Raw genomic sequence first — 115,343 nt, 5'->3', positions numbered from 1 at the left:
AGGTTGCAGCCGGCCAGGCCGGGTACGGCGGCGACGGTGCCGGTGCCGTCGACCTGGACGCCGTGGTACCAGCAGGCGATCCGGTCGCCGAGGTGTTTGCCGAGGGAGAGCCGGGCGCCGCGGTGGGGGCAGCGGTCCTCGAGCATGTGGAGGGTGCCGTCGGCGCGGCGGAACAGGAGCCATTCCTCGCCGAGGAGGGTGAGGCGCTTCATGCCGCCGGCGGGGACGGAGTCGGAGGGGCAGACGGCGTACCACTGATTGCGTATGCCGGTGGTGAAGAGGCGGTCGGCGGTGCGGTTGCCGGGGCGCGCGACTTCGGAGGGCCGGGTGGTCTCGCCGGTGTGTGTTGCGGTGTCGGTGGTCATGGTCGTTTCACGCTCCCAGTCGTCGCATCTCGGTGCGGAAGGTGTCCTCGGTCCACGGGTTGCCGTCGGGGGCGGGCAGGTCGCGGGCGTTGAGTCCGGCGACGAGGCCGGGCAGGTCGTGGGCGCCGGTGCCGAAGACGTCCTCGATCACCGCGGCGAGTTTCTTCTCGTACGGGGTGGGGTCGGCGGTGCGTGCCTGGTGGGGGTTGAGGTACTGCGGGGTGGTCATGTCGGCTCCCTTCGGGGGTGGTTCAGAGGTCGAGGACGAGGCGCGGGGTGCAGGCGCGGGAGACGCAGGGCATCATCGACGCGCCGGTGGCCTTCTCGGTGTCGGAGAGCAGGAAGTCCCGGTGGTCGGGGGTGCCTTCGAGGACCTTGGTCTCGCAGGTGCCGCAGATGCCGTCGCGGCAGGAGGAGGGTACGGAGATTCCTGCGCCTTCGAGTGCGTCCAGGACCGAGGTGTCGGGGCCGACCTGGACGGTGGTTCCGGTGCGGGAGCAGACGACGTCGAAGCCTGTGTCCTCTCCGTCGCGGGGGGCTGCCGTCGGGGCGGCGAAGCGTTCCGTGCGGGCGGTGGGGCAGCGTTCCTCGACGGCGGCGAGGAGGGGTTCCGGTCCGCAGCAGTAGACCTGGGTGTCTGCGGGGAGGTCGCCGAGGAGGGTGTCGAGGTCGATGTGGCCCTGCTCGTCCTGGGGGACGAACTCGACCGATCCGCCGGGGAGTTCGGCCAGTGCGGTGAGTTCGGCTCCGAAGGCCATGGAGGTGCGGGTGCGGCCGCCGTGGACGAGGCGCCATGGGATGGCGCGGCGGGTCGCTTCGCGGGCCATGGCGAGGATCGGGGTGATGCCGATGCCGCCTGCGATGAAGAGGAAGCTGCCGGCGTTGCCTTCGGCGTCGAGTTCGAAGTGGTTGCGGGGGCCTTGGACGCGGAGGGTCTGGCCGGGCCGCAGCTGGGTGTGGATGTGGGCGGAGCCGCCGCGGGATGCGGGTTCCTTGAGGATGCCGATGCGCCAGCGGGTGGGGTCGGCGGGGTCGGAGCACAGGGAGTACTGGCGGATGTGGCCGCCGGTGTGTACGTCGATGTGTGCGCCGGGCGCCCAGGCGGGGAGGGGGGTGCCGTCCGGGCGGGTGAGTTCGATGCCGAGGACGCCGTCGGCTTCCCAGGTCATGCGGTGGACGAGCAGGTCGAGCTGGAGTTCTTGTCCGTCGGTGGTCATCGCGGGTCGCCTCCTTGTCCGGTGGCGGTCGAAGGGAGCTTGACGGGCGGGGTGAACGGTGTGTTCATCGGGCCGAGTGCGGCGAGGTCGATCTCGACGAGGGTGGGACCGTCGGAGGCGGTGGCTTCCTTGATGACGGGGCCCGCGTCCGCTTCGGTGGCGATCCGGGCGTACGGCAGTCCGACGGCGGCGGCGAGCGTGGCGAAGTCGGGGGTGGTGAGGTCGACTCCGGAGCGTCGGGGGAAGTGGGTGTCCTGCATGTTGCGCAGGACGCCGTAGCCTCCGTCGTTGAAGACGAGGAGGGTGAGCCGGGGCCTCTCCTGGGCGAGGGTGAGGAGTTCGCCGAGGTGGACGGCGAGGCCGCCGTCGCCTGCGATGACGACGGTGGGGGTGTCGGGGCGGCCGAGTGCGGCGCCGATGCCCATGGCGAGACCTTGGCCGATGCCTCCGCCGCGGGGGAAGACGTTGGTCGCCGGGTCGGTGATCTCCAGCAGCCGGTTTCCCCAGGTGGAGGAGGGGATGGTGACGTCACGGGCGATGACGGATGCGGGCGGGCAGGCGTCGCGGATCGCGTCGTTGACTGCGGCCTGCGGGCCGATCGCGTGGCGTTGTGCGCTGCGGGCGTCGTTACGGGCCTTGCGTACGCGGGCCGGCCAGTCCGTCTCCGTACCGCTGCCGCTGATGCGTTCCAGGAGGGCCGTGAGGACGGCGGCCGCGTCGCCGTGCAGGGCGCAGGTGGCCGGGTAGACGCGGCCGGGGGCGGCCGGGTCGAGGTCCAGCTGGATGTGCGCCGAAGGCAGTTCGAGGCTGTAGTCGGCGGTCTCGTTGGAGCGGAAGTGGGTGCCGACGGAGAGCAGCACGTCGGCTTCGGCGAGGAGGGCGCGTCCGGCGGGGGCGGTGGCGTAGTTGCCGAGGACGCGTTCGTCGGACTCGGGGACGGAGCCGCGGCCGGAGTTGGAGGTGACGAGTCCGGCGTTCAGCGCGTCGAGGAGTGCCGCGAGTTCGGGGCGGGCGCTGTTGGCTCCGCCGCCGGCCCAGACGAGGGGCCGGTGTGCGGCGGCGAGGAGGGCCGCGGCTTCGTCGAGGAGTGCCGGGTCGGGCAAGGCCGGGGGTGAGTTGACGGGTACGGGGGTGCCGGTCAGCTGCTGGGGGGCGAACTGCAGGTCGATGGGCCATTCGACGCTGACGGGGCCGTGCGGGGCGGTGAGGGCGCGGGCGGCGGCGTCGCGGAGGATGTCGCCCGCGTCGGCGGCGTCGGTCACGGTGACGGCGTGGGTGGAGACCGCGCGGAGCATGCCGAGCTGGTCCTTGGTCTCGTGGATGAAGCCGCGTCCGGAGCCGAGGTATTCGCTGTCGATCTGGCCGGTGATGTGGAGGACGGGGGTGCCGGAGCTGAGGGACTCGATGAGGGAGCCGGCCGCGTTGCCCGCTCCGGTGCCGGTGCTGGTGAGGGCGCAGCCGAGGCGTCCGGTGGCGCGGGCGTAGCCGTCGGCCGCGTTGACTGCGGCGGCTTCGTGGCGCACGGGGACGAAGCGCAGGTCGCGGTCCACGGCTTCGACGAGCGGCAGGTTGTGCACGCTGACGATGCCGAACACCGTGTCGACGCCGAGTCCGCGCAGCGTCTCGACGAGCAGGTCGCCGCCGTTGGGTTGGGTCATGTCGTTGCGCTCCTGAGGTACGTGAACGGGGTGGGGGGTGGGTGTTATGCGACGGATCGGTTGACGCCGCCGCAGACGTCGACGGTGGTGCCGGTGATGTACGACGCCCGGGGTGAGAGGAGGGTGGTGACGGCGTACGCGACTTCGTCGGCGTTGCCGAGGCGGCCGAGTGCGATGCCCCGGTCGGCGGCGAGTTCGGCCTGCCAGGCGGCGTAGTCGAGGGGGCTGCCGGATGCCGCGTAGCGGCGTTCCCACTGCCCGGTGTCGACGAGGCCGAGGCAGACGGAGTTGACGCGGATGCCGTCGGGGGCGAGTTCCTTCGACAGGGAGGTCGAGAGGTTGAGGATGCCGGCGCGGGCGGCGCTGGTGGTCATGAGCCGGGTCTCGGGCTGTTTGGCGAGTACGGCGTTGATGTTGACGACGGAGGCGTTGCCGGACTTGCGCAGGTGGGGCAGGGCGGCGTGGAGGGGGTTGAGGACGCCGAAGAATTTGAGTTCGAGTTCGTCGCGCCAGTCGTCGGCGGTGGTCTCGGCGAAGGGTTTCATCCGGGAGGCGCCGGCGTTGTTGACGAGGCCGTCGAGGCCGCCGAAGCGGTCGGCGGCTTCTTCGGTGAACGCCTTGACTGCCGCTTCGTCGCGTACGTCGCAGGGGGCGTGGTGGAGTCTGTCCGGTCCGGCGAGTCCGTCGAGGGCGGCGGTGAGGGCGTCGGCGCGGCGGCCGCAGGTGGCGACGCGGGCACCTTCGGCGAGCAGCATGCGGACCGTGGCGAGGCCGACGCCGGAGCTGCCGCCGGTGACGAGGATGCTGCGGTCGGCGAGGCCGAGGTCCATCTCGTACTCCTTGGTGTGAGGGAGGTGTCCCGGGGTGGTCGCCGCACCGGGGCCCCGTGGGGGTGGTCCGGTGCGGCGGTGATGCCCGCGGGGTCAGTGCATGGTGAAGCCGCCGTTGACGGCGAAGGTCTGGCCGGTGATGTAGCCGGACTCGTCGCCGACGAGGAAGGCGATCAGGCCGACCAGGTCCGCCGGTTGCTGGGGCCGGGAGATCGCCCGGTTCAGCCGGTACAGCTCGTGCCGTTCGGCGGGGATGTCTACGGAGGACTCCCCCTCGGTCAGTCCGGGGGCGACCGCGTTGACGGTGATGCCGAGGTCTCCGGTCTCGCGGGCCATGGCCCGGGTCAGGGAGATGACGGCGCCCTTGGAGGCGATGTAGTGGGCGAGGCGGGGCGACCCGTACAGCGCCGCGTCCGAGGCGAGGTTGACGATCCGGCCGCCGCCCGCCTTCATGAGCGGCAGGAGGGCACGGGCGACGAGCCAGGGACCGCGGGCGTTGACCGTCATGATGCGGTCCCACGCCTCCACGTCGATCTCGTGGAACGGCTTCCCGCCGACCGCGTTGGCCAGACCGGCGTTGTTGACCAGGCCGTGGAGCGTGGTGCCGTCGCCGGCGAGGGTGGCGGCGAGGGCGTCGACGGAGTGCGGGTCGGCGACGTCGAGCGGGTGGAAGTCCGCGGTGATGCCGTCGGCGCGCAGGTCGTCGGCGGCCTGCTTGCCGGTCCGTTCGTCGAGTTCGGCGATGACGACGCGGTAGCCGTCGGCGCCGATCCGGCGGGCCGCGGCCAGTCCCAGGCCGCGGCCGGCGCCGGTGACGACGACCGTACGGGGGGCGTCCGCTGTACGGGGGGTGTCGTCGGCGGCCATCAGTCGCGGGTGATGCCGTGCATCGGGGAGTGCTCGGGGTACGTCGGGACCTGCGGCTTCTGCGTGCCGATGATGACGCAGAACAGGGCGTCGGTGTCGCCCTCGTTCTTCAGCGAGCGGGCCACTCCGGCGGGCACGACGATCATGTCGCGGTAGCCGAGGGTGCGGTACTCGGCCTCGTCGGCGCCACGGTGGATGCCGACCCTGACCTGGCCCTCGAGGACGAAGAAGGCTTCCTCGACGTCGTGGTGGGTGTGCTCGGGGCCCTCGGCGCCGGGCGGCAGCAGCATGTTGGAGAAGGTGAAGCCGCCGGACGGGATGATGCGGTTGTCGTTCTCGTGGTTGCCGGTGGCGCCGGAGCCGACGTAGCGGATCTGGGCGCGCTTGTACTGGTCGCCGGCCTTCGCCTGGAAGGAGAGGGTGTTCCAGTCGGGCTCGCGGGAGTCCTTGGTGGCGATGAGCGAGTCGGTGTACTTCGCGAGGTCGCCGTCGGTCTCGTAGGGGGTGTTGTCGATGGGCACGGGTTGCTCCTCGGTTCGTTGGTGCGGGTGGGGGCGGGCCGTCGTCACGCGGGGGTGCGGGCGACGACGTGGAGGTGGGCGCGGACCCAGGCGTTGAAGGCCTCGGGCCGTTCCTGGTTGGAGAGGTGTCCGGCGCCGGAGAGGGTCACGTACACGGACTTGGTGAGGCCGCCCGCGATGGCTTGGGACTCCTTCGGTCCGGTGACGGTGTCCTGTTCACCGCAGAGGACGAGGGCCGGTGCGGTGATGGCGGGCAGGTCGGCGGTGAGGTCGGCCTCGGCCATCGCGTCGGCGGCGTAGCCGTATCCGGGGGTACGGATCGAGGCGGCCATGGTCGCCACGACGCGCTCGACGAGTTCGTCGGGGGCGTCGGCGGAGACGAGACGCGGGCCGCGGGCGGCGGCGAAGGCGTCCGGGCCTTCGGCGGCGAGCTGCGCCGCGCGGGCGCGCATGGCGGCCGCCTTGTCCGGGTCGGTGCCGGAGCCGCGGCTGGAGTCGGCGACGATCAGGGACTCGACGAGGTCGGGGTGGCGGGCGGCAAGACGCAGGGCGATGACGCCGCCCCAGGAGACGCCGAGGACGTGGGCGCGGCCGCCGCGGTCACGGATCAGCGCGGCCGCGGTGTCGGCGTACCCGTCGAGGCCGGGGGCCCGGCCGGGGTCGGTGGAGGCCGCGTACCCGGGGGCGTCCCAGGCGACGACCCGTACCTGGTCGGAGAGTCCGGCGAGCTGCGGGGCGAAGGCGGCGGAGGAGGAGCCGATGCCGTGCAGGCAGAGCAGCAGCGGTGCGTCGGGGTTCCCGGCCTCCTGGGTGTGGACGGCCGCGGTGGTGAGGGTGGCGGTCACAGGATCTGCCCTGCCCGGCCGACGACGGCTGCGAGGCTGCGCAGTACGGCGTGCGGCACGACCTGGCTGGTGGCCGGGTTGGTGGCGTCGGGCCGGTGGGCGACCTCGAAGCGGTAGGTGCCGTGCGGGCCGTCCGCCTCGATGACGTGCCGGGTGAGGGTGGCGGCCGGGTCGGCGACGACGACGACCTCGACGAGGTCCGGGTCGCCGGTAGCGAGGGCCACGGACGCGGCGACGTTGGTGGACTTGGGGAACTTCACCGGGACGTCGCGGGCGGTACCGCGCATCACCTCGACGGGTCCGGTGGCGGTCCGCAGCCGTTCGGTGAGTTCGGCGTCCATCCACGGCTGGTGCAGGGTGGCGGGCAGCTTCGTCGTGGTCAGGCGTACGGAGGTGAGGGCACCCATTCCCCGTACGGCCTGGAGGAGGTCGAGTCCGCCGACGGCGCCGCCGGTGAAATAGACGCGTCCCGGGCCTGCCGCGCGCAGCCGGTCGACGAGTCCGGGGTCGACGAGCGCTCCGGTGGAGGCGATCAGCAGGTCGGTTCCGCTGTCGAGGACCCGCTCGGCCCACTCCCGCACAACGGCCTGGCCGGCGGCTTCGACGATGAGGTCGCAGACGGCGAGTGCGTCCTCGAAGGACAGCTGGGGTGCGGGGGCGTCGACGAGGGGCCGGTTGTCGATGATGCAGGTCAGCTCGGCGCCGGGGATGTGGCCTTCGGTGAGGGCGGTGCCGACGACGCGGCCGATGGCGCCCCAGCCGACGAGTCCGATGCGGCGCACGGGACGCGTGGGGTGCGCGGTGCGGTCGACGGAGGTGGGTCGGTCGGTGGTGGTGGTCATGCGGACACCTCGTCGGTGGCTGGGGCCAGGGGCCCGGCGTCGGGTTCGCCGGCCATGTGGCAGCGGATCTTCTGGGACGGCGGACCTGCGGTCCCCCACAGGTCGGAGAGGTCGGGGGTGCGCCGCCAGACCTTGGCGATCCACGTGTCCTCGACGATCTGGGCGACCTCGGAGGTGTATTCGCAGACGAGTCCGGCGGGGTCGGTGAAGTACGAGAAGGTGTTGTTGCCGGGTCCGTGCCGGCCCGGCCCCCACTGCGGGTTGATGCCGTGGTGGCGGAGCCGGCCGAGGCCGCGCATGAAGTGGTCCACCGATGTCATCTCGTACGCGACGTGGTTCAGCGACGCCCATGCGGCCTGGTTGAAGGCGATGCAGTGGTGGTCGGCGTTGCAGCGCAGGAAGGCCATCTGGTGCTCGGACCAGTCGGAGACGCGCAGCCCGAGGACCGAGGTGTAGAAGGCGACGGCGGCATCGATGTCTGTGGTGTTGAGGACGGTGTGGGTGACACCGACGGGCACGGCGGCGTCCCGGCCGCGCGGGGTGACGGCATGCGTCTGGGCGCTGAGTTCGATGAGCCGGCCCTCGGGGTCGGTGAAGCGGAGTCCGTATCCGCCGCCGACCTGGTCGAGCGGGCCGGGTCCGGCGACGGGGACGATGCCTCTGGCGAGGAGACGGCGGGCGGCCTCGTCGATCTCGGCGGGGGTGGCCACGGCGAAGGTGATGCGGCCGAGGCCGTTGCGTTCGCCGCGGGTGAGGGCGAGGACGTGGTGTTCTTCACCGGTGCCGCGCAGCCAGGTGGCGTCGCGGTCCTGCTCGACGGGTTCCAGACCCCACACCTCGGTGTAGAAGTCGGTGGACTCGGTGAAGGCGGGGGTGTGCAGCTCGACGGAGCGCAGGGCGCGCAGCCGGGCGACGGGTTCGGGCAGGACGGCGGGGCGGGCGTGGACGTTCTCGTACGCCGTGCGGTTCTGGTGAGTCATCTGGTTCTCCGGCTCCTCGTCTGTCGGCATCAGTTGGCGGCCCAGGGCAGCGGGGCGCTGCCGGTGCCCCAGTAGAGGGACTTCTGCCTCTGGTAGCCGCGGATCAGGTCGCGGCCCTTCTCGGTGCCGATGCCGCTGTCCTTCAGCCCGCCGAACGGGGTGGAGATGCTGAACTGCTTGTACGTGTTGATCCAGACCGTTCCGGCGTCGATACGGCGGGCGACCCGCCAGGCCTTGGCGTGGTCCCGGGTCCACAGTCCGCAGGCGAGGCCGTACACGCTGTCGTTGGCCTGGGCGACGAGGTCGTCCTCGTCGTCGAAGGGCAGGGCGACGAGCACGGGGCCGAAGATCTCTTCCTGGCAGACCCTGGCCGTGTTGGGGAGGCCGTCGAGGACGGTGGGGAGGTAGTAGGCGCCGTCGCGGTAGGAGTCGCCTTCGGGGGCCGCTCCCCCGCACCGGACGGTGGCTCCCTCTTCGCGGGCCAGGTCGACGTAGGCGGCGACGCTGTCGCGGTGCTTGTGGTGGACGAGGGGGGCGACCTGGGTGTCCGGGTCGGTGCCGGGTCCGACGCGCAGCTTCTCGGTGCGGGCGACGAGTTCGCCGACGAATTCCTCGTACCGCGAGCGGGCGACGAAGAGCCGCGATCCGGCGATGCAGCTCTGGCCGCTGGAGGAGAAGACGCCGTACATGACGCCTGCCAGGGCCTGCTCGATGTCTGCGTCGTCGAAGACGATCGTCGGCGACTTGCCGCCGAGCTCCAGCGATACGGGGATCAGCTTGTCGGCGGCGGCGTGCGCGAGCAAGCGGCCGGTGCTCGTGCCACCGGTGAAGGTGATCTTTCCGACGGCCGGGTGGCGGACGATCGCGTCGCCGATGACGCTGCCGCGGCCGGGCAGCACGGAGAGCAGTGCGGTGGGCAGTGCGGCCTCGGTCAGTGCCTGGTGGACGAGGCGGCCGAGGGCGAGGGCGACGAGCGGGGTCCACTCCGCGGGCTTGAGGACGACCGCGTTGCCCGCGGCGAGTGCGGGGGCGAGCTTCTGGGCGTCGCTGGCGATGGGCGAGTTCCACGGCGTGATCGCGCCGACGACGCCGATGGGCTCGTGGACGCTCATCGTGACGTACGGGCCGCGGGACGGGGTGATCGCGTCCTCGGCGGTCTCCAGTGCGGCGGCGGTGTAGCGGAAGGTGCCCGCGGCGCTCAGCACAAGGGCACGGGTCTCGGTACGGCACTTGCCGGTGTCGGCGGTCTGCAGGGCGGAGAGCCGGTCGGCGTCGCGCTCGACGAGGTCGGCGATGCGGTGCAGCAGCCGGGCCCGCAGATGGGCGGGCAGCTCACGCCAGGCAGGGTCGTGGGCCGCGTGGACGGCGGCGGTCACGGCGTCCTCGACGTCGTCGAGGGATGCGGCGTGCACGGTGGCGATGACCTGGCCGGTGGCGGGGTCGACGGTCTCGATGGGGGCACCGCGGCCCTGCCGCCACTGCCCTGCGACCAACACTTCGTCGGCAAGCATCAGTTGGCCTCCTGCAGTCGATACGGTTACCTCAGGGCTAAAAATCTAAGCGCTTAAGTAATTCCCCGCAAGACCCCTTCGTAAAAACTCTTTTGCCCTGGGGGTCTTGACGACCTCCACCCCCGGACCGATAAAACTTAAGCCCTAAGAAGCTAGGTGCCTTAGAGAGCAGTCGACGGCAGTGGTGGGCGGTCTCACAGGCTCACGAGCCCCGCACCGCCACGCCGCCCCCGTACGCTCAGCTCACTTCCGTACATCCCCGCTCTCCGCACACCTGGCTCCCCAACCGCTCCGTCCCCACCCGGAGCAGGAGGAACCCTCGATGACCCGGCCCACCGCCGCCACCCACGAAGCCGTCACCGCCCGTGATGCCATAGCCGCCCGCTTCGAGCGGCTGCCGGCCTCCCGCTGGCACGTCACCGTCCGCCTCGTCGTCGGCGTCGTCACCTTCTTCGAGGCCTTCGACCAGCTGCTGATCGCGTACGCACTGCCCGAGCTCCGGCAGGAGTGGCACCTGACCGACGGCGATGCCACATCGGTGCTCACCGTCGGCTCGGTCGGCATGCTCATCGGCGCGCTGCTGTCGGGCCGGCTGGCCGACAGATTCGGCCGGGTCCGGGTGATCGCGTACTGCGTGGCCGCCTCGGGACTGGCCGGCCTCGCCCTCGTCGCCTGTACGTCGCTCACACCGTTCCTGGCACTGCGCTTCGTGCAGGGGCTCGCGATCGGCGGCGAGGTGCCGGTGGCCGCCGCGTTCATCAGCGAGATCACCCGGAGCTTCAAGCGGGGCCGCTTCGTCCTGCTGTACGAACTCGTCTTCCCGGCCGGACTGACCTTCGGCGCCCTGGCCGCCGCGTGGCTGGTGCCCGCGGCCGGCTGGCGTGTGATGTTCGCGGTCGCGGCCGTCCCCGGACTGCTCGCGTTCCTCGTCCAGCGCACGGTTCCCGAATCGCCGCGCTGGCTGGCGGACCGGGGGCGCACGGCGGAGGCCGAGGCGGTCATGGACGAGATCGAGGCGAAGGTGTCGGCCGCAACAGGCGAACCGCTGCCGCCGGTCCTGCACTCACCCGGACCCCCGGCACACCCCGGGTCCACGACGGCGAAGGCGGCCACCGAAGCGGAGCGCACCGCCACCGGTCTGCGATCCCTGTTCACCGGCCGCTACCGCCGCCGCACCCTGGTGGTGGGCGCGATCTGGTTCACCGGCTACTTCGTCAACTACGGCGTGACGTCCTGGCTGCCCAGCATCTACAAGGACGGGTACGGCCTCACGCTCTCCGACGCCCTGCTCTACTCCACGGTCACCTCGGTCGCCGGCCTGCTCGGCTGCCTCCTGGTGGCGCTCACCGTGGACGTCCTCGGCCGCCGCAAGATCTTCGCGATCTTCCTGGGGGGCTCTGCCGCGCTCCTGCTGACCCTGGCCGCACTCGGCGCCCACAGCCCCGCCCAGGTCCTGATCTGGACCTCGTTGTCGGCCGTCGGCTTCTTCGGCTCCAACATCTGCCTGTACCTGTACACGCCGGAGCTGTACCCGACCCGGATGCGCGCCCTCGGCTGCAGTGTCGGCGGCGCGGTCAATCGCCTCGGCGTGATCCTGGGCCCGATCCTGGTCGGCGCGGTCTACAGCGCCGGGAACGACGTCGCCACGGTCTTCGTGATGCTCGGTGCGGTGGCGCTGGCCGGTGCGGTGGTGGCGGGCACCCTCGCCGAGGAGACGGCCAACCGGCCACTGGAGGAGATCTCCCCCTGACCGCCCCGCGCACCGCGCTCGCGACGTCGTCGGCGGCCCGCCCGGTGCTGTGCGGTGCGATCGGTGCCCGGGCCGCGGTGCCGGCGCGCGGTGTCCGGCCGCCTACGGGAGTGCGCGCGGGAGGTCATCGCCCTGCCGCGGAGATCTCCTCGGCACGCCGGTGGTGGAGCAGGACGACCCCGTTGCCGAAGCTCCGGGTCCCGGCGAGCCGCAGGTCGCTCTTCGCGTCCGTCGGCCGGAACAGCGGCTTGCCCCGGCCGATGAGCACCGGATGGACGTAGACGCGGTACTCGTCGATCAGATCGTGCTTCCTGAAGGCCGCGGCGAGATCGGCGCCACCGAGGGCCAGGTCCCCGCCCGGCTGCGCCTTGAGCGCCAAGATCTCCTCCGGGGCGACGTCCCGCACCACGGTGGTGTTCCAGTCGGCCCGCTCCAGGGTCCTGGAGAACACCAGCTTGGGCATGTCCCGCCAGATGACGGCGAACTCCGCCATCGGCCCGGCATTCGAGGGGTCGGCGTCGGCCGTCGGCCAGAACTCGGCCATCAGCTCATGGGTGACACGACCGCTCAGAAAGCCGCCCATCGCGGCGAGTTCGTCGTTGAAATGGCTGTGCAGTTCGTCGTCGACCAGGTGCCAGCCGATGTCGCCGTCCGGCCCTTCGATGAATCCGTCGAGGGACACCGACATCATCAGGATGACTTTCCTCATCACGGTCCTCGCCGACGCCGTCGGGGTTCGGGGGTCCGACGGCTCGGGCCTGGTACGCCGACCGGGCCCCGTCGAGCAGGCAGCCGGCTGCCGGGTGCCTCGACGGGAAGGTCCCGCCCGGCGGCCTCGGCGGCCCGTTCCTTGTCGTACGCGACGAACGCCGTCAGCACAAGCCCCCGACGGCACTCCCCGAACCTGCCCACCGAACGCCACCCGGTCGGTGCAGGCCGACGGGGCGCGGACGGACGCGAGGGATCACCCCTCAGCGGCTGCGTCACCGGCCGGAGGGTCGCCGGCGATCCGCTCATGGTGCCTGATCACTTCAGCGATGATGAAGTTGAGGAGCTTCTCCGCGAAGGCCGGGTCCAGTTTCGCGTTCTCCGCGAGGCGGCGCAGGCGGGCGATCTGTTCGGCTTCGCGGTCGGGGTCGGCCGGGGGCAGCCTGTGGTTCGCCTTGAGATGGCCGACCTGCTGGGTGCACTTGAAGCGCTCGGCGAGCATGTGGACAACAGCAGCGTCGATGTTGTCGATGCTTTCGCGGAGCCGGTTCAGTTCCGCGCGTACGGACTCGTCGGTGTCGCTGGTGGTCATGGTCGACGAGCTTAGACGGCCGGGTCCGGGGCCCTGCTACGGGACAGCCCTCAGGGGCTGATCATCGGTGGGTGGTCCGGGTCGGGGATCGTGTCGCTCCAGCCGCCCGGTACGGCGCGGCCCTGCTGTTCGCGGAAGCGGACCGGGGCGGTGCCGACGCGGCGGGCGAACAGGCGGGAGAAGTAGGCGGGGTCGTCGTAGCCGACGCGGCGGGCGACCGCGGCGACGGGCAGTTCGGTCGCGGCGAGGAGTTCTTTGGCGCGGCCGAGACGGATGCCCAGGAGGTAGTCCTTGGGGCTGCAGCCGGCGCCGCGTCGTACCGCGGTGCGCAGTTCGGCGGGTGTCATGTTGTGCCGGGCGGCGTGTTCGGCGACCGAGAGCGGCTGGAAAGCGTCGCGGGCCAGGGCCTTCAGGACCGGGTCGCCGTCGGGGCTGACATCGGCGCGGGCCCGGCGCAGGGCGACGAGGAGTTCATGGACGGCGGCGCCGCTCTCGACCTCGAGCAGCGGGTTGCCGCGCCGGGCCGCGCGGACGATCCGGCTCACCGCGGCGCGCGGGCCCGCCGTGTCGGCGAGGGGGACGAGGGGGCGGTCCGGTTCGATGTAGCCGAGTTCGGTGTACGTGGCGGTGGCGGGGCCGGTGAAGTCGACGAAACTCTCGTCCCAGCCGGTGCCCGGGTCGGCGCCGTAGTGGTGCGGGGTGCCGGGGGTCAGCCAGATCAGGCTGGGGGCGGTGACGGGCAGCCGGCGGCCGTCGGGGCTGCCGAACCAGCCACTGCCGGAGTGGATCACGACGGCCACATGGTGGTCCAGGGTGCGGGGGCCGACCGTGGGCAGCGCGCCGTGCTGCAGGCCGACGCCCAGGCAGACGAGGCCCAGCCGGTGGTGGAGCGGGCTGGGCGTGAAGAAGCGCATCCAGGTGTGGTACGTCGACATCGGCTTTCCTTCCTCCGCTCCGCTCGGCCGGGGTCGGTTCGGTGATCTGCGCATTGTGTCCAAACAGCAGCGATCTTTGTCCATGGACCGGCCGCACGCCAGGGGGTGAGGGTGGCTGCAGCATTCCTCCCGGGTCCGCCCGCTCCGTGGTGCGTACCGTCGTGCGGCCTCGGGGCGCGCGGCTTCGGGGGTGGGACCGGCGCAACAGGAGAGTACGAGCACGATGGCTGACTTCACCGTGGGGGACGACCACTTCCGGCTCGACGGGAACCCCGTACGCCTGCTGTCGGGGGCCCTGCACTATTTCCGGGTGCACGAGGCGCAGTGGGATCACCGGCTTTCGATGCTTCGGGCCATGGGTCTGAACTCTGTCGAGACGTACGTCCCGTGGAACGTCCATGAGCCGGAGCCCGGTGTGTTCCGGGACGTGGCGGCGCTGGGCCGGTTCCTGGACGCGGCGCACCGGGCCGGGCTGTGGGCGATCGTCCGCCCGGGGCCCTACATCTGCGCCGAGTGGGAGAACGGCGGGCTGCCGGTCTGGGTGACGGGGCGGTTCGGGCGCCGTGTGCGAAGCCGTGACGCCGGGTATCTGGGGGCCGTAGAGCGGTGGTTCACGCAGCTGCTGCCGCAGGTGGTGGAGCGGCAGATCGACCGCGGCGGCCCGGTGATCATGGTCCAGGTGGAGAACGAGTACGGCAGCTACGGCACCGACGCGGTCTATCTGCGACGACTCGCGGACATGCTGGGCGAACAGGGGGTGAGCGTGCCGCTGTTCACGTCCGACGGGCCGGAGGACCACATGCTGACGGGCGGATCCGTGCCCGGTCTGCTCGCCACGGCGAACTTCGGGTCGGGGGCGCGTGAGGCGTTCGAGGTGTTGCGCCGGCACCAGCCGAAAGGCCCGCTGATGTGCATGGAGTTCTGGTGCGGCTGGTTCGCGCACTGGGGCGCTCCGCCGGTCGTACGGGAACCCGCGCGGGCCGCCGACGCGCTGCGGGAGATCCTGGAGTGCGGGGCGTCCGTGAACATCTACATGGCGCACGGGGGAACGAACTTCGCGGGCTGGGCGGGGGCCAACCGGTCCGGTTCGCTGCAGGACGAGGATTTCCTGCCGACCGTGACGTCGTACGACTACGGCGCCCCGATCGACGAGTACGGGCGGCCGACGGAGAAGTTCTGGCTGTTGCGGGAGGTCCTCGCCGAGTTCTCGGACGGTCCGCTTCCCGATCTGCCGCCGGAGCCGGCCGGACTCGCGGCACCGGTGCGGGCGGAGCTGACCGGGTGGGCGCCGCTGTCCGGCGTGCTGGAGGCGCTGGGCGACCCGGAACCGGCGGAGTCCGGTGTTCCGCCGACGTTCGAGGAGCTGGGCGTCGACCGGGGCCTGGTGCGCTACCAGGTGGATGTCCCGGGTCCGCGACGACCTTACGCACTGGGGGTGACGGGGCTCCGGGACCGGGCCGTGGTGTACGTGAACGGCGTCCTGGAGGGCGTGCTGGGCGACGGGAGTGCCACCCTCGACACGCCCGTGGCCGGGCCCGCGTCCGTCGAGCTGTGGGTGGAGTCGCTGGGCCGGGTCAACTACGGGCCGCGGCTGGGCGAGCCGAAGGGCATCACCGGCGGGGTGCTGCACGAGCGGCAGTACCTGCACGGTGTACGGGCCAGGGCGCTGCGGCTGGCCGCGTTCGAGGAGCCGGGTGCGGTGGCCGGGGTGCCGTTCGGGGATGTCGTGGAGGGACGCACCGGGCTGTACCGGGGGTCGTTCGAGCTGACGGAACCGGCTCCCGCGGATCATGCGGGTCTCGAACTGCCGGGCTGGACACGCGGGTTCGTCTGGGTGAACGGCTTCTGCCTGGGTCGCTACTGGTCGGCGGGCCCGCAGCGGACGCTGTACGTGCCGGGTCCGGTGCTGCGGGCGGGCGCCAACGAGGTGTGGGTGCTGGAGCTGGAGGGTGCGGGAGCCCCGTATGCGGAGCTGGGCCCGGGTGTGCCCGTCCACGTGGGCACACCCGGGGGTGATCCGAGCTGATGATGCGGCGTCAGAGCGTGGCTGCCGCGGAGGCGATGTCGGCGGCGAAGGTCGAGACCTCGCTGTACACACCGGGGTAGCCGGGCTCGGCGCAGCCCTGGCCCCAGCTGACGATGCCCACCTGGATCCATGCTCCGGCGTCGTCCTTGCGGAACATGGGTCCGCCCGAGTCACCCTGACAGGTGTCCACACCGCCGGTGTCGACGTAGCCGGCGCAGATCTCGTCGCCGGGGACGAGGTCGCTGCCGTAGGCGTCCTGGCAGTCGGCGTCGGAGACGAACGGCACGGTGGCCTTCAGCAGGTAGCGCTGCTGGCCGCCGCCCTCGGTGGCGGCGCCCCAGCCGGCGATGGTGAAGGTGCCGTTGTTGTACGTGGTGTTGGTGGCGATCTTCAGGGTGGGCAGGTCGATGGGCTTGGCGAGCTTGATCAGCGCCCAGTCCTTGCCCGCGCCGTTGTAGCCGGGGGCCCGCAGGACCTTGGTGGACTTGACCTTGACGGCGCCGGCGGACTGCAGGTCGACGACGCCGGCCGTGGCGGTGATGGAGGTGTTGTTGCCCGAGCCGTTCACGCAGTGTGCGGCGGTGAGCACGATGCTCTTGGTGTAGAGGGCGCCGCCACAGCCCATGGAGAGCCGGACCATGAAGGGGAACTCACCCTGGGCGGCGCGGGTTCCGCCGACGACAGGTGTCGGGGCGGCGGACGCCCCGGCGGGCTGCAGGCTGACGGCGGCGAGGACCACCGCGGCTATGACGGAACATCTTTTCAGGGTGCCCAGAAGCTGCTTCAACGAAGTGCCTTCTTTCGTGGGGGGTGCGTGGGGGGTGGGTCGACACGTGCCCAAGGTCGGCATGTACCCGACAAGGACATGAGCCGGATTATCGGGAAGTGATCACCGACCCCACAAGGTCCACTTTTCGGCCAATGTCGCGGACGGACCTCGTCCACGTCCTCACCACCGATCGGCCCACATCCGCCTACAGTGGAAGCCGGTTGAGCGTCACGGAGGGGGTGCGGACGTGACAGGCGACAGTCCGGTGGTGCACGGCTTCCCTCATCTCGACACCGTCCGGTCGGCGATCACCGCGCTGTACCGGCGGATGTCGTACGAAGGTGTCCGGAGTTATGCCCCGAGCCTCGTGCCCGCCGACGCGGCCTTCTCCGACCAGGACGATCTGCATCTCGGCGCGCAGCGGGTGGCGCGGGCCATGGTCCAGCACCTTCATCTGCCGGACGCCCGCATGATCGTGGCGTTCCGGGCGATGGAGCATGCGGGAAGTGTCGAACTCGCGGCGGGACCCGAGTACTTCATCGAGCTCAACGACCGCTTCCGCACCCACCGCAGGGACATCGGCGCCGCACTCTCCCACGAGGTCATGCATGTGCTGCTGCACCGGCTCGGCCTGGAGTTTCCCGGCACACGCGACAACGAGATCCTCACCGACACCGCGGCGACGTATCTGGGCGCGGGCTGGCTGCTGCTCGACGCGTTCCGGGAGGACGGCACGTCCAGCCAGAAACTCGGCTACCTCACCCCTGAGGAGTTCGGGTACGTCCTGGCCAAGCGGGCGTTCGCCTTCGACGAGGATCCCTCACCCTGGTTCACCAGCCCGCAGGCCTACGAGGCGTTCGCGGCGGGACGGGCGCGGGCGGAGCAGGACGCCCGGCAGCCACCTCTCACGGCGGCGGGATGGGCGGGCCGACGGCGCTACGCGAAGGTCCGCCGGTACGCCCAGGACCATCCGGGCACGACCGCGGCCCCCGTCCCCGGTGTTCCCTACGCCTTCGAAGCCGGACCGGACGGACTGCGGGTCTCGTTCGCGTGCCCGACGTGCCTTCAGCGGATCCGGGTCGCGGTGCGGGGGCGGGTGCGGGTGCGGTGTGCGCTCTGCCGCACGGTGCTGGACTGCGACACATGAGCGTGGGCGGTGGGATCGGCGCGCCCACGGCGTGCGGTGTCCCTCACCCACCTCTTCCCCGAGCCGGGGGTGCGCCACCCCCGCCCCCCGCTCCTCAATCACCGGAGACCCGCCGTTGCCGGCACCATTCCGCCCGTCACCGCGCCCCGTACACCGGCAGCCCCGTCCCCGCCTCCGCCAGCAGTTTCCGGGTGGCCTCCCCCGCCTCCGCCGGCGCCCACCGCGCGCCCCGGTCCACGGAAGGGCCCGGGCGCCATCCCTCCATCACCGTGATCCGGCCCGCCTCCGCCTCGAAGACCCGCCCGGTCACCCCGTCGCTCGCGGCCGAACCCAGCCACACCACCAGCGGTGACACGTTTTCGGGTGCCATCGCGTCGAACGCCCCCGTCCCCTCCTCCGGCGCCGCCATCGTCTCCGCGAAGGTCTGCTCGGTCATCCGGGTGCGGGCCGCCGGAGCGATCGCGTTGACCTGGACCCCGTACCGGCCCATCTCCGCCGCGGCGACCAGTGTCAGGCCGACGATCCCGGCTTTCGCGGCGGAGTAGTTGCCCTGGCCGACGCTGCCGAGCAGCCCCGCGCCCGAACTGGTGTTGATCACCCGGGCGGCGGGGGTACGGCCCGCCTCGGTCTCGGCCCGCCAGTGCGCCGCGGCGTGTTTCAGCGTGAGGAAGTGGCCCTTGAGGTGGACGCGCAGCACCGCGTCCCAGTCGTCCTCGTCGAGGTTGACGAGCATCCGGTCGCGCAGGAAGCCCGCGTTGTTGACCAGCGTGTCCAGCCGCCCGTAGGTGTCCAGGGCGGCCGCGACCAGCCCGGCCGCGCCCGCACCGGTCGCGATGTCACCGCCGTGGGCCACCGCTTCGCCGCCCGCCGCCTCGATCTCGTCGACCACCTGCCGGGCGGGTCCGGGGGACGACCCGCCGGCCCCGTCGAGTCCGACACCCAGGTCGTTGACCACGACCTTCGCCCCCTCGGCGGCGAAGGCGAGGGCGTGGGCCCGGCCGAGCCCTCGCCCGGCCCCCGTCACGATCACCACACGCCCCGCACAGAGCCCCGTGCCGTGTCCGTCGCTGCTTGCGGTCATCTCACATCTCCTTGTTGGCGATGCGGGGGCAGGCTGCTACCTTCCACACCTAACAAATGTTTGGTGGAAAGGTAGCTGATCCGCTCATGGGTGTCTCCACCGCAAGCCCCGTCAAGGGCGTATCCGTCGTCACCGTCGACCACCCGCCCGTCAACGCCCTGCCTGTGCAGGGCTGGTACGACCTCGCGGACGCACTCCGCGCGGCGGGCCGCGACCCCGAGGTCCGCTGTGTCGTCCTGGCCGCCGCCGGGCGCGGGTTCAATGCGGGCGTCGACATCAAGGAGATGCAGCGCGACTCCGGGCACGACACCCTGATCGGCGCCAACCGCGGCTGCTTCGAGGCGTTCGCCGCGGTGTACGAGTGCGAGGTGCCGGTCGTCGCCGCGGTGCACGGCTTCTGCCTCGGCGGCGGCATCGGCCTGGCCGCCAACGCCGACGCGATCGTGGCGAGCGACGACGCGACGTTCGGCCTGCCCGAGCTGGACCGGGGCGCACTCGGCGCCGCGACGCATCTCGCCCGGCTCGTCCCGCAGCATCTGATGCGCACGCTGTACTACACCTCGCGCACCGCCACGGCCGCCGAGCTGCAGGCCCACGGTTCGGTCTGGAAAGTCGTCCCGCGCGCCGAACTCCAGGAAGCGGCACTGGAGCTGGCGGGTGAGATCGCCCGGAAGGACGGGTACCTGATCCGGCTCGCCAAGGCCGCCATCAACGGCATCGATCCGGTGGACGTCCGCCGCAGCTACCGCTTCGAGCAGGGCTTCACCTTCGAGGCCAACCTCAGCGGAGCCGCCGCCCGCGTCCGTGACACCTTCGGCAAGGAGGCATGACGGTGACCGACAAGACCATGACGGCCGACGAGGTCGTCTCCCGGCTCAGCAGCGGCATGACGATCGGCATCGGCGGCTGGGGCTCGCGCCGCAAGCCGATGGCGCTCGTGCGTGCGCTGCTCCGGTCCCGGATCACCGATCTCACGGTGGTCTCGTACGGCGGTCCCGACGTCGGACTGCTCGCCGCCGCCGGCCGGATCCGCAAACTGGTCGCGGCCTTCGCCACTCTCGACTCGATCCCGCTCGAACCGCACTTCAGAGCGGCCCGCCAGTGCGGCGCCCTCGAGCTGATGGAGGTGGACGAGGCGATGTTCATGTGGGGGCTGCACGCCGCCGCGAACCGGCTGCCGTTCCTGCCTGTCCGGGCCGGCATCGGATCGGACGTCATGCGGGTCAACCCCGCTCTGCGTACGGTGCGTTCGCCGTACGCGGACGGCGAGGAGTTCGTCGCGATGCCGGCCCTGCGGATGGACGCGGCACTGGTCCACCTGAACCGCGCCGACCGGGCCGGAAACGGCCAGTACCTCGGCCCCGACCCGTACTTCGACGACCTGTTCTGCGAGGCCGCCGACACCGCGTACGTCTCCTGCGAACGGCTCGTCGAGACGGCCGAACTGACCGCGCGGGCCGCCCCCCAGACCCTGCTCGTCAGGCGGTACTCGGTCACCGGCGTCGTCGAGACCCCGAACGGCGCGCACTTCACCTCCTGCGCCCCCGACTACCCGCGCGACGAGGCGTTCCAGAAGGCATACGCCACCGCGGCCGCCGACCCGGCCGCCTGGGCGGCGTTCACCGCCCGCTTCCTGCCCCCCGACGGCAGCGAGAAGAGCTATCAGTCGGCCGTCCGGACCTGGCACGAGGAGCAGAAGTGACGACCCCTGGGACCACACCGCCCGACACCCGGCCCGCCACCCGCGCCGAGTACTGCGTGATCGCCTGCGCCGACGCCTGGCGTGACAACGGCGAGGTGCTCGCCAGCCCGATGGGCCTGATCCCGTCCGTCGGCGCCCGCCTCGCCAAGCGCACCTTCTCGCCCGATCTGCTGCTCACCGACGGCGAGGCGATGATCGTCGGCCTCGACGGCACGCCCGAGGGCTGGCTGCCGTACCGTCTGCACCTCGCCATGGTCACCGGCGGCCGGCGCCACGTGATGATGGGCGCCGGCCAGATCGACCGTTTCGGCAACCAGAACATCTCCTGCATCGGCGACTGGGAACAGCCCGCCCGCCAGCTGCTCGGCGTCCGCGGCGCCCCCGTCAACACCCTGAACAACCCGGTCAGTTACTGGGTCCCCAGGCATTCCCCCCGGGTGTTCGTCGAGCGCGTCGACATGATCAGCGGGGTCGGTCACGACAGCGCGGCGGCCGCCGGCCCGTCGGCGACCCGCTACCACCACATCCCGCGTGTCGTCACCGACCTCGCCGTCCTCGACTTCGCGACCGCGGACCGCTCGATGCGTCTCGCCTCGCTGCACCCGGGTGTCACGGCCGACCAGGTCCGCGAGGCCACCGGCTTCACACTGACGATCGCGGACGACGTCCCCCGCACCCGCGAGCCGACCCTCGAGGAGCTCCGGCTGATCCGCGAGGTCATCGACCCGGAGGGCACCCGGGACCGCGAGGTCAGGCTCTGATGGATCAGATGCGCACGCCCCTCACCGAGCTGGTCGGCGTCCGGTACCCGATCGTGCAGACCGGCATGGGCTGGGTCGCCGGGCCCCGGTTGGTCTCCGCCACCGCCGAAGCCGGTGCGCTGGGCATTCTGGGTTCCGCGACGATGACCGTGGAGCAGCTGCGCGCGGCGGTACGGGAGGTCAAGTCCCGTACGCAGGCGCCGTTCGGGGTCAATCTGCGCGCCGACGCCGGTGACGCGCGCGAGCGCGTACGGATCGTCGTCGACGAGGGTGTGAAGGTCGCGTCGTTCGCGCTGGCCCCGTCGCAGGAGCTGATCGCCGAGCTGAAGGACGCGGGGGTGGTCGTCGTTCCTTCGGTCGGCGCGCGGCGTCATGCCGAGAAGGTCGCGGCGTGGGGCGCGGACGCGGTGATCGTGCAGGGCGGCGAGGGCGGCGGGCACACGGGCGAGGTGGCGACGACGGTGCTGCTGCCGCAGGTGGTGGACGCGGTGGACATCCCGGTGATCGCGGCGGGCGGCTTCCACGACGGCCGCGGACTGGTCGCGGCGCTGGCGTACGGAGCGGCGGGCATCGCGATGGGCACACGGTTCCTGCTGACGTCGGACTCGACGGTCCCGGACGCGGTGAAGGCCCGCTACCTGGCGGCGGGTGTCAGGGACGTCACGGTCACCACGGCCGTGGACGGGCTGCCGCACCGGATGCTGCGTACGGAGATGGTCGCCGCGCTGGAGCACGCGGGCCGCACGAGGGCCCTGGTCCAGGCGGTGTGCCGGGCGGCGGGCCTCAAGCGGATCTCGGGGCTCAGCTGGTCCCGGATGGTGCGCGACGGCCTCGCGATGAGGCACGGCAAGGATCTGTCCTGGAGCCAGGTGCTGCTCGCGGCCAACACCCCGATGCTGCTGAAGGCATCCATGGTCGACGGCCGGACGGACCTGGGGGTGATGGCGTCGGGCCAGGTGGCCGGTGTCATCGAGGACCTGCCGAGCTGTGCGGAGCTGGTGGGCCGGTTGATGAAGGAGGCACAGCGGACGTTGGAGGCGTTGGCCTCGACCGCCGGACAGGCGGATACGTCAAGCCTGTCCGGCGATTGAGACCGGCGTCCGGGGCAGCGCCCCGGTGCGGTGACAGGTCGTCGACCTGTCACCGCACCGCGTACGTCGCTACGCCGCCCTGCGGCCTCGCGCGGCCGCACTGCCGCTGCTTCGTCCGGAGCCACCCGCGCGCCCCGCACCCGCGCCCGAACCGTTGCCACGGCCCGATCCGCCGGCGCGAACCGCTCCGCCGGCCCGAACCGCACCGCCCGAGCGCGCCTCGCTGCCGCCCTGAGCGGACCCGGAGCCGGTGCCGGCCCCGCCTCGACGGCCACGGCCCCGGCTGCCCGCGCGGAACGTACCGCCGGTACCGGCACCCGCACCGCCCGACCGCGTGCGCGGCTTCGGCTGCGTCGGCTGGGGGACCTCGACCACGACCGCGATGCCGGACGGCTCACGGGCCCCGGTGATCCGGGTGAGTTCCTCGTCGCTGGACTTGATCCGGGTGGTCCGCGGAGCGATGCCCGCGTCAGCCATCAGCCGGGTCATCTCCCGCTTCTCCTCCGGCAGGACCAGCGTGACGACGCTTCCGGACTCCCCGGCGCGCGCCGTGCGCCCACCGCGGTGGAGGTAGTCCTTGTGGTCCGTCGGCGGGTCCACGTTCACGACCAGGTCGAGGTCGTCGACGTGGATGCCGCGGGCCGCGACGTTCGTCGCCACGAGCGCGGTGACCTGGCCGTTCTTGAACTGGTCGAGCGTCCGGTTGCGCTGCGGCTGGGACCGTCCGCCGTGCAGGGCGGCAGCCCGTACACCGCTGGCCAGCAGCCGCTTGGCGAAGCGGTCGGCAGCCCGCTTGGTGTCCACGAACATGATCACCCGGCCCTCGCGGGCGGCGATCCTGGTGGCGACGGCCTTCTTGTCGGTCTCGTCGGCCACATGCAGCACGTGGTGCTCCATGGTGGTCACGGCGCCCGCGGACGGGTCGACCGAGTGCACGACGGGGTCGGTCAGGAACATCTTGACCAGCCGGTCGATGTTCTTGTCCAGGGTCGCGGAGAACAGCATCCGCTGACCGTCCGGCTCGACCTGCTTGAGCAGCGCGACGACCTGCGGCATGAAGCCCATGTCGGCCATCTGGTCGGCCTCGTCGAGGACGGTGATGGAGACCTGGTCGAGCCGGCAGTCGCCGCGCTCGATGAGGTCCTTCAGCCGGCCGGGCGTGGCCACGAGCACCTCGGCGCCGCGCCGCAGCGTGCCGGACTGCTTGGTGATCGACATGCCGCCGACGACGGTGGCGAGACGCAGGTTCACGGACGTCGCGTACGGCGTCAGCGCGTCGGTGACCTGCTGGGCGAGCTCGCGGGTCGGGACGAGGACGAGCGCCAGCGGGGCGCGCGGCTCGGAGCGCCGGCCGGCGGTGCGGGCGAGGAGCGCGAGACCGAAGGCCAGGGTCTTACCGGAGCCGGTGCGGCCGCGGCCGAGGATGTCCCGACCGGCGAGCGAGTTCGGCAGGGTGGCGCCCTGGATCGGGAACGGGTCGGTGACGCCCTGCGCGGCAAGGGTCTTCAGCAGGGCGGCGGGCATGTCCAGCTCGGCGAACGCCTCGACGGCGGGCAGTGCGGGGGTCATGGATTCGGGCAGGGCGAATTCGCCCTGCGGCGGCGTGGCCCTGCGACGGGGCGACGCCTTGCCGGATCCCTTGCCGGAACCCTTGGCGGTTGCCTGTGCCGGGGCCGTGCCGCGCCCCCTCGACGGGCGAGTGCGGGCGGGTCGGTCCTGGCGTTCGGAGCGGGTCATACGGAATTGCCCTCCTGGGGATTCCTGGGAACTACTGGGGACTGTCCGGGACTTTCGGCGCATCCCCGGGACAGCACAAGCCGGGACCCGCACCTTCACGGTGCGGGCCCCGGCTGCGAGGTACGCGTCGCGGCAATTAGGCCGGGACGATGTTCTCCGCCTGCGGGCCCTTCTGGCCCTGCGTGACGTCGAAGGAGACCTTCTGGCCCTCCTGGAGCTCACGGAAGCCCGAGGTGGCGATGTTGGAGTAGTGGGCGAAGACGTCGGCGCCGCCGCCGTCCTGCTCGATGAAGCCGAAGCCCTTTTCCGAGTTGAACCACTTCACGGTTCCAGTAGCCATGTCATTCTCCTAAAGAGGTGCAGTGCCGGAAATCCGCACTTTACGAATTCCAAGTCGCCGCATTGAGCCCCATCCGGAGAAAGCCGGAAAACAATAATGCGCCTGAGGAAGCATTCCCGTCAGGCGCACATAAAGTTCATGGGTACCAAAACTGCAACTCGGCAACCGTAGCACGTTCTGCAGATCCGCGGTGTGATCCGCCCCACCGCCGTCCGGCACGGCCGCCCGGGACCCTTGGCACGACCGGCTCAGAGCCTTTCGATGATCGTCACGTTCGCCTGTCCGCCGCCCTCGCACATGGTCTGCAGGCCGTAGCGGCCGCCCGTGCGCTCCAGCTCGTGCAGCAGCGTCGTCATGAGTCGGGTGCCGGTGGCGCCGAGTGGGTGACCGAGCGCGATCGCCCCGCCGTTGACGTTGACCCTGTCCGGGTCGGCGCCGGTCTCCTTCAGCCAGGCCAGCACCACCGGCGCGAACGCCTCGTTGATCTCGACCAGGTCGATGTCGTCGATGGTCATGCCGGCCTTCTTCAGTGCGTACGCGGTGGCCGGGACGGGCGCCGACAGCATCCGGATCGGGTCCTCGCCGCGTACCGAGAGGTGGTGGATGCGGGCACGCGGGGTGAGGCCGTGTTCGGCGACGGCACGTTCGGAGGCGATGAGCATCGCGGCGGCCCCGTCGGAGACCTGGGAGGAACAGGCGGCGGTGATCGTGCCGCCGTCCAGGACAGGCGGGAGCGCGGCCATCTTCTCCAGGGTGGTGTCGCGGCGCGGTCCCTCGTCGACGGTGACGTCCCCGTACGCGACGGTCTCGCGGGCGAAGCGGCCCTCGTCGACGGCGCGGATCGCCCGCCGGTGGGAGCGGAGCGCGAACTCCTCCATGTCGCGGCGGCTGATGCCCCACTTCTCGGCAATCAGCTGGGCGCCGTGGAACTGGTTGACCGGCTGGTCGCCGTACCGGGCGCGCCAGCCCTCGCTGCCCGCGTACGGGCCTTCGGTGAGGCCGAGGGGCTCGGCGGCCTGACGGGAGGCGAACGCGATCGGGATCTGCGTCATGTTCTGGGTGCCGCCCGCGACGACCAGGTCCTGGGTGCCGGAGAGGACACCCTGGGCGGCGAAGTGGACGGCCTGCTGCGAGGAGCCGCACTGGCGGTCGACGGTGACGCCGGGGACCTCTTCGGGCAGTCCGGCGGCCAGCCAGCAGGTCCGGGCGATGTCGCCGGCCTGCGGCCCGACGGTGTCGAGGCAGCCGAAGACGACGTCCTCGACGGCCACCGGGTCGATGCCGGCGCGCTCGACGAGGGCCCGCAGGACATGGGCGCCGAGGTCGGCGGGGTGGACGGCCCCGAGGCCACCCTTGCGGCGGCCGACGGGGGTGCGTACCGCTTCGACGATGTAGGCCTCGGCCATGGCTGCTGCTCCTCGGTGAGCTCGGGTGGGGTCAGGTGTCGAGTGCGATCCCGTCCAGGACCATCGAGAGGTACTGGCGGGCGATCTCCTCGGGGCTGTGCTGTCCGCCGGGCCGGTACCAGGAGGCCGCGACCCAGACGGTGTCGCGGACGAACCGGTACGTGAGCCGGATGTCGAGGTCGGCGCGGAAGACCGCGGCGGCGACGCCGCGTTCCAGCGTGCCGAGCCAGGCCTTCTCGAACTTCTGCTGGGAGTCGACGAGATAGGCGAAGCGCGGCTGGGTGGCGAGGTGCTTGGACTCCTTCTGGTAGATGGCGACGGCCGCGCGGTGCCGATCGATCTCCCGGAAGGACTCGGTGACGAGGGCCTCGATCGTCTCGCGGGGGCCGAGGTCGGCGGCGAGCACCGCGTCGTAGCCCTCCCAGAGTTCGGTGAGGAAGGTCGAGAGGATCTCGTCGATCATCGATTCCTTGGAATCGAAGTGGTAGTAGAGGCTGCCCGCGAGCATGCCCGCCTCGTCCGCGATCCTGCGGACTGTGGTGGCGTTGTATCCCTGCGCGGCGAAGACCTCGGCGGCGGTGTCGAGCAGTTCGCGGCGCCGCTCGGGCGAGGGGGTCACCTGGGGCTTCTTCTTGGTAGGCACCCGCCCATTCTCCGCCTGTACGCTGCCCGCCGCGGACGCCCCGGCGGGTGCCCGGTCAGGCATGTTGGCTGCTGACGGGGACCACTTCGCCCGTCATGTACGAGGAGTAGCCGCTGGCCAGGAAGACGATGACGTTGGCGATCTCCCAGGGTTCGGCATACCGGCCGAAGGCCTCCTTACGGGTCAGCTGGTCGAGGAGTTCGGCGGAGGTGACCTTCACCAGGTGGGGGTGCATGGCGAGGCTGGGGGCGACGGCGTTGACCCGTACGCCGTATGCGGCCGCCTCGACCGCGGCGCACCGGGTGAGCGCCATGACACCTGCCTTCGCGGCCGCGTAGTGGGCCTGGCCGGTCTGGGCGCGCCAGCCGACGACCGAGGCGTTGTTGACGACGACGCCACCGCGGCCCGCGGACCTGAGGGAGCGCAGGGCGGCGCGGGTGCAGCGGAAGGTGCCGGTCAGGGTGACGTCGAGGACCTTGGACCACTGTGCGTCGGTCATCTCGGTGAGCTCGGCGGTACCGCCGAGTCCGGCGTTGTTGACGACGATGTCGAGGCAGCCGTGGGCCTGTTCGGCGTGGGCGAAGAGGGCCTGGACCTGGGTCTCGTCGGTGACGTCGCAGGGCAGGGAGGTGACGTTCGCGGCGCCGAACTCCTCGGCGAGCGCCTGCTCGGTCTCCTTGAGCCGGCGGGCGTGTGCGTCGCCGATGGCGACGCGGGCGCCTTCCTCCAGGAATCTACGGGCGGTGGCGCCGCCGATCCCGGCGCCGGCGGCCGCGGTGATGACGGCGGTCCGGCCGGCCAGCAGCTGGTGTCCCGGTACGTACTGCGGTGCGCTCACGCCCCTGCCTCCTCGGGTGCCCGGCTCCTCGACGGCCTCGTGCTCGTACGTTAACCTACCAAACACTTGTTAGGGAAGGATGGGCCCGATGACGACAGAGAGGGCGGGCGTCCGATGGATCTGACCTTCACCCCCGATCAGGACGCGTTCCGGGCCGAGGCCCGGCAGTGGCTGCGGACCCATGTGCCCGCCGAACCGCTGCCCTCCCTGGAGACGGCGGAAGGTTTCGCCGCGCACCGGGAGTGGGAGGCGCGGCTCCACGCGGACCGCTGGTCGGTCGTCTCCTGGCCGTCCGCGTACGGCGGCCGGGGCGCCGACATCTTCGAGTGGCTGATCTTCGAGGAGGAGTACTACGCGGCGGGCGGCCCCGGCCGGGTCTCGCAGAACGGCATCAACCTGCTCGCCCCGACACTCTTCGACCACGCGACGGACGAGCAGCGGGCCCGGGTCCTGCCGCCGATGGCCAGTGGCGAGGTGATCTGGGCGCAGGCCTGGTCCGAGCCGGAGTCGGGCTCGGACCTGGCGTCGCTCCGGTCGCGCGCGGTGCGCACGGACGGCGGCTGGCTGCTTTCGGGGCAGAAGACCTGGTCCTCACGGGCCGCGTTCGCGGACCGGGCGTTCGGGATCTTCCGCACGGACCCCGAGGCCGCGAAGCCGCACCACGGGCTGACCTATCTGATGTTCGACCTGTCGGCGCCGGGCGTCTCCGTCCGGCCGATCGGACGGCTCGACGGCAAACCGGCCTTCGCCGAACTCTTCCTGGACGAGGTGTTCGTACCGGACGAGGACATCATCGGCGAGCCGGGGCAGGGCTGGCGCATCGCCATGTCGGCCACCGGCGACGAGCGCGGGCTGACGCTGCGCTCCCCCGGCCGGTTCCTGGCCGCCGCGGACCGGCTGGCCGAGCTGTGGTGTACCCACGGCGACCCGTCGGACACGGCAATGCGGGACCGGGTCGCGGACGCGCTGATCGGGGCGCGCGCGTACCAGCTGTTCACGTACACCCATGCGTCGCGCTTCGCGGCGGGTGAAGCGGCCCGGACGGAGCCGAGAGCGGGGGGCACCGGCGCCGAGTCGAGTCTGAACAAGGTGTTCTGGTCGGAGTACGACATCGCGCTGCACGAGACGGCGCTCGATCTGCTCGGCCCGGACGGCGAACTGGCGGAGGGCGAGTGGGCGCAGGGATACGTCTTCTCCCTCGCGGGCCCGATCTACGCCGGCACGAACGAGATCCAGCGGGACATCATCGCCGAGCGGCTGCTCGGCCTGCCGAAGGGACGGCGCTGATGCGATTCCTCCTCGACGACGGGCAGCGCGATTTCGCCCGCTCGCTGGACTCGATGCTGTCGGCCGCGCAGACGCCCGCGGCGGTCCGGGCGTGGGGCGCCGGGGAGCACGGGCCGGGGCGGGCCCTGTGGGCGCGGCTCGCAGAGGCGGGGGTGTTCGCGCTCGCGATACCGGAGGCGTACGAGGGTCTCGGACCGCTCCCGGTGGAACTCGCGGTGGCCTTCCTGGAGCTGGGGCGGCACGCGGTGCCGGGGCCGGTGGTGGAGACGGTGGCGGCGGGGGTACTGCTGAGCCGGGTGGGCGGTCCGGTGGCGAAGGAGTGGCTGCCCCGCATGGCGTCGGGGACGGTGTCGGCGACTCTCCTGCTCGACGACGGGGCGTTCGCGCTGGACGCGGACGCCGTGGACGCGGTGTTCGTGGTGTCGGGGGACGAGCTGCGGCTCGCGTCCGGACACGGCCCGCTCCACGCTTCGTCCGATCCGGCACGGCGGCTGTTCCGGGTCGAGCCCGGCGGACAGCTGCTCGCCTCGGGGCCGCGGGTGGTGGAGGCGGCCGGCGCGGCCGCGGACTGGGCGGCGTTCGCCACGGCGGCGCAGGCGCTCGGAACGGGCGAGGCGCTGCTGCGGGCCACGGTCGCGTACGTGAAGCAGCGCACCCAGTTCGGGGTGGCGATCGGATCGTTCCAGGCGGTCAAGCATCGACTGGCGGACACGCTGATCGGCCTGGAGTTCGCCCGTCCGCTGCTGTACGGGGCTGCGGCGGCGCTCGCCGAAGGGGCGCCGCACGCGGGAGCGGATGTGGCGGCGGCGAAGGTCGCGGCCGGCGAAGCGGCATACGCGGCGGCGCGGACCGCGCTGCAGCTGCATGGGGCGGTGGGGTACACCGAGGAGCTGGATCTCTCGGTGTGGATGCGGAAGGCGGGTCCGTTGCGGGATGCCTGGGGGGTGCGGGGGGATTGCCGGGAGCGGCTGGTGGCCGGGGGTGCCCGGTGGCCGCTTCGCCGTTGATCTCCCGCCGTGGTCCGACGTCCGAAGCGCATGGGACCCCCTCGACGCGCCTGGTTCTCCCGCCCGGCGGACTCGACGGGACCCGGGCCGGGGGCTTCGCCCCGGCCGGCCCCGCCGGGCCGGTCGATTCAGGTCGCCTCGCGCGGGGTGCTGTCGTCATTTCCCCGGTGGAGTGTGCGCAGCGGGGCGCCCGGGCGCCAGGTCTGGATGATCAGTTCTTCGCCCTTCAACCCCGTGCGGACCACCTCCGTCAGTTCCGTGCGGAACAGGTGGAACGGCTCCGGCGGCTTGGCCTCCTCGACGAAGCGGGCCAGGACGCCGGGGTCGGTCTCCTCCACCGCGCGGCCGGAGATCCGGACGTCGGCGTCGGCCATCGTGTCGTCCGGTCCCGGGTTGGCCTGCACCGCGAACCGCGGATCTCGCCGCAGGTCGAGTGCCTTGCGCGAGTTCGGCATCATGCCGAGCCACAGCTCTCCGAAGCGGAAGTCCACCTCCAGCCCGGTCACACGCGGCGAGCCGTCCTTGCGCAGGGTGGCCAGGACGTGGTGCTTGTACAGCCCGAAGCGGGCCCGAACGGTCTCGGCGAAGTCCGGCTCCGCCGACTGGAACGCTGCCCAGGAAGTCGATGTCATGACTCCATCGAACCCTTGAATCCCGACATCTTCTGTCCGGTTTTCCGGGCAGCCACCCGATCGGATGCCGTCCTGGGTCGATCGTGTTCTGCTGTATGGGGCACATGGCCGTCAGCGTGGCGGCGGAGAGGGACTGATCCCGCGAACCCGAGGTGATTGACGATGGCGATCTTCGTGCATGCCACTCTGTCGGGCGTCACGGCCGACCAGTACGACGCTCTCCACAGGGAACTTCAGGCACTGCCCGAAGACCCGTTCGCCGGCTGCCTGTCGCAGGTCTGCACAGTGACCCATTCGGGCGTCGAGCTCTTCGACCTGTGGGAGTCCCCCGAGGCCGCGGAGAGGTTCGGCGCCGTGATGCTGCCGATCGCCGAGAAACTGGGCCTGCCCATGACGTCCGGACCGCCGAAGATGTCGCAGACACACCGGTACCGGGTTCCCGGTGCGTGATCGGGACTATCCGGCGGACAGCGTGACCAGGAGCGCCCAGCCCTGGGTCCGGAGCACTCCGGGCGACGCGCTGTCGGCGACCACCGCGTCGTAGCGGTCGAGTTCGATGTCCCGGCCGTCGAGCACCGCACCGTCCTCCAGCGCGACGGCCAGGACCGTACCGCCCTGCGGCGCCGACAGCCGGAGGGTGCCGCGTACGACAGCGACCTCCGCCGTCGTACGTTCTCTGCGGTACATCACATTGAGGTTCATGACCGGGCCGCCGAGCAGCCGTCCGGCCGTCTCCAGGTCTCCGGGGAAGTCGTGCGGCCAGTACTGCTCGTCGACGATGTGGTGTTCGCCGCCCACCATCAGATCCATCCCGGCGCCCTCGACCACGGTCAGCGTGCGGTCGACGCCCGGGAACGAGGAGAACGGCCCGTCCGCGGACACGTCGGCGAGACTGACCCGCCAGTCGAAGGCGTCCAGCGGTGCGCCCCCGGGGGACGCGGCGATCTCCCGGGTGACTCCCCCGCCGTTCTTCCAGGGCACGGCCGGGCGGTCGGCCGCCCTCAGCACTCGTAGCGTCACTTGACGATCCTCTGCGCTCGGGCCGCGGCCAGCCAGTGCGGGAATTCGGCGACGAGCCGGTCGTACAGAACGGCGTCCGGGACCTGCCGCGGGTCGAGTCCGGCGTGGAAGAAGCCTGCGTTGTCGACGGGACGCTGTGCGGGAACGGCCAGTTCGTCGAGCTTGTGCAGGAAGTCGAACTGCGAACTGCGCTTGTTGCCGAAGCCGATGAACTGCCAGAACATCGGCAGTTTCGCCGCCTTGCAGAGATAGCGCTCGGCCGCCGTCTTGTTGATCGGACCGCCGTCGGTCTGGAAGACGACGAGTGCGGGCGCGGTCGAGCCACTGTCGATGTAATGATCGATGACCGCGTCCATGGCCAGGTGATAGCTCGTCTTCCCCATGTGCCCGAGGCCCGCCACGATCTCGTCGACGCGCCCGCGGTGGTTGTCCAGGGCTATCTCGGTGACCGCGTCGATGTCGGTGGAGAAGAGGACGACGGGCACGCGGCCGTCGTCGTCGAAATGGGCCGACAGACCGAGCACCCGGTCGGCGAGGGCCTGGACGCTGCCGTCCTTGTAGTACTCCTTCATGGAGCCGGAGTAGTCGAGGACGAGATAGACCGCCGCCCGCTCCCCGCTCAGCCCGTGCTTCTGGAGCGAGACCCCCGCACTCCTGTAGAGGCTGACCAGCGCGGGCGCCGTCTCCTCGACCTTGCGCAGGCTGATGGCTGCCATCCGGCACTCCGTTCCTGGTACGGGGAGTTACGAGGTTACGTCACCGTGGCGGACCTGCCCTTATCCGCTCGTACCCGGCTGCGGTGCTCTTGGCGGTGTTCGCTATCTTGATCGCCGCCGCCCCACCGGCCCCTGTGACCGCCCACCAGTGAAGGAGCCGGCCATGGAGGCCGCCGTCACCACGTGCTATCGCCATCCGTCCTACGAGACGTACGTGCGCTGTACCCGCTGCGACCGCTACATCTGCCCCGACTGCATGCGTGAGGCCGCGGTCGGCCACCACTGCGTGGAGTGCGTGAAGGAGGGACAGCGCTCGGTCCGGCAGGCGCGCACGGTCTTCGGCGGCGCGGTGTCGAGGACGGCGGTGCCCGTCGTGACCTACGTACTGATAGGCCTGAACGTACTGGCGTACCTGGGCGAGCTGATCCGTCCGGAGATCGTCGACCGGTTCGGGATGCTCGGCGCGGGCCTGAACGGTCCCGACGGCAGTCAGTACGTGTACGAGAGCGGGAACATCCCCGGGTTCGACGCGGTCGGTGTGGTGGACGGCGAGTGGTACCGACTGCTGACCGGGGCCTTCCTTCATCTTCCGCCGGGCGACTCGTCGTTCGGTTCCATACCGTTCGGGGTGCTGCACATCGTCTTCAACATGTACGGGCTGTGGAATCTGGGCCGGGTCGTCGAGGAGCAGCTCGGCCGAGGGCGCTATCTCGCGCTGTATCTGCTGTCCGCGCTGGGCGGTTCGGTGCTGGTGTATCTGATCGCGCCGGGCCAGGCCGCGGTGGGCGCGTCGGGGGCGATCTTCGGGCTCGCGGCGGCCTTCTACGTCATCAACCGACGGCTCGGACGGGACATGCAGGCGGTCAACCGGTTCCTGGCCGGGTTCCTGATCTGGATGCTGATCTCCGCGGGGTTCACCTCGTGGCAGGGGCATCTGGGCGGCCTTCTCACCGGCGGCATCGTCATGGCCGTGCTCGCCTACGCGCCCGCGAAGCGCCGTACCGCCGTGCAGATCGCCGGGTGTGCGGTGTTGCTCGTGCTGCTTGTCGCCCTGGTGGTGCTCAAGACATCACAGCTGACCGGAGGGGCGGTGGCCTGAGCCGTCCGGCCGGCGGGTACGGGGACCGTCCCCGGACGCGCCACGGCGCCTGCCGAATCGTCCGGTCGGGGACGGGCAGGCGCCGCGTTCAGTTCCGTACGCCGTTGTACGGGACGTCTGTTGGTGGTGCTGGTGGTGCTCAGACCGTCAGGGAACGGTCCGTCGGGCGGATCGGGGCCGGCAGTGCGCTGGCCCCGGTCAGGAAGCGGTCCACACCACGCGCCGCGGAGCGGCCCTCGGCGATGGCCCACACGATGAGGGACTGGCCGCGGCCCGCGTCACCGGCGACGAAGACACCTTCGACGTTGGTGGCGTAGTCCGCGTCGCGCGCGACATTGCCACGCTCGTCGAGCTTCACACCGAACTGCTGGACGAGGCCGTTGGACTGGTCGGTGCCGGTGAAGCCCATGGCGAGCGTGACCAGCTGCGCCGGGATCCGCCGCTCGGTGCCGGGCTTCTGCTCCAGCTTGCCGTCCTTGAACTCCACCTCGACGAGGTGCAGCGCCTGGACGTTTCCGTCCTCGTCGCCCTCGAAGTGGGTGGTGGAGACCGCGTAGACCCGCTCGCCGCCCTCCTCGTGCGCCGAGGTGACCTTGTACAGCATCGGGAAGGTCGGCCAGGGCTGGTTGGCGTTCCGCTCCTCGCCCGGCTTCGGCATGATCTCCAGCTGGGTGACGGAGGCCGCGCCCTGCCGGTGGGCGGTACCGACGCAGTCGGCGCCGGTGTCGCCGCCGCCGATGACGACGACGTGCTTGCCCTCGGCGGAGATCGGGGAGACCGTCAGGTCGCCCTCCTGCACCTTGTTGGCGAGCGGCAGGTACTCCATCGCGAAGTGCACGCCGTTCAGCTCACGGCCCGGGACGGGCAGGTCGCGGGAGACGGTGGCACCGGCGGCGATGACGACCGCGTCGTACCGGCGGCGGAGCTTGGCGGCATCGAGGTCCTTGCCGATCTCCACCTCCGTACGGAACTTGGTGCCTTCCGCGCGCATCTGCTCGATGCGGCGGTTGATGTGCGACTTCTCCATCTTGAACTCGGGGATGCCGTACCGGAGAAGGCCCCCGATGCGGTCCGCACGCTCGTAGACGGCGACCGTGTGACCGGCCCGGGTCAGCTGCTGGGCGGCGGCGAGACCCGCCGGGCCCGAGCCGATGACCGCGACGGTCTTGCCGGACAGCCGCTCGGGCGGCTGCGGGGTGACGTCGCCGCTGTCCCACGCCTTGTCGATGATCGAGACTTCGACGTTCTTGATGGTGACGGCCGGCTGGTTGATGCCGAGGACGCACGCCGACTCGCACGGAGCGGGGCACAGACGGCCCGTGAACTCCGGGAAGTTGTTCGTCGCGTGCAGGCGCTCGGACGCGGCCGTCCAGTCCTCGCGGTAGGCGTAGTCGTTCCACTCGGGGATGAGGTTCCCCAGCGGACAGCCGTTGTGGCAGAACGGGATGCCGCAGTCCATGCAGCGGCCGGCCTGCTTGCTGATGATCGGGAGCAGCGAGCCCGGAACGTAGACCTCGTTCCAGTCCTTGACGCGCTCGCCCACGGGGCGGGTCTTGGCGGCCTCGCGCCCGGTGGTCAGGAAGCCCTTGGGGTCAGCCATTGGTCGCCGCCTCCATCATCTTCTCGGTGGTCTCCTGCTCGGAGAGACCGGCGAGCTCAGCGGCGTCCTTGGCGGCGAGCACTGCCTTGTAGGTGGACGGGATGATCTTGCTGAAGCGGGCCACCGCGGTGTCCCACTCGGCAAGCAGCTTCTCGGCGACGGTGGAGCCCGTCTCCTCCTGGTGGCGGCGCACGACGTCGTGCAGCCACTGCTTGTCGGTGTCGGAGAGTTCCTCGATCGCACCGAGGTTGCCGACGTTGACGTTGTCGCGGTCCAGGTCGACGACGTACGCGACACCGCCCGACATGCCGGCGGCGAAGTTGCGCCCGGTCTCACCGAGGACGACGGCGTGACCACCGGTCATGTACTCGCAGCCGTGGTCGCCCACGCCTTCCGAGACGACGGTCGCGCCGGAGTTGCGGACGCAGAACCGCTCACCGGTGCGGCCGCGCAGGAACAGCTCGCCGCCGGTCGCGCCGTAGGCGATGGTGTTGCCCGCGATGGTGGAGTACTCGGCGAGGTGGTCGGCGCCGCGGTCCGGGCGGACGATGACGCGGCCACCGGAGAGGCCCTTGCCGACGTAGTCGTTGGCGTCGCCCTCCAGGCGCAGCGTCACACCGCTCGGCACGAACGCGCCGAACGACTGGCCGGCGGAGCCGGTGAAGGTGATGTCGATGGTGTCCTGCGGCAGACCGGCACCGCCGAACTTCTTCGTCACCTCGTGGCCGAGCATGGTGCCGACGGTCCGGTTGATGTTCCGGATCGCGATCTGGGCCCGGACCGGCTGCGCGTCCGCGGCACTGTCCGCGTTCAGGGCGTCGGCGGCGAGCTTGATCAGCTCGTTGTCGAGCGCCTTGGCGAGACCGTGGTCCTGCGCGATCTGCTGGTGGCGGACCGCACCCTCGGGCAGCTCCGGGACGTAGAACAGGGGCTCCAGGTCGAGGCCCTGCGCCTTCCAGTGCGTGACCGCACGGTCGGTGTCCAGCAGCTCGGCGTGGCCGACGGCCTCCTCGATCGTACGGAAGCCGAGCTCGGCGAGGAGCTCGCGGACTTCCTGGGCGATGAACTCGAAGAAGTTGACGACGTACTCGGCCTTGCCGGAGAACCGGTCACGCAGGACCGGGTTCTGGGTGGCGATGCCGACCGGGCAGGTGTCGAGGTGGCAGACCCGCATCATGACGCAGCCCGAGACGACGAGCGGCGCGGTCGCGAAACCGAACTCCTCGGCGCCCAGCAGCGCGGCGATGACGACGTCGCGGCCGGTCTTCAGCTGGCCGTCGGTCTGCACGACGATGCGGTCGCGCAGGCCGTTGAGCAGCAGGGTCTGCTGGGTCTCGGCGAGGCCGAGCTCCCAGGGGCCGCCCGCGTGCTTCAGCGAGGTGAGCGGCGAGGCGCCCGTTCCGCCGTCGTGGCCGGAGATCAGGACGACGTCCGCGTGCGCCTTGGAGACACCTGCGGCGACCGTGCCGACGCCGACCTCGGAGACCAGCTTCACGTGGATGCGGGCCGCGGGGTTGGCGTTCTTGAGGTCGTGGATCAGCTGAGCCAGGTCCTCGATGGAGTAGATGTCGTGGTGCGGCGGCGGGGAGATCAGACCGACACCCGGGGTGGAGTGCCGGGTCTTGGCGACCCACGGGTAGACCTTGTGGCCGGGCAGCTGGCCGCCCTCGCCGGGCTTGGCACCCTGCGCCATCTTGATCTGGATGTCGTCCGCGTTGACCAGGTACTCGCTGGTCACACCGAAGCGGCCGGAGGCGACCTGCTTGATGGACGAGCGGCGCGCCGGGTCGTAGAGCCGGTCGGCGTCCTCGCCGCCCTCACCGGTGTTGGACTTGCCGCCCAGCTGGTTCATGGCGATGGCGAGGGTCTCGTGCGCCTCGCGGGAGATCGAGCCGTACGACATGGCGCCGGTGGAGAACCGCTTGACGATTTCGGAGACGGACTCGACCTCGTCGACCGGGATCGCCTCGCGGTCCGACTTGAAGCCGAACAGGCCGCGGAGCGTCATCAGGCGCTCGGACTGCTCGTTCACCCGGTCCGTGTACTTCTTGAAGATGTCGTACCGGCGGTTGCGGGTGGCGTGCTGGAGGCGGAAGACCGTCTCCGGGTCGAACAGGTGCGGCTCGCCCTCGCGGCGCCACTGGTACTCGCCGCCGATCTCCAGCGCGCGGTGCGAGGCGGAGATGCCGGAGGCGGGGTAGCCCTTGGCGTGCCGGGCGGCGACCTCCTTGGCGACGACGTCGAGTCCGGCGCCGCCGATCTTGGTCGCGGTGCCGTTGAAGTACTTCGAGACGAAGGCCTCGTCGAGACCGACGGCCTCGAAGACCTGGGCGCCACGGTAGGAGGCGACGGTCGAGATGCCCATCTTGGACATGACCTTCAGGACGCCCTTGCCGAGCGCGTAGATCAGGTTCCGGATGGCCTGCTCGGGCTCGATGCCCTCGATGAACGTGCCGGCCCGGACCAGGTCCTCGACGGACTCCATCGCCAGGTACGGGTTGACCGCGGCGGCGCCGTAACCGATCAGCAGCGCGACGTGATGGACCTCGCGGACGTCCCCGGCCTCGACCAGCAGACCCACCTGGGTGCGCTGCTTGGTACGGATGAGGTGGTGGTGGACGGCCGAGGTGAGCAGCAGCGACGGGATCGGCGCGTGCTCGGCGTCGGAGTGCCGGTCGGACAGGACGATCAGGCGGGCGCCGTCCTCTATGGCGGCGTCGACCTCGGTGCAGATCTGCTCGATCCGGGCGGCGAGGGCCTCACCGCTGCCGCTGACCCGGTAGAGACCGGAGAGCGTGGCGGCCTTCATGCCCGGCATGTCGCCGTCGGCATTGATGTGTATCAGCTTGGCCAGCTCGTCGTTGTCGATCACCGGGAACGGCAGCGTGACGCTGCGGCACGACGCGGCGGTCGGCTCCAGCAGGTTGCCCTGCGGGCCGAGCGTGGAGCGCAGCGAGGTGACGAGCTCCTCGCGGATGGCGTCCAGCGGCGGGTTGGTGACCTGCGCGAACAGCTGGGTGAAGTAGTCGAAGAGCAGCCGGGGACGCTCGGACAGGGCCGCGATCGGCGAGTCCGTGCCCATGGAGCCGAGCGGCTCGCCGGCGGTGCGGGCCATCGGCGCGAGGATGACGCGGAGCTCTTCCTCGGTGTAGCCGAAGGTCTGCTGGCGGCGGGTGACGGAGGCGTGCGTGTGCACGATGTGCTCGCGCTCGGGGAGATCCTCCAGCTCGATCTCGCCGGTCTCCAGCCACTCCTGGTACGGCTGCTCGGCGGCGAGGCCCGCCTTGATCTCGTCGTCCTCGATGATGCGGCCCTCGGCGGTGTCGACGAGGAACATCTTGCCGGGCTGGAGGCGGCCCTTGCGGACGACCTTCGCGGGGGCGATGTCCAGGACACCGACCTCGGAGGAGAGGACGACGAGGCCGTCGTCGGTGACCCAGTAACGGCCGGGGCGCAGACCGTTGCGGTCGAGGACCGCGCCGACCTGGGTACCGTCCGTGAAGGTGACGCAGGCCGGGCCGTCCCAGGGCTCCATCATCGTGGAGTGGTACTGGTAGAAGGCGCGCCGGGCCGGGTCCATCGAGTCGTGGTTCTCCCACGCCTCGGGGACCATCATCAGCACCGAGTGCGGCAGCGAGCGGCCACCGAGGTGGAGCAGCTCCAGGACCTCGTCGAAGGAGGCGGAGTCGGAGGCGTCCGGGGTGCAGACGGGGAAGATCCGGTCCAGCTGCTCCGTACCGAAGAGGCTCGACGCGAGCTGGGACTCGCGGGCCTTCATCCAGTTGCGGTTGCCCTTGACCGTGTTGATCTCGCCGTTGTGCGCGACGAAGCGGTACGGGTGGGCGAGCGGCCAGCTCGGGAACGTGTTCGTGGAGAAGCGGGAGTGGACCAGCGCAACCGTGGTGGCGAGACGGCGGTCGGAGAGGTCCGGGAAGAACGGCTCCAGCTGCCCGGTGGTGAGCATGCCCTTGTAGACGATCGTGCGGGCGGAGAGCGAGGGGAAGTACACCGCGGCCTCACGCTCGGCGCGCTTGCGCAGCACGAAGGCCTTGCGGTCGAGCGCGATGCCGGCGCTCTCACCGTCCGCGACGAAGAGCTGACGGAACTCGGGCATGGTGGCGCGGGCGCCGCTGCCGAGGAGGTCGGGACTGACCGGGACCTCACGCCAGCCGAGGACCTTCAGGCCCTCCTCGGCGGCGATCTTCTCGAGCTTCCGGACGGCCTCGGTGGAGTCGTCCGCGGGCAGGAAGGCGATTCCGACGGCGTAGCCACCGGCCTCCGGGAGGCCGAAGGGGACCTCTGCGCGGAGGAAGGCGTCCGGTACCTGGAGCAGGATTCCGGCGCCGTCGCCCGAGTCGGGCTCGGATCCGGTGGCGCCGCGGTGCTCGAGGTTGCGCAGTACGGTCAGCGCCTGCTCGACCAGCTCATGGCTGGCCACACCGGTCAGAGTGGCCACGAACCCGACACCACAGGCGTCGTGCTCGTTACGGGGGTCGTACATCCCCTGCTGGGCGGGGCGACCGTCCATGGGCGACCAGGCGTCGGAACGCATTGGCTCTCCCGTCGTCGTCGTGGCATATGCAGTGCCGAGGGACGACGTTGGCCCTCTGCGAAATTTCGTGCAGGTTACATGATGGGCTGCTTCTCAAGAAGCGGATAGCCCGTTCCAACATGCGGACACCGCGCGGAGCGGTGGAGCGGGTCGCAGTCGGAGGATCGGCGCCCGGGGGACCACAGAGAGCAGGCGTCGTTGCCTGCGGTGTCTACGGCTCATGCCCAGTGGTAAAGGAAACGAAACCGCCGAGTAACGGCTACTTATGTGGAGCCTTGTATAGAGACTCATTTTACGTCCGTTGGGGTGACCCGCCCAGAGGCGGAAGCAAAGACGTACGTCACACGGGTTGCAGGGAGATTGCTTGCGGGCACATCCGTGCCGGGCGGCGCGGGCGCGCTCAGCCGCCGACGGCCACACCGAACAGGGTACCCAGGCCGTACGTGATCGCAGCGGCCGTCCCGCCGAGCACCAGCTGCCGCAGCCCGCTGAACCACCAGCTGCGGGCCGTCACCCGCGCCACGACCGCCCCGCAGCCGAAGAGGCCGACCAGCGCGAGCAGCACCGCAGGCCACATCGCGCTCGCACCGAGCAGATACGGCAGTACGGGCAGCAGCGCGCCCATCGCGAAGGCGCCGAACGACGAGACGGCGGCGACGAGCGGCGACGGCAGATCGCCCGGGTCGATGCCCAGCTCCTCGCGGGCGTGTATCTCCAGGGCCTGCTCGGGATCGCGGGACAGCTGCCGGGCGACCTCGCGGGCGAGCTCGGGCTCGACACCGCGGGACTCGTAGAGCGCGGCGAGCTCTTCCATCTCGTCCGTCGGATGCTTGCGCAACTCACGCCGCTCGACATCGAGTTCGGCCTCGACGAGCTCGCGCTGCGAGGCCACGGAGGTGTATTCGCCGGCCGCCATGGAGAACGCACCGGCCGCCAGACCCGCCAGACCGGTGATCACGATCGTCTGCTGGGAGACCGAGCCACCCGCGACGCCGGTCATCAGCGCCAGGTTCGAGACCAGCCCGTCCATCGCACCGAAGACCGCCGGACGCAGCCAGCCGCCGTTCACATCACGGTGGGTGTGGTTGTCGCGGTGCGCCTCGTGCAGCACGGCGTCGGTCTCGATGATGGCCACAGCTCTCCCCTTCTCCGGCAGCGGGTTCTGCTCGCCCCACCCCCGCTCAACACCTCCGAAAGTACGCACGAAAGGAATCCCCCGCCAGCAAGCCAGGCCGTACTTACCTGCCCGCTGACCAGGTAAGTACGGCCTGCCTTACGAAGGGGATCCCGTCATCCGAGTGGCCCTTTTGTTGCGTTTATCGGCCTCTGTCGGCGCTCCGCGTGGCACAGATCGGACAGGTACGAGAACTGGCTCGGTACGAGCGAAGGGTCGACGCGATGGAGTTGATTGCAGGCAATCCGGCAGAACCGCGCACGGGCGGGGGCACGGCGGAGGCGGCCCGGAACGACGCGCACCGCCTCGACGCGAGCCACGCCGACGGTTCCGGACACCCCGACCGGGCGGACCGGGCCCGGGGTGCGCTCCTCGGTCTTGCCGTGGGCGATGCGCTGGGCGCACCCGCGGAGAACCTGCGGCCCTCCGAGATCCGCCGCCGCTGGGGCCGGATCGAAGGCTTCGTCAGCGACGACCCGGCCGGTACCGACGACACGGAGTACGCGATCTTCTCCGGGCTGCTGCTGGCCCGGCACGGCTCGGCGCTGACCGTCACCCATGTCGAGCGGGCCTGGCATCTGTGGATCGCCGACCTCGACGAGGGGCCGTTCCGCGGCGCCGGGTTCAGCGAGCGCGGGACCCTGGAGAACCTGCGCCGGGGCCTCGCAGCCCCGATCTCCGCCCAGCACCGGCACGCCTGGAGCGACGGACTCGCGATGCGTGCGGCGCCGTTCGGAGTCTTCGCGGCAGGCCGGCCCGCGGAGGCCGCGCGCCTGGTCGCGATCGACGGGCAGGTCAGCCATGACGGGGAGGGCATCTACGGCGGCCAGGCGGTGGCGGCCGGGGTGGCCGCCGCGATGGCGGGGGCGGGGGTCACGTCCGTGATCGCGGCCGCCCTGTCCGTCGTACCGATGGACTCCTGGACGGCGCGCTCGCTGCGGCGGGCGGTGACGGCCGCGCAGCACAGGCACCCCGACCGCCTCACGAGGGAACGCGCGGTGCGCTCCGCGGTGGTGGTGGGCGGCTACCCGTGGACGGACCTGGCACCGGAGGCGGTGGGCCTGGCGTTCGGCGCGTTCGCGGCGGCGCACGGCGACTTCCGTACGGCGGTGCTGACGGCGGTCAACATGGGCCGCGACGCGGACACCACGGCGGCGGTGGCAGGCGCGCTGGCCGGTGCGCTGGGCGGGCTGTCCGCGATCCCCCGGAACTGGGGACGGGCGATCGGCCCGGTCCGGGGCAGCTGCCTGCCGTCGATGCGGGGCCACCACGTCCTGGACATCGCGGAGTTGCTCACCCCGGACGAGGCGGACGAGCCGGACGGCGCGACGAGCCGCTGGGACGGTGGGGACGGCGGGACCGGCAACGGCAACGGGTCCGGCACGGCCGCCCCGGCCGGCGGGGCCCGCGAGGCCGGCACCACCACCGCGGACGGACCCGCGGCGGTGGTGTCATGACTACCGCGCGGGACACCGGGCCCCGCCCGGAGAATCGTTCCACCCCACCCCTGGACCAGCCCCTGACCCGGCCGCTGCCGGGGCGCCGGGCCCGGATCGAGGGGCTGCTGCTCGGGCTGGCCTCGGGGGATGCCGCCGGCTGGCCCGCGGCGCGTCACCGGGCGGCCCGGATGCCCGAATGGACGCGTCGGCTCACCCGGGAGCTCGACACCTTCGCCGAGCAGAACGCCACCACCACCCTCCCCGTGCCCATCGCGCTCAACCAGCCGCCCGAGCCGCTGCGGCTCGGCCCCTCCGACGACGCCGAGTGGGCCGCGTTCGCCGCCGGGACCGTGCTGGCTTCGGAGGCCGGTCCGCTGCACGGCCTCTCCCCCGACCGCCGGATGCGGGCCGCCATCGACGTCGCGTGGAACGCGCTGGCCGCGGAGGTCGCCGCGGCAGCGGCACGGGCGCCCGAGGTGGAGTCGGCGGTTCTCCCGCTGCGCGCCCGGATCTCGGTGCGGGCCGGACTCGGCAATCTCGCCGCCGGACTGCGGCCGCCCGCCACCGGCCACGACAACCCGCACTACTTCGACGACGCGGCCTGCGTACGGGCTGCCGTACTTGCGGTCGTCCACCCCGGCCGACCCTGGGCCGCCGCGGAACTCGCCGAGTTCGATGCCCGATACACCCAGGACGGCGACGGTGTGCACGGCGCCCGCGCGATGGCCGCCGCGATCGCCGAGGCGCTGGGCGGAGCCGATGTCGACACCGCGGTGAACGCCGCACTCGACCAGCTCCCCGAGGGCACCGAGATCGCCCGCAACGCCGCTCACGCCGTCCGGATCGCCCGCGACTTCGTCGGCGAGGCCGCCGGCGCCTTCGCGCTCGTACCCGTGTTGGAACATCAGATCGTCGACCATGTCTACAGCTACGGGATCGCCGCGGCCGAGACCGTACCGGTCGCCCTGGCTCTGACCACCGCGGCCCGTGGCGAGATCACCCAGGCCGTCCCCGCGGCGGCCTGCTTGTCACGGGTCGCGGACTCGGCGCCCGCCCTGGCCGGCGCGCTGACCGGTGCGCTGGGTGGCATCGCCGCCGTCCCGGACGGCTGGCGCGAAGCCTGCCGCACCCTCGCGGGATGCGCGCTGCCCCGTCTCGCGGGCACCGATCTCATCGAACTCGCCGGGCTGCTGACAGACACGGAACCAGCCCCTTCGGGTGGACAATTCCGGCATGACGCCGATTCAGAACAAAACACCCACCGTGCTCGGTCTCGATGACCGGATCACCGGCGCTCTCGTCGGCGCCGCCGTCGGCGACGCGCTCGGCGGGCCGGTCGAGGGCCGGACCGCCGAGCAGATCGTCGAGCGCCACGGCGGCCGGATCACCGGCATCGTGGGCCCGTGGGACGGCGAGGACTGGCGCACCGCCCGCCCCATCGCCCCCTACCACAAGGGCGACGGTCACGTCACCGACGACACCTTGATGACCCACGCACTGGTACGGGTGTACGGCACCGTACGGGACCACCTCGACGCGTACTGCGTCGCCGACCATCTCGTACCCGAGCTGATCTCGACCCCTCGCTGGATCCCGGAGCTGGAGGCCGAGGCGCTGCCCCTGCAGCGGATCTTCCTCGCCGAGAAATGGATCGTCGCCCGGCTGCACTACGGCCATGTCGATCCGCGCGAGGCCGGCTCCGGGAACATCGTGAACTGCGGGGCGGCGATGTACATGGCGCCGGTCGGCCTGGTCAACGCCGCCCATCCACAGGCCGCGTACGCCGAGGCGCTGGATGTCGCGGGCGCCCATCAGTCGTCGTACGGAAGGGAGGCCGCCGGAGTCTTCGCGGCGGCAGTCGCCGCCGCCTGTGCGCCGGATGCGACGCCCGCCACCGTCGTCGACGCCTGTCTGTCGCTCGCCAAGGACGGGACGCGGGCCGCCATCGAAGCGGTCTGCGAAGTGGCCGTACGGTACCGGGACTTCGAGACGGCGCTGACACCGCTGCGTACGGCCGTCGCCCCCTTCGACACCGTCGGGCCCGACTACCGCGCACCGTCCCTCGGCGCCCGCCGCCCGTCCCGGTTGCACGCCATCGAGGAGCTGCCGGTCGCCCTCGGGATGCTGCTCGTCGCGGACGGCGACTACCGGCACGCAGTGCTCGGCTCGGTCAACTACGGCCGGGACTGCGACTCGATCGCCACGATGAGCGGTGCGCTCGCCGGCGCGCTGCACGGCGAGGCGGCGATCCCCGCCACCTGGGTGAAAACGGTCGCGGAGGCCAGCCGTCTCGATCTGCACGCACCGGCGCGAACTCTGACGGACGTCGCCCACGAGGTGTTCGTGCGGGACACCGCCCGGCGACGTACGCACGAGGCGGCGTTCGCGACGCTGGCGGGTACGCCGTGACCGTGCGCGTCACCTGGGTGCAGCCGGAGGATCTGATCGGGCACGAACTGCGCCAGGCGGCCGAGGACGGCCGGGACGTGCGGGACATCGAGCACCGGTGGTACGCGGCGGGCGGCGCGCCCGCTCCGGAGCGCGCGGGCGCGTCGACGCCCCCCGCGCCGCCCGCACTCCGCGCGCTCGCCGGGCGGCTGCTCGACGAACTCGCGCGGCTCGACTCGACGGCGGCCGTCGACGAGCCGACGGATCTGGCCTTGATCCGGGCGGCCTGCCCGCACTGGCCGACTCCGCGCGCGGATCTTCCGACGGTCGGCAAGGCCCGGCTGGAGGCGGCCTGGCTGGGCCGCGCGGCCGGCTGCCTGCTCGGCAAGCCCGTCGAGAAACTGCCTCTCGCGGGGATCCGCGCACTGGCCCGCGCCACCGGGAACTGGCCGCTCTCCACCTGGTTCACCGCCAGGGGCCTGCCCGCCGAACTGACCGCCGCCCACCCCTGGAACCGCCGCTCCGCCGCCACCTCGCTCGCCGAGAACATCGACGGGATGCCGGAGGACGACGATCTCAATTACCCACTTCTCACCCTGCTGTTGATCCAGCGCCACGGACCGTCCTTCTCCACCGCCGATCTCGCCCGGCTCTGGCTCGACGAACTCCCCGCCGGCCGGACCTTCACCGCCGAGCGGGTGGCGTACCGCAATCTGCTCGACGGCATCGAGCCGCCGGACACCGCCCGGCACCGCAATCCGTTCCGGGAGTGGATCGGCGCCCAGATCCGCGCCGATGTGCACGGCTGGACACACCCCGGCGACCCGGCGGCCGCCGCCGAGCAGGCCCACCGGGACGCGGTCCTGACCCACACGGGCAACGGCGTGTACGGGGCGATGTTCACCGCTGCCGCGCTCGCCGAGGCGGCCGGTGGGGAGACCGATGTGCACGGCTGCCTCGCGACCGGGCTGCGCGTCGTACCGCCGCGCTCGCGCTTCGCGCACGCGGTCCGCACCGGGATCGACGCGGCCCGCGGGGAGCCCGACTTCGACGCGGTCGCCGACCGGCTGCACGCGGCGTTCGGCGCGTACCACTGGGTCCACGTGCTGCCCAACGCCGCGCTGCTCGCCGCCGCCCTCACCCACGCCGACGGAGACTTCTCCACCTCCATCTGCCGTGCGGTCTCCGGTGGTTGGGACACGGACTCGAACGGTGCGACCGCCGGCTCGCTGGCCGGTCTGCTGGCCGGCCGGCCCGACGCGCTGCCCGTCCGGTGGACCACCCCGCTCAAGAACCGTCTCGCCACATCCGTCCCGGGTTTCGACTCCGTCGGCTTCGACGCACTCGCTGAACTGACCTACCAGGAGGCACTCCGCCCATGACCGCCATCGCGGTGCTCGGCAGCACCAATATGGACCTTGTCGCCTACGTCGCACGGGCCCCGGAGCGCGGGGAGACCGTCACCGGAAGGGAGTTCCGCACCATCCCCGGCGGCAAGGGCGCCAATCAGGCCATCGCCGCCGCCCGCGCGGGCGGCGAGGTGCTGATGATCGGCGCGGTCGGCGACGACGCGTACGGCACACGGCTCCGGGCCGAACTGGAGCACGCGGGCGTCGAAACCGATCTGCTGCACACCGCCGAGGGCCCCAGCGGCACGGCGCACATCGTGGTCGACGACACGGGTGCCAACGCCATCGTGGTGATCCCGGGCGCCAACGGCACCGTCCACACGCTCGGCCACGGTGAGATGGCCGCCATCGCGGAGGCCGATCTGCTGCTCCTCCAGCTGGAACTGCCCCTGCCGGCAGTGGTCGAAGGGGCCCGGATGGCCCACGCGCAGGGAGTGCGGACGATCCTCACCCCCTCCCCCGTACAGCCCCTGCCGGACGAGCTCTTCGACAACGTGGACCTGTTGATCCCCAATGAGCACGAGGCAGCCGCGCTCTCCGGGAAGTCCGACCCCCACGCGGCGGCCGAGATCCTGCTCCGGCACGTTCCCGCGGTCGTCGTCACCCTCGGTTCGAAGGGCTGCCTGTACGCGGCCCGAGGCAGCGAGACGGTCCATTTCCCCGCCCCGGAAGTGACAGCCGTCGACACCACCGGCGCCGGGGACACATTCGTCGGGGCGCTCGCGGTGGCCCTCGGCGAAGGGCGGGCCGTACCGGAGGCCCTGGCCTGGGCGTCGATCGCTGCGGCGCTCTGCGTACAGAAGCCCGGCGCCTCGACCTCCATGCCGTACCGCAGCGAGATCGACGCCGCATGACCGCGCCCACGGAAGCACCCCTCTCCGGTCTGCGGGTCCTCGATCTCGCCACCCTCTTCGCGGGCCCTCTCGCGGCCACCATGCTCGGCGACTTCGGCGCCGAGGTGGTCAAGGTCGAGCATCCGCGCAAGCCCGACCCGTCGCGTGGCCACGGCCCGACGAAGGACGGCATCGGCCTGTGGTGGAAGCTGCTAGGCCGCAACAAACGCAATCTCACCCTCGACCTCTCCACGCCCGGCGGGCGCGACGTCCTCCTCCGGCTGGCCGCCTCCAGCGATGTGATCATCGAGAACTTCCGGCCGGGGACGCTGGAGCGGTGGGGCATCGGCTGGGAGGAGCTGCACACCGTCAACCCGCGGCTGGTGCTGACCCGCGTCACCGGCTTCGGCCAGTTCGGCCCGTACGCGACCCGCCCCGGCTTCGGCACACTCGCCGAGGCCATGAGCGGTTTCGCCGCGATCACCGGCGAGCCGGACGGGCCGCCGACCCTGCCGCCCTTCGGTCTCGCCGACTCGATCGCGGCACTCGCCACCGCGTACGCCGTGATGGCGGCGTTGGCCGGGCGCGACCGCACCGGGGAGGGCCAAGTCGTCGACCTGGCGATCATCGAGCCGATCCTCACCGTGCTCGGCCCGCAGCCGCTCTGGTACGACCAGCTCGGCTACGTCCAGGAACGCACCGGCAACCGCTCGCGGAACAACGCCCCGCGCAATACGTACCGCACGTCCGACGGCCAGTGGGTCGCCGTCTCCACCTCCGCGCAGTCCATCGCCGAACGCGTGATGCGTCTGGTCGGCCGGGCGGAGCTGATCGACGAGCCGTGGTTCGCCTCCGGCACCACCCGCGCCGAACACTCCGACGAACTCGACGAGGCGGTCGGCACCTGGATGGCCCGGCACACCCGCGACGAGGCGATCTCCGCGTTCGAGAAGGCGGAGGCGGCCATCGCCCCCATCCACGACATCCGGGACGTGATGGAGGATCCGCAGTACCGGGCCTTGGGCTCCGTCGCCGAGGTCCCCGACCCCGAACTGGGCCCGCTCCGGATGCAGAACGTCCTCTTCCGGCTCTCCCGGACCCCGGGCTCGATCCGCTGGGCGGGCCGTCCGCACGGCGCGGACACCGAGGAGATCCTGACCGGGCTCGGCCTGTCAGGACCGGACATCGCCGCGCTACGGGCGGAAGGCGTCCTGTGACCGAGGCCGAAGAGGTGCATCTGACCTGGCTGTACGTTCCCGGGGACCGGCCGGACGTGGTGCGCAAGGCGCGCGACTCGGGCGCGGACGTGGTGATCGTCGACCTGGAGGACGCGGTCGCACCGGACCGTAAGGAGTACGCCCGGTCAGCCACTGCCGAACTCCTCACCGAACCGGCGGCCGGCACGGCCGTGCCGGTACATGTCCGGGTCCACACGGAGGCCGACGTCCTGGCGCTGGCGGGACTGCCGGGCCTCGCCGAACTGCGCCTGCCGAAGATCACTCATGCCGCGACCGTCCACCACATCGCGGCGCTCGCACCCGGCGTGGCGCTCTGTCCGCTGCTGGAGTCGGCGCTCGGCATCGAGCACGCGTACACGGTCGCGGCCTCCCACCCCCAGGTCCGCTCGATCGCCCTCGGCGAGGCCGATCTCCGGGCCGATCTGGGGGTGCGGGACGACCGGGGTCTCGACTGGTCACGCAGCCGGGTGGTGGTCGCCGCCCGCGCGGCCGGCCTCGCCCCGCCGACCCAGTCGGTGTACCCGGACGTACGGGACCTGGACGGCCTGCGGCACTCCTGCGCGCACGGCCGCGCGCTGGGGTTCCTCGGCCGGGCGGCGATCCATCCCCGGCAGCTACCCGTGATCGAGAGGGCGTTCCGGCCCACTTCGGAGGAGATCGACTCGGCCCAGGAGATCGTGGCGGCAGCCCTCACGGAGGCAGGCGCACTGGCACTGCCGGACGGCCGTTTCGTGGACGCGGCGGTAGTGGCGGCTGCCCACCGGACGCTTGCGCTGGCAGAACGGGTGAGCTGACGACGAGGACTCCGGCCCCCGGCGGTCGGGGCGGGGCAAATTCACTCGAACGAGCCCCTCCGGCGACCGAGGAATGGCGGATTCAGGGGCGGCCCCCGGTGGGGGTAACGGCGAGGGGCCCGAACCGTCCGGTTCGGGCCCCTCGTACAAGTGGGTGGCGTCAGCCGTTCTTCGCCGCCTCCGCGGTGCCGTTCTTGCGCGGCGCCCGGGCCTCGTCGTCACGCCGGACGTCACCGTCGGCGGCCGGGCCCGAGTCCGCGTCCTCCGCACCCTCGGCCGCGTCCTCCGCGCCCTCGGCCGCGTCCTCCGCGCCCTCGGCCGTCTCGGTGGCCTCCACGGCCCCCGGCTCGACGACCTCCTCACGCCCCGGCCGCACCTTCGACGAGATCACGATGTACGTCACCGCCAGGACGAAGACGATCACCGCGGTCCACACATTCAGGCGCAGGCCCAGAATGTGGTGGGCCTCGTCGACCCGCATGTACTCGATCCACGCCCGCCCCGTGCAGTACGCCGCGACGTACAGCGCGAACGCCCGCCCGTGTCCGAGCTTGAAGCGGCGGTCCGCCCAGATCACCAGCAGCGCGACGCCCACGCACCACAGCGACTCGTACAGGAACGTCGGGTGGTACGTGCCCGCGACCCGGTTGGGGCCTTCGCTGATCTTCAGGGCCCACGGCAGATCCGTCGGCTTGCCGTACAGCTCCTGGTTGAACCAGTTGCCCCAGCGGCCGATCGCCTGGGCGAAGGCGATACCGGGGGCGAGCGCGTCGGCCCAGGCGGGCAGCGGGATCCCACGACGGCGGCAGCCGATCCAGGCACCGACCGCGCCGAGCGCGATCGCACCCCAGATGCCGAGGCCGCCTTGCCAGATCTTGAAGGCGTCGACCCAGTTCTCGCCGTCGCTGAAGTACAGCTGGTAGTCGGTGATGACGTGGTAGAGCCGGCCACCGACGAGGCCGAAGGGCACGGCCCAGACGGCGATGTCGGCCACTGTGCCGGATCTGCCGCCCCGGGCGATCCAGCGCTTGTTGCCGAACCAGACGGCGACAAACACACCGATGATGATGCAGAACGCGTAGCCGCGGAGCGGGATCGGTCCGAGATCGATCACGCCGGTCGACGGGCTGGGAATGTAGGCAAGGTCCATGGCAGGGTCGACGCTACCCTGCCGGGCGGGACGTACGGCAACCCGCCCGACAACGTATGGGTAACGAGCCGGTCGTCGGATCCCCGCCCCGGCGGGCCCCGGTCCGGGTCAGGAACCGGTCGGCGCCGGGGTGACCTTCGCCGGCTGCTTCCCCTTGTTCGCCTCGGTGACCCACTTCTTCAGGTTTGCCACGGTGATCGGTTCGTTCCCCTTCTTCGGGAAGATCGATTCGCCGTTGAGCAGTGCGGTCGGCGTGCCCTGGAAGCCGCCGTTCTGGAAGGCGGTGTTGGACTTCTGGACCCAGGTGTTGTGCGTGCCGTCCTCCACGCAGCTACGGAAGGCGGGGGTGTCGAGGCCTTTGACCTTGCCCGCCAGCTCGATCAGCTTGCTGCTCTTGCCGAAGGCGTCGTCGGTCTCCGGGGGCTGGTTGCGGTAGAGGACGTCGTGGTACGCGGAGAACTTGCCGACATTCTGCGCGCAGGCCGCCGCATTGGCCGCGTCCAGCGAGCCGCTGCCGCCGAGATTGCCGTCGATGATCGTGGCCAGGTGGTACTCGACCTTCAGCTGTCCGCTGCTCTCCAGCTGGTGGATCGTGTCCCGGAACGCGTTCTCGAACTGGGCGCAGACCGGGCAGCGGAAGTCCTCCCAGATCGTGAGCGTGGACGGGGCCTTGTCCGCACCCACCGGGATGGCCAGGCCGTCCTTGCCCGTCGCACCGGACGGCGCGACCACGGGCCCCGCCCCGGCCTTCTCGCCCTTGCCACCCGAATTCGCGGCGATCACGCCGATGACGGCGGCCAGCGCCAGCACACCCACCACGGCGGTGGAGACGATCAGCGTGCGTCGGCGTCGCTCGAACGCCTTCTCCCGCTCACGCTGCTGTACGAGCCGGTCGCGCGCGGCCCTTTTTCCTTCTTCGTTCTTCTCGCTCACACCCGCAGCAACGAACCGGGGAGGCACGTACGTGCCTCCCCGGTCCCAGGTCCACCCGTTCGGGCGATGCCCGGTGTCAGCGCTTTCGAACGCCTTCGGCCAGTTCGCCCGCGAGTGAGCGGACTGCGGCCAGCCCGGACTCCTCGTCGGGGGCGTCCAGCATCCGCTTGACGAAGGCGGAGCCGACGATCACTCCGTCGGCGAAGGCGGCGACCTCGGCGGCCTGCTCGGCGTTGGAGACGCCGAGACCGACGCAGACCGGGATCCCGGTGGTGGCACGGGTGCGCCGCACCAGGTCCTGCGCCTGCTCGCCGACCGATTCACGGGTGCCGGTGACGCCCATCAGCGAGGCCGCGTAGACGAAGCCGGAGCCGGCCGCGGTGATGGTGGCGAGGCGCTCGTCCTTGCTGCTCGGCGCGACGACGAAGACGGTCGCGAGACCGTGCTTGTCGGCGTGCTCGCGCCATACGGAGGACTCCTGGACCGGCAGGTCGGGCAGGATGCACCCGGCGCCGCCCGCTTCGGCGAGCTCGGAGGTGAAGCGCTCGATGCCGTACCGGTCGATGGGGTTCCAGTACGTCATGACGAGGATCGGGACGCCGGTCGCCTCGTAGGCCTCGCGGACCGTACGCATCACGTCGGCGATCTTCACGCCGCCACGCAGGGCGATGTCGTCGGCGGTCTGGATGACGGGTCCGTCGAGCACCGGGTCACTGTGCGGCAGGCCCACCTCGACGACGTCGGCGCCACCGGCGACGACGGCCTTGACGGCCTCGATACCGCCGTCGACCGACGGGAAGCCGGCCGGCAGGTAGGCGATCAGCGCGGCCCGGTCCTCGGCCTTGGCGGCGGCCAGGGTGGCGCTCAACAGCTCGATGTTGCCGCTCACTTGACGTCCCCCTCGATCTCGGCGCCGTTGTTGTCCGCGTCGGCCTCGACGGTCGCGTCCGTGTCGTACAGCCCGAAGTAACGGGCCGCCGTGTCCATGTCCTTGTCGCCGCGGCCGGACAGGTTGACCAGGAGCAGCGCGTCCTTGCCGAGCTCCTTGCCGACCTCCAGGGCGCCGGCCAGCGCATGGGCGCTCTCGATGGCCGGGATGATCCCCTCGGTACGGGAGAGCAGGCGCAGCGCCTCCATGGCGGCGGCGTCGGTGACCGCGCGGTACTCGCCGCGGCCGGTGTCCTTCAGGTACGCGTGCTCCGGGCCGATGCCCGGGTAGTCGAGACCGGCCGAGATGGAGTACGGCTCGGTGATCTGGCCCTCTTCGTCCTGGAGGACGTAACTGCGCGAGCCGTGCAGGATGCCGGGCTCTCCGGCGGTCAGGGTCGCCGCGTGCTCGCCGGTCTCCACGCCGTGTCCGGCGGGCTCGCAGCCGATCAGCCGGACGCGCGCGTCCGGGATGAACGCGTGGAACAGCCCGATGGCGTTGGAGCCACCACCGACACAGGCGATCGCGGCGTCCGGCAGCCGGCCGGTCCGCTCCAGGATCTGCCGGCGGGCCTCGACGCCGATGACACGGTGGAAGTCACGGACCATCGCCGGGAAGGGGTGCGGTCCCGCGACCGTACCGAAGAGGTAGTGCGTGCGGTCGACGTTGGCGACCCAGTCGCGGAACGCCTCGTTGATGGCGTCCTTGAGTGTGCGGGAGCCGGACTTCACCGCGATGACCTCGGCGCCGAGCATCCGCATCCGCGCCACGTTCAGCGCCTGCCGCTCCGTGTCGATCTCGCCCATGTAGATGGTGCATTCGAGACCGAAGAGGGCGCAGGCCGTCGCGGTGGCGACACCGTGCTGGCCGGCACCGGTTTCGGCGATGACCCGCGTCTTGCCCATGCGCTTGGTGAGCAGCGCCTGGCCCAGCACGTTGTTGATCTTGTGCGAGCCGGTGTGGTTGAGGTCCTCGCGCTTGAGGAAGACCCGGGCACCGCCCGCGTGCTCGGCGAAGCGCGGCACCTCGGTCAGCGCGCTGGGCCGGCCGGTGTAGTCGACCATGAGCTCATTGAGCTCGGCGGCGAAGGCCGGGTCGGCCTTGGCCTTGTCGTACTCGACGGCGACCTCGTCCACGGCGGCGACGAGCGCCTCCGGGATGAACTTGCCGCCGAACGCACCGAAGTAGCCCTCGGCGCTGGGGATCAGACCCTCGGGGTCCGGAATGAAGAAGTCAGATGACATCCGACGTGCTCCTCGTCATGGCAACGGGTGGATTCACCGTATGCGTCGTGAGCGAGTCGCCGCCGCGACCGAAGGCGGTCGGGCGGTGCGGTCGTACGTACGAGAGATGTGGTGCGGGTACGTGGCCGGGGCTCGCTACAGCGCGGTCCCCGTGCGCCATCGCATGCCGTTGACCTGGCCGGGCTCGTCTCCGATCACGTACCGCACACGCCGGCCGTGCACCCGGCGCGCGGGGGCGCGGCAGCCGCGGGGGCGGCAGCCGCGCGCCAGCGGCGCGTGCGGGTCCCGGGCAGCCGTCACACCGGCGAGGCGCAGGCCTGGCCGGGTGCGGAACACGGGACGGTCGGCGGACACGGTGCGGGTCAGCTCCGTCCGTGCCGCAGGGCAGGGTGGGCGCCCGCGGCAACCAGGTCGGCGACGGCGGCCCGCGGGTCGCGGCCGGTGACCAGGGACTCGCCGACGAGCACGGCGTCGGCGCCGGCGTTGGCGTAGGCGATGAGGTCGTGCGGGCCTCGGACGCCGGACTCGGCGACCTTGACGATGCCCGCCGGGATCTCCGGGGCGACGCGCTCGAACGTCGAGCGGTCGACCTTTAGGTCCTTCAGGTTGCGCGCGTTGACACCGATGATCTTCGCTCCGGCCGCCACGGCACGCTCCGCCTCGTCCTCGTCGTGCGCCTCGACCAGCGGCGTCAGACCGATGGACTCGGCGCGCTCGATCAGCGAGACGAGTGCCTCCTGGTCGAGGGCGGCGACGATCAGCAGCGCGAGGTCGGCGCCGTAGGCGCGGGCCTCCCAGAGCTGGTAGGAGGTGACGATGAAGTCCTTGCGCAGGATCGGGATGTCGACCTTGGCGCGAACGGCTTCCAGGTCGGCGAGCGAACCGCCGAAGCGTCGCTCCTCGGTGAGGACGGAGATGACGGACGCGCCACCGGCCTCGTAGTCCGCGGCGAGCGCGGCCGGGTCGGCGATCGCGGCCAGGGCCCCCTTGGAGGGGCTGGAGCGCTTGACCTCGCAGATGACGGTCACGCCCTCGCCACGCAGGGCGGCGACTCCGTCCTTGGCCGCCGGAGCGCGCGCCGCGCGCTCCTTGAGCTCGTCGAGGCTGACGCGCGCCTGCCGCTCTGCGAGGTCGGCGCGAACGCCGTCGATGATCTCGTCGAGCACACTCACGCGAGCGGCCCCCTTCCGGGACGGTGATGAGGGAACAGGATCAGCCATCTCGATGGTATCCGCACGAGGGCCCCGGACTCACATCCGGCCGACGGATGTCCCACTACCTGGGCATTCACGGCGCCAACATCGATCCGAACGGCAGATTCCGGACGACGGCGAAGATCAGGAGCACGGCACCGATCCCCCACCAGTAGACCGGTGGCAGATTGATCCGCAGGGGCAGTCCCCTGCTCGCGCGGACCGTCCAGACCACCCACACGACGGCGAAGATCGCGTAACCCACGACCGCCAGGGCATTGGAGCCCAGGGCCGCGACGACATCCCCGTGGGCGACGGCGTGGGCGCTGCGCAGCCCGCCGCAGCCCGGGCAGTACAGGCCGGTGAACCGGAGCAGCGGGCAGACCGGGTAGTGGCCCGGCTGGTTGGGGTCGACGGCGCCGACGTAGCCGAACGCCGCGATGACGGCGGCCATCACCCCGAGGGGAGTGGCAAGCCGTCGGACGGCCGACCGGGGCACGGGCGCGGGCGGAAAGACCGGCACGGGCGGATGACCGGGCGGGCCCGGTGCGGCTGCGGGAGAGGGAGAGGCGTCCACGCGGTGATTGTCCCCGGTCACGCGGAAAGGCGCAGCCCGGTCCGGGCTGCGCCTCGCACGATGGGTCCGACCGGGGTCAGGAGGAGACCTGGGCCTGTCCGGCCCGCGCCCTGGCTGCGGCCATCTCGGCCGACTCCTTCGGCATGCCGAGGCCGGCGGCCTTCATCGCGAGACCGACGAGCCCACCGATGAAGATGACCGCCATACCGGCCCAGAAGCCGAGCGGGTTGGCCGCGACCATGAAGACGCCTGCGATGCAGAAGCCGATGAAGGCGATGATGACACCGGTCCAGGCGGCCGGGGTGTGTCCGTGGCTGCTGCCCGCCATGAGTTGCTCCTCGTTGGTGTTGCGCTGTTGGTATCGCTGTACGCAAAGCTGGTGCCGCTGTGGTGCACTGCGCTGCCGCTGTGCAGAAAGCTCACCGTCATTGTCCCGTACGTGCGGGTACGACGTGAGCTGGGGGTCATACCTCGCGCGTCGGGTCCTCGCCGCGGTCCAGGGCCTTCCACAGGTCCTCGGGCCGGTCCGGGTCCGGGGCGGTGCGGGGGGCCCTGCGGGGCCGCGGGGTGCCGTCGCGCTCGTACCGTCCCGACATGGTGGGCCACAGCTTCCCGTACCGCAGGGCGAGCAGCCCGGCGAGGAGGATCAGCAGGCCGCCGGCGGCGGTGACGTACGGCCACGCGGTGTGGCTGAGGGCGTCGATGGTGGCGGAGGCGTCGCCGGTGGTCTGCGCCGCCTTCTCGTCGAGGGCCGAGCTGTCGGAGGCGCCGAGGTAGGCGCTGACACCGGCCCCGAGACCGCTGAGGGCGAGCAGCCCGGCAACGAGCAGCCGGCCGCCGCTGCGGACGGCGAAGACGGCGACGAGGGCGGCCAGGCCGACGATGGCGAGGGCCGCCGGGAGACCGGTCACGTCCTGGCCGTCGGCGGTCAGCGGCAGGGAGCCGCCGCCGACCGCGGCCTTGCCCTCCGCCCAGGTCTGGCCGGAGGCGAGGAGCACGACGGTGGCGCCGACCGCCCCGAGAAGCAGGCCGGCGGCCAGGCTGCGGCGGCTTCCCGTGGCGTCGGGCGCGATGGCGGCTTGGGCACGGGGCTGGGGTACGGGGACAGCACTCACGTACTCCACTATCCCTTACCCCGTCAGCGTTCGTGGAGGCGGTTGGCGGTATGGACGGCGCGCAGGACCGCGGCGGCCTTGTTGCGGCACTCGTCGTCCTCGGCGACCGGGTCGGAGTCGGCGACGATTCCCGCCCCGGCCTGGACGTATGCCGTGCCGTCCCGCAGCAGCGCCGTACGGATGGCGATGGCGGTGTCCGAGTCCCCGGCGAAGTCCAGGTAGCCGACGCAGCCGCCGTACAGTCCGCGGCGGGTGGGTTCGAGCTCCTCGATGATCTGCATGGCGCGGGGCTTCGGGGCGCCGGAGAGGGTGCCGGCCGGGAAGCACGCGGTGAGGACGTCGAAGGCGGTGCGGCCTTCGGCGACGCGGCCGGTGACGGTGGAGACGATGTGCATGACGTGCGAGTACCGCTCGATCGACATGAAGTCGACGACCTCGACGCTGCCGGGCACACAGACCCGCCCCAGGTCGTTGCGGCCGAGGTCGACGAGCATCAGGTGCTCGGCGCGCTCCTTCGGGTCGGCGAGGAGCTCGTCGGCGAGCGCCTGGTCCTCCTGCGGGGTGGTGCCGCGGGGCCGGGTACCGGCGATCGGGTGGACCATGGCGCGCCCGTCCTCGACCTTGACGAGGGCTTCCGGGCTGGAGCCCACCACGTCGAAGCCCTCGAACCGGAGGAGGTACATGTACGGCGACGGGTTGGTGGCGCGCAGCACCCGGTAGACGTCCAACGCGCCGGCCGTGCACGGGGTCTCGAAGCGCTGGGAGGGGACCACCTGGAACGCTTCGCCGGCCCTGATCCGCTCCTTCACGTCCTCGACGGCGTCCTGGAAGGCCTGGCCGCCCCAGAGTGCGCTGTACGGCGGGAGTTCGGACGGCGGGAGGGTGACGGGGGCGCTCTCGACCGGGCGGGAGAGGTCGGACTCCATGGCGTCGAGGCGGGCGACGGCGTCGGCGTACGCCTCGTCGACGCCGGTCTCCAGATCGTTGTGGTTGATCGCGTTGGCGATCAGCAGGACGCTGCCGTCCCAGTGGTCGAGGACGGCGAGGTCCGAGGTGAGCAGCATCGTCAGCTCGGGGAGCTTCAGATCGTCGCCACCGTGCTCGCCGATCCTCTCCAGCCTGCGCACGACGTCGTAACCCAGATAGCCGACCATGCCACCGGTGAAGGGCGGCATGCCGGAGTGCAGGTCGCGCGGGGTGTGCAGGGCGTCGATCGTGGCGCGCAGGGCCACCAGCGGGTCGCCGTCGGCCGGGACTCCGACGGGCGGGGTGCCGAGCCAGTGCGCCCGGCCGTCGCGGGTGGTGAGGGTGGCGGCGCTGCGTACCCCGATGAAGGAGTAGCGGGACCAGGTGCGGCCGTTCTCCGCGGATTCGAGGAGGAACGTGCCGGTGCGCTCGCCCGCGAGCTTGCGGTAGAGCGCGACCGGGGTGTCGCCGTCCGCGAGGAGCCGGCGGCTGACGGGGATGACACGCCGGTCGGCGGCCAGCTTGCGGAAGGTCTCGAGATCCATGGCGGCTGACCCTACTGCCCGAGCGGGAGCACGTCGGCGTCGAAGCAGGTGCGGTCGCCGGTGTGACAGGCGGCGCCCGTCTGGTCGACCTTGACGAGGACCGTGTCCGCGTCGCAGTCGAGGGCGACGGACTTGACCAGCTGGATGTGGCCGGAGGTGTCGCCCTTGACCCAGTACTCCTGGCGACTGCGGGACCAGTAGGTGCAGCGGCCGGTCGTCAGGGTGCGGTGCAGTGCCTCGTCGTCCATCCAGCCGAGCATCAGCACCTCACCGGTGTCGTACTGCTGGGCGATGGCCGGAACCAGACCGTCGGCTCCGCGCTTGAGGCGGGCGGCGATGGCGGGGTCCAGGCTGCTGGCGGGCGGGGTGCTGGGCGCGGGCGTGCTGGTCATGTGCCCATTGTGCCGTGGCCGCGGAGGCCGTCCGGCAGGACGTCCACTGGGCGGACTGCGGACGCCGGTCGTACGCTGGCCAGCATGTCGACCCATGCAAAGCGTGAACGACTTCTGCTCGCCGACCTGTTGGAGGCGGCGGGCCCCGAAGCCCCGACCCTGTGCCACGGCTGGACGACCCGCGACCTCGCCGCCCATGTGGTGGTACGCGAGCGCAGGCCGGACGCGGCGGCCGGGGTGCTGCTGAGCCCGCTGAAGAACCGGCTCGACCGGGTGCAGTCCGAATTCGCCGAGAAACCGTACGAGGAGCTGATCCAGCTCATCCGCACGGGACCGCCCCGGATGTCACCGTTCGGGCTGAAGCAGCTGGACGAGGCGGCCAACACGGTGGAGTTCTACATCCACGCGGAGGACGTCCGCCGGGCACAGCCCGATTGGTCGCAGCGGGACCTGGACCCGGTCTTCGCCGACGCCCTGTGGTCGCGGATGGAGAAGGCGGCGCGGTTGATGGGGCGCAAGGCCCCGGTGGGGCTGGTGTTGCGCCGTCCTGACGGACAGACGGCAGTGGCGCACAAGGGCACTCCGGTGGTGACGGTGACCGGTGAGCCGGGCGAGCTGCTGCTCTTCGCGTCGGGGCGGCAGGATGCGGCGCGAGTGGAGCTGGAGGGCGACAAGGAGGCGGTGACCCGGGTGAGCACGGCCGAGCTCGGCATGTAGGGCCTACGGAGCCGGCAGGACGTACGGAGGGCCGGGTCAGCGCGGGAGTTCCGCGCGGCGCAGCCGGGTGACGATCAGACCGGTCACGGCCCCCGCCCCGCCCAGCGCCGCGCCGGCGGCGAAGACCGGCGCGGTCCCCCAGGTGGCGACGGCCGCGCCGGTCACCGGGTAGCTGAGCGGTGCGACCGCATGGGTGAAGAGCGTCGAGACCGAGGTGACCCGCCCCAGGTAGGCGGGATCGGTGGCGGACTGCATCAGCGCCCCGCAGAGCGCCCCGCCCAGTCCGGCGAAGAGCCCGACCGCGGCGCCGACCGCGGCGGCGAGCGGCAACGACGGGACATATGCGAGGGCCCCGGCGGCGACCGCGCCGACGAGCACGGTCAGGCACATGATCAGCCCGGCGCGGGGCAGCCGCCCGCGGACCGCGAGCAGCAGGGCCGCGGCACCGGCGCCGATACCGAAGGCGGCGACGATCCACCCCATGCCGGCGGCGCCCCAGCCGCGCTCCTTCGCAAGCAGGATCAGCCCGAGGTTGAGCGGGCCCGCGAAACCCAGCTCACTGACGGCGAGGACGAGCACCAGCGGCCCGAGCAGTGGATGGCGCCGGATGTGGCGCACTCCGTCGGCCAGTTCACGCCATGCGGTGCCGGCAGATTCGGCACCGGCCTGATCGGGCGGGGGCGCGATCCGTACGAGGACGAGCAGGGGCAGCGAGACGGCGAAGAGCACCCCGGCCGCGGCGAATGCGAGCACCGGGCCGCCGAGGGCCACCGCGACCCCGCCCAGGGGTGCGCCGACCACATTGGCGGTACGGGTCGCGAGTCCACGCAGTCCCTGGATCCGGGCCAGCTGTCCGGCGGTGGTGATCCTGGGCGGAAGGGCTCCCACGGCGGGCAGGAAGAGCGCGTCGACCGCGCCGAAGACGAGCGCTACGGCGATCAGCATCCACAGGGCGGGCGAGGTGACCATCAGGGCGCCGGCCAGGCCCAGGACGACCAGGCAGCGCGCGGCATCGCTGCCGATGACGAGACGACGGGGCCCGAACCGGTCCGCCAGGACTCCCCCGCCGAGCATCAGCACGGCCCGGGGTACGGATCCGGCGGCGAGGACGAATCCGGCCTGCGAGGCGGTGCCGGTGCGGGTGGCCGCCCAGGAGAGCGCCATGTAGTAGACGCTGTCGCCGACCATCGACGCGGTGTACGCGCCGAGCCAGCGCAGGACGTTGCCGTCGCGGTGGGCGGGACGTTCGGGAGCACTCGGGGCCGTGACGGTGACAGTCATGAGGGGCGTGCGTCCTCTCGGGTGACCGGCTCAGATGCGGAACGGGAATGCGTACAGGTGCATGGCGACGTTCTCGCGCCCTTCGGTGTCCCCCGCCTCGTCGCGGGCCCGGCCGGCCTCCTCGTACCGGTCGATCACCTCGTGCACCTCCCGGTTGAGCGCGGCCAGTTCGTCGGCGGTGAGCCGGGCCAGGTACTCGGAGCTGGAGGCGGCGCTACGCCACTTCGGCGACCAGCTCTGGGACGAGTCGAGGTAACTCCGGTACAGCTCGATGTGCTGGTCGAACGAGAGCCTGCCGACAGCGGCAGCCGTGGCGACCTTCTCGGGCGCGTCGCTGAAGTCCTCGTCGTGGAAGTTCAGCCCCTTCGACGCGGGCTGCCACCAGCGCTCACGGCCGTCCTTGCCCTGCTGCTCGGCCTCCTCGATCAGGCCGTGGTCGGCGAGCTTGCGCAGGTGGTAGCTGACCAGTGAGACAGCCTCGTCGACCAGCTCGGCGAGCTGGGAGGCGGTGGCCTTCCGGGAGATGTAGAGCGCTCGGTACAGCTTCATCCGCAGGGGGTGTCCGAACGCCTTCAAGGTCTCCAGATCCGAGACCCGGCGCGGTTCATTGCTTGCCATGCACCCCACCGTAGACAGGAAAGAAAACTTGCACAATATTTATTGCGCAATAAAAGTTGCGAGATTTGAGGCATGACTGCCGCGTCGGACAGGTGACGAAACGCCGATCGCCGGACGGAACCGATATGCGGTTCCGTCCGGCGATCGATGACTCCGCGGTCAGCGGATCGGGTGCCCGGCCTCCCGCAGTGCGCCCTTGACCTCGGAGATCCGCAGATCACCGAAGTGGAAGACGGACGCGGCCAGCACCGCGTCGGCGCCCGCCGCGATGGCCGGCGCGAAGTCCGCGAGCCGGCCCGCGCCACCGGAGGCGATGACCGGGACGGTCACATGCCCCCGGACCGCCGCGATCATCTCGGTGTCGTAGCCGTCCTTCGTGCCGTCCGCGTCCATCGAGTTGAGCAGGATCTCGCCCGCACCCAGCTCGGCGGCCCGGTGCGCCCACTCGACGGCGTCGATGCCGGTGCCCCTGCGGCCGCCGTGCGTGGTGACCTCGAAGGTGCCTTCAGGGGTACGGCGGGCGTCCACGGACAGCACGAGGACCTGCCTGCCGAACCGTTCGGCGATCTCCCGGATGAGGTCCGGGCGGGCGATGGCCGCGGTGTTGACGCCGACCTTGTCGGCGCCGGCCCGCAGCAACTTGTCGACATCGTCGGCGGTGCGGACGCCGCCGCCGACGGTGAGCGGGATGAAGACCTGCTCGGCGGTGCGGCGCACCACGTCATAGGTCGTCTCCCGGTCGCCGCTGGACGCGGTGATGTCGAGGAAGGTCAGCTCGTCGGCACCCTCGGCGTCGTACAGCTTCGCCATCTCGACGGGGTCGCCCGCGTCGCGCAGGTTCTGGAAGTTGACGCCCTTGACGACCCGGCCGTTGTCGACGTCCAGGCACGGGATGACTCGTACCGCGAGACTCATTGCGCACCTGCCCGGTAGGCCTCGATCTCGACCTCGACGACCAGGCTGGGGTCGACGAAGCCGGACACGATGATCATGGAGGCGGCGGGGCGGACGTCGTCGAACAGCTCCTTGTGGGCGCGGCCGACCTCGTCCACGTCCCGGGCGTGCGTGATGTACATCCGGGTGCGGACGACGTCCTCACGGCCGAGCCCCACCTGCTTCAGCGCGTCGAAGGCGACGTTGAAGGCGGCGACGGCCTGCTCGTACGGGCCGCCCGCGGAGATCTGCCCCTTGACCACCGATGTGCAACCGGCCACCAGGACGAGCCCGTTGGACAGCTCCACCGCTCGGGAGTAGCCGAACTTCTCCTCCCAGGGGGCCCCGGAGGAGACACGGCGGACTGAGTCGGTCATGCGGAGACCACCTGCAGCGCCTCTTCCAGGGTGAACGCCTTCGCGTACAGCGCCTTGCCGACGATCGCGCCCTCCACCCCGTGGGGCACGAGCGAGGCGATGGCCCGCAGGTCGTCCAGCGAGGAGACACCGCCGGAGGCGACGACGGGCTTGTCGGTGGCGGCGCAGACGTTCTTCAGGAGCTCCAGGTTGGGGCCCTGAAGCGTGCCGTCCTTGGCGATGTCGGTGACGACGTAGCGGGCGCAGCCCTCGGAGTCGAGGCGGGCGAGCGTCTCGTAGAGGTCACCGCCGTCGCGGGTCCAGCCGCGGCCGCGGAGCGTCGTGCCTCGGACGTCGAGGCCGACGGCGATCTTGTCGCCGTACTCGGCGATGACCTTCGCGACCCACTCGGGGGTCTCCAGGGCGGCGGTGCCGAGGTTGACCCGGGTGCAGCCGGTGGCGAGGGCCGCGGCGAGCGAGGCGTCGTCACGGATACCACCGGACAACTCGACCTTGATGTCCATGGAGCGGGCGACCTCGGCGATCTGCGCCCGGTTGTCACCGGTGCCGAACGCGGCGTCCAGGTCGACGAGATGCAGCCATTCGGCGCCTGCCTGCTGCCAGGCGAGGGCGGCCTGCAGGGGGTCGCCGTACGAGGTCTCGGAGCCGGACTCGCCGTGCACGAGGCGGACGGCTTGGCCGTCCCGGACGTCGACGGCGGGGAGGAGCTCAAGCTTGGTGGACATCAGAGTGTTCCGATCCAGTTGGTCAGCAGCTGCGCGCCGGCATCGCCGGACTTCTCGGGGTGGAACTGGGTGGCCCACAGGGCGCCGTTCTCCACTGCTGCGACGAACGGCTCGCCGTGGGTGGCCCAGGTGACCCGGGGGGCACGGATCCTGGCGTTGGTGACTTCGAGGCTCCAGTCGTGCACGGCGTAGGAGTGCACGAAGTAGAAGCGGGCCTCGGGGTCGAGCCCCGCGAAGAGCTCGGAGCCCTCAGGGGACTGCACGGTGTTCCAGCCCATGTGCGGGACGATCGGGGCCTTCAGAGGGGCGACGGTACCGGGCCACTCGTCGAGACCCTCCGTCTCCACGCCGTGCTCGATCCCGCGTTCGAAGAGGATCTGCATGCCGACGCAGATGCCCATCACGGGCCGGCCGCCGGAGAGCCTGCGGTCGATGATCCATTCGCCGCGGGCCTTCTTCAGCCCCTCCATGCAGGCGGAGAACGCGCCGACGCCGGGCACCAGCAGCCCGTCGGCGTTCATCGCCTTCTCGTAGTCGCGGGTGATCTCGACGTCCGCGCCGACGTGGGCGAGGGCGCGCTCGGCGGAACGCACGTTGCCGAAGCCGTAGTCGAAGACGACGACCTTCTTCTGGTCACTCACAGGTCGCTCCCTCAGTCCCAGAGTCCCTGGATCCGCATGACGCCTGCGACCAGGCACATCACGGAGGCGATCCCGAGCAGCACGATGACGCCCTTGGGCATCTTCTGCTTCGAGAAGGAGTAGACGCCGCCGGCCAGGAAGAGGCCGACGACGATCAGCACGGTGTTGAGGCCGGTCACAGCGCGCCCTTCGTGGAGGGGAGGATTCCGGCAGCACGCGGGTCGTGCTCGCAGGCGTACCGCAGGGCGCGGGCGAGCGCCTTGAACTGGCACTCCACGATGTGGTGGGCGTTGCGGCCGTACGGGACGTGGACGTGCAGGGCGATCTGCGCCTGGGCGACGAACGACTCCAGGATGTGCCGGGTCATCGTCGTGTCGTAGGAGCCGATCATCGGCGCGATGTTCTCCGGCTCGGTGTGCACCAGGTAGGGGCGACCGGAGAGGTCGACGGTGACCTGGGCGAGCGACTCGTCGAGCGGGACGGTGCAGTTGCCGAAGCGGTAGATGCCGACCTTGTCGCCGAGCGCCTGCTTGAAGGCGGCGCCGAGGGCGAGGGCGGTGTCCTCGATGGTGTGGTGCGTGTCGATGTGCAGGTCGCCCTCGGTCTTCACCGTGAGGTCGAAGAGGCCGTGGCGGCCGAGCTGGTCGAGCATGTGGTCGTAGAAGCCGACCCCGGTCGAGACGTCGACCTTGCCGGTGCCGTCGAGGTTGACCTCGACGAGTACGGACGTCTCCTTGGTGGTGCGTTCCACGCGGCCTACGCGGGGGCTCATGCGTCGTGCTCCTTCTTGAGTTCGCGTACCGCATCGAGGAACGCGTCGTTCTCTGCCGGGGTTCCTGCGGAGACCCGCAGCCATCCCGGTACGCCGTTGTCCCGGACCAGGACGCCCCGGTCGAGGATCTGCTGCCAGGCGGTGTGGCTGTCGGTGAAGCGGCCGAACTGGACGAAGTTGGCGTCCGAGTCCGTCACGTCGAAGCCGAGGGCGCGCAGTTCGGTGACGATCCGGTCGCGCTCGCTCTTCAGCTGGGCGACGTACCCGAGGAGCGTATCGGTGTGCTCCAGGGCGGCGAGCGCGGTGGCCTGGGTGACGGAGGACAGGTGGTACGGCAGTCGCACCAACTGCACGGCGTCCACGACGGCCGGGTCGGCGGCGAGATAGCCGAGCCGCAGTCCGGCGGCACCGAACGCCTTCGACATGGTGCGCGAGAGCACCATGTTGGGCCGGCCCTCGATCAGCGGGAGCAGCGAGGGGTGGTGGCTGAATTCGCCGTACGCCTCGTCGACCACGACCATCGACGGCCTGGCTGCCTGGGCGGCGTCGTACAGCGTGCGCACGGTCTCGGCATCGACGGCGGTACCCGTGGGGTTGTTGGGCGAGGTGATGAAGACGATGTCCGGGCGTTGCTCGGCGATGACCTCACAGGCCGCCGCGACATCGATGGTGAAGTCCTCCTTGCGCGGTCCGGAGACCCACCCGGTGCCGGTCCCCCGGGCGATGAGGGCGTGCATCGAGTACGAGGGCTCGAAGCCGATCGCGGTGCGTCCGGGGCCGCCGAAGGTCTGCAGCAGCTGCTGCAGCACCTCGTTGGAGCCGTTGGCCGCCCAGACGTTGCCCAGCGCCACTTCGTGCCCGGCGGTGCGGGTGAGGTAGCGGGCCAGCTCGGTACGGAGCTCGACGGCGTCCCGGTCGGGGTAGCGGTTGAGGTCGCGGGCGGCCTCGCGGACGCGCTCGGCGATCCGGTCGACGAGCGCCTCGGGGAGCGGGTAGGGGTTCTCGTTGGTGTTCAGCCGCACCGCGACGTCGAGCTGCGGGGCGCCGTACGGGGACTGGCCGCGGAGCTCGTCCCGGATCGGAAGATCGTCGATCCGGATCGACTTGCTGTTGGTCACTGCTGCGGAACCTTCCGGCCACTGTGCTCGTCCAGCTCGCCTTCGGCGAAACGGGCCTTGATTGCGGCGCCGTGGGCGGGGAGGTCCTCCGCCTCGGCGAGGGTCACGACATGGTGGGCGACCTCGGCGAGCGCGTCGCGCGTGTAGTCGACGATGTGGATGCCGCGCAGGAAGGACTGCACGGACAGGCCCGAGGAGTGGCAGGCGCAGCCGCCGGTCGGCAGGACGTGGTTGGAGCCGGCGCAGTAGTCGCCGAGCGAGACCGGGGCCCACGGGCCGACGAAGATCGCTCCGGCGTTACGGACGCGGTCGGCGACGGCGGCAGCGTCGGCGGTCTGGATCTCCAGGTGCTCCGCGGCGTACGCGTCGACGACCTTGAGACCGTCCTCGAGATCGTTGACCAGGACGATCGCGGACTGGCGGCCGGCCAGCGCGGGTTCGATCCGGTCGGTGACGTGCCTGGTCGCGGCGACCTGCGGCTTCAGCTCGGCCTCGGTGGCGGCGGCCAGCTCCTCGGAGTCGGTGACGAGGACCGCGGCGGCCATCGGATCGTGCTCGGCCTGGCTGATCAGGTCGGCGGCGACGTGGACGGCGTCGGCGGTGGAGTCGGCGAGGATCGCGATCTCGGTGGGTCCGGCCTCGGCGTCGATGCCGATGCGGCCCTTGAGGAGGCGCTTGGCGGCGGCGACATAGATGTTGCCGGGGCCGGTGACGAGGTTCACCGGCAGGCATTCGGCCGTTCCGTACGCAAACATCGCGATGGCCTGGGCGCCACCGGCCGCGTACACCTCGTCGACACCGAGCAGGGCGCAGGCGGCGAGGATGGTGGGGTGCGGCAGGCCGCCGAACTCCTTCTGCGGCGGGGAGGCGACGGCGATGCCCTCGACGCCCGCCTCCTGGGCCGGTACGACGTTCATGACCACGGACGACGGGTAGACGGAGCGCCCGCCCGGCACATACAGACCGACGCGCTCGACGGGCACCCACTTCTCGGTGACCGTGCCACCGGGGACGACCTTAGTGGTGTGTGTGGTGCGGCGCTGCTCGTGGTGGACGAGGCGCGCGCGGCGGATCGACTCCTCGAGGGCGGCCCGTACGGCGGGATCCAGCCGCTCCAGCGCCTCGGCGATCGCTGAGGCCGGGACCCGGATCGAGTCGATCCGTACGCCGTCGAATTTCTCCCCCCACTCGATCACTGCCGCTGAGCCACGATGGCGTACGTCCTCGCAGATGGGGCGCACCGTCTCCAGTGCGGCCTCCACGTCGAACTCGGCTCGGGGCAGCAGGTCGCGCAGGTCGCCGCCCTCGGGGAGGGCACCGCCGCGCAGATCGATTCGAGAGATCACACCGCAATTCTCTCAGACCGCCATCGGCGGCAGTTCGGCCGTATCACTGACTGATACATGTCCCGGCGGTCACAGCCGACTACTCCCGGCCACTGCTGACCACCGGCGTTCACGGCGTCACACAGAGGGAACAGAGAGGGAATAGCGACTGCAAGCAGAGGGGGCCACGTGGCCGAACCGCAGAACGGCGACATTCCGGACACTCTCACCGCGGCCGAGCTGGGTATGTGGCAGGCCTTCCGAAGCGGCAGCACCTACGATCTGCGCGCCCGCGATCCGCTCCGTGACGATCCGTTCGCGCCGACGGTCTGGGGCGCGGAGCGCAGCGTGGACGCCCGGGTCGTCGCCCGGCTGCTGCTGAGCGGTCCGCGGGCCCGGCCCGGGCGTGTCGCCGCGCTGAAGCTCCGGGGCGTACGGATCACCGGGACGCTGGATCTCGCGGGCGGGCGCGTCGCGCCCTACGTGGAGCTGACGGGTTGTCGTCTGGAGAACGAGGTGGTGCTGCCCGAGTGCCATTTCACGACGTTACGGATGGTCGGCTGCGCGGTGCCCCGGCTGGAGGCGGCCCGGCTGCACACCGAGGGCGATCTGCATCTGCCGCGCTGCCGGATCGAGCGCGGCATCCGGCTCACCGACGCCCACATAGGCACGGATCTGCTGCTCAACCAGATCGAGCTGGGCGCCGACCGGCAGGGCCGCGCGCTGGCCGGGGACGGACTCACGGTCGCGCAGGACCTGCAGGCCGAGATGGTGGAGGCACGCGGTGAGCTGAGTCTGCGCGGGGCGAAGGTCGGCGGTTCGATGAGCCTGCGCGGCAGCCGGCTTCGGGCCGGGCGGGGGCGGCGCGCGCTGAACGCCCCCCAGCTGACCGTGGAGCGCACGCTGTACATGACCGAGGCCTGGGTGAGCGTCGACACGGGGAACCAGGGCAACACTCCCCCGTACGGCACCGTCATGGCCCCGACCCCGGCACACGGCACCCGTTCGCAGATCTTCGAGTGCCGCGGCGGGGTGCGGCTGGACGACGGGCGGTTCGGTGACGCGGTCGATCTGCACAAGGCGCGGTTCGTGCTGGCGCCCCACGAGGAGCTTTCGCTGCGCCGGATCGTGGCTCCGGAGCTGCGGTTCAACGCGGAGCGGCCGGAGGAGGGACGGGTCGTACTGAACGGCGCGAAGGTCGTCACGCTGATCGATGTGTCGACCAGCTGGCCGGGGCCCGGCGGGCTCGCGATGGGCGGCTTCGTGTACGAGAACCTCGTCCCGTACGGGCACTTCCCGCTCTCCCGGCGCCTGGAGTGGGTCGCGGCGGCGACCCCCGAGTACGTGCCGGAGCCGTACGAGCGGCTGGCCGCCGTGCTCCGCAGCTGCGGCGAGGACGCGGACGCCCGAGAGGTGCTGCTCGCCAAGCAGCGGCGGCGGCGCGAGACACTGCCGCCCGCCGCGAAGCTGTGGGGGATCCTGCAGGACTGGACGGTGGCGTACGGCTACCGGCCGGGGCGGGCAGCGGTGTGGATGGCGGTGCTCTGGGCGGCGGGCGCGGTGGCCTTCTCGCAGTACGACCCGGCGCCGATCAAGCGGGACGAGCACCCGGAGTGGAACGCGGCGCTGTACGCACTGGATCTCCTGGTGCCCGTGATCAACCTCGGGCAGGACGGGTACTGGCGGATGGAGGACGGCTGGCAGTGGGCGTCGGCCGCGCTGGTGCTGCTCGGTTGGATATTGGCCACCACCGTGGCGGCGGGCGCGTCCCGGCTGCTGCGCCGCGGCTGACCGGCCTCGCCGGGTCCGGACGGCACGCCCGCTCACACCCCACCGCCCCGGCCCCTTCGGCCGCCCGGCCGGCACGCGTCCCGGCAGCCTCCGCCGGGACGCTCGAACGACCGGTCGACCGGCGACCGAAAAGACGGACACCCACCGCCGGAACGACAGGATCAAGCCAGATTCCATGCATTCCTTTACTTTTTCTTGACCGCTTTCGGGGCAACCCATGTACTCGGCACCAAAGCTTCACAGCGCCCCTCTGGCGCAGCCCCGACCAGCGCTTTTCAATGGTCTGCACCATGGCATTCCTTCGCGCTCTGCGCCGTACCGCGCGCATGATCCGGCACTCGCCGCGGCTGTCCACGGGACTGCCGGCGGACGATGCGGTGCTGCTCGACGCCCCGGACGAACGGCTCTCCCCAGCCCTCGTAGCCGCCGCCCTGGGCGAGTACGAGCCGGCCGCCAAGCTCCTCGCCACCACCCGGGACGCGGCCGAGTGGGAGAACCGGGACCGCTACCTCAGCCGGCTCGTCACCTTCGCCCGCAACCGCGACGGCTGGCTGAACGACTGGCTCGCCACCGCTCCGCACGACCCGGACGCCCTGCTCGTCAAGGCCGAGTTGGCGGTCCGCCGGGCCTGGGAGTCGCCCGCCCGCGCGGAGCGGCTGCGCGACGTGGGGCCGCTGATCACCGCGGCGGCCGAGAGCGATCCGCGCGACCCGGTGCCCTGGCGTCTCGCCCTGGACCACGCGCGCGGCACGCATGCCTCGCACACCACCTTCGAGGCGCTGTGGGAGCAGGCGATCCGGCGCTCCTCGCACCACTACGGCTGCCATGTCGCGGCGCTGCAGTACCTCTCCGCCGCCTGGTACGGCTCGCACCGCGAGTGCTTCGACTTCGCCGAACGGGCCGCCGAGGACTCGCTGCCCAGCTCGCTGGTGCAGGCGCTGCCGGTGCGAGCCGCGTTCGCGCTGCTGATCGCCGGTCCGGACGTGAAGACGACGTCCGTGCTCGAGGAGCGGATCGACACGGCGGCCGATCTGGCGATCACGCTCTCCGCCGCCTTCGAGCCGGGTGATCCCTGGCCGGCCGAGGTCCGCAATCTGCTGGCGTACGTTCTGGTCGTGCGGGGCCGGTGGGACGAGGCACTGGAACAGTTCCGGCTGATCGGACCCCATGCGTCGTCGTTCCCGTGGTCGTCGGTGTCCGACGATCCGCTCGGCCAGTTCCTGGATGCACGGGACGGGGCACGGCTCCAGGTGGCCTCCGCGACGCCCTTGTGGAACCGGGCCGACCACAGCCGGTCGCACGGCCATTACGCTTGACCGTTGTGACCACCGCTCATCTGCCCCTCTTCCCGCTGAACGCGGTGCTGTTCCCCGGCCTCGTGCTGCCGCTCAACGTCTTCGAGGAGCGCTATCGCGCCATGATGCGTGAGCTGCTGAAAACCGATGAGGACGAACCGCGCCGCTTCGCAGTGGTCGCCATCCGCGACGGCCGCGAGACCGCCCCGACGGCCCTCGGCATGCCGGACACCGCCACGGCGCCCGCCGCCACCGAGCGCGGCCCCTCGGACGGCTTCGGCCCCGACCCGGTGCAGACCTTCCACCGGGTCGGCTGTATCGCCGACGCGGCGAAGATCCGGGAGCGGGCGGACGGCAGCTTCGAGGTCCTGGCGACCGGCACGACCCGGGTCAAGCTGCTCTCGGTCGATGCGAGCGGTCCGTATCTGACGGCCGAACTCGAAGAGCTCGACGAGGACTCCGGCGAGGAGGCCGGTGCGCTCGCCGAGGGCGTGCTGCGGGCGTTCCGCAGCTACCAGAAGCGGCTGGCCGGAGCGAGCGAACGCTCGCTGACGACGGGCGCGGACCTGCCGGACGATCCGTCGGTCGTCTCCTACCTGGTGGCCGCCGCGGCCGTCCTGGACATCCCCACCAAGCAGCGGCTGCTGCAGGCACCGGACACGGCGACACGGCTACGTGAAGAGCTGACGCTGCTGCGGTCCGAGACGGCGGTCATCCGCCATCTGCCTTCGCTGCCCGCGGTGGACCTGACCAGAGCCCCCACCCACCCCAACTGACCTCCACCACCCGAGGACCCTGCCCCGTGGCGAAGAAGTCGAAGAAGCAGCAGTCCGGCTCCGGCGGTACCCCGGCGACGGTCGCGCTGACCGCGGCGGGCACGCCGTTCACCACCCATGCGTACGACCACGACCCGGCCTCCCCTTCGTACGGCGAGGAGGCCGCCGAGGCGCTCGGCGTCTCGCCGGACCGCGTGTTCAAGACGCTGGTGGCCGACGTGGACGGCAACCTGACCGTGGCGGTAGTCCCGGTGGCCGGCTCCCTGGACCTGAAGGCCCTGGCCTCGGCGGTCGGTGGCAAGCGGGCGGCGATGGCGGACCCGGCAGCGGCTGAACGTACGACGGGCTATGTGCGGGGCGGCATCTCGCCCCTGGGTCAGCGCAAGCGGCTGCCGACCGTCCTGGACGCGTCGGCACGGACCCACGAGACGATCTGCGTATCGGCCGGCCGCCGCGGCCTGGAGGTCGAACTGTCCCCGGCGGATCTGGCGTCGCTGACGGGCGCGCTGTTCGCGCCGATCGGCCGGTCGTAGGCGCCCTTACGAGCCCGCCCGGCACAATCGCGCCGGGCGGCGGGGAGACGGCTGTGCGTGCGGCGGCGCCGCTCCGCGCCGGCCGCCCCTACGGCTTCGTGGGAGGTCCGGGCGGCGCACCGGGTGCCTGCGCCCCCCAGCTCCCCCACTCCGGCTCCGGATCCCGCGGCCCGAACAACGCCGTCAGCGCCAGGTGCACGACCATCGCCGCCAGCGCCCAGGCCAGCAACGCCCCCTTCGCATGCAGCTCGAGCGGCGCATCGAACACCACGCCCTTGCCGACCTCACGCGCGTGGGCGACCACATCCCGCCCCGGCCCGAACCAGACGCCGACCCCCCAGGCGACCAGCGACCCGAGCAGCCCGCCCAGGGCGAGGCCGGCCACGGGCGCGATCCCGCCCCGCCTGAAGAACCAGAAGACGAGCGCCGCAGCCACCGCACCGAACGCGAGCGCAAGCAGCACGAACGTGCCGTCGGCCCCGATCGCCTGCTCGCCCTCGCTGTCGCTGAGGAAGACCGCCTGGTTGTCGGAGACCAGCGGGACGCGCGGCGCCAGCCACAGCCACAGCACTCCGAGGGCGACGCCTGCCACCGTCATCAGGACGGTGATCAGGGCTGCCCGCCGCAGGTCCGCCGGAAGGTCGTGCTGCTCCTGCGACTCCGGGAGCATCCCGGGGTGGGAGCCACCGCCCTTCGGCGGGATCTGCCAGGGGTCGTCGGGCGAGGGCCGGTGGGGCGGCGTCAGAGGTGCGGTCACCGTGCCATCGTGCCAGGCGTTGCTGTGTCGCGCCTCACCGGACCGCTGCCCTGCGGTACGCCCAGGTCGCCACGGCCAGCGAGAGAACGCCGACGACCGCGCAGACGCCGAGATCGAGGGCGATGACCGCCCAGTCGGGACGGGTGCCGAACGAGCGGGACAGGGCCTCCACCCCGTACGTCGAAGGCAGCAGATCGCGGGCCCAGCCGATCGGCGCGGGCATGCGGTTGGCGGGCAGCACCCCGAGCAGCAGCGCCGCCGACATGCCCAGCTGCCCGAGCAGCGTTGCCAGCTCCTGCCGGGGTGCGAGCAGTCCGAGTGCGGCGCCGAGCCCGGAGAGCGCGGCCCCGGAGAGCGGGATGACGGCGACCAGCACCCACAGGTGGGTCATCGGCAACTGGAAGAGCACGCTCCCGGTGACCGCGGTGACGATCGTGCCGGGCACGGTGAAGGAGGCGTACGCCCCGGCCGCACCGAGCACCACCGCGGCGGGCGGCACCGGCAGGGTGGCGTAGTGGTCGAGCCCGCCGCTGGCCCGCAGCTGCCCGAAGTACTGGGCGAGCAGGTTGAGCGCGACGAAGGCGACGACGAGGACGCTGGATCCGGCGACCACGGCCCGTGCCTCCGAACCGCCGTCGACGACCCCGCGCATCAGGATCATGATCCCGATGGACTGGAAGGTCGCCACGAAGAGCAGCGGGATCCGGGCGACCCTGGCCCGGGACAGCTGGGCGCGGTAGACGGCGGCGAGCGAGGGGAACAGCCTGGCGCGCGGCGCGAGCTGCGCGCCAACGGCGCCCGCGCCGGCCCCGACCGGGGAAACTCTTCCGGTCATCGGCTCGGCACCGGCCACCTCCGCAGGAACGATGCTCGTCACCTGGCGCTGCTCCTGTTCGGTCCCTGCCCGGCCCTGTATCCGTCGCCGATCACGCCGGTCACGCCTTCACCAGCCCCTGCGTCGTATTCCCGCCGAGCGCCAGATAGACATCCTCCAGGCTCGGCGTCGCCAACGTGAAGTCGTCCAGTGCGGCGAATGCCGCCCCGCCCGTCACCGCCGCGACCGCCGCCCGCGCCTCGTCCGGCCCGAGCCGCAGCACCCAGCGGCGCCCGGACTCCTGGGCCAGCGCGCGCAGAGCGGCCACTTCGGGTACGTCCAGCGGTGCGCGTTCGCGCCACACGAGCTCGACCCGGACCTCGCCGGCGACGCGCTCCTTGAGCCCGGTCGGGGTGTCGCAGGCGATGACCTTGCCTCGTTCGATGACGGCGACCCGGTCGAGGACGGTCTCGGCCTCGATCACGTTGTGGGTGACCAGCAGTACCGTCACACCGCGTTCGGCGCGCCGCCGGTCGACGGCGGCCCAGACCGCGCGCCGGGCGACGGGGTCCATCCCGGTCGTCGGCTCGTCGAGGACGAGCACCGGCCGCTCCCCGACCAGCGCCGCCGCGAAGCAGGCGAGCCGCCGCTGCCCGCCGGAGAGCTTCTTCAGGGGGCGCGCCGCAATGTCGGTGAGGCCGAGTTCGTCGAGTACGGCGTCGCGTTCGGCGCGGGCGTCACGTACCGCGAGTCCGCGCAGCCGGCCGGTGGTCTCGGCGGCGAGCGACACGGTCAGTTCGTCGAGGGCGGTGGACTCCTGCCCGAGGTAGCCGATCAGCCGGGAGGCCCGCTCGGGGTGTCGTACGAGGTCGTGGCCGAGCATCTCGACGCTGCCGGAGTCGGGCCGCATCAGCCCGGTGAGCTGCCGGACGAGAGTGGACTTCCCGGCTCCGTTGGGCCCGAGCAAGCCGAAGATCTCGCCGCGCCGGACGTCGAGGCTGATCCCGTCGGTGGCGCGCACCTCAGGGGTGGCCGGTGCGCCGCGGCGGCCGCGGGCGGCGGGATAGGTCTTGACCAGATCACGCACCGCGCACACGGTCCCGGTCGCCGTCTGCGCCTGTGCTGTGCCCGTACTCACGAGGTACGAGGGTACGGGGTCGGATGCCCCGTATTGCGCCCGGGGCTGCCGGACTACTCCGCAGCGGGAGCGTGTTCGGCCGCCGCGCGTACGTCGATCTCGCGCCAGAAACCCGCCCGGATCGCGTACCGGTCGTGCTCGTCGATCTGATCGTCCTTGTGGGCGAGCAGGCCGAATCGTGCCGCGTACCGCAGCAGCTCACCGTCGATGCGGTGCGGAATACGTGGGTACATGGTCGACAGCTTCTGCAGATGGACGGTCTCAGGCAGCCGTTCCATCCAGCGCCGGGCAAAGACCTGGCCCACCTCGAAGGGGTCCCCGCCGACGGTGGTGATGTCCTCCTCGCGGTCCGCCCAGCGCTGCTCGGCGGAGGTGAGCTGGGCGAGGGTGGGCAGCGACGCGGTCTCGGCGGGTTCGCCGAGCTGGCCGCCGCGCTCCACCCAACCCCTCTCCGAGGACCAGCGCAGGGTGGCGCTCGCCGGGGGCGGGGCCGCGTGGCCCGGCAGGGCGCCGGGCCCGCGGAGGCTGCCCGCCAGGTCCTTAGGGGTGGGGACGCCCCTGCCGGCATGCGCGGCCGGGGCGTGGGCGGCGTCGTTGACGACCGGCTCCGCCGAGCCGTTGCGGGCGGCGGCCGCCTGGGCCTCCGAGGCCCGCTCGGCGGAGGCCGCGAGGGCCGCCTCGGGCAGCGGCGCGGAGAGGATCGCGGCGATCTCGGGACGGGGGGCGGGCGGCGGGGCGCAGCTGCCGCCGTTGTCCTTGGCCCGTACGGCCTGGGTGATCCAGGCCCGGTCGAGCACCCGGCGTTCGTCGGCCTCGGCGACCAGGTCCTCGGACTGGTTGTAGTCGCCGTCGGCGGCCTGGACGGCCCACAGATGCACGGCGACACCGTGTTCCTTGGCAGACATCAGGCCGGGCAGCAGATCGCCGTCGCCGGTCACCAGGACCACATCGGAGCAGGCGCGGTTTCTGGCCAGCTCGGTGAGTTCGGCGTGCATCGCGGCGTCGACGCCCTTCTGCGCCCACCGACCGTCACTGCGGGTGAGTGCCCCCAGTCTCACGGTCACCCGCGGCATGACCCGCAGCCTGCGGTGTTCGGGCTGGGGTACGCGGTCGGGGGCGCCGTCGAACCAGTAGATCCGCAGCAGCGGCTGCGCCGTATCGGCCTCGGCCCGCTCACGCAGGCCCTGGATCAGTGCCGCATGGTCGACGGTGATGCGGGAACGGGCGGGCTCTCCGGCCAGCAGACTCGCGGCTGCTCCCAGCAGATAGCCGGCGTCCACCAGGACGACGCAACGGTCCACGCGTTCCACCCTCTTCCAGAAATCGGGATGGGTTCTGCTCAGGGTTTCCTTCGAGTCTGCCCGACGGCAAGGGGCTTGACGGCCGGAACTCGATCATCGGCGTGGCGGATCGGTAAATCGGCGCATGATACCTCTTTACTACGCACGGTAATGATCCAACATGCGGGCTATATCCTGATATGTGAGTCTGACAGCGGTCCTGGCCCCGAGATTCCGCACAGGAGGAACACCATGGCCAAGAACAAGAACCGCAAGCAGAGCAGCCAGCAGGACCGCGTGTCCCCCGCGGAGCGCGGTGCGGAGGAGGCGAAGTCGACGGCTTACGAGTCGCAGATGAAGCCTCAGTCGCAGGCCCAGGGCAGCCCTGCTGATGTTGCGCGTAAGCACCAGCGGCGATTCGGCCACAACTGACCTGTTTTCTCCCGGTCCGGCCTGCAGCCGGCAACCGGAGAGGGGCGCTCCCGCTCTCGCGGGGCGCCCCTCCTGTGTGTGCGGTGCGTGTGCGGTGGCCGCTCAGCCGGCCAGGCAGGACGGGCCGAGCAGCACCTTCAGGTCGCCGAAGAGCGCCGGGTCCGGCTGGACCCGGTGCCGGTCGAGCCGCAGGACGGTGGTCTTCCGTGGACCCTGGAGCTTGATCCGCACCTCGGTGTTGCCGCGGTGGTTGCTGAGCACCTCGCCGAGGCGGGCGACCATCGGCGGCGTGATCTTGACCGTGGGGATGGTGAGCACCACCGGTGCGTTGGTCCCCGCGGACGAGAGGTCGGGGACCTGCATCTCCATCGCGACCAGCCGGGGAATGTCCTCGCGCTTGTCGAGCCGCCCCTTGACGAAGACGACGGTGTCCTCGACGAGTTGGGTGGACACCAACTGGTACGTGGCGGGGAAGAACATGCACTCGATGGAACCGGCGAGGTCCTCGACTGTGGCGATGGCCCAGGCGTTGCCCTGCTTGGTCATCTTGCGCTGGAGCCCGGAGATGATGCCGCCGATGGTGACGATCGCGCCGTCGGCGTGCTCCCCGCCGGTCAGCTGGGAGATCGCCGCGTCGGACTTGTCGGACAGGACGTGCTCGATGCCGAAGAGCGGGTGGTCGGACACGTACAGCCCGAGCATCTCGCGCTCCTGGGCCAGCAGATACGACTTCTCCCACTCGATGTCGGAGAACTCGACGTCGAGCCCGAAGCCCGGCTCGTCGCTCTCCTCGTCGCCGCCGCCGAAGAGGTCGAACTGTCCCTCGGCCTCCTTGCGCTTGACCTGCACGACGTTGTCGATCATCGGCTCGTGGTGGGCGACGAGACCCTTGCGCGTGTGGCCCATCTCATCGAAGGCGCCGGCCTTGATCAGCGATTCGACGGTCCGCTTGTTGCAGACGACCGCTTCGACCTTGTCGAGGAAGTCGGGGAAGGTGCTGTACTTCCCCTTCGCCTTGCGGCACCGGATGATCGAGTCGACGACGTTCTGTCCGACGTTACGGATGGCCGTCAGTCCGAAGAGGATGACGTCGTCGCCCTGGGCGGCGAAGTTCGACTCGGACTCGTTGACGTTCGGCGGGAGCACCTTGATGCCCATGCGGCGGCACTCGTTGAGGTAGACCGCGGACTTGTCCTTGTCGTCCTTGACGGAGGTCAGCAGCGCCGCCATGTACTCGGCGGGATAGTTCGCCTTGAGGTACGCCGTCCAGTAGGTGACGAGGCCGTACGCGGAGGAGTGCGCCTTGTTGAACGCGTACCCGGCGAAGGGGACCAGCACGTCCCACAGGGCCTGGATCGCCGCGTCGGAGAAGCCGTTCTTCTTCGCGCCCGCCTGGAAGAGCACGAAGTTCTTCGCCAGCTCGTCGGCCTTCTTCTTGCCCATCACGCGGCGCAGGATGTCGGCCTCGCCGAGCGAGTACCCGGCGACGATCTGGGCGGCCTTCTGCACCTGCTCCTGATAGACGATCAGGCCGTAGGTCAGGCCGAGCGTCTCCTTGAGCGGCTCCTCCAGCTCCGGGTGGATCGGGGTGATCTCCTGGCGGCCGTTCTTGCGCTCGGCGTAGTTCGTGTGCGAGTTCATGCCCATCGGGCCCGGCCGGTACAGGGCCGAGACGGCGGAAATGTCCTCGAAGTTGTCGGGCTGCATCTGGCGCAGCAGGGAGCGCATCGGGCCGCCGTCGAACTGGAAGACGCCGAGCGTGTCACCGCGGCACAGCAGCTCGTACGTCTTGGGGTCGTCCAGCGGAACGGAGAGCAGCTCCAGCTTGATGCCCTTGTTGGCCTCCACCATCTTGACGGCGTCGTCCATGATGGTGAGGTTGCGCAGGCCGAGGAAGTCCATCTTCAGCAGGCCGAGCGACTCGCACTGCGGGTAGTCCCACTGCGTGATGGTGACGCCGTCGGTGTGCCGCACCCAGACCGGGGCGTGGTCGACGATGGGCTCGCTGGACATGATGACGCCTGCGGCGTGCACGCCCATCTGCCGGACCAGTCCCTCGACGCCCTTTGCGGTGTCGATGACCTTCTTGACGTCCGGCTCGCTCTCGTACATCCCCCGGATCTCGCCCGCCTCGCTGTAGCGAGGGTGCTTCGGGTCGGTGATCCCGGAGAGGTCGATGCCCTTGCCGAGGACGTCGGCGGGCATGGCTTTGGTGAGCCGGTCGCCCATCGCGTACGGGTAGCCGAGGACGCGGGCGGAGTCCTTGATCGCGTTCTTGGCCTTGATCTTGCCGTAGGTACCGATCATGGCGACCTTGTCGGCGCCGTACTTCTCCGTCACGTACCTGATCACTTCGACGCGTCGGCGCTCGTCGAAGTCGATGTCGACATCGGGCATGGAGACACGCTCGGGGTTGAGGAACCGCTCGAAGATCAGCCCGTGCTCGATCGGGTCGAGGTCGGTGATCCCCATGGCGTACGCGACGATCGAACCGGCCGCGGAGCCACGGCCGGGGCCCACCGCGATGCCGTTGTTCTTGGCCCACATGATGAAGTCGGCGACCACGAGGAAGTACCCCGGGAACCCCATCTGGATGATGACGTCCATCTCGTACTCGGCCTGCTTCTGCCGGTCCTCGGGGACACCGCCGGGGTAGCGGCGGTTCATGCCGACCCGGACCTCCTCCTGGAACCAGGTGATCTCCGTGAAGCCGTCCGGGATGTCGAACTTCGGCATCAGGTCGCGCTTCTCGAACATCCCGGTGGTGTCGATCTGCTCGGCGACCAGCAGGGTGTTCGCGCACCCCTGCTGCCAGGCGTCGGAGGAGTCGATGGCGTACATCTCGTCCGTCGTCTTCAGGTAGTAGCCCGTGCCGTCGAACCGGAAGCGGTCCGGGTCGGAGAGGTTCTTGCCGGTCTGGATGCACAGCAGCGCGTCGTGCGCGGAGGCCTCGCCGGCGTACGTGTAGTGCGAGTCGTTCGTCACGAGCGGCGGGATGTTCAGCTTCTTGCCGATTTCGAGGAGCCCGTCACGGACCCGGCGCTCGATCTCGATGCCGTGGTCCATGAGCTCCAGGAAGTACTTGCCCTCGCCGAAGATGTCCTTGTAGTCGGAGGCCGCCTGGACCGCCTCGTCGAACTGGCCGAGACGCAGCCGCGTCTGCACCTCGCCGGACGGGCAGCCGGTGGACGCGATCAGGCCCTCGGACCACTGGGAGATGGTCTCCTTGTCCATTCGCGGCCACTTCTGCAGCCAGCCTTCGGCGTACGCATCCGAGGAGAGCCGGAAGAGATTGTGCAGACCCGTCTTGTTCGACGCCCAGATCGTCTTGTGGGTGTACCCACCGGAACCCGAGACGTCGTCGCGCTTCTGGTGCGGCTGACCCCACTGGATCTTCCGCTTGTGCTTGCGCGACTCCGGGGCGACGTACGCCTCGATGCCGATGATCGGCGTCACTTCGGCCTTCTTCGCCTGGTGGAAGAAGTCGTACGCCCCGTGCAGGTTGCCGTGGTCCGTCATCGCGATGTGCGACATGCCCATTTCATTGCAGGCAGCGAACATGTCCTTGAGCCGCGCGGCACCGTCCAGCAGCGAGTACTGGGTGTGGACGTGGAGGTGCGTAAAGGGCGGCTTGGTCACGGCGTCGGGCCTCCGGGGAAACAAGCAATGACGGACTGGGGGAACAGCGTGGAAGTCTACGTCGCCGGACTGACAGCCAAGGGGCACTCCCGAGTACCGTCACGCGTTGAGGGGTCGGAGACGACCGTCCCATTTGTCATGAACGCCAGGTACCAGGAGGCACCCAGAAATGTCGGAAGCGCAGACCGGCGCAGCGCAGCGCGGGGAGCAGATTCTCGAGGTTTTCGACACCGCTTTCGGCCAGCTCCTGGCCGCGGACCCGGCAGCCTTCCGGGTCAAGTTCCGCAAGATGGCAGGCTCGGCGTTCGCCTTCTACCGGGGCACGGCGTGCCTGTTCTACAACGACCTGGAGCGGGAGCGGCACGGCGGCCCGTACCTGGACGACCGGACCGGCCGGGTGTGGATCCACGGCGATCTGCACGCGGAGAACTTCGGCACCTACATGGATGCCAACGGCCGGCTGATCTTCAATGTGAACGACTTCGACGAGGCGTACGTCGGCCCGTTCACCTGGGACCTGAAGCGGTTCGCCGCCTCGGTCGCCCTGATCGGGTACGCGAAGGCGCTGGGCGACGACCAGATCACTGAACTCGTCCGGGTCTACGCGGCGGCCTACCGCGAGCGGATCCACGCGCTCGCGACGGGCGCGAAGAACGACGAGGTGCCCCCCTTCACGCTGGACACCGCCGAGGGCCCGCTGCTGGGCGCGCTGCGCGACGCCCGCTCGCTGACCCGGTTCTCGCTGCTCGACTCGATGACGGAGATCCGGGACTTCGAGCGCCGGTTCGCGGCGGGCGGCGGCGCGATCGATCTGGACGCGGCGACGCGCTACAAGGTGCTGGCCGCGTTCGACGGCTATCTGGAGACACTGCCCGAGTCGAGCCTGACCCGCCCCGACTCGTACCGGGTGAAGGACGTCGTCGGCCGTCGCGGCATCGGCATCGGCTCGGCCGGCCTGCCCTCGTACAACATCCTTCTGGAGGGCAACAGCGACGCCCTGGAGAACGATGTGGTGATCTACATCAAGCAGGCGCAGACCCCGGCGGTCTCCCGGCACATCACCGACGCGGCCGTGCGCGACTACTTCCAGCACGAGGGGCACCGCACGGTCATCTCGCAGCGTGCCCTGCAGGCCCACGCCGACCCGTGGCTCGGCTGGACCGAGCTGGACGGCTCCGGGCAGCTGGTCGCCGAGGTGTCGCCGTACGCCGTCGATCTGGACTGGTCCGACATCGACGAGCCGGAGGAGATCGCGGCGGTCGTCGCCGACCTCGGCCGGGCGACGGCGACCATGCACTCGGCGGCGGACGACGAGAGCGGCCACTCGCTGGTGCCGTTCTCCACCGAGCGGGCCATCGACGCGGCGATCGCGGCGGACGAGGAGGGCTTCGCCGGGCTGCTGGTGGACTTCGCGCACAGCTACGGGGCCCGGGCACGCGCCGACCACCAGATCTTCGTGGACCTCTTCCGCAACGGCCGCATCCCGGGGCTGTGAGCCTGCTCACCGAGCGATGCCCCCTTTAGGGGTCGCTTACAGGTTCACATGGCACACTCTCGGGCGATGGACATATCAGGGACGCAGCTCAGAGTCGTTCGCGCGGCGCTTTTCACAGCGCTCGTCGTGACGCTCTCCGCTGCGTCCCATGTGCTGCTCTCCCAGGTGCCGCTGCCTCTGACGGTCGTCGGCGCACTCGCCGGTCTCGTCTTCGCCGTGGCGTACGCGCTGGCCGGCCGGGAGCGCGGCTTCGGTGCGATCGCCGGACTGCTGGTGCCGCTGGAGCTGACCGCCGACACCGTCTTCACCACCGGCCAGCACCTCTGTTACGGCGCGGCGGGCGGCCCGATCGCGGGCCCGCTGCGTTCGGTCGGTGTGGACGTCCTGTGCGGCGGCGGCGATGTCGGTGCCGGCTCCGCACAGCTCGGCCACGTCGGCGCGGTGGGCACCCCGCTGGCCTCGGTGACCGGACCCGGGCACGGTGCGGCCGCCCTGCTGGCCTCCCCGGGTCCCGCGGTGCCGTGGCTGCTGCTGGCCGCCCATGTGACGGTCGGTCTGCTGGCCGCGGCATGGCTGCGGCGAGGCGAGTCCGCGCTCGCGGGTCTTCTGCGGGCGGTCGCCGCCACGGCGTTCCGGCCGCTGCTGGTCGCGGTCGCCGTGGTCGGCACGGCCGGCCGCTCCCTGCGCCGCGCGGCCCGGCCCAGGCCGGAGGGCCCGCACCTCCTCGCGCACGCCCGTCTCCTCGTGCACTCCGTGGGACGGAGGGGACCGCCACGCTCGGCCTGCGCCACTGCCTGAGCGCCGCAAGTCCCTGACGACGTACGCCCCACACACCACGGAGACAACAACCATGAGCAAGCGCAACAGCCAGGCCAACAAGGCAGCCGCCCGTGAGCGGCTGCGCGCCGAGCGCGAACGCCAGGCCAAGAAGGACAAGGTCCGCAAGCAGGTCGTCGTCGGCCTCTCGATCGTCGCCGTGCTCGCGGTGGCCGGCGGCGTCGGCTACGGCGTGATGCAGCTGAACAAGCCCTCCCACTGGGAGGCGGCCAAGGACGCGAAGAAGGTCACCGCGCCGAAGAACACGTCGGGCACCGACGGCACGACCGTCGTCGTCGGCAAGTCGACGGCGAAGAAGACCCTCGAGCTGTACGAGGACTCCCGCTGCCCGATCTGCGCCCAGTTCGAGCAGACAGTCGGGGAGACGGTCCACAAGGACGTCGACGCCGGCAAGTACAAGGTCAAGTACGTCGGCGCGACGTTCATCGACAACAGCGACAACGGCGAGGGTTCGAAGAACGCGCTCAGCGCGCTGGGTGCGGCTCTCGACATCAGTCCTCAGGCGTTCCTCGACTACAAGTACGCGCTCTACTCCGCGAAGTACCACCCGGAGGAGGCCGACGACAAGTTCGCCAAGGACTCGTACCTCATCGAGGTCGCGAACACCGTGCCCGAGCTGAAGGACAACAAGGCGTTCCAGAAGAACGTCAACGACGGCACGTACGACAACTGGGCGATGAAGATGTCCGAGACGTTCGACAAGAGCGGCGTCCAGGGCACCCCGACGCTGAAGATGGACGGCAAGACGCTCACCGGCGAGGGCACCAAGAACGCCCCCATGACCGTCGCCGACTTCAACACCGCGATCACCGGCGCCCTGAAGGGCTAATTCCGGACAGCGTTTTCCTGACGGGCGGGCGAACTTCCTTTGTTCGCCCGCCCGTTCGGCGTACTGGTCAGTAGGGTTCTGCTCCGTGACCAGTCGACACCTTTCTTCGTCCCTCTCCGCTCCCAGCCGCCGCACGCTCGTGAAGGCCGCTGCCGCCACCGCCGTCGTCGCTCCCGTGCTCGGTGCCGCCACCAGCGCCCGCGCCGCCGACGGCCCCGCCTTCCTGCACGGCGTCGCCTCCGGTGACCCGCTGCCCGACGGCATCCTCCTGTGGACCCGTGTCACCCCCACCCCCGACGCCGTGCCCGGCTCCGGCCGCGGCGCCGACACCGCGGTGCGGTGGGAGGTCGCCGAGGACAAGGAGTTCGCCCGGATCGTCGCGCAGGGCTCCACCGTCGCCGAGGCCGCGTCCGACCACACCGTCAAGGCCGACGTCCGGGGCCTGGCCCCGGCGACCACGTACTGGTTCCGCTTCTCGGCGGGTGACGGCGGGGCGGTGCGGTCCCCGGCCGGCCGTACCCGTACGGCTCCGGCGCCCGGAGCGGCCACCCCGGGCGTGCGCTTCGGGGTGGTGTCGTGCGCCAACTGGGAGTCCGGCTACTTCTCCCCGTACCGCCATCTCGCGGCCCGCGCCGATCTCGACGCGGTCCTCCATCTCGGCGACTACATATACGAGTACGCGTCGGGCAGTTACCCGGACGCGAAGTACGTCGTACGGCCGCACGAGCCGAGGAACGAGATCCTCACCCTCGCCGACTACCGGACCCGGCACGGCCACTACAAGACGGACGCCGATCTGCAGACCCTGCACGCCACGCATCCGGTGATCGCGATCTGGGACGACCACGAGTTCGCCAACGACGCCTGGTCGGGCGGGGCCGAGAACCACACACCCGGCACGGAGGGCGCCTGGGCCGACCGGGCGGCCGGCGCCAAGCAGGCGTACTTCGAGTGGATGCCGGTCCGCGCGTCCACCGAGGGCACCGTCTACCGGCGGCTGCGCTTCGGCAACCTGGCCGATCTCCACCTCCTGGACCTGCGCACCTTCCGCTCCCAGCAGTCGTCGATCGGCAACGGTTCGGTCGACGACCCGGACCGCACGATCACCGGCCGGGCGCAACTGGACTGGCTGAAGTCGGGCCTGGCCGGTTCGGACGCCACGTGGAAGCTGGTCGGCACATCGGTGATGATCTCGCCGGTCGCGTTCGGTTCCGTACCCGCCCATCTGCTGGCGCCGCTGGCAGGGTTGCTGGGGCTGCCCGAGGAGGGGCTCGCGGTCAACGTGGACCAGTGGGACGGGTACACGGACGACCGCAAGGAACTGATCACTCATCTGCGGGACCGGTCGATCACCAACACGGTCTTCCTGACCGGCGACATCCACATGGCATGGGCCAACGACGTACCGGTGAAGGCCGCGACATATCCGCTCTCGGCGTCGGCCGCCACGGAGTTCGTGGTGACGTCGGTGACCTCGGACAACCTCGACGACATCCTGCATGTCGCACCGCAGACGGTCTCCGTGCTCGCCGCGGCCGCGGTCAAGGCCGCCAACCGCCATGTGAAGTGGGTGGACATGGACTCGCACGGCTACGGAGTCCTCGATGTGACCGCCGAGCGCTCGCAGATGGACTACTACGTGGTCTCCGACAAGACGAAGCAGGACGCGACCTCGGCCTGGACACGTTCGTACCGGACGCTCAGCGGCACCCAGAAGGTCGAGCGGGCCGACCGACCGGTGCGCTGAACGTCTATTTCCAGCCACGCCGGGCCATGTTGACGGCGCATTACATCAATACGGCGGGTGGCGCGTTCCCTTTCCCCAATGGGGACACACCACCCGCCGGGGTAACGCGCGACGTCACGTCCGCATCTCAAACTCCGGAGCACGCAGAAATATTTCTTCCCGTATCCCCGGTTTGCCCCACGATTGATTGGGCCTGATCGATTCTCCTCAAGATGTGGCATGGACACGTAATCTCCCGTCGGCAGGCGAGGAAGTCCCTCCCCCACACATCCGCGAGGAGTTTCTGTGCGCATTCTTGTCCGTATATCGCCGCGTATACGTAACCGTGCGATCGGTACCGCCGTCCTGGCCGGAACCCTGGCCCTGGCACCGCTCTCCGCGCCCACCGGCTCAGCTGCCGCCAAGGGGTCCTCCGTCGCCGCCTCGGCCGAGAAGTGCGCGAGCACCGACGCCACCGCGCGCCAGGCCCGCCCCTCGGGCACCAAGCACGCCGCGGAGCCCAACGAACTCACCGCGACCCAGGCCAAGGCCATGGACACGCAGTTGAAGGAGAGACTCGCGGACCGCCGGGTCAGCGGAACCACGCTGGCCGCTGCCGGAGCGACCATCCCGGTCTACTTCCACGTCATCCACTCCGGCACCACCGGCAAGCTCACGGCCGGCGACATCAGCAGCCAGATGAACGTGCTGAACGCGGCCTACAGCGGCCAGGGCACCGGCAACAGCGACACCGGCTTCCAGTTCTCGCTGGCCGGTACCGACTACACGGACAATGCCGCGTGGTACAACCTCTCCTCGGGCTCGTCCGCCGAGAGGGCGATGAAGACGGCGCTGCGCAAGGGCGGCAAGAACGCGCTCAACGTCTACACCGCCAACCTCGGTGGCGGGCTGCTCGGCTGGGCCACCTTCCCCAGCTCGTACAAGTCCAGCCCGAGCATGGACGGCGTGGTGATCCTCGACGCCTCGCTGCCGGGCGGCTCGGCCGCCAACTACGACGAGGGCGACACGGCCACCCACGAGGTCGGCCACTGGATGGGGCTTTACCACACCTTCCAGGGCGGCTGTAACGGCAACGGCGACTACGTCTCCGACACGCCCGCGGAGAAGAGCGCCGCGTTCGAGTGCCCGACCGGACGCGACACCTGCACCAACAAGACCGGGGTCGACCCCATCCACAACTTCATGGACTACACGTACGACTCCTGCATGTACCAGTTCACCGCGGGCCAGGTGCAGCGGATGAGCGACAGCTGGGCCGCGTACCGCGCCTGATCCACGGTCGAGGCCGCCGGGGCCCCGTACACCGTCACGGTGGCGGGGCCCCGGGTCCGTCTACAGGGTGGCGAGGAAGCCGAGCGCGACCTTCCAGGTCAGCTCGGCCCCCGCCGCGTCGTAGTCCGGCAGATCCGGGTCGGTGAAGAGATGGCCCGCCCCGGGGTAGCGGTAGACCTCGACATCGGCGCCGGTCCGCTGCATCTGCAGATACCAGGAGTTCAGCCAGTCGTGCGTCTCGAACGGGTCCGGGTCGGCGACATGCAGCTGTACGGGCAGCTCGTCGACCGACGCGTTCTCGGCGATGTCCGACGTGCCGTGGAGCAGCAGCAGTCCGCGCGCCTTCTCGTCACCGAGCGCCAGGGTCTGGGCGGTTGACGCACCGAAGGAGAAGCCCGCGTAGACCAGGCCTCGCTCGGAGTAGGGCGCGGCGGCCAGCACGGCGCGCCGGAGGAGTTCGTCCTTGCCCACCTCGTCCTTGAAGGCCATGCCCTCCTCGACGGTCTCGAACGTGCGCCCGTCGAAGAGGTCGGGCACGTACACCTCGTGCCCGGCTGCGCGAAGCCGGGCGGCGGCCGCGTGCACCGCGGGGCGCAGACCGTACGTCGAGTGGAAAAGCATGATGTTCATGGGAGCAATGGTGCCAGTTGCGACCGACAGTACGGTGAACGACGACACCACGACCGCCGATCCCCGGCACGACGGCAGGCCCTGTCGTCAGCGCAGGCTCCGGACGTCCAGCTGCCGCAGCACCCGGTCGACCACCTCCGGGTCCGTCCCCGTCTCGCTGCGCGCCGACAGCACCGCATGGCGGGCCGCGGACATCATCTCGCGCTGGATCCGGCCGACCGCCCTGAGTCGCTCGGCACGCTGCGCATACGCCTCGCGCCGGTCCTCGTCGACCATCTCGGGGCTGATCCGTGCCCCCACGTCGTGCGCCACTCGCAGCAGCCGCTCCACGACCTCCTGCGGGAACTCCTCGACCTCCTGGATCTCCCTGAGCCGCTGCCGCGCGGCCTTCGCGGCACGGATCGCCAGATCCCGCTCCAGTGCCACCTCCGCGTCCGTGTCCGCGCGGACGCCGAGCCTGCGCACCAGCCATGGCAGGGTGAGCCCCTGGAAGACCAGGGTCGCCATGATCACGGCGAAGGCGATGAAGACGATCTCGTCGCGGCCGGGGAACGGCTTCCCGTCCTCCGTCTTCAGCGGAACCGCGAGCGCCAGCGCGACGGAGGCGACCCCGCGCATCCCGGCCCACCACATCACGACCGTCTCCCGCCAACTGGTGGGGATCTCCTCACTGTAGTCACGGCGGCGGTGCAGCCGCTTGGCCAGCCAGGTCGCGGGCAGCAGGTAGAGCAGCCGCACACCGACGACGACCACGACGATCGCCAGCCCCCAGCCGAGCATCCGTAGTTCGCGGCCGTCCGACGTCCCGAAGACGTTGTGCAGTTCGAGGCCGATCAGGCCGAAGGCGATACCGGTGACGAGGGTGTCGACGATCTCCCAGAAGGTACGGCCGGTGAGCCGACCCAGGACGTCGTCGGCGTCGGCGGTGTACTCGGCGAGGAAGAGCGCGGTGGTGAGCACGGCGAGCACGCCCGACCCCATCAGCTCCTCCGCGAGCACGTAACTCACAAAGGGCACCAGCAGCGTAAGGCCGACCTGGAGGGTCGCATCCCCGAGCACGCCCATGAGTTTGATGGTCAGCCAGCCGAGCGCGAGACCGACCGCCACGGCGACGACCGCGGAGAGGATCAGCAGCCCGAAGGCGTGCGGCAGCGAGAAGGTGCCGCTGACCACTGCGGCGATCGCCACGTGGTAGAGCACGATCGCGGTCACGTCGTTGAACAGCCCCTCGCCCTCCAGGATGGAGACGAGCCGGCGCGGCAGCCCGAGCGATCCTGCGACGGCGGTCACCGCGACCGGGTCGGGCGGGGCGACGAGCGCACCGAGCGCCACGGCTCCGGCGAGGGGCAGCCCGGGGACGATCGCGTGGGCGACGGCGGCGACGGCGGCCGTGGTGACGAAGACCAGTGCCACGGCCAGCAGAAAGATCGGTCGTCTGTTGGCGGCGAACTGCCGCCAGGAGGTGCGCTGCGCGGAGGCGTAGAGCAGCGGAGGCAGCAGCGCGGGAAGGATGATCTCCGGTGGGATGTCCACATCCGGTACGAAGCCGATGAACGCCATGGCCACTCCGGCGAGCGTCATCAGGACCGGCGCCGGCAGCCCGAGGCGCTCCCCCAGTGGCACCGTGACCACGGCTCCGAGCAACAGCAGCAGGAGCAGTGCCATCTGGTCCACGATGTGCCTTCCCGAGCGTTCCTGGTGGACGCGGACCGCACCGAGGTCTGCCGGGCTGACGCGGACGTGTGCCGGGGGCTGTGCCGCTCCGGTCCGTACGACCGGGGCGGTGCCTGCTACAGAACGCGGCGCATCGCCCGGTGGGCGATCCCCGCATCCGCGAACTCGGGGCCGTACGCCACATACCCGAGCCGCTCGTAGAAGCCGAGCGCGTGGGTCTGGGCGTGCAGGTCCACGGCGACGAGTCCGAGCCCGCGGGCCGCGTCCTCGATGGCGCCGACCAGCGCCACGCCGACCCCGAGGCCGCGCGACCGCTTGGCCACCGCGAGCCGGCCGAGCGAGCCGACGGTGAGGTCGCCACCTGTCTTGGCGGCCACCCCCGCGCCGTGCAGCAGCCGTCCCGTACCGAGCACCGAACCGTCCGCCGCGACGGCGATGACATGCACCGCGTCCGCGTCGTAGGCGTCGTACTCGATCTCCTCGGGCACGTTCTGCTCGCCGACGAAGACCTCCTTGCGGACCCGGAAACAGGCCGCGAGGTCGCTCTCGTCGACGGCTATGCGGGTGATGTACGGGGCCGGGATTCCGGTGGTCATTCGCTCTCCGCCGCGATCTTGTCCAACGCGTTCTGCAGGTCGTCCGGGTAGGTGCTGGCGAACTCCACCCAGCTGCCGTCCGCCGGGTGCTCGAAGCCGAGCCGGACCGCGTGCAGCCACTGCCTCGTCAGCCCGAGACGCTTGGCCATCGTCGGGTCGGCGCCGTAGGTGAGGTCGCCCACGCAGGGGTGACGGTGGGCGGACATGTGCACGCGGATCTGGTGGGTGCGGCCGGTCTCCAGCTTGATGTCGAGGAGGCTGGCCGCCCGGTACGCCTCGATGAGGTCGTAGTGCGTCACGGAGGGCTTGCCCTCGGCCGTGACCGCCCACTTGTAGTCGAGGTTGGGGTGACGCCCGATAGGGGCGTCGATGGTGCCGCTCATCGGGTCCGGGTGTCCCTGGACCAGCGCGTGGTACTTCTTCTCGACGACCCGGTCGCGGAACTGGCCCTTCAGCACCGTGTATGCCCGCTCGGACTTGGCGACGACCATCAGGCCGGAGGTGCCGACGTCGAGGCGGTGCACGATGCCCTGGCGCTCGGCGGCGCCGGACGTCGAGATCCGGTACCCGGCCGCGGCGAGGCCGCCGATCACGGTGGTGCCGGTCCAGCCCGGGCTCGGGTGGGCGGCCACCCCGACGGGTTTCATGATCACGACTATGTCGTCGTCGTCGTGCACGATCTCCATGCCCTCGACGGGCTCGGCGACGATCTGCACCGGAGCGGGCGCCTGCGGCATCTCGACTTCCAGCCAGGCGCCGCCCTGCACGCGCTCGGACTTCCCGACCACGGCCCCGTCCACCTGCACCTTCCCGGCAGCGGCCAGCTCGGCGGCCTTGGTGCGGGAGAAACCGAACATCCGGGAGATGGCGGCGTCGACACGCTCGCCTTCCAGACCGTCGGGTACGGGCAGGGTGCGGACCTCGGGATACGTACTCACCTGTCGAGTATGCCTTGCCCCCGCTAGTCCTTGTGCACGGTGCCGTCGGGGTCCAGGCCCTTGAAGGAAAGGATCACGATCAGGATGCCGCCGCAGACGATGGCGGAGTCCGCGAGGTTGAAGACGGCGAAATGCGCCGGGGCGATGAAGTCCACCACCGCGCCCTTGAAGACGCCGGGCGAGCGGAAGATCCGGTCGGTGAGGTTGCCGAGCGCCCCGCCGAGCAGCAGGCCGAGGGCGACGGCCCACGGCAGGCTGTAGAGCTTGCGGGCGAGCCTGGCGATGACCACGATCACAGTCGCCGCGATGACGGTGAAGATCACCGTGAATGCCTCGCCGATGCCGAACGCGGCGCCGGCGTTCCGGATCGCGTCGAACCGCAGCCAGTCGCCGAGGACCTCGACGGGCTCGTGGTGCTCCAGCTTCGCGACCACGATCATCTTGCTGATCAGGTCGAGCAGATAGGCGAAGACGGCCACGGCGAAGAGCACCATGATCTTCCGCTTGCTCTTGCCCGGGACCTCGCCCTGGACCTTGTCCCCGGCGCCCTCGGTCCCCTCAGCTCCAGGGATGTCCGGCGTACCGATGATGCGCTCCGCCTCTGCCACGTGAGTCCCTCAACCTAGGTTCCTGACCGAAGACGAGAGTACGACACGCCACCCGCGGATCAGCTGCGGCGCTCCTGCTTCTGTTTGTCCTCGACACAGAGAGTGGCCCGGGGGAACGCCTGCATCCGCGCCTTGCCGATCGGCTTGCCGCAGATCTCGCACAGTCCGTACGTCCCCGCGTCGAGCCGGGCCAACGCCCGCTCGGTCTGCTCCAGCATCTCCGTGGCATTGGCGGCGAGCGCCATCTCGTGCTCACGGGTGATGTTCTTCGTGCCGGTGTCCGCCTCGTCGTCACCGGCCCCGTTGCCGGAGTCCCTCATCAACCCGGCGAGCGCGACCCCGGAGGCCTCAAGCTCGCTGCGCAGCCGCATGATCTCGCTGGTCAGCTCGGCCCGCGCCTCCGAGACCTCCTCCGGCGTCCAGGGGTCCTCGCCCGGCCGTACGGCCAGCTCCCCGGGTTCTGTCGCGGCGACCCGGGCGGGCGGTACGGGCGCCGCGCCCTTGCCGGCCGTGCGGGTCCGGGCTGCGCTCTTCTTGGCTACCACCGTGTGGGCTCCCGTCTCCTGGGCGGTCTCGGCCGCCCCCGTGTCCGCCGCAGCGGCCTTCTTCGAAGCCTTCTTGACCGCGCTCTTCTTCGCAGTGGCCTTCTTGGCCGGAGCCTTCTTCGCCACGGCCTTCTTCGCTGCCGCCTTCTTGGCCGCCGTGCTCTTCGCCGCGGCCTTCCTCGGACCCGCATCCGCAGCGGTCTGCGAGCCCGCCTCCTCGGTCGTCGCCTCGGCCGCCGCGCCCGGGGATCTCGCTGACGCCGACTTCTGTTCGGCGGTCTTCTTCGCCACCATGGCCGCGGCCCCTTCACATATTGTGATCTTGCACGCGAATCGTGCTGGGACGATAAATCGGCCCCAGCCCCGCGGCAACGGGGCACGCCGCCGGATCGCCCCTCCTCGTGCCGGATCACCGCGCGCCTGAAACCGTTGTGCCCAGCTCCCCGCCCGGTAATCCGGCTCCCGGCCCCCGCCAGGACTCCGTACGCCCCGTCGCGCCATTCGGGTCACGGTCGCGCCGCCTGGATAAACCGGTCGGCCGTCGCCCGTACGGGCCCGTACACTGGCCCCAGCGAGAGGCATGGATGGGACGAGTAGCGTCGTAGGCAGCCAGGAGCGACCCGGGGACGGTGGGAGCCCGGGGGCGAGCGCGTCGTGAAGATCACCCGGAGCCGTCGGAAGAACGCCGCAAGGCAAGTAGAACCGGCATCGCGACCCCAATGAGGGGGCCACGGGCGCACACCCGGGGCCAAGGAGGGTGGTACCGCGGGAGCCGGCACGGTTCTCGTCCCTCCGACGGAAGTGGAAAACGTCCGCCGGAGGAATCTCGCCCATGACATCGCCGCAGTACCGCCAGGTACCCGCCCAGGTCGACCTTCCCGCGCTGGAGCACGCCGTGCTCGACTTCTGGCGCGAGAGAAAGGTCTTCGCCAAGAGCCTCGAACAGTCCGAGGGCCGCCCCGAGTGGGTCTTCTACGAGGGCCCGCCGACCGCCAACGGCATGCCCGGCGCCCACCACATCGAGGCCCGCGTCTTCAAGGACGTCTTCCCCCGCTTCCGCACCATGCAGGGCTACCACGTGGGCCGCAAGGCCGGCTGGGACTGCCATGGGCTGCCGGTCGAGCTCGCGGTGGAGAAGGAGCTGGGCTTCAACGGCAAGAAGGACATCGAGGCGTACGGCATCGCCGAGTTCAACGCCAAGTGCCGTGAGTCCGTGACCCGCCACACCGACGCGTTCAGCGAGCTCACGACCCGCATGGGCTACTGGGTCGACCTGGACGACGCGTACCGGACGATGGACCCGTCGTACGTCGACTCCGTCTGGTGGTCCCTGAAGGAGATCTTCAACAAGGACCTGCTGGTCCAGGACCACCGCGTCGCCCCGTGGTGCCCGCGCTGCGGCACCGGCCTCTCCGACCACGAGCTGGCGCAGGGCTACGAGACGGTCGTCGACCCCTCGGTCTTCGTACGCTTCCCGCTCACCTCCGGCCCGTTGGCCGGCGAGGCCGCGCTGCTGGTCTGGACGACCACTCCGTGGACGCTGGTCTCCAACACCGCGGTCGCCGCACACCCCGACGTCACCTATGTCGTCGCGACCGACGGCGAGGAGAAGCTCGTCGTCGCCCAGCCCCTCCTGGAGAAGGCACTCGGCGAGGGCTGGGAGCTCACCGGCCAGGCCTTCACCGGCCGCGAGATGGAGCGCTGGACGTACGAGCGCCCGTTCACCCTCGTGGACTTCCCGAGCGACAGCGAGGGCAGCCCGGTCCCGGCGCACTACGTCGTCAACGCCGAGTACGTGACGACCGAGGACGGTACGGGTCTGGTCCACCAGTCCCCCGCGTTCGGTGAGGACGACCTCAAGGTCTGCCGCGCGTACGGTCTGCCGGTCGTGAACCCGGTCCGCCCCGACGGCACCTTCGAGGAGAACCTGCCGCTGGTCGGCGGCGTCTTCTTCAAGAAGGCCGACGAGGCGCTCACCGAGGACCTGGCCGCCCGCGGCAAACTCTTCCGCCACGTCCCGTACGAGCACAGCTACCCGCACTGCTGGCGCTGCCACACCGCGCTGCTCTACTACGCGCAGCCGTCCTGGTACATCCGTACGACCGCCATCAAGGACCGGCTCCTCGAAGAGAACGAGAAGACCAACTGGTTCCCTGACTCGGTCAAGAACGGCCGCTTCGGCGACTGGCTGAACAACAACGTCGACTGGGCCCTGTCCCGCAACCGCTACTGGGGCACCCCGCTGCCGATCTGGCGCTGCGAGGACGACCACCTCACCTGCGTCGGCTCCCGCGCCGAGCTCACCGACCTCACCGGCGCCGACCAGTCGGACCTGGACCCGCACCGTCCGTACATCGACGCGATCACGTTCACCTGCACGCACGAGAACTGCCAGCTGGAGGCGTACCGCGTCCCGGAGGTCATCGACGCCTGGTACGACTCGGGTTCGATGCCGTTCGCGCAGTGGGGCTACCCGTACAAGAACAAGGAGCTCTTCGAGAGCCGCTACCCGGCGCAGTTCATCTCCGAGGCCATCGACCAGACCCGCGGCTGGTTCTACACATTGATGGCCGTCGGCACGCTGGTCTTCGACAAGTCGTCGTACGAGAACGTGGTCTGCCTGGGCCACATCCTCGCCGAGGACGGCCGGAAGATGTCCAAGCACCTGGGCAACATCCTCCAGCCGATCCCGCTGATGGACCAGCACGGCGCGGACGCGGTCCGCTGGTTCATGGCGGCGGGCGGCTCCCCCTGGGCCGCGCGGCGCGTGGGCCACGGCACGATCCAGGAAGTCGTGCGCAAGACCCTCCTCACGTACTGGAACACGGTTGCCTTCCAGGCCCTGTACGCCCGTACGTCGAACTGGGCGCCTTCCGCGGCCGACCCGGCCCCGGCGGACCGCACGGTCCTGGACCGCTGGCTGCTCAGCGAGCTGAACGCACTGGTGGACCAGGTCACGCAGGCACTGGAGGGCTACGACACCCAGCGTGCCGGCAAGCTCCTCTCCGCGTTCGTGGACGACCTGTCCAACTGGTACGTACGCCGCTCCCGCCGCCGCTTCTGGCAGGGCGACAAGGCGGCGCTGCGCACCCTGCACGAGGTCGTCGAGACGGTCACCCGGCTGATGGCCCCGCTGACCCCGTTCCTCACCGAGCGGGTCTGGCAGGACCTGGTCGTCCCGGTCACCGTGGACGCGCCCGAGTCGGTCCACCTCTCCAGCTGGCCGAAGGCGGACCTCACGGCGATCGACCCGGCCCTCTCCACCCAGATGGCGCTGGTACGCCGCCTGGTCGAGCTCGGCCGGGCCACGCGCGCGGAGTCGGGCGTCAAGACCCGCCAGCCGCTCTCCCGGGCGCTGGTCGCGGCGTCCGGCTTCGACGCGCTCTCCCCCGACCTGCACGCCCAGATCACGGAGGAGCTGAACGTCTCCTCGCTGGCCTCCCTCTCGGAGGTCGGCGGCTCGCTGGTCGACACGACGGCGAAGGCGAACTTCAGGGCGCTGGGCAAGCGGTTCGGCAAGGGCGTCCAGGCGGTCGCGAAGGCCGTGGCGAACACCGACGCGGCGGCGCTCTCGCTGGCCCTGCGCGAGGGCACGGCGTCGGTCGAGGTGGACGGCGAGCAGGTCACCCTCTCCCCCGACGAGGTGATCATCACCGAGACGCCGCGCGAGGGCTGGTCGGTGGCGTCCGACTCGGGCGCGACGGTCGCTCTGGACCTGGAGATCACCCCGGAGCTGCGGCGCGCGGGGCTGGCCCGTGACGCGATCCGGCTGATCCAGGAGGCCCGCAAGAACAGCGGCCTGGACGTCGCGGACCGCATCACCGTCCGCTGGACGTCCACGTCGCCGGCGACGGTGGAGGCCCTGACCGAGCATGCGCCGCTGATCGCGGACGAGGTGCTGGCGCTGGACTACGCGGAGGGCGAGGCGGACGAGGCGTACGGCGCCCCGTTCGAGGACGAGGGCCTGTCCCTCACGTTCCGCCTCCGCAAGACGGTGCAGTAACCCGCACGGGAGCAGCAAAAGGCCCGGCCGGAGCGATTCCGGCCGGGCCTTTTGCTGCTCCGCGATCGCCGGGGGCCGGCTTCCCGCCTCTTCGGCGACGGCGACGCGGGGTCCGGGGCGGTGCCCGAGGCCGGGAGGGGGCGGGTACGGGGCAAGGACCGCCACGGGCGCACCCCCGGCCGCTGCGCACGGCAAAAGGGCCGGGCCCCGGGGAAATCCCCGGGGCCCGGCCCTCAGCCTGCCGACGGCTACGCGCTCAGCGCGCGCGACCCGCTCAGTTGTCGTCCTCGTCGATCAGGAACCCACGCATCGGCGACGGCGCCTGCTGCATCGGCTGCGGCGCCTGCGGCCGCACCGGTGCCATCGGCTGCGTCATGGCCGGCGACATCTGCTGCTGGCCACCGTAGGACGGTCCGGCGCCCATGGACGGGTTGCCGCCCATCTGCGGGCCACCGTGACCACCGTGGTTGCCACCCATGGTGTGTCCCATGGCACCCGCACCGGCCGGAGCCAGCGAGGGCGACGGCGGCAGCGAAGCGGCAGCCGGGGTCCGCGGCGGGGCCAGCGAGTCGTCGGCCTGGGTCTCCAGCTGACGCAGCTGGCTCTCCAGGTAGGACTTCAGCCTGGTCCGGTACTCGCGCTCGAAGCCACGCAGGTCCTCGACCTTGCGCTCCAGCGTCGCGCGGGCCGACTCCAGCGAGCTCATCGCCACGCGGTGCTTCTCCTGCGCGTCCCGCTCCAGCGCGTCCGCCTTGGCACGCGCGTCGCGCTCCAGGCCCTCGGCACGGCTCCGCGCCTCGCCGACGATCTTGTTGGCCTCGGAACGGGCCTCCGCGATCGCCTGGTCGGCGGTCTGCTGTGCGAGCGAGAGGACACGGGCGGCGCTGTCGCCACCGGGGCCCTGACCGGGCTGCTGCATCTGCGGCTGCTGCATCTGCGGCGGCTGCATCTGCTGCATCTGCTGCATCTGCTGCGGCGCGTGACCCATGGGACCGCCCATGGGGCCGCCCTGCATCGGGCCGGGACCGTGCTGACCCTGAGGGCCGGGGCCGTGCTGACCCGGGCCGTGACCGCTGGGACCGGCGGGCAGCTGCGGAGCACCACCGGGCAGCTGGGGGGGACCCATCTGCGGGGGCTGCTGCTGGACCGGCGGACCCGATATGGCGGCGGGCACGGGTGCCCCGGGCCGGTCCTGCGGCTCCGGCTTCCGCATGCCCTGCTGCTGGTTCTGCGCGGCGGCACGCGTGGCGGCGGCCAGCTTGGCGCGCAGGTCCTCGTTCTCACGGAGCAGGCGGGTCAGCTCGGACTCGACCTCGTCGAGGAAGGCATCGACCTCGTCCTCGTCATAGCCTTCTCGGAGACGGACGGTCGTGAACTGCTTGTTCCGCACGTCCTCGGGGGTCAGCGGCATCTCTTCTTCACCTCTACGTAGTCGTCGGCAGTCGGCAAGACCGTATCGTTCACAGCCTGGTCACAATCGCGATCAGGATGTAGACGATGATCATCAGAACGAAGAAGGACAGGTCGAGTGCCACGCCCCCGAGACGCAGCGGCGGAATGAACCGCCGCAGAAGCTTGAGCGGTGGATCGGTGACAGTGTAGGTGGCCTCAAGAAGCACCACCATCGGCTTGCCGGGCTGCCATGAACGTGCGAACTGGAAGACGTAGTCCATGACCAGCCGGAAGATCAGCACGATGAGGAAACACATCAGCGCGATATAGACAACCTGCAGTGCGACGCCCATTTCGCGCTTCCCTCTCCCCTGGCTCTCGTAGCTCCGGCCTCTCGGCCGGGGTCGTTCCCGGTGTCGTGTTCTCAGCTCTGGTTGAAGAATCCGCCCTCAGCGATGCGGGCCTTGTCCTCCGCCGTGACATCGACGTTAGCAGGCGACAACAGGAACACCTTCTGCGTCACCCGTTCAATGCTGCCATGGAGACCGAAGACGAGTCCTGCCGCAAAGTCGACAAGTCGCTTCGCGTCCGTATCGTCCATCTCCGTGAGATTCATGATCACCGGAGTGCCCTCACGGAAGTGTTCCCCGATGGTACGGGCCTCGTTGTAGGTCCGGGGGTGCAGCGTGGTGATCCGGTAGGGCTCCCGCTCGGACACGACCTTGGGCATGATCACCGGTGCGTTCTTCTCCATGTTCGGGCGTTCAGGTGTGATGGATGCCACGGGCGCGATTCGGGCGGGTCGCACGCTCTCCGCCGGGATCTGGACGGGCTCCCGCTGCGCGGGCGGCTGCACCACTCGTACCGATTCGTCCCGCTCGCGGTCCCGCTCCACCTGATGCGCGGGCTGGTGCCGCCGCCGGTCACGCTCCGGCTCCGGCTCGGGTTCGAATTCGTCGTCGGGGTCGAACCCCGGACCGTCGTACCCATCGTCCTCCACGAGGCCGAGGTAGACCGCCATCTTGCGCATCGCGCCGGCCATGCTCTGAGTCCTCCGCTCTGTGGTGGATCGGAACCTGTCACCAAGTGCCCGCGATCCACTCAGGCCTGCCCGCCAAAGGCGGGAATGACCATATTTTCTGCTGTGGTCCGACTTGCTTGGCGACGTTACCCGAGCCCGGGTCGGACTCCGAGTACCGCAGTACCGACGCGCACATGTGTCGCTCCGGCCGCAACCGCTTCTTCGAGGTCCGCACTCATCCCTGCAGAGACCATGTTCGCAGCCGGATGGTTCCCGCGCAGGCGGGATGAGAATTCCATCAGCCGGTCGAATGCCGCGCGTTGCCGCCCGGCGTACGGTCCGGCGAGCGGCGCCACGGTCATCAGACCGTCGAGCCGGAGCCCCGGCGCGGCGGCAACCGCGTCGGCCAACTCCTCGATCCCGTCCGGCGCGACGCCGCCCCGGTCACCGCGCTCGCCGCCCTCCGCGTCGAGGGCGACCTGGATGAGACACCCGAGTTCGCGCCCACCGCGCACGGCGGCGGCCGAGAGGGCCGTGACCAACTTGGTCCGGTCGACCGACTGCACGACATCGGCATAACTCGCCACAGAACGAACCTTGTTCGTCTGCAGTTGTCCGACAAAGTGCCATGTGAGCGACAGATCCGCACAAGCGGCTGCCTTGGGTGCCGCATCCTGGTCACGATTCTCCGCGACATGGCGCACACCGAGTTCATGCAGGATTCGCACATCGCTCGCGGGATAGGTCTTCGTGACCACGATGAGGGTCACTTCTCCCCTTTTGCGGCCTGCAACGGCACAGGCGGAAGCAATACGTTGCTCCACCTGTGCCAGATTTGCGGCGAGTTGAGTCTTACGGTCCGTCATGCCCTATCAGTCCAACCAGACATATCCGGCGAGCCGCCCGGTGGTGCGGTCGCGGCGGTACGAGAAGTGGTCGCCCGATTCCAGGGTGCAGGCGGGCGACTTGTGCCGATCCCGCACCCCGAGGGCTTCGAGCTGGGCATGGACCCCGGCGGTGACATCCACGGCCGGCGTCCCCCAACTGGTCTCGGACCACGATCCGGGAACTGCCTCGGCCACCTCGGACCGCATCTCCGCCGGGACTTCGTAACACCGTCCGCAGACGGCCGGGCCGGTGTGCGCGGTGATCCGGGAGGGCTCCGCGCCGAGCGTCACCATGGCCCCGACCACGGCGGGAACGACTCCGGCGACCAGACCGGGACGGCCGGCGTGTGCCGCCGCCGCGATCCCGGCGACCGGGTCGGCGAGAAGTACCGGGGTGCAGTCGGCGGTGAGCACGGCGAGCGGGAGTCCGCGTCGCGCGGTCACCACCGCGTCCACCGCGGGAATCTCGGAACCGTCCGGCCAGGGCCCGTCGACGACCGCCACGTCCCGCCCGTGCACCTGGTTCATCCAGACGACCTGCGTCGGATCGAGACCGAGGCTGCGGGCGGCGCGCTCGCGGTTGGCGAGAACGGCGGCGGAGTCGTCCCCGACCGCGCCGCCGAGGTTGAGCTCCCCGTACGGAGCGGCGCTCACCCCGCCCCACCTGTCGGTGAAGGCGAAGTGAGCGCCACCCCCCGAGGACACGGAGGACACTGCGGTCACTGCGTGGTGCCGGCCTATCACTTCAAGAAGTCCGGAACATCCAGCTCTTCGGCCTGGGTGTCCTGGTAGGCGGGACGGGCCGGCGGGACGTGCGGCTGGGAGACCGGCGACATCGAGGTCTCGCTCGCCACCGGTACGGACTCGGCCGGGGCCGGGCTCTCCTCGCGTACAGGCACGGAGCCGAGCCCGCCGGACTGGCGCACCGGTTCGGCGGACCGGACCGGCGGAGCCTGCTCCTCGCGCTTGCCGGCGCCCGCCCCGAGGACGTTCTCGCGACGGGCCGGCGGCTGTCCGCCGTCGAAGCCCGCGGCGATCACGGTGACCCGCACCTCGTCACCCAGTGCGTCGTCGATGACCGCACCGAAGATGATGTTCGCCTCCGGGTGGGCCGCCTCACTCACCAGCTGGGCGGCCTCGTTGATCTCGAAGAGACCGAGGTCGCTGCCGCCGGAGATGGAGAGCAGGACGCCACGGGCGCCGTCGATGGACGCCTCCAGGAGCGGCGAGGAGATCGCCATCTCGGCCGCGGCCACCGCGCGGTCGTCGCCGCGGGCCGAGCCGATACCCATGAGCGCCGATCCGGCCTCGGACATGACCGACTTGACGTCGGCGAAGTCGAGGTTGATCAGACCCGGGGTGGTGATGAGGTCGGTGATGCCCTGGACACCCGAGAGCAGTACCTGGTCGGCCGACTTGAACGCGTCGAGCACGCTCACCTGGCGGTCCGAGATGGACAGCAGTCGGTCGTTGGGAATGACGATGAGGGTGTCGACCTCTTCGCGGAGCTCGGCGATGCCGTCCTCCGCCTGGTTCGCGCGGCGCCGGCCCTCGAAGGTGAACGGGCGGGTGACCACGCCGATCGTGAGGGCGCCGAGCGAGCGCGCGATGTTGGCGACGACGGGTGCGCCGCCGGTGCCGGTGCCGCCGCCCTCTCCGGCGGTGACGAAGACCATGTCGGCCCCCTTGAGGACCTCCTCGATCTCCTCACGGTGGTCCTCTGCCGCCTTACGACCGACGGCCGGGTTGGCCCCGGCGCCGAGGCCGCGGGTGAGTTCACGGCCGACGTCGAGCTTGACGTCGGCGTCGCTCATCAACAGGGCTTGCGCATCAGTGTTGATCGCGATGAACTCGACGCCCTTGAGACCGACCTCGATCATTCGGTTGATGGCATTGACACCACCGCCGCCGACACCGATGACCTTGATGACTGCGAGGTAGTTCTGCGGTGCTGCCACGTCGAAGGCCTCTCGCCTCGAGTTACGTGTCGTCGCTTCGCGGGTTTCCCGCGGCGACGACTGATGCCGATTGGGACGGTCCGAACGCCGACCCAAACCCTAACGTTGAAGTTTAGGGTTACCAGTGTGTCTGCTTCTTGGACTCTTCCGAACAGGACACTAAGTCGACAAGTGGCGCACGTTCAACGAACACGCCGAACCTCCCGTTTTTCTTTTCACCCTATGTGATCACCCGTAGCGCTGACCAACCAGGGTGCTGGCCAGGCGAAATGCGCGTCAACTGCCCGACACCGCAGGAGCGGTGGGTGCACTCACGTCGAAGTGTCCCGCTTTGGGAGCCGCTTTCATGAGAGCGGTGAGGACTCTTGCCTTCACCGGCCCCTCTTCGCCGCTGCCCCAGACCACCGTGCGGTGACCGGTCAGTTCCAGGGAGATCGAATCGTACGAGGTGACCCGCACGACCTGGGTGTCCTTGGCGACTGCGCCGGGGAGTTCACCCGCGACCCGGACCGCTTCCCGCACCAGCCGACCGCTGCCGAAGCGGCGCAGACTCGCCGACTGATCGGGGGTCAGCTCCAGCAGCGGCACGCGCTTCGGCGCCCTGTCCACCGTGGCGAAACGGACACCTTTCACGTCCACTTCAATGAACTTTGTGTCCTTTTTCATCAACAGGACCGGTTTGCGTTCGGTCACTTTAAGTCCGATGCCGTGCGGCCATGACCGTACGACATCCACCGAGTCGATACGAGGCAACTTCTGGCGCAACCGGTCCGCGATGGCGGCCGTGTCCACGGAGACCATCGGTGCCCCGATCGGCACCGCGGCGGCGGCCTCCACCTCGGCCGGGGTCAGTACGTCGACACCGGTGGTCGTGACCTGTTCGGCCCGGAACCAGGACGAGCCGTAGAGCGCCCAGACGGAGCCCGCAGCGAGCAGCAGGACGCCGACGGTGATCACGATCAGCAGTCTGCGGCTGGGCAGTCTGCGCCCGGTGGGGCGCGGCGGGCGGGCCGGGTCGTCCTGCTGCTGCCCTGCACCGCGCCGGGCGGTCGTCGGTCCGGCCACGCTCGCTCCTTATGCCGGGTCCGGGGGCGACGCCCCCGGACCCGCCCGCCTCACGCGTTGCGGCGTGCGGCAATCGCCTCGTACACCATGCCGACGAGCAGGTCGTCGGCATCCCTGCGGCCGAACTCGGCGGCGGCGCGGGACATTTCATACAAACGGTGCGGATCCGCAAGCACCGGGAGGACACTGCTCTGCACCCACTCGGGGGTGAGCGCCGCGTCGTCCACCAGCAGACCCCCGCCGGCGTTGACCACCGGCTGGGCATTGAGCCGCTGTTCGCCGTTGCCGATCGGCAACGGGACGTAGGCGGCGGGCAGCCCGACGGCGGAGAGTTCGGCGACGGTCATCGCGCCCGCGCGGCAGAGCATCATGTCGGCCGCGGCGTACGCGAGATCCATCCGGTCCACGTACGGTACCGGGACGTAGGGCGGCATCCCGGGCATGTTGTCGATGCGCGGCAATTCGTTCTTCGGGCCGACCACATGCAGGATCTGGATCCCGGAGCGCTGCAGCAGCGGGGCGACCCGCTGGATCACCTCGTTGAGGTGGCGGGCGCCCTGCGAACCGCCGGAGACCAGCAGCGTCGGCAGGTTGGGGTCGAGGCCGAACGCGTCGCGCGCCTCCGGGCGCACCCGGGCCCGGTCCAGGGTGGCGATGGTGCGGCGCAGCGGGATGCCGATGTAGCGGGCACCGCGGAGCTTGCTGTCCGGGGTGGACACGGCGACCCCGTGGGCGTACCGGGAACCGATCTTGTTGGCCAGGCCCGGCCGGGCGTTCGCCTCATGGACGACGATCGGCACCCCGGCCCGCTTGGCGGCCAGGTAGCCGGGCAGGGCGACGTAGCCGCCGAAGCCGACCACGCAGTCCGCCTTGGTGCGCTCCAGGATCTGCTCGGCGGCCTTGATGGTGCCGCGCAGCCGCCCCGGGACCGTGATCAGCTCGGGGGTGGGCTTGCGCGGCAGCGGGACGGCCGGGATCAGCGCCAGTTCGTACCCCCGCTCGGGTACGAGCCTGGTCTCGAGTCCGCGCTCCGTGCCCAGGGCAGTGATTCCCACGCTCGGGTCCTGCCTGCGCAGGGCATCCGCGAGGGCAAGCGCGGGCTCGATGTGGCCGGCGGTCCCCCCACCGGCGAGTACGACATGCACCGAAATTCACCGCTCTCCGGACGGACGCTTCTTGACGCGCCGTCTCATCGTCTTCCATCTCACCCCGGGCCTCCGCATGGCCAGGGCCGCCTTCGCGGCGGGTTCCTCTCGCGCGAACGCGATCAGCAGCCCGACAGCGAACATGGTCGGCAGCAGGGCCGATCCTCCGTAGGAGAACAGCGGGAGCGGGACCCCGGCGATCGGCAGCAGGCCGAGCACCGCACCGATATTGATCACGGCCTGGACCGTGATCCAGGTGGTCACACCTCCCGCGGCGTACCTCACGAAGGGGTCCTCCGTGCGTCCGGCCACGCGGATACCCGCATAGCCTAGAGCCGCGAAGAGGGCGAGTACCGACAGCGTCCCCGCCAACCCCAGTTCCTCCCCGGTGATGGCGAAGATGAAGTCGGTGTGAGGTTCGGGCAGTTGGCCCCATTTTTCCACACTCGCACCCAGCCCGGATCCGAACCATCCGCCGGACGCCAGAGCATAGATGCCGTGCACCGCCTGCCAGCACGAGCCGTCGGGGCCGGGTTCGCTGACCCCCATGCAGCTGAGGCGTGACATCCGGTTCGGACTGGTCTTGATCAGCAGGAAGGCAAGGACTCCCGCGACGGCGAGCACCCCGGCGAAGAGCCGGGTGGGCGCCCCGGCCAGCCAGAGCAGGCCGAAGAGGATCGCGGTGAGAATGATCGCAGTTCCCATGTCGCCGCCGAGCATGATCAGCCCGAGGAGGATGAAGGCGACCGGGACGAGCGGCACCAGCATGTGCTTCCACTGCGTCAGCAGCCGCTTGTCCTGTTTGCGGGCGAGCAGATCGGCGCTCCAGAGGATCAGGGCCAGCTTGCCGAACTCGCTGGGCTGGAGCTGGAAGGGGCCGCCCAGGTAGAGCCAGTTCTGGTTGCCGTTGACCGACATCCCTATCCCCGGCACCTGGACCAGCACCATCAGGAAGACCGTGCCCATGAGCAGCGGGTAGGCGAGCGCCCGGTGGAGCTTGACGGGCATCCGGGAGGCGATCACCAGCAGCGCGGAGCCGATGACCGCCGCGAGGAACTGCTTACGGAAGAAATACGTGCCGGGCTTGTCCAGCTCCAGCGCCTTGATCATCGAGGCGGAGTAGACCATCACCAGGCCGAGCACGGTGATCAGCAGGCCGGCGCCGAGGATCAGGTAGTACGCGGTCAGCGGGCGGTCCCAGGCCCGGCGTGCCTGCTCGTACATCCGCCGCACACCACTCCTGCGGGGGGTGCGCGGGCCGGAGCCGTCGTGGCCCCTGGAGCGCGGCACCGCAGGCCGTCGGCCGGTGCCCGCCGCCAGCCTGCCGCGCAGAGCGAGACCGGCGGGCACCGGGGGCCCTGCCAGGCGGGCTGAGGCCAGGAGGGGCGGTGCGAGCACCCGGCTGATCGCCGCGGTCGCCTGTGAGCGGCCTGTACCGCGCGCGGCGGAGCTCTCGTCGGCCGGCATTGTCGCTGTCCCCTCCACTGCTCGTGCCCCGGGGCTGCTGCCGAGGGCCGGGGCACGCGGCGGAGCCGTCCGTGCCCGGTTCTCCGGGACAGTACGGCGCGGCGGCCGGACCCGTCAGGCGCTCTCGTCGGCGAGTGCGCGGACCGCGTCCGCGAATGCCTCGCCCCGCTTGTTGTAATTGGCGAACATGTCCATCGAGGCGCAGGCCGGGGCCATCAGTACGGTGTCTCCCGGCCGGGCGAGCCGTGCCGCCTCGCGGACCGCCTCGGACATCGCCCCAGTGTCGGTCCGCTCGAGGTCGACGACCGGGACCTCGGGGGCGTGTCGCGTGAGGGCTTCGCGGATCAGTGCCCGGTCACGGCCCATCAGCACGACGCCGCGCAGCCGCTTCGCGGCCCCGCTCACCAGTTCGTCGAAGGTGGCGCCCTTGGCGAGGCCGCCGGCGATCCAGACGATCGGGTCGTACGCCGCGAGGGAGGCCTCCGCGGCATGGGTGTTGGTCGCCTTGGAGTCGTCGATGTACGCGACTTCGGCGACGTCCGCGACATGTTCGATGCGGTGCGCGTCGGGGCGGAAGGCCCGCAGCCCGTCCCGGACCGCCCTGGGCTCGACGCCGAACGCGCGGGCCAGCGCCGCGGCCGCCAGGGCGTTGGCGATGTTGTGCGGGGCGGGCGGGTTGACGTCCCCGACCTCGGCGAGCTCCTGTGCCTGCTTCTGCCGGTTGGTCACGAAGGCCCGGTCGACGAGGATGCCGTCGACGACGCCCAGCTGGGACGGTCCAGGGGTCCCGAGGGTGAAGCCGATGGCGCGGCAGCCCTCCTCGACGTCCGCCTGCCGGACCAGGTCCTCGGTGGCCTTGTCGGCCGCGTTGTAGACGCAGGCGATCCGGTTGCCCTCGTAGATCCTGCCCTTGTCCGCGACGTACGCCTCCATGGAGCCGTGCCAGTCGAGATGGTCGGGCGCCAGGTTCAGGACGACCGCGGAGTGTGCTCGCAGCGAGGGCGCCCAGTGCAGCTGGTAGCTGGAGAGCTCGACGGCGAGTACGTCGTACGTCTCGTCACCGAGCACCGCGTCCAGCAGGGAGACCCCGATGTTGCCGACGGCCGCCGTGCGCAGCCCGGCAGCCTCCAGGATCGAGGCGAGCATCCGTACGGTCGTGGTCTTGCCGTTGGTGCCGGTGACCGCGAGCCAGGGGGCCGGTTCCCTGCCGTCGTGGCCGCGCAGCCGCCAGGCGAGCTCGACATCGCCCCAGACCGGGACACCCGCCTCGGCGGCTGCTGCGAAGAGCGGCTTGTCGGGCTTCCAGCCGGGGGTGGTGACGATGAGCTCGGTGGACTCGGGCAGGGTCGCCCCGTCGCCGAGGCGCACGGTGATTCCCTGCGCCTCCAGCTCGGCGGCCTGTGCACGGGAACGCTCGTCGTCCCCGTCGTTGACCACGGTGACGACGGCGCCGAGGCCGTTCAGGACACGGGCGGCGGGGATACCGCTGACACCGAGCCCGGCGACGGTGACGTGCTTGCCCTGCCAGTCCTGGTTGCTCACTTGGCGGCTGCCCACCCTGCGTAGAAGAGACCGAGTCCGACGATCACGCACATGCCCTGGATGATCCAGAAACGGACCACGACAAGGACTTCGGACCAGCCCTTGAGTTCGAAGTGGTGCTGGAGCGGCGCCATTCGGAAGACCCGCTTGCCGGTCATCTTGAAGGAGCCGACCTGGATGACCACGGACATGGTGATCATCACGAAGAGGCCACCGAGGATGGCCATCAGGAACTCGGTGCGGGAGCAGATCGCGAGACCCGCGAGCGCGCCGCCGAGCGCCAGCGAACCGGTGTCACCCATGAAGATCTTGGCGGGCGAGGTGTTCCACCACAGGAAGCCGAAGCAGGCGCCCATCAACGCGGAGGCGACGACGGCGAGGTCGAGCGGGTCGCGGACCTCGAAGCAGGCGTTGGGGTTTGTCAGGGAGACCGCGTTGGCACAGGACTCCTGGAACTGCCACAGCCCGATGAAGGTGTAGGCGCCGAAGACCATCACGGAGGCGCCGGTGGCCAGACCGTCCAGACCGTCCGTCAGGTTCACGCCGTTGGACATGGCGAGGATCATGAACAGCGCCCAGACGACGAACAGCACCGGGCCGATCGACCAGCCGAAGTCCGTGACGAACGACAGCTTGGTGGAGGCCGGGGTGTTGCCGCGGCCGTCGGCGAACTGGAGCGACAACACCGCGAAGGCGATGCCGACGATCAGCTGGCCGGCCATCTTCGCCTTGGCCCGCAGGCCGAGCGAACGCTGCTTGACGATCTTGATGTAGTCGTCGAGGAACCCGACAAGTCCCATACCGGTCATCAGGAACAGGACCAGCACACCGGAGAAGCGCATCTGCTCGCCGGTGATCACCTTCGCCAGGACGTACGCCATCAGCGTGGCCAGGATGAAGGCGATGCCGCCCATGGTGGGCGTGCCCTTCTTGCTGCCGTGGCTGCGCGGGCCGTCGTCGCGGATGAACTGCCCGTACCCCTTGCGGGCCAGGAGCTTGATCAGCAGCGGGGTACCGACCAGGGTCAGGAAGAGCCCGATGGCCCCCGCGAAGAGGATCTGCCTCATCGGCCGGTGACCTCGCCCTCGGTCGAGTTCTCCAGCAGTGCCTGGACGACCTTTTCCAGGCCGGCCGACCGGGACGCCTTCACCAGCACGACGTCTCCCGCGCGCAGTTCACTGCGCAACAGGTCGACGGCAGCCTGTGCGTCGGACACGTGCACCGACTCCTCACCCCACGAACCCTCGTTGTATGCGCCCAGTTGCAGCCAGGAGGCCTCTCTGCCCCCGACCGCGACGAGCTTGCTGACGTTGAGCCGGACGGCAAGCCGTCCGACCGCGTCGTGCTCGGTGAGCGAGGCGTCGCCGAGCTCGGCCATGGGGCCGAGCACCGCCCACGTACGCCGGCCCTTCCCCATGGCGACCAGCGCGCGCAGCGCTGCTCGCATGGATTCGGGGTTCGCGTTGTAGGCGTCATTGACGAACGTCACGCCGTCCGGACGCTCGGTGACCTCCATGCGCCAGCGGGAGAGGGTGCCCGCCTCGGAGAGCGCTTCGGCGATCTCGTCTGCGGACAGGCCCAACTCATGGGCGACGGCGGCCGCGGCGAGCGCGTTCGACACGTGGTGCTCACCGTACAGGCGCATGGTCACATCGCTGCACCCGGTGGGTGTGTGGAGCGTGAATGCGGGGCGGCCGTCGTCGGTGAGACGGACCTTCTCTCCCCGTACGTCCGCATCCGCGGCTTCGCCGAAGAGCAGCACCCGGGCTTTCGTACGGGAGGACATGGCGCGCACGAGCGGATCGTCGGCGTTGAGGACGGCGACTCCGTCCTCGGGGAGCGACTCGACCATCTCGCCCTTGGCGATGGCGATCTGCTCGCGGCCGCCGAACTCACCGATGTGTGCGGTGCCGACGTTGAGGACGAGGCCGATCCGCGGCGGGATCAGTCCGGTGAGGTAGCGGATGTCACCGATGTAGCGCGCACCCATCTCGAGGACGAGGTGTTCGGTGCTCTCGGTGGCGCGCAGGGCGGTGAGCGGCAGTCCGATCTCGTTGTTGAGGTTGCCCGCGGGGAAGACGGTGGGACCCTTGCGCTCCAGGAGTTGGGCGATCAGGTCCTTGGTGGAGGTCTTGCCCGCGGAGCCGGTGAGAGCGACGACGGCGGTGCCGAGCCGTCCGACGACGGTCCGGGCGAGGGCGCCGAGCGCGGCGACGACGTCGTCGACGACGATCGCCGGGACGCCGACGGGGCGGGCGGCCAGTACGGCTGCCGCGCCCGCCTCGACGGCGCGCTGCGCATAGTCGTGGCCGTCGACCCGCTCACCGGCGAAGGCGACGAACAGGCTGCCTTGCTCCACCGCTCGGGAGTCGATGACGACAGGTCCGCTGACGGTCGCTGCCGGATCCGGTATGTCGTGCGACTGCCCGCCGACGATATCGGCGATCTCGGCGAGGGTAAGGGCGATCACTTGGTCATCCCTGACTGTTGTTCTCGTGGGTGTGGGCGAGGTCCGGGGTGTCCTCGGGGGCGTCGTCGGCGCTCTCCTGCCCCAAGGAACGGGCGATGGCCGCGCGCAGCACCGTACGGTCGTCGAAGGGCCGTACCACTCCGTGGATGTCCTGGCCCTGTTCGTGGCCCTTGCCGGCGATCAGCACGGTGTCACCGGGCCGGGCGCGGGCGACCGCGGCGGCGATGGCGGCGGCCCTGTCGGCGTCGACCAGGACCTCGCCGCGCTCGTGGACGGGCACCTCGGCGGCGCCCGAGAGCATCGCGGCGAGGATGGCCAGAGGGTCCTCGGAGCGGGGGTTGTCGGAGGTCAGCACGGCGGTGTCGGCGAGCCGGGCAGCTGCCGCCCCCATCGGTCCGCGTTTGGTGGTGTCGCGGTCGCCGCCGCAGCCGAGCACGATGTGCAGTTTGCCCTCGGTGACCTTGCGCAGGGAGCGCAGGACTGACTCGACGGCGTCGGTCTTGTGCGCGTAGTCGACGAGCGCGAGGTACGGCTGTCCGGCGTCGACGCGTTCCAGTCGGCCGGGGACTCCGGGGACGGCGGCGACGCCGTCGGCCGCGGTCTGCGGGTCGACGCCCGCGACGGCCAGCGTGACGATCGCGGCGAGCGTGTTGGCGACGTTGAACGGGCCGGGCAGCGGGGCCCTGGCGGTGATCCGCTCGCCCTTGGGCCCGACCACGGTGAAGGTGGAGCCCAGCGGACCGACTTCGACGTCCTCGGCGCGCCAGTCGGCGTCCAGGTGGCCCTCGGCGGAGAAGGTGACGACCGGAACGGACGCCCCGGTGATCAGCCTGCGGCCGTACTCGTCGTCGAAGTTGACGACGCCCCGCCGGCTGCGCTCCGGCGTGAACAGCTGGGCCTTGGCGGCGAAGTAGTCCTCCATGCCGGAATGGAACTCCATGTGCTCCGGGCTGAGGTTGTTGAAGACGGCGACGTCGAAGACACAGCCGTCGACCCGGCCGAGCACCAGCGCGTGGCTGGAGACCTCCATGGCGACCGCGTCGACGCCGCGCTCGCGCATGACGGCGAACAGGGCCTGGAGGTCGGTCGCTTCAGGGGTGGTGCGCTCGGACTTGATGCGCTCGTCGCCGATCCGTGTCTCGACGGTGCCGATCAGCCCGGTGCTACGTCCGGCACCCCGGAAACCGCCCTCGATGAGATACGCGGTGGTGGTCTTCCCGGACGTTCCCGTGATGCCGATCTGCAGGAGGTCGGCGCCGGGCCGCCCGTAGATCTCCGCGGCGAGTTCGCCCATCCGGCCGCGCGGGTTCTCGGTGACCAGCACCGGCAGGCTGGTGGCGGCGGCGCGCTCGGCACCCGTCGGGTCGGTGAGGACCGCCGCCGCGCCGAGGCCGGCCGCCTGGGTCACGAAGTCGGCGCCGTGGAGGCGGGCGCCGGGCAGCGCCGCGTACACATCGCCGGGCCGCACCGCCCGTGAGTCATGGGTGATGCCGGTGACCTCACCGGATCCGGGCGATTCGACTCCCAGCCGGGCTGCCAGCTCGCCGAGGGTGGTCGGCCGGAGCCGATCCGGGCGGGGCGCTCCCGGGTAGTTCACAGGGGCGTCCTTCTGGATGGTTTGGGACTGTTCAGCGTGGGGCACGGCGGTGAGCGTACCGGGCGCACCCGGCCTCTCGCGAAGTGAGGGGGCCGCTCCCGGTCGGTTCCCGTTCCGGTTCCCGGGATCGGGGGTGATGGTTGTCACTGGCTGGTTACCCCGAGTTCACTCGCCGGGCTGGAAGGACACCGGCAGATGGGCGGACCCGCTGCCGGACGGTGCGGTCTGGAGCGTCTTCAGCGCGAACTCCATGACCTGTTTGTAGATGGGACCGCAGATCTGGCCGCCGAAGTAGCTGCCCTTCGTCGGGTTCTGGATCGCGCAGTAGACAGTGATCTGCGGGTCGTCGGCGGGCGCGAAGCCCGCGAAGGACGCGGTGTAGCCGTGGTATCCGCCGCGAACCGGATCGACCCGGTTGGCCGTGCCGGTCTTGCCCGCGACCCGGTAGCCGGGGATACGGGCCTTCGTACCGGTGCCTTCCTCGTCCCCGACCACCGACTCCAGCATGCCCGCGAGCGATTTCGCCGTCTTCTCGCTGATCACCCGGGTCTGTTCGGGGGCGGTCGCCGGGGTGAAGCGGCCGTCGGCGCCCTTGGTACCGCGGACCAGGGTGGGCTGGATCCGGACACCGCCGTTGGCGATCGTCGAGTAGACCGAGGCGGCCTGCATGGCGTTGAGCGAGAGTCCCTGGCCGAACGGGATCGTGTACTGCTGCGAGGTCGACCAGTCCTGCGGTTTGGCGAGGATGCCGGGCGTCTCACCCGGGTAGTCCAGTCCGGTCGGGCTGCCGATGCCGAATTTGCGCAGGTACGAGTAGAGGACCTTGTTGGCCTCTGCCTGCGTCTTGCCGAGCTGCCCGGTGGCCAGGATGGTGCCGATGTTGCTGGACTTGGCGAGTACGCCGTTGAGCGTCAGGTACCAGGTGGCGTGGTCGATGTCGTCCTTGAAGAGCCGGTCGCCGCGGTGGAGCCGGTTGGGGACGGTGACATGGGTACCGGGGGTGGCCGCCCCTTCCTCCAGGACGGCGGCCATGGACATGACCTTGCTGGTGGAGCCGGGTTCGTACACGTCCTGCACGGCCGCGTTTCCCAGCGACGCCGCGTCGGCCTGCGAGAGGTCGTTGGGGTCGAAGCCCGGGGCGTTGGCCATGGCGAGGACCTGGCCGGTCCGGGTGTTCTGCACGATCACATAGCCGCGGTCCGCCTTGGACTTCTTCACCTGGTCCGAGATGGCCTTCTGGGCAGCCCACTGGATGTCCCTGTCGATGGTCAGCTCGATGTCGGAACCGGCGACGGCCGGGACCTCCTTGGTGCCCGCGGTGGGCACCCGGCGGCCACCGGACTGGGCGTACTTGATCTTGCCGTCCTCACCCGCGAGCTCCTTGTCCAGCTGCGATTCGAGACCGCCCGCGCCCTTGCCCTCGGCGTTGACGTAGCCCAGTATCCCGGCGGCCAGCCCACCGTTGGGGTAAACCCGTTTGGTGGTCGACTCCTGGAAGACGCCGGCCAGCACATTGGCTCCGGGGCCGCCGTTCGCCCTGTCCTTCTGCGCCTTCTCGGCGAAGACGGACTTGAGGTCCTTGATCTGCTTCCACACCTGTGGGGTCTGGCGGCGCGCCAGCACGGCGTACCGGCTCTTCGGCTTCGACAGCTTCTTCGTCAGCTCCTCGGCGTCGACACCGAGGATGGGGGCGAGGAGGGCCGCGGCCTGCTGCGGTGCGTCCGGGGCCTTGCTGTCCTCGGGCGTGAACATCTTGGGGTCGGCAGTGATGTCGTAGGCGTCGACGCTGATGGCGAGAGCGATGCCGCTGCGGTCGGTGATCTCGCCGCGCTCGGCGGAGATCGTGTACTCGAGGTAGCGGTTCTGCTCGGCCTTGGCCGCGTACGCGCTGGCGTCGACGGCCTGGACCTGGAGGAGCCGGACGACGAACGCCAGCATGACGAGCGTCAGCCCCAGGCTGACCAGGCGGAGCCGGGGGCGCGGGCTGCCGAGGCGCAGCGGGCGCGCCGACGGCCCCCGCGGGGCGCGGCGACGCGGTACCTGCGCCGACGGGCGGCGCGCGGCGGGCCGGGGGCGGCCCGAGCCGGCTGCGGCGCTGCGGGGGCGCGCGGGGCCGGGGACCCGGCGGCGCGGCGGTTCCTTCGAGGGCACTGCGTCACCTGCCGGGACTGGTCGAGGACTGGTGTGCCGGGGTGGGCGGTTGCGCGGGCGGAGCTGCCGAAGTGCTGGGCTTCGTGGCAGGCGGTGCCGGGGCGGGCGATTGCGTGGGCGGAGCTGCCGAGGTGCTCGGCTTCGCGGCGGCCAGGGCCGGGGACGTGGCGGCGGCGGACGGCGGGGTGGACGGCGGCGCTACGGATTTCGACGGCGAGGCGCCGGCAGGCGGCGCGGGCGCCCGGGTCCGCTGGGCGACGGCCTCGGAGGGGACGCCACGGACCGTGCCGTCCGGGTTGAGGAAGGCGGGACTGCCGCCGGGCACCATGCCGAGCTCGCGGGCGCGCCGCTCCAGTGCGTCCGGCTCGGAGCGGCCGTCGACGTCGCGCTGGAGAGCCTGCTCCTCGTCGGTGAGGTCGGTGGTCCGCTTCTTCAGTTCGCTCAGCCTGAACGACCCCTCGTTGAGCGCGGAGTTCAGCAGCAACAGGGTGATCAGGCCGCCGCCGAGGAGCAGCACGACCAGCAGGACGAAGGGTGTACGGGCCGCACTGCTGGACCTGGCGGGCATCAGCCGGGCGAGCCGCGCGGCCCGCCCTCTGAGCTGTCCGACCGGCCCGCTCATCGCGTCACCTCGGCCTTTCCCGGTGCCGTCCCGGCCGGGCCGGCTGAGTTCATCGCTCCTCCTCGCGAATCCGCTGGGCGCCGCGCAGCCGGGCGGGCGCGGCGCGCCGGTTCTCGGCGACCTCCTCCTCCGTGGGCAGCTCCGCACCGCGGGTCAGGAGCTTCAGCCTCGGCTGGTAGCGCTCGGGGACGACGGGCAGTCCGGGCGGCGCCGTGTTGGCCGCGCCTGCCGCGAAGACCTGCTTGACCAGCCGGTCCTCCAGCGAGTGGTACGAGAGAACGGCGATCCGGCCGCCCACGGCGAGGGCCTCCACGGCGGCCGGGATCGCCCGCTCCAGGACGGAGAGCTCGCCGTTCACCTCGATGCGCAGCGCCTGGAAGGTCCGTTTGGCGGGATTGCCGCCGGTTCGCTTGGCCGCCTGCGGCAGTGAGTCACGGATCAGCTCGACCAGCCGGGCGCTGTTGCTGAACGGTTCCTTCTCGCGCTCGCGCACGATCGCGGAGACGATCCGCTTGGCCTGCTTCTCCTCGCCGTACGCACGCAGGATCCGGACGAGCTCGCCCGGCGGGTACGTGTTGAGGACCTCGGCCGCGCTGATGCCGGTCGTCTGGTCCATCCGCATGTCGAGCGGGGCGTCCTGGGCGTACGCGAATCCGCGGTCGGCCTCGTCCAGCTGCATGGAGGAGACGCCGAGGTCGAACAGGATGCCCTGGACCTTGGGGACGCCGAGCCGGGCGAGCACCTCGGGCAGCTCGTCGTAGACCGCGTGCACCAGCGTGGCCCGGTCACCGTACGGGGCGAGCCGCTGGCCGGAGAGCCGCAGCGCCTCCTTGTCCCGGTCCAGCGCGATCAGCCGGGCGGACGGGAAGGCGGCGAGGAGGGCCTCGCTGTGGCCTCCGAGACCGAGGGTGCAGTCGACGACCACGGGCTGTTGCGGACTCGTCACCTCCAGAGCCGGGGCCAACAGGTCCAGGCATCGCTGGAGCATCACCGGGACGTGTCGGGTCTGGCTCATGCGCCCTCTCAGGCTCAGGTCCCGTGTGGCTGCACGTACGGCCTGGTCCCCGCCCGCTCGGAAGGGGGTGGTCCGCCGGCGCCGGGGAAGTGGCGTCGGCCGACCGGCGAGCGGGAGAGGGCCGGGCCGTACGTACGCCGCGCACACGAGGGAAATCTTCGGAATGTGCAAGGTGTCGGTAACTTCCCGTCACCTTAGTCCACCCTGCCATTCGATCGATTCCCGATCAATCAGCCCGGCAGCGCGTCGCCCCGCCCGCTGTTCACTCGGTCGAGTGAGCCGGCCTAGGGCTTGTGGGTTACCTCACAACAAGCCTCGTTGACGTTCTTTGTCCCTTCTCACGGCACGCCAGGGTGATCCGCGGCGGCTAACGTCATATCCATGTCGACTTCCGCGCAGTCCTCCGCTGAGCATCCCGCACCCGCTGCCGGCCAGGCCCGCACCGGCGGGACGGTCATCGACCACCTGGTCGAGGCGAACATCCGTTACGCGGCCGAGTTCGACGATCCCGGTATGGACGCGCGGCCGGTGCTGAAGGTCGCCGTGGTCGCCTGCATGGACGCCCGGCTCGACCTCCACGACGCGCTCGGTCTGGCGCTCGGCGACTGCCACACCATCCGCAACGCGGGCGGCGTCGTCACCGACGACGTGATCCGCTCCCTGACCATCAGCCAGCGGGCGCTCGGCACCCGCAGCGTCATACTCATCCACCACACCAACTGCGGCCTCGAGTCGATCACCGAGGAGTTCCGTCAGGAGCTGGAGGCGGAGGTCGGCCAGCGGCCGGTCTGGGCGGTGGAGGCGTACAAGGACGCGGATCAGGACGTACGGCAGTCGATGCAGCGCGTCCGCACCTCGCCGTTCCTTCTGCACACCGATGACGTCCGCGGCTTCGTCTTCGACGTGACCAGCGGCTTGCTGCGCGAGATCCACCCCGTCATCTGACGCTCGCGGAATTTTTTCCGGGCACCTAAAATGCCCCCGACCCTGACATTTCGCACCCACTTATCCACAGGCGAGTGACACGAAGCGGTAACGGCAACAAGAATGCGGGTGTGACATCCCACCGGACCGTTCCGGCGGGGGTCCGTTTATCGGGGTGGCCGGGCCAACTACCAGCGCATCGGCCCGTGAATGGGGTATCCCCTGCTCCTTGAGAGCGTGGGGCAGGGCCGAGGAGGGCCGGGTGACGACCTATGACGATCGAGCGAGCCTCACAGATCTGACGACCACAGCGGAGCGGGTGCGCAGGTCGGTGGAGGCTGTGATCGAGGGCAAGCCTGAGGTCGTTCGGCTTTCGCTGACCGTGCTGCTCGCAGAGGGGCATCTCCTCATCGAGGACGTCCCCGGGGTGGGCAAGACCATGCTGGCCAAGGCGCTCGCGCGGTCGATCGACTGCTCCGTGCGGCGCATCCAGTTCACACCGGACCTGCTGCCTTCCGACATCACCGGTGTGTCCATCTTCGACCAGCAGCGGCGCGACTTCGAATTCAAGCCGGGTGCGATCTTCGCCCAGATCGTGATCGGCGACGAGATCAACCGCGCCTCGCCCAAGACCCAGTCCGCGTTGCTGGAGTCGATGGAGGAGCGCCAGGTCACCATCGACGGGCACAGTTACGAACTGCCGGACCCGTTCATGGTGGTGGCCACGCAGAACCCGGTGGAGATGGAGGGCACGTATCCGCTGCCCGAGGCCCAGCGCGACCGGTTCATGGCCCGGGTGTCGATCGGCTATCCCAGCGCGGAGGCCGAGCTGCAGATGCTCGACGTGCACGGCGGGGTCTCCCCGCTCGACGATCTGCAGCCGGTGGCACACGCCCACGACATCGTGAAGCTGATCGAGGCGGTGCGGACCGTCCATGTCGCCGAATCCGTACGGCGGTACGCGGTGGAGCTGGTCGGGGCCACCCGGAACCACCCGGATCTCAGGCTCGGAGCCTCGCCGCGCGCCACGCTGCACCTGCTCCGCGCGGCGAAGGCCTCGGCGGCGCTGAGCGGGCGGGACTACTGCCTGCCCGACGACGTGCAGGCGCTGGCGGTCGCGGTGCTCGCGCACCGTCTGCTGCCCACCGCCCAGGCCCAGTTGAACCGTCGTACCGCGGAGCAGGTCGTGCTGGAGATCCTGCAGCAGACGCCGGTGCCGACCGCCGGTGGCGGTGCGACCGTCCCGGCGCCTCCGCAGCACCAGCCCGGCCCCGTGTACGGCCGGCAGCAGCCGCCCGGCATGCGGCGGGTGTGATGGCAGCAGGGGGGCCGGCCGCGATGAACGACGGCGACGACAAGGGCGGTCTGCGGGCCGCGCTGGGCGGGCTCACCACACGCGGGCGGTCCTTCCTCGCGGCCGGGATCGCGGCCGCGGTCTGCGCCTACGTGCTGGGCCAGGGCGACCTGCTGCGGGTCGGGCTGCTGCTCGCCACGCTGCCTCTGGTCTGCGTGGCGGTGCTGTTCCGCACCCGCTACCGGGTCGCGGGCACCCGGCGGCTCTCCCCGTCCCGGGTGCCCGCGGGCACCGAGGCGCGGGTGCACCTGCGGATGGAGAACGTGTCGCGGCTGCCCACCGGGCTGCTCATGCTGCAGGACCGGGTGCCCTATGTGCTCGGGCCGCGGCCCCGGTTCGTCCTGGACCGGGTGGAAGCGGGCGGCCGACGCGAGGTGTCGTACCGGGTGCGGTCGGATCTGCGCGGGCGGTATCCGCTCGGACCGCTGCAGCTGCAGCTGAGCGATCCGTTCGGGATGTGCGAGCTGACCCGCTCGTTCAGCGCGTACGACACCCTGGTCGTCATCCCGCGGACCCAGCCGCTGCCGCCGGTCCGGCTAGCGGGCGAGGCCGCCGGGTACGGCGAGGGACGGCAGCGCGCGCTGGCCTTGGCCGGTGAGGACGACGTGATTCCACGGGGCTACCGGCATGGCGACGATCTGCGTCGGGTCCACTGGCGCTCCACCGCGCGCTACGGCGAGCTGATGGTGCGCCGCGAGGAGCAGCCCCAGCGGGCCAGATGCACGGTGCTGCTGGACACCCGGCGGATCGCCTACCAGGGGACCGGGCCCGACTCGGCCTTCGAATGGGCGGTGTCGGGAGCCGCATCCGCGCTGGTGCACATGCTGGAGCGGGGCTTCGCGGTGCGGCTGCTGACCGACGACGGCAGTTCGGTGCCGGGCGAGGGTGAGGGCGGATTCGCCGGTTCGACCCACGAGTCCGCCGACTCGGCGGGACTGATGATGGACACGCTCGCGGTCGTCGACCACTCCGACGGGGGCGGCCTTTCGCGCGCGTACGACGTGCTGCGCGGCGGCAACCAAGGGCTGCTGGTCGCCTTCTTCGGCGATCTGGACGAGGAGCAGGCGGCGGTGGCGGCCCGGATGCGGCAGCGCAGCGGCGGCGCCGTCGCGTTCGTGCTGGACAGCGACACCTGGGTGCAGGGAGAGTCGCACGGCGCCGCTCCTGCGGGGGCGGAGGAGCGGCTGCGGCTGCTGCGCGAATC

General features: G+C 70.8%; 108 protein-coding genes (2 of these 108 only partly in view). 33 read left to right on the top strand and 75 right to left on the bottom strand.

Features of this window, described 5'->3' with window-relative positions:
- From OG963_RS32660 to OG963_RS32610, 11 genes are all read right to left on the bottom strand, one after another.
- Window positions 1-365, bottom strand: partial view of a Rieske 2Fe-2S domain-containing protein gene (locus OG963_RS32660; protein ID WP_371799745.1) — the start only. It extends 709 nt beyond the left edge of the window; the window shows 365 of its 1,074 coding nt (coding positions 1-365); it begins with the start codon at window positions 363-365; its stop codon lies off the left edge, out of view.
- A 7-nt stretch (window positions 366-372) separates the two neighbouring features.
- Complete coding sequence (locus tag OG963_RS32655) at window positions 373-594, bottom strand: recombinase-like helix-turn-helix domain-containing protein (RefSeq protein WP_030919589.1); 222 nt, start codon at window positions 592-594, stop codon at window positions 373-375.
- A gap of 22 nt (window positions 595-616) precedes the next feature.
- On the bottom strand, window positions 617-1,582 hold the full coding sequence (locus OG963_RS32650; protein WP_371799744.1) for a 2Fe-2S iron-sulfur cluster-binding protein: 966 nt from the start codon (window positions 1,580-1,582) through the stop codon (window positions 617-619).
- Window positions 1,579-3,240: a thiamine pyrophosphate-binding protein gene (locus tag OG963_RS32645; RefSeq protein ID WP_093771739.1), complete on the bottom strand. Its 1,662-nt coding sequence runs from the start codon at window positions 3,238-3,240 to the stop codon at window positions 1,579-1,581. The genes OG963_RS32650 and OG963_RS32645 overlap by 4 nt, the downstream gene beginning before the upstream one ends.
- Before the next feature lie 44 nt (window positions 3,241-3,284).
- Window positions 3,285-4,070 (bottom strand): SDR family oxidoreductase, encoded by a 786-nt coding sequence (locus tag OG963_RS32640; RefSeq protein ID WP_030919579.1) that lies wholly within the window; start codon window positions 4,068-4,070, stop codon window positions 3,285-3,287.
- A gap of 93 nt (window positions 4,071-4,163) precedes the next feature.
- The gene (locus OG963_RS32635; protein ID WP_327423691.1) at window positions 4,164-4,937 is read right to left on the bottom strand and encodes an SDR family oxidoreductase; all 774 of its coding nucleotides are present in this window, start codon (window positions 4,935-4,937) and stop codon (window positions 4,164-4,166) included.
- Complete coding sequence (locus tag OG963_RS32630) at window positions 4,937-5,458, bottom strand: cupin domain-containing protein (RefSeq protein WP_093771735.1); 522 nt, start codon at window positions 5,456-5,458, stop codon at window positions 4,937-4,939. The genes OG963_RS32635 and OG963_RS32630 overlap by 1 nt, the downstream gene beginning before the upstream one ends.
- A 44-nt stretch (window positions 5,459-5,502) precedes the next feature.
- Entirely contained in the window at window positions 5,503-6,303 is an 801-nt protein-coding gene (locus OG963_RS32625) for an alpha/beta fold hydrolase (RefSeq protein ID WP_093771733.1), read from the bottom strand.
- Window positions 6,300-7,145, bottom strand: a complete 846-nt coding sequence (locus tag OG963_RS32620) for an aspartate dehydrogenase domain-containing protein (protein WP_093771731.1) — start codon at window positions 7,143-7,145, stop codon at window positions 6,300-6,302. The genes OG963_RS32625 and OG963_RS32620 overlap by 4 nt, the downstream gene beginning before the upstream one ends.
- Window positions 7,142-8,125: a VOC family protein gene (locus tag OG963_RS32615; RefSeq protein ID WP_051878069.1), complete on the bottom strand. Its 984-nt coding sequence runs from the start codon at window positions 8,123-8,125 to the stop codon at window positions 7,142-7,144. Before OG963_RS32615 ends, OG963_RS32620 begins: the two co-directional genes overlap by 4 nt.
- Before the next feature lie 29 nt (window positions 8,126-8,154).
- A complete protein-coding gene (locus tag OG963_RS32610) occupies window positions 8,155-9,636 on the bottom strand; it encodes an aldehyde dehydrogenase (protein ID WP_093771729.1) in 1,482 nt (493 codons plus the stop codon).
- A gap of 322 nt (window positions 9,637-9,958) precedes the next feature.
- On the opposite strand from OG963_RS32610, the gene OG963_RS32605 reads away from it, so the two are divergent.
- Window positions 9,959-11,386: an MFS transporter gene (locus OG963_RS32605; protein ID WP_319325406.1), complete on the top strand. Its 1,428-nt coding sequence runs from the start codon at window positions 9,959-9,961 to the stop codon at window positions 11,384-11,386.
- Window positions 11,387-11,510: 124 nt separating this feature from the next.
- On the opposite strand, the gene OG963_RS32600 is transcribed toward OG963_RS32605, so the two are convergent.
- From OG963_RS32600 to OG963_RS32590, 3 genes are all read right to left on the bottom strand, one after another.
- A complete protein-coding gene (locus tag OG963_RS32600) occupies window positions 11,511-12,095 on the bottom strand; it encodes a dihydrofolate reductase family protein (RefSeq protein WP_371799743.1) in 585 nt (194 codons plus the stop codon).
- Between the two features lie 255 nt (window positions 12,096-12,350).
- Window positions 12,351-12,686: a chorismate mutase gene (locus OG963_RS32595; protein ID WP_093771723.1), complete on the bottom strand. Its 336-nt coding sequence runs from the start codon at window positions 12,684-12,686 to the stop codon at window positions 12,351-12,353.
- 50 nt (window positions 12,687-12,736) lie between these two features.
- On the bottom strand, window positions 12,737-13,621 hold the full coding sequence (locus tag OG963_RS32590; RefSeq protein ID WP_030919553.1) for an AraC family transcriptional regulator: 885 nt from the start codon (window positions 13,619-13,621) through the stop codon (window positions 12,737-12,739).
- Between the two features lie 223 nt (window positions 13,622-13,844).
- Between OG963_RS32590 and OG963_RS32585 the strand changes: the two genes are divergently transcribed.
- The gene (locus OG963_RS32585; protein ID WP_371799742.1) at window positions 13,845-15,647 is read left to right on the top strand and encodes a beta-galactosidase family protein; all 1,803 of its coding nucleotides are present in this window, start codon (window positions 13,845-13,847) and stop codon (window positions 15,645-15,647) included.
- 10 nt (window positions 15,648-15,657) lie between these two features.
- On the opposite strand, the gene OG963_RS32580 is transcribed toward OG963_RS32585, so the two are convergent.
- Window positions 15,658-16,434, bottom strand: coding sequence for a serine protease (locus tag OG963_RS32580; protein WP_093771719.1), 777 nt, complete (start codon window positions 16,432-16,434; stop codon window positions 15,658-15,660).
- A 229-nt stretch (window positions 16,435-16,663) separates the two neighbouring features.
- Between OG963_RS32580 and OG963_RS32575 the strand changes: the two genes are divergently transcribed.
- Window positions 16,664-17,563, top strand: coding sequence for a hypothetical protein (locus tag OG963_RS32575; protein ID WP_093771717.1), 900 nt, complete (start codon window positions 16,664-16,666; stop codon window positions 17,561-17,563).
- A gap of 136 nt (window positions 17,564-17,699) precedes the next feature.
- Here OG963_RS32575 and OG963_RS32570 read toward each other — a convergent pair whose 3' ends face one another.
- Entirely contained in the window at window positions 17,700-18,644 is a 945-nt protein-coding gene (locus OG963_RS32570) for an SDR family oxidoreductase (protein WP_093929651.1), read from the bottom strand.
- Between the two features lie 86 nt (window positions 18,645-18,730).
- Here OG963_RS32570 and OG963_RS32565 point away from each other — a divergent pair, with 86 nt between their 5' ends.
- The 4 genes from OG963_RS32565 to OG963_RS32550 are packed head-to-tail and all read left to right on the top strand — an operon-like array spanning window position 18,731 to window position 22,198.
- Complete coding sequence (locus tag OG963_RS32565) at window positions 18,731-19,474, top strand: enoyl-CoA hydratase family protein (RefSeq protein ID WP_093771713.1); 744 nt, start codon at window positions 18,731-18,733, stop codon at window positions 19,472-19,474.
- A gap of 17 nt (window positions 19,475-19,491) precedes the next feature.
- Window positions 19,492-20,346: a CoA transferase subunit A gene (locus OG963_RS32560; protein WP_371126301.1), complete on the top strand. Its 855-nt coding sequence runs from the start codon at window positions 19,492-19,494 to the stop codon at window positions 20,344-20,346.
- On the top strand, window positions 20,343-21,107 hold the full coding sequence (locus OG963_RS32555; RefSeq protein ID WP_093929650.1) for a CoA-transferase subunit beta: 765 nt from the start codon (window positions 20,343-20,345) through the stop codon (window positions 21,105-21,107). Before OG963_RS32560 ends, OG963_RS32555 begins: the two co-directional genes overlap by 4 nt.
- A gap of 8 nt (window positions 21,108-21,115) precedes the next feature.
- On the top strand, window positions 21,116-22,198 hold the full coding sequence (locus tag OG963_RS32550; RefSeq protein WP_093772265.1) for a nitronate monooxygenase family protein: 1,083 nt from the start codon (window positions 21,116-21,118) through the stop codon (window positions 22,196-22,198).
- Between the two features lie 69 nt (window positions 22,199-22,267).
- Here the strand turns inward: OG963_RS32550 and OG963_RS32545 are convergent, their stop codons facing one another.
- From OG963_RS32545 to OG963_RS32525, 5 genes are all read right to left on the bottom strand, one after another.
- Complete coding sequence (locus OG963_RS32545; RefSeq protein WP_093929649.1) at window positions 22,268-23,935, bottom strand: DEAD/DEAH box helicase; 1,668 nt, start codon at window positions 23,933-23,935, stop codon at window positions 22,268-22,270.
- 136 nt (window positions 23,936-24,071) lie between these two features.
- Window positions 24,072-24,275 (bottom strand): cold-shock protein, encoded by a 204-nt coding sequence (locus tag OG963_RS32540; protein ID WP_003969786.1) that lies wholly within the window; start codon window positions 24,273-24,275, stop codon window positions 24,072-24,074.
- Between the two features lie 248 nt (window positions 24,276-24,523).
- Window positions 24,524-25,681 carry an acetyl-CoA C-acetyltransferase gene (locus tag OG963_RS32535; RefSeq protein ID WP_093771705.1) on the bottom strand — a complete coding sequence of 386 codons (1,158 nt, stop codon included), beginning with the start codon at window positions 25,679-25,681 and terminating at the stop codon, window positions 24,524-24,526.
- Window positions 25,682-25,712: 31 nt separating this feature from the next.
- Window positions 25,713-26,324: a TetR/AcrR family transcriptional regulator gene (locus OG963_RS32530; protein ID WP_030919525.1), complete on the bottom strand. Its 612-nt coding sequence runs from the start codon at window positions 26,322-26,324 to the stop codon at window positions 25,713-25,715.
- 55 nt (window positions 26,325-26,379) lie between these two features.
- Window positions 26,380-27,162, bottom strand: coding sequence for an SDR family oxidoreductase (locus OG963_RS32525; RefSeq protein ID WP_093771703.1), 783 nt, complete (start codon window positions 27,160-27,162; stop codon window positions 26,380-26,382).
- 114 nt (window positions 27,163-27,276) lie between these two features.
- Here OG963_RS32525 and OG963_RS32520 point away from each other — a divergent pair, with 114 nt between their 5' ends.
- Window positions 27,277-28,449, top strand: a complete 1,173-nt coding sequence (locus tag OG963_RS32520; protein WP_093771701.1) for an acyl-CoA dehydrogenase family protein — start codon at window positions 27,277-27,279, stop codon at window positions 28,447-28,449.
- Window positions 28,449-29,456 carry an acyl-CoA dehydrogenase family protein gene (locus OG963_RS32515; protein WP_093771699.1) on the top strand — a complete coding sequence of 336 codons (1,008 nt, stop codon included), beginning with the start codon at window positions 28,449-28,451 and terminating at the stop codon, window positions 29,454-29,456. Before OG963_RS32520 ends, OG963_RS32515 begins: the two co-directional genes overlap by 1 nt.
- 128 nt (window positions 29,457-29,584) lie before the next feature.
- Here OG963_RS32515 and OG963_RS32510 read toward each other — a convergent pair whose 3' ends face one another.
- Entirely contained in the window at window positions 29,585-30,088 is a 504-nt protein-coding gene (locus OG963_RS32510) for a pyridoxamine 5'-phosphate oxidase family protein (protein WP_093771697.1), read from the bottom strand.
- 162 nt (window positions 30,089-30,250) lie between these two features.
- On the opposite strand from OG963_RS32510, the gene OG963_RS32505 reads away from it, so the two are divergent.
- Window positions 30,251-30,538, top strand: a complete 288-nt coding sequence (locus OG963_RS32505) for a hypothetical protein (protein ID WP_093771695.1) — start codon at window positions 30,251-30,253, stop codon at window positions 30,536-30,538.
- Window positions 30,539-30,544: 6 nt separating this feature from the next.
- On the opposite strand, the gene OG963_RS32500 is transcribed toward OG963_RS32505, so the two are convergent.
- Window positions 30,545-31,108: a HutD family protein gene (locus tag OG963_RS32500; RefSeq protein WP_371799741.1), complete on the bottom strand. Its 564-nt coding sequence runs from the start codon at window positions 31,106-31,108 to the stop codon at window positions 30,545-30,547.
- A complete protein-coding gene (locus tag OG963_RS32495) occupies window positions 31,105-31,824 on the bottom strand; it encodes a VWA domain-containing protein (protein WP_093771691.1) in 720 nt (239 codons plus the stop codon). The genes OG963_RS32500 and OG963_RS32495 overlap by 4 nt, the downstream gene beginning before the upstream one ends.
- Before the next feature lie 163 nt (window positions 31,825-31,987).
- Here OG963_RS32495 and OG963_RS32490 point away from each other — a divergent pair, with 163 nt between their 5' ends.
- Complete coding sequence (locus OG963_RS32490; protein ID WP_371799740.1) at window positions 31,988-32,923, top strand: rhomboid family intramembrane serine protease; 936 nt, start codon at window positions 31,988-31,990, stop codon at window positions 32,921-32,923.
- 139 nt (window positions 32,924-33,062) lie between these two features.
- Here OG963_RS32490 and OG963_RS32485 read toward each other — a convergent pair whose 3' ends face one another.
- The 3 genes from OG963_RS32485 to OG963_RS32475 form a co-directional block, all read right to left on the bottom strand.
- Window positions 33,063-34,523, bottom strand: coding sequence for a glutamate synthase subunit beta (locus OG963_RS32485; RefSeq protein ID WP_093771687.1), 1,461 nt, complete (start codon window positions 34,521-34,523; stop codon window positions 33,063-33,065).
- Window positions 34,516-39,075 carry a glutamate synthase large subunit gene (gene gltB / locus OG963_RS32480; RefSeq protein WP_319325410.1) on the bottom strand — a complete coding sequence of 1,520 codons (4,560 nt, stop codon included), beginning with the start codon at window positions 39,073-39,075 and terminating at the stop codon, window positions 34,516-34,518. The genes OG963_RS32485 and gltB overlap by 8 nt, the downstream gene beginning before the upstream one ends.
- Window positions 39,076-39,475: 400 nt before the next feature.
- Window positions 39,476-40,210 carry a VIT1/CCC1 transporter family protein gene (locus OG963_RS32475; RefSeq protein WP_093771683.1) on the bottom strand — a complete coding sequence of 245 codons (735 nt, stop codon included), beginning with the start codon at window positions 40,208-40,210 and terminating at the stop codon, window positions 39,476-39,478.
- Between the two features lie 263 nt (window positions 40,211-40,473).
- Between OG963_RS32475 and OG963_RS32470 the strand changes: the two genes are divergently transcribed.
- From OG963_RS32470 to OG963_RS32440, 7 genes are read left to right on the top strand one after another with little or no spacing between them, the layout of a single operon-like run.
- A complete protein-coding gene (locus tag OG963_RS32470) occupies window positions 40,474-41,706 on the top strand; it encodes an ADP-ribosylglycohydrolase family protein (RefSeq protein WP_256223504.1) in 1,233 nt (410 codons plus the stop codon).
- Window positions 41,703-42,968 carry an ADP-ribosylglycohydrolase family protein gene (locus OG963_RS32465; protein WP_371799739.1) on the top strand — a complete coding sequence of 422 codons (1,266 nt, stop codon included), beginning with the start codon at window positions 41,703-41,705 and terminating at the stop codon, window positions 42,966-42,968. Before OG963_RS32470 ends, OG963_RS32465 begins: the two co-directional genes overlap by 4 nt.
- Window positions 42,922-44,097: an ADP-ribosylglycohydrolase family protein gene (locus tag OG963_RS32460; RefSeq protein WP_371799738.1), complete on the top strand. Its 1,176-nt coding sequence runs from the start codon at window positions 42,922-42,924 to the stop codon at window positions 44,095-44,097. The genes OG963_RS32465 and OG963_RS32460 overlap by 47 nt, the downstream gene beginning before the upstream one ends.
- The gene (locus OG963_RS32455) at window positions 44,094-45,458 is read left to right on the top strand and encodes an ADP-ribosylglycohydrolase family protein (protein WP_093771679.1); all 1,365 of its coding nucleotides are present in this window, start codon (window positions 44,094-44,096) and stop codon (window positions 45,456-45,458) included. The genes OG963_RS32460 and OG963_RS32455 overlap by 4 nt, the downstream gene beginning before the upstream one ends.
- Window positions 45,455-46,339: a ribokinase gene (gene rbsK, locus OG963_RS32450; RefSeq protein WP_093771677.1), complete on the top strand. Its 885-nt coding sequence runs from the start codon at window positions 45,455-45,457 to the stop codon at window positions 46,337-46,339. The genes OG963_RS32455 and rbsK overlap by 4 nt, the downstream gene beginning before the upstream one ends.
- A complete protein-coding gene (locus OG963_RS32445) occupies window positions 46,336-47,535 on the top strand; it encodes a CaiB/BaiF CoA-transferase family protein (protein ID WP_030919490.1) in 1,200 nt (399 codons plus the stop codon). The genes rbsK and OG963_RS32445 overlap by 4 nt, the downstream gene beginning before the upstream one ends.
- Window positions 47,532-48,350, top strand: coding sequence for a CoA ester lyase (locus OG963_RS32440; RefSeq protein ID WP_176902086.1), 819 nt, complete (start codon window positions 47,532-47,534; stop codon window positions 48,348-48,350). The genes OG963_RS32445 and OG963_RS32440 overlap by 4 nt, the downstream gene beginning before the upstream one ends.
- Window positions 48,351-48,510: 160 nt before the next feature.
- Here OG963_RS32440 and lgt read toward each other — a convergent pair whose 3' ends face one another.
- The 11 genes from lgt to hisI form a co-directional block, all read right to left on the bottom strand.
- A complete protein-coding gene (lgt, locus tag OG963_RS32435) occupies window positions 48,511-49,500 on the bottom strand; it encodes a prolipoprotein diacylglyceryl transferase (protein ID WP_371799737.1) in 990 nt (329 codons plus the stop codon).
- Window positions 49,501-49,608: 108 nt separating this feature from the next.
- A complete protein-coding gene (locus OG963_RS32430) occupies window positions 49,609-50,433 on the bottom strand; it encodes a thioredoxin domain-containing protein (protein ID WP_093771671.1) in 825 nt (274 codons plus the stop codon).
- A gap of 76 nt (window positions 50,434-50,509) precedes the next feature.
- Window positions 50,510-51,322, bottom strand: a complete 813-nt coding sequence (gene trpA / locus OG963_RS32425) for a tryptophan synthase subunit alpha (RefSeq protein WP_030919477.1) — start codon at window positions 51,320-51,322, stop codon at window positions 50,510-50,512.
- On the bottom strand, window positions 51,319-52,605 hold the full coding sequence (gene trpB, locus OG963_RS32420; protein ID WP_093771669.1) for a tryptophan synthase subunit beta: 1,287 nt from the start codon (window positions 52,603-52,605) through the stop codon (window positions 51,319-51,321). Before trpB ends, trpA begins: the two co-directional genes overlap by 4 nt.
- 135 nt (window positions 52,606-52,740) lie before the next feature.
- On the bottom strand, window positions 52,741-52,941 hold the full coding sequence (trpM, locus tag OG963_RS32415) for a tryptophan biosynthesis modulator TrpM (RefSeq protein WP_256223521.1): 201 nt from the start codon (window positions 52,939-52,941) through the stop codon (window positions 52,741-52,743).
- Between the two features lie 26 nt (window positions 52,942-52,967).
- Complete coding sequence (gene trpC, locus OG963_RS32410; RefSeq protein ID WP_030919469.1) at window positions 52,968-53,777, bottom strand: indole-3-glycerol phosphate synthase TrpC; 810 nt, start codon at window positions 53,775-53,777, stop codon at window positions 52,968-52,970.
- Between the two features lie 115 nt (window positions 53,778-53,892).
- Window positions 53,893-54,375 (bottom strand): DUF2752 domain-containing protein, encoded by a 483-nt coding sequence (locus OG963_RS32405; RefSeq protein WP_371126272.1) that lies wholly within the window; start codon window positions 54,373-54,375, stop codon window positions 53,893-53,895.
- Between the two features lie 76 nt (window positions 54,376-54,451).
- Complete coding sequence (locus tag OG963_RS32400; protein WP_030919464.1) at window positions 54,452-54,703, bottom strand: HGxxPAAW family protein; 252 nt, start codon at window positions 54,701-54,703, stop codon at window positions 54,452-54,454.
- A 136-nt stretch (window positions 54,704-54,839) separates the two neighbouring features.
- Window positions 54,840-55,499 (bottom strand): TIGR02234 family membrane protein, encoded by a 660-nt coding sequence (locus tag OG963_RS32395; protein WP_030919461.1) that lies wholly within the window; start codon window positions 55,497-55,499, stop codon window positions 54,840-54,842.
- Window positions 55,500-55,513: 14 nt separating this feature from the next.
- Complete coding sequence (locus OG963_RS32390) at window positions 55,514-57,001, bottom strand: anthranilate synthase component I (RefSeq protein WP_093771665.1); 1,488 nt, start codon at window positions 56,999-57,001, stop codon at window positions 55,514-55,516.
- Window positions 57,002-57,012: 11 nt separating this feature from the next.
- Window positions 57,013-57,393 (bottom strand): phosphoribosyl-AMP cyclohydrolase, encoded by a 381-nt coding sequence (gene hisI / locus OG963_RS32385; RefSeq protein WP_030972822.1) that lies wholly within the window; start codon window positions 57,391-57,393, stop codon window positions 57,013-57,015.
- An 84-nt stretch (window positions 57,394-57,477) separates the two neighbouring features.
- On the opposite strand from hisI, the gene OG963_RS32380 reads away from it, so the two are divergent.
- The gene (locus OG963_RS32380; RefSeq protein WP_030919453.1) at window positions 57,478-58,110 is read left to right on the top strand and encodes a TIGR03085 family metal-binding protein; all 633 of its coding nucleotides are present in this window, start codon (window positions 57,478-57,480) and stop codon (window positions 58,108-58,110) included.
- A gap of 36 nt (window positions 58,111-58,146) precedes the next feature.
- Here OG963_RS32380 and OG963_RS32375 read toward each other — a convergent pair whose 3' ends face one another.
- From OG963_RS32375 to hisD, 10 genes are all read right to left on the bottom strand, one after another.
- Entirely contained in the window at window positions 58,147-59,391 is a 1,245-nt protein-coding gene (locus OG963_RS32375; protein WP_371799736.1) for an MFS transporter, read from the bottom strand.
- Window positions 59,392-59,421: 30 nt separating this feature from the next.
- Window positions 59,422-60,009, bottom strand: coding sequence for a transcriptional regulator (locus OG963_RS32370; protein ID WP_093771661.1), 588 nt, complete (start codon window positions 60,007-60,009; stop codon window positions 59,422-59,424).
- A gap of 159 nt (window positions 60,010-60,168) precedes the next feature.
- On the bottom strand, window positions 60,169-60,924 hold the full coding sequence (hisF, locus tag OG963_RS32365; protein WP_030919445.1) for an imidazole glycerol phosphate synthase subunit HisF: 756 nt from the start codon (window positions 60,922-60,924) through the stop codon (window positions 60,169-60,171).
- Window positions 60,921-61,319, bottom strand: coding sequence for a RidA family protein (locus OG963_RS32360; protein ID WP_093771659.1), 399 nt, complete (start codon window positions 61,317-61,319; stop codon window positions 60,921-60,923). The genes hisF and OG963_RS32360 overlap by 4 nt, the downstream gene beginning before the upstream one ends.
- Window positions 61,316-62,044, bottom strand: a complete 729-nt coding sequence (gene priA / locus OG963_RS32355) for a bifunctional 1-(5-phosphoribosyl)-5-((5-phosphoribosylamino)methylideneamino)imidazole-4-carboxamide isomerase/phosphoribosylanthranilate isomerase PriA (RefSeq protein WP_030919439.1) — start codon at window positions 62,042-62,044, stop codon at window positions 61,316-61,318. Before priA ends, OG963_RS32360 begins: the two co-directional genes overlap by 4 nt.
- Complete coding sequence (hisH, locus tag OG963_RS32350; RefSeq protein WP_030919436.1) at window positions 62,044-62,685, bottom strand: imidazole glycerol phosphate synthase subunit HisH; 642 nt, start codon at window positions 62,683-62,685, stop codon at window positions 62,044-62,046. The genes priA and hisH overlap by 1 nt, the downstream gene beginning before the upstream one ends.
- An 11-nt stretch (window positions 62,686-62,696) precedes the next feature.
- Window positions 62,697-62,864 (bottom strand): hypothetical protein, encoded by a 168-nt coding sequence (locus OG963_RS32345; protein ID WP_030919433.1) that lies wholly within the window; start codon window positions 62,862-62,864, stop codon window positions 62,697-62,699.
- Complete coding sequence (gene hisB / locus OG963_RS32340; RefSeq protein WP_030919430.1) at window positions 62,861-63,457, bottom strand: imidazoleglycerol-phosphate dehydratase HisB; 597 nt, start codon at window positions 63,455-63,457, stop codon at window positions 62,861-62,863. The genes OG963_RS32345 and hisB overlap by 4 nt, the downstream gene beginning before the upstream one ends.
- Entirely contained in the window at window positions 63,454-64,575 is a 1,122-nt protein-coding gene (locus OG963_RS32335) for a histidinol-phosphate transaminase (RefSeq protein WP_093771657.1), read from the bottom strand. The genes hisB and OG963_RS32335 overlap by 4 nt, the downstream gene beginning before the upstream one ends.
- Window positions 64,572-65,921 carry a histidinol dehydrogenase gene (hisD, locus tag OG963_RS32330; protein WP_093771655.1) on the bottom strand — a complete coding sequence of 450 codons (1,350 nt, stop codon included), beginning with the start codon at window positions 65,919-65,921 and terminating at the stop codon, window positions 64,572-64,574. Before hisD ends, OG963_RS32335 begins: the two co-directional genes overlap by 4 nt.
- A 168-nt stretch (window positions 65,922-66,089) precedes the next feature.
- On the opposite strand from hisD, the gene OG963_RS32325 reads away from it, so the two are divergent.
- The 4 genes from OG963_RS32325 (at window position 66,090) to ybaK (ending at window position 70,295) form a co-directional block, all read left to right on the top strand.
- Window positions 66,090-67,691: an oxidoreductase gene (locus OG963_RS32325; protein WP_093771653.1), complete on the top strand. Its 1,602-nt coding sequence runs from the start codon at window positions 66,090-66,092 to the stop codon at window positions 67,689-67,691.
- Window positions 67,692-67,969: 278 nt separating this feature from the next.
- Window positions 67,970-69,007 (top strand): hypothetical protein, encoded by a 1,038-nt coding sequence (locus tag OG963_RS32320; protein ID WP_030919420.1) that lies wholly within the window; start codon window positions 67,970-67,972, stop codon window positions 69,005-69,007.
- A 5-nt stretch (window positions 69,008-69,012) separates the two neighbouring features.
- Window positions 69,013-69,762, top strand: coding sequence for an LON peptidase substrate-binding domain-containing protein (locus tag OG963_RS32315; RefSeq protein WP_093771651.1), 750 nt, complete (start codon window positions 69,013-69,015; stop codon window positions 69,760-69,762).
- A 26-nt stretch (window positions 69,763-69,788) separates the two neighbouring features.
- On the top strand, window positions 69,789-70,295 hold the full coding sequence (gene ybaK, locus OG963_RS32310) for a Cys-tRNA(Pro) deacylase (RefSeq protein ID WP_030919414.1): 507 nt from the start codon (window positions 69,789-69,791) through the stop codon (window positions 70,293-70,295).
- An 88-nt stretch (window positions 70,296-70,383) separates the two neighbouring features.
- Here ybaK and OG963_RS32305 read toward each other — a convergent pair whose 3' ends face one another.
- The 4 genes from OG963_RS32305 to OG963_RS32290 form a co-directional block, all read right to left on the bottom strand.
- Entirely contained in the window at window positions 70,384-71,052 is a 669-nt protein-coding gene (locus OG963_RS32305; RefSeq protein WP_030919410.1) for a hypothetical protein, read from the bottom strand.
- Between the two features lie 34 nt (window positions 71,053-71,086).
- Window positions 71,087-71,887 carry an ABC transporter permease gene (locus OG963_RS32300; protein ID WP_199822861.1) on the bottom strand — a complete coding sequence of 267 codons (801 nt, stop codon included), beginning with the start codon at window positions 71,885-71,887 and terminating at the stop codon, window positions 71,087-71,089.
- Between the two features lie 100 nt (window positions 71,888-71,987).
- Window positions 71,988-72,962 (bottom strand): ABC transporter ATP-binding protein, encoded by a 975-nt coding sequence (locus OG963_RS32295; RefSeq protein ID WP_030919405.1) that lies wholly within the window; start codon window positions 72,960-72,962, stop codon window positions 71,988-71,990.
- A gap of 95 nt (window positions 72,963-73,057) precedes the next feature.
- A complete protein-coding gene (locus tag OG963_RS32290; RefSeq protein ID WP_030919402.1) occupies window positions 73,058-74,314 on the bottom strand; it encodes an NYN domain-containing protein in 1,257 nt (418 codons plus the stop codon).
- 222 nt (window positions 74,315-74,536) lie between these two features.
- Between OG963_RS32290 and OG963_RS32285 the strand changes: the two genes are divergently transcribed.
- Complete coding sequence (locus OG963_RS32285; protein WP_030919400.1) at window positions 74,537-74,716, top strand: hypothetical protein; 180 nt, start codon at window positions 74,537-74,539, stop codon at window positions 74,714-74,716.
- 102 nt (window positions 74,717-74,818) lie between these two features.
- On the opposite strand, the gene dnaE is transcribed toward OG963_RS32285, so the two are convergent.
- Window positions 74,819-78,355, bottom strand: coding sequence for a DNA polymerase III subunit alpha (dnaE, locus tag OG963_RS32280; RefSeq protein ID WP_093771645.1), 3,537 nt, complete (start codon window positions 78,353-78,355; stop codon window positions 74,819-74,821).
- Window positions 78,356-78,524: 169 nt separating this feature from the next.
- On the opposite strand from dnaE, the gene OG963_RS32275 reads away from it, so the two are divergent.
- From OG963_RS32275 to OG963_RS32255, 5 genes are all read left to right on the top strand, one after another.
- Complete coding sequence (locus OG963_RS32275; RefSeq protein WP_093929634.1) at window positions 78,525-79,850, top strand: DUF2252 domain-containing protein; 1,326 nt, start codon at window positions 78,525-78,527, stop codon at window positions 79,848-79,850.
- Window positions 79,851-79,916: 66 nt separating this feature from the next.
- Window positions 79,917-80,648, top strand: coding sequence for a hypothetical protein (locus OG963_RS32270; RefSeq protein WP_371799735.1), 732 nt, complete (start codon window positions 79,917-79,919; stop codon window positions 80,646-80,648).
- 52 nt (window positions 80,649-80,700) lie between these two features.
- On the top strand, window positions 80,701-81,516 hold the full coding sequence (locus OG963_RS32265; RefSeq protein WP_093771639.1) for a DsbA family protein: 816 nt from the start codon (window positions 80,701-80,703) through the stop codon (window positions 81,514-81,516).
- Window positions 81,517-81,601: 85 nt separating this feature from the next.
- A complete protein-coding gene (locus tag OG963_RS32260; RefSeq protein WP_093771637.1) occupies window positions 81,602-83,263 on the top strand; it encodes an alkaline phosphatase in 1,662 nt (553 codons plus the stop codon).
- Between the two features lie 285 nt (window positions 83,264-83,548).
- A complete protein-coding gene (locus tag OG963_RS32255) occupies window positions 83,549-84,535 on the top strand; it encodes a zinc metalloprotease (RefSeq protein ID WP_256223499.1) in 987 nt (328 codons plus the stop codon).
- A gap of 60 nt (window positions 84,536-84,595) precedes the next feature.
- Here OG963_RS32255 and OG963_RS32250 read toward each other — a convergent pair whose 3' ends face one another.
- The 6 genes from OG963_RS32250 to OG963_RS32225 all read right to left on the bottom strand — a co-directional run bounded on the left by OG963_RS32250 (window position 84,596) and on the right by OG963_RS32225 (window position 89,820).
- The gene (locus OG963_RS32250; RefSeq protein WP_093772255.1) at window positions 84,596-85,165 is read right to left on the bottom strand and encodes a dienelactone hydrolase family protein; all 570 of its coding nucleotides are present in this window, start codon (window positions 85,163-85,165) and stop codon (window positions 84,596-84,598) included.
- An 87-nt stretch (window positions 85,166-85,252) separates the two neighbouring features.
- Complete coding sequence (locus OG963_RS32245) at window positions 85,253-86,839, bottom strand: Na+/H+ antiporter (RefSeq protein ID WP_371799734.1); 1,587 nt, start codon at window positions 86,837-86,839, stop codon at window positions 85,253-85,255.
- Window positions 86,840-86,955: 116 nt separating this feature from the next.
- A complete protein-coding gene (locus OG963_RS32240; RefSeq protein WP_371799733.1) occupies window positions 86,956-87,435 on the bottom strand; it encodes a GNAT family N-acetyltransferase in 480 nt (159 codons plus the stop codon).
- Window positions 87,432-88,373, bottom strand: coding sequence for an RluA family pseudouridine synthase (locus OG963_RS32235; RefSeq protein WP_030919371.1), 942 nt, complete (start codon window positions 88,371-88,373; stop codon window positions 87,432-87,434). Before OG963_RS32235 ends, OG963_RS32240 begins: the two co-directional genes overlap by 4 nt.
- Before the next feature lie 23 nt (window positions 88,374-88,396).
- On the bottom strand, window positions 88,397-88,981 hold the full coding sequence (lspA, locus tag OG963_RS32230) for a signal peptidase II (protein ID WP_030919368.1): 585 nt from the start codon (window positions 88,979-88,981) through the stop codon (window positions 88,397-88,399).
- 59 nt (window positions 88,982-89,040) lie between these two features.
- Window positions 89,041-89,820: a TraR/DksA family transcriptional regulator gene (locus OG963_RS32225; RefSeq protein WP_371799732.1), complete on the bottom strand. Its 780-nt coding sequence runs from the start codon at window positions 89,818-89,820 to the stop codon at window positions 89,041-89,043.
- A 538-nt stretch (window positions 89,821-90,358) separates the two neighbouring features.
- On the opposite strand from OG963_RS32225, the gene ileS reads away from it, so the two are divergent.
- Window positions 90,359-93,529 (top strand): isoleucine--tRNA ligase, encoded by a 3,171-nt coding sequence (ileS, locus tag OG963_RS32220; protein WP_371799731.1) that lies wholly within the window; start codon window positions 90,359-90,361, stop codon window positions 93,527-93,529.
- 274 nt (window positions 93,530-93,803) lie between these two features.
- Here the strand turns inward: ileS and OG963_RS32215 are convergent, their stop codons facing one another.
- The 16 genes from OG963_RS32215 to rsmH all read right to left on the bottom strand — a co-directional run bounded on the left by OG963_RS32215 (window position 93,804) and on the right by rsmH (window position 111,861).
- On the bottom strand, window positions 93,804-94,940 hold the full coding sequence (locus tag OG963_RS32215; RefSeq protein ID WP_371799730.1) for a DivIVA domain-containing protein: 1,137 nt from the start codon (window positions 94,938-94,940) through the stop codon (window positions 93,804-93,806).
- Between the two features lie 49 nt (window positions 94,941-94,989).
- On the bottom strand, window positions 94,990-95,274 hold the full coding sequence (locus OG963_RS32210) for a YggT family protein (protein WP_030919359.1): 285 nt from the start codon (window positions 95,272-95,274) through the stop codon (window positions 94,990-94,992).
- A 71-nt stretch (window positions 95,275-95,345) separates the two neighbouring features.
- Entirely contained in the window at window positions 95,346-95,963 is a 618-nt protein-coding gene (locus OG963_RS32205; RefSeq protein WP_030919357.1) for a cell division protein SepF, read from the bottom strand.
- Between the two features lie 125 nt (window positions 95,964-96,088).
- Window positions 96,089-96,808, bottom strand: coding sequence for a YggS family pyridoxal phosphate-dependent enzyme (locus OG963_RS32200; RefSeq protein WP_093771627.1), 720 nt, complete (start codon window positions 96,806-96,808; stop codon window positions 96,089-96,091).
- Between the two features lie 6 nt (window positions 96,809-96,814).
- Window positions 96,815-97,573 (bottom strand): peptidoglycan editing factor PgeF, encoded by a 759-nt coding sequence (gene pgeF / locus OG963_RS32195; RefSeq protein ID WP_177309222.1) that lies wholly within the window; start codon window positions 97,571-97,573, stop codon window positions 96,815-96,817.
- Window positions 97,570-98,787, bottom strand: coding sequence for a cell division protein FtsZ (ftsZ, locus tag OG963_RS32190; RefSeq protein WP_030919348.1), 1,218 nt, complete (start codon window positions 98,785-98,787; stop codon window positions 97,570-97,572). The genes pgeF and ftsZ overlap by 4 nt, the downstream gene beginning before the upstream one ends.
- A gap of 276 nt (window positions 98,788-99,063) precedes the next feature.
- Window positions 99,064-99,852, bottom strand: a complete 789-nt coding sequence (locus OG963_RS32185; protein WP_030919347.1) for a cell division protein FtsQ/DivIB — start codon at window positions 99,850-99,852, stop codon at window positions 99,064-99,066.
- A gap of 50 nt (window positions 99,853-99,902) precedes the next feature.
- A complete protein-coding gene (murG, locus tag OG963_RS32180; RefSeq protein WP_030919344.1) occupies window positions 99,903-100,997 on the bottom strand; it encodes an undecaprenyldiphospho-muramoylpentapeptide beta-N-acetylglucosaminyltransferase in 1,095 nt (364 codons plus the stop codon).
- A gap of 6 nt (window positions 100,998-101,003) precedes the next feature.
- The gene (gene ftsW / locus OG963_RS32175; RefSeq protein WP_177309221.1) at window positions 101,004-102,464 is read right to left on the bottom strand and encodes a putative lipid II flippase FtsW; all 1,461 of its coding nucleotides are present in this window, start codon (window positions 102,462-102,464) and stop codon (window positions 101,004-101,006) included.
- A 114-nt stretch (window positions 102,465-102,578) separates the two neighbouring features.
- The gene (gene murD / locus OG963_RS32170; RefSeq protein ID WP_093771621.1) at window positions 102,579-104,006 is read right to left on the bottom strand and encodes a UDP-N-acetylmuramoyl-L-alanine--D-glutamate ligase; all 1,428 of its coding nucleotides are present in this window, start codon (window positions 104,004-104,006) and stop codon (window positions 102,579-102,581) included.
- Window positions 104,003-105,073, bottom strand: a complete 1,071-nt coding sequence (mraY, locus tag OG963_RS32165) for a phospho-N-acetylmuramoyl-pentapeptide-transferase (protein ID WP_030919322.1) — start codon at window positions 105,071-105,073, stop codon at window positions 104,003-104,005. Before mraY ends, murD begins: the two co-directional genes overlap by 4 nt.
- Complete coding sequence (gene murF / locus OG963_RS32160; RefSeq protein ID WP_371799729.1) at window positions 105,070-106,476, bottom strand: UDP-N-acetylmuramoyl-tripeptide--D-alanyl-D-alanine ligase; 1,407 nt, start codon at window positions 106,474-106,476, stop codon at window positions 105,070-105,072. Before murF ends, mraY begins: the two co-directional genes overlap by 4 nt.
- A gap of 4 nt (window positions 106,477-106,480) precedes the next feature.
- Window positions 106,481-108,220 (bottom strand): UDP-N-acetylmuramoyl-L-alanyl-D-glutamate--2,6-diaminopimelate ligase, encoded by a 1,740-nt coding sequence (locus OG963_RS32155; RefSeq protein WP_371799728.1) that lies wholly within the window; start codon window positions 108,218-108,220, stop codon window positions 106,481-106,483.
- An 18-nt stretch (window positions 108,221-108,238) separates the two neighbouring features.
- A complete protein-coding gene (locus OG963_RS32150; RefSeq protein ID WP_093771615.1) occupies window positions 108,239-110,224 on the bottom strand; it encodes a penicillin-binding protein 2 in 1,986 nt (661 codons plus the stop codon).
- Window positions 110,225-110,228: 4 nt separating this feature from the next.
- Entirely contained in the window at window positions 110,229-110,846 is a 618-nt protein-coding gene (locus OG963_RS32145; protein ID WP_093771613.1) for a septum formation initiator family protein, read from the bottom strand.
- A gap of 49 nt (window positions 110,847-110,895) precedes the next feature.
- A complete protein-coding gene (gene rsmH / locus OG963_RS32140) occupies window positions 110,896-111,861 on the bottom strand; it encodes a 16S rRNA (cytosine(1402)-N(4))-methyltransferase RsmH (protein ID WP_030919313.1) in 966 nt (321 codons plus the stop codon).
- A gap of 381 nt (window positions 111,862-112,242) precedes the next feature.
- Between rsmH and OG963_RS32135 the strand changes: the two genes are divergently transcribed.
- The 3 genes from OG963_RS32135 to OG963_RS32125 form a co-directional block, all read left to right on the top strand.
- Window positions 112,243-112,806: a carbonic anhydrase gene (locus tag OG963_RS32135; protein WP_030919311.1), complete on the top strand. Its 564-nt coding sequence runs from the start codon at window positions 112,243-112,245 to the stop codon at window positions 112,804-112,806.
- Between the two features lie 241 nt (window positions 112,807-113,047).
- Window positions 113,048-114,100: a MoxR family ATPase gene (locus OG963_RS32130; RefSeq protein WP_030919309.1), complete on the top strand. Its 1,053-nt coding sequence runs from the start codon at window positions 113,048-113,050 to the stop codon at window positions 114,098-114,100.
- Window positions 114,100-115,343: the 5' portion of a DUF58 domain-containing protein gene (locus OG963_RS32125; RefSeq protein WP_093771609.1), read on the top strand. Its footprint extends 145 nt past the window's final position; 1,244 of the gene's 1,389 nt are visible here — the first part of the coding sequence; the start codon lies at window positions 114,100-114,102; the stop codon falls past the right edge of the window. Before OG963_RS32130 ends, OG963_RS32125 begins: the two co-directional genes overlap by 1 nt.

The sequence above is a fragment of the Streptomyces sp. NBC_01707 genome (assembly GCF_041438805.1).
GTDB lineage: Bacteria > Actinomycetota > Actinomycetes > Streptomycetales > Streptomycetaceae > Streptomyces.
This window is presented reverse-complemented; position numbering and strand designations above follow the sequence as displayed.

Coding starts and splice junctions, on each gene's coding strand:
- OG963_RS32655 (WP_030919589.1), bottom strand. CDS start 594: ATGACCACCCCGCAGTACCTCAACCCCCACCAGGCACGCACCGCCGAC.
- OG963_RS32650 (WP_371799744.1), bottom strand. CDS start 1,582: ATGACCACCGACGGACAAGAACTCCAGCTCGACCTGCTCGTCCACCGC.
- OG963_RS32645 (WP_093771739.1), bottom strand. CDS start 3,240: ATGACCCAACCCAACGGCGGCGACCTGCTCGTCGAGACGCTGCGCGGA.
- OG963_RS32640 (WP_030919579.1), bottom strand. CDS start 4,070: ATGGACCTCGGCCTCGCCGACCGCAGCATCCTCGTCACCGGCGGCAGC.
- OG963_RS32635 (WP_327423691.1), bottom strand. CDS start 4,937: ATGGCCGCCGACGACACCCCCCGTACAGCGGACGCCCCCCGTACGGTC.
- OG963_RS32620 (WP_093771731.1), bottom strand. CDS start 7,145: ATGACCACCACCACCGACCGACCCACCTCCGTCGACCGCACCGCGCAC.
- OG963_RS32615 (WP_051878069.1), bottom strand. CDS start 8,125: ATGACTCACCAGAACCGCACGGCGTACGAGAACGTCCACGCCCGCCCC.
- OG963_RS32610 (WP_093771729.1), bottom strand. CDS start 9,636: ATGCTTGCCGACGAAGTGTTGGTCGCAGGGCAGTGGCGGCAGGGCCGC.
- OG963_RS32605 (WP_319325406.1), top strand. CDS start 9,959: ATGACCCGGCCCACCGCCGCCACCCACGAAGCCGTCACCGCCCGTGAT.
- OG963_RS32600 (WP_371799743.1), bottom strand. CDS start 12,095: ATGAGGAAAGTCATCCTGATGATGTCGGTGTCCCTCGACGGATTCATC.
- OG963_RS32595 (WP_093771723.1), bottom strand. CDS start 12,686: ATGACCACCAGCGACACCGACGAGTCCGTACGCGCGGAACTGAACCGG.
- OG963_RS32590 (WP_030919553.1), bottom strand. CDS start 13,621: ATGTCGACGTACCACACCTGGATGCGCTTCTTCACGCCCAGCCCGCTC.
- OG963_RS32585 (WP_371799742.1), top strand. CDS start 13,845: ATGGCTGACTTCACCGTGGGGGACGACCACTTCCGGCTCGACGGGAAC.
- OG963_RS32570 (WP_093929651.1), bottom strand. CDS start 18,644: ATGACCGCAAGCAGCGACGGACACGGCACGGGGCTCTGTGCGGGGCGT.
- OG963_RS32565 (WP_093771713.1), top strand. CDS start 18,731: ATGGGTGTCTCCACCGCAAGCCCCGTCAAGGGCGTATCCGTCGTCACC.
- OG963_RS32560 (WP_371126301.1), top strand. CDS start 19,492: ATGACGGCCGACGAGGTCGTCTCCCGGCTCAGCAGCGGCATGACGATC.
- OG963_RS32550 (WP_093772265.1), top strand. CDS start 21,116: ATGCGCACGCCCCTCACCGAGCTGGTCGGCGTCCGGTACCCGATCGTG.
- OG963_RS32545 (WP_093929649.1), bottom strand. CDS start 23,935: ATGACCCGCTCCGAACGCCAGGACCGACCCGCCCGCACTCGCCCGTCG.
- OG963_RS32540 (WP_003969786.1), bottom strand. CDS start 24,275: ATGGCTACTGGAACCGTGAAGTGGTTCAACTCGGAAAAGGGCTTCGGC.
- OG963_RS32535 (WP_093771705.1), bottom strand. CDS start 25,681: ATGGCCGAGGCCTACATCGTCGAAGCGGTACGCACCCCCGTCGGCCGC.
- OG963_RS32520 (WP_093771701.1), top strand. CDS start 27,277: ATGGATCTGACCTTCACCCCCGATCAGGACGCGTTCCGGGCCGAGGCC.
- OG963_RS32515 (WP_093771699.1), top strand. CDS start 28,449: ATGCGATTCCTCCTCGACGACGGGCAGCGCGATTTCGCCCGCTCGCTG.
- OG963_RS32510 (WP_093771697.1), bottom strand. CDS start 30,088: ATGACATCGACTTCCTGGGCAGCGTTCCAGTCGGCGGAGCCGGACTTC.
- OG963_RS32505 (WP_093771695.1), top strand. CDS start 30,251: ATGGCGATCTTCGTGCATGCCACTCTGTCGGGCGTCACGGCCGACCAG.
- OG963_RS32495 (WP_093771691.1), bottom strand. CDS start 31,824: ATGGCAGCCATCAGCCTGCGCAAGGTCGAGGAGACGGCGCCCGCGCTG.
- OG963_RS32490 (WP_371799740.1), top strand. CDS start 31,988: ATGGAGGCCGCCGTCACCACGTGCTATCGCCATCCGTCCTACGAGACG.
- OG963_RS32485 (WP_093771687.1), bottom strand. CDS start 34,523: ATGGCTGACCCCAAGGGCTTCCTGACCACCGGGCGCGAGGCCGCCAAG.
- gltB (WP_319325410.1), bottom strand. CDS start 39,075: ATGCGTTCCGACGCCTGGTCGCCCATGGACGGTCGCCCCGCCCAGCAG.
- OG963_RS32470 (WP_256223504.1), top strand. CDS start 40,474: ATGGAGTTGATTGCAGGCAATCCGGCAGAACCGCGCACGGGCGGGGGC.
- OG963_RS32465 (WP_371799739.1), top strand. CDS start 41,703: ATGACTACCGCGCGGGACACCGGGCCCCGCCCGGAGAATCGTTCCACC.
- OG963_RS32460 (WP_371799738.1), top strand. CDS start 42,922: ATGACGCCGATTCAGAACAAAACACCCACCGTGCTCGGTCTCGATGAC.
- rbsK (WP_093771677.1), top strand. CDS start 45,455: ATGACCGCCATCGCGGTGCTCGGCAGCACCAATATGGACCTTGTCGCC.
- OG963_RS32445 (WP_030919490.1), top strand. CDS start 46,336: ATGACCGCGCCCACGGAAGCACCCCTCTCCGGTCTGCGGGTCCTCGAT.
- lgt (WP_371799737.1), bottom strand. CDS start 49,500: ATGGACCTTGCCTACATTCCCAGCCCGTCGACCGGCGTGATCGATCTC.
- trpB (WP_093771669.1), bottom strand. CDS start 52,605: ATGTCATCTGACTTCTTCATTCCGGACCCCGAGGGTCTGATCCCCAGC.
- OG963_RS32400 (WP_030919464.1), bottom strand. CDS start 54,703: ATGGCGGGCAGCAGCCACGGACACACCCCGGCCGCCTGGACCGGTGTC.
- OG963_RS32390 (WP_093771665.1), bottom strand. CDS start 57,001: ATGGATCTCGAGACCTTCCGCAAGCTGGCCGCCGACCGGCGTGTCATC.
- hisI (WP_030972822.1), bottom strand. CDS start 57,393: ATGACCAGCACGCCCGCGCCCAGCACCCCGCCCGCCAGCAGCCTGGAC.
- OG963_RS32380 (WP_030919453.1), top strand. CDS start 57,478: ATGTCGACCCATGCAAAGCGTGAACGACTTCTGCTCGCCGACCTGTTG.
- OG963_RS32375 (WP_371799736.1), bottom strand. CDS start 59,391: ATGACTGTCACCGTCACGGCCCCGAGTGCTCCCGAACGTCCCGCCCAC.
- OG963_RS32370 (WP_093771661.1), bottom strand. CDS start 60,009: ATGGCAAGCAATGAACCGCGCCGGGTCTCGGATCTGGAGACCTTGAAG.
- hisF (WP_030919445.1), bottom strand. CDS start 60,924: ATGAGTCTCGCGGTACGAGTCATCCCGTGCCTGGACGTCGACAACGGC.
- OG963_RS32360 (WP_093771659.1), bottom strand. CDS start 61,319: ATGACCGACTCAGTCCGCCGTGTCTCCTCCGGGGCCCCCTGGGAGGAG.
- priA (WP_030919439.1), bottom strand. CDS start 62,044: ATGTCCACCAAGCTTGAGCTCCTCCCCGCCGTCGACGTCCGGGACGGC.
- hisB (WP_030919430.1), bottom strand. CDS start 63,457: ATGAGCCCCCGCGTAGGCCGCGTGGAACGCACCACCAAGGAGACGTCC.
- OG963_RS32320 (WP_030919420.1), top strand. CDS start 67,970: ATGGTCTGCACCATGGCATTCCTTCGCGCTCTGCGCCGTACCGCGCGC.
- OG963_RS32300 (WP_199822861.1), bottom strand. CDS start 71,887: ATGACCGGAAGAGTTTCCCCGGTCGGGGCCGGCGCGGGCGCCGTTGGC.
- OG963_RS32285 (WP_030919400.1), top strand. CDS start 74,537: ATGGCCAAGAACAAGAACCGCAAGCAGAGCAGCCAGCAGGACCGCGTG.
- OG963_RS32275 (WP_093929634.1), top strand. CDS start 78,525: ATGTCGGAAGCGCAGACCGGCGCAGCGCAGCGCGGGGAGCAGATTCTC.
- OG963_RS32270 (WP_371799735.1), top strand. CDS start 79,917: ATGGACATATCAGGGACGCAGCTCAGAGTCGTTCGCGCGGCGCTTTTC.
- OG963_RS32265 (WP_093771639.1), top strand. CDS start 80,701: ATGAGCAAGCGCAACAGCCAGGCCAACAAGGCAGCCGCCCGTGAGCGG.
- OG963_RS32250 (WP_093772255.1), bottom strand. CDS start 85,165: ATGAACATCATGCTTTTCCACTCGACGTACGGTCTGCGCCCCGCGGTG.
- OG963_RS32240 (WP_371799733.1), bottom strand. CDS start 87,435: ATGACCACCGGAATCCCGGCCCCGTACATCACCCGCATAGCCGTCGAC.
- OG963_RS32225 (WP_371799732.1), bottom strand. CDS start 89,820: ATGGTGGCGAAGAAGACCGCCGAACAGAAGTCGGCGTCAGCGAGATCC.
- ileS (WP_371799731.1), top strand. CDS start 90,359: ATGACATCGCCGCAGTACCGCCAGGTACCCGCCCAGGTCGACCTTCCC.
- OG963_RS32215 (WP_371799730.1), bottom strand. CDS start 94,940: ATGCCGCTGACCCCCGAGGACGTGCGGAACAAGCAGTTCACGACCGTC.
- OG963_RS32210 (WP_030919359.1), bottom strand. CDS start 95,274: ATGGGCGTCGCACTGCAGGTTGTCTATATCGCGCTGATGTGTTTCCTC.
- OG963_RS32205 (WP_030919357.1), bottom strand. CDS start 95,963: ATGGCCGGCGCGATGCGCAAGATGGCGGTCTACCTCGGCCTCGTGGAG.
- OG963_RS32200 (WP_093771627.1), bottom strand. CDS start 96,808: ATGACGGACCGTAAGACTCAACTCGCCGCAAATCTGGCACAGGTGGAG.
- ftsW (WP_177309221.1), bottom strand. CDS start 102,464: ATGCCGGCCGACGAGAGCTCCGCCGCGCGCGGTACAGGCCGCTCACAG.
- mraY (WP_030919322.1), bottom strand. CDS start 105,073: ATGAGGCAGATCCTCTTCGCGGGGGCCATCGGGCTCTTCCTGACCCTG.
- OG963_RS32145 (WP_093771613.1), bottom strand. CDS start 110,846: ATGAGCGGGCCGGTCGGACAGCTCAGAGGGCGGGCCGCGCGGCTCGCC.
- rsmH (WP_030919313.1), bottom strand. CDS start 111,861: ATGAGCCAGACCCGACACGTCCCGGTGATGCTCCAGCGATGCCTGGAC.
- OG963_RS32135 (WP_030919311.1), top strand. CDS start 112,243: ATGTCGACTTCCGCGCAGTCCTCCGCTGAGCATCCCGCACCCGCTGCC.